A 112,183-nucleotide genomic window follows, 5' to 3' on the forward strand; every position below is an offset into this window, starting at 1 on the left:
GAAGGCGCTGACGTCGCTGGGCACCGGTGAGGCGATCGTGACCGTCTTGTCGGAGAAGGGTGCACCGACGCCCGTGGCGTGGACGATGCTGCGCGCTCCGCGGTCGTTGATGGATACCATCGGCGCCGAGTCGATCACGGCGGCTGCGGCGGCGAGTGCTGTGCAGGCCAAGTACGGCCAGACGATCGATCGGGAATCGGCCTACGAGAAGCTGAATGCGAAAGTGCTTGCGGAGCAACCGGTGCCGCAGGTCCCCATGTCGCCACCGCAGGCGCCCGCAGAGCCGGCACCCGCTTCGAAGCCCACGAAGGACAAGGACGAGCCGGGACTGGTGCAAGAGGTGCTGGGCAACTCTGCGGTCAAGAGCTTCCTTCGCTCGGCCGCGTCGGCAGCGGGCCGGGAGATCACCAGGTCGATCTTCGGAACTGCCCGCCGCAAGCGTTGAGCGCAGCTCACCGTCACGTTCGGTGTCAGTCGCCGAACTTGCGGTAGAACCGGCCGACGATGGGTGCGGTCAGGTTCCTCGGGATGTAACCGCCGGCGACGGACATCGACTTCGACAGCACACCAGGGACGACGCGCATCTTGTTGCGTTCGAGTGCATCAAGGCTCGACTTGGCGACGTACTCGCTCGAGTTCCACAGGAAGTCGGGGACCACCCGATCGACGATGCTGGCCTCCTCGGGGGTGGGCGTCTGCGTCCGGACCGGGCCGGGTGCCAGCAGCGTCACGTGGACACCCGCGGCGGCGACCTCGCCGCGCAGTGACTCCGACAGGGTGTTCACGAAGGCCTTGGACGCCGCATAGGTGGCGTTGTTGGGGATCGGCATGTTCCCTGCCGCCGAACCGACCATGAGAATCCCTCCTGAGCCCCGCTTCACCATCTGGGGGAGCACCGCGAGGGTGAGGTCATGAACCGCAACGGTGTTGAGGCGGACCTGCGCTCGCTCGTATTCCGCATCGAGCTCGGCCAGGGGGCCGAAGGTGGCGATGCCCGCGTTGTTGCACAGGACGGAGATCTCCCGATCGCGCAGCACTGAGCACAAGGCGGACGTTGCGTCCGGGTCCGACAGGTCGGTCGCCATCACCTCGACTTCGACACCGAACCGGGCAGCGAGATCCGTGGCGGTCGCGTGCAGGATCTCTGCTCGACGCGCGACGAGGATCAGTGAATGACCGCGGCGGGCCAATTCAATGGCCAGAGCTTCACCAATTCCCGATGAGGCCCCGGTGACCACGGCCCTGGCCGACGCTGACGGTGCTGGAATACCCATGGCGCAGATCGTAACCGGCTGCGCGCCCACTGAGGAGGCCTCGGGGGCTCAGACGATGCTCGCCGCGACCTCCGTGCCCTGCCGGATGGCGCGCTTCGCGTCTAGCTCCGCGGCGACGTCGGCGCCGCCGATGACGTGGGTGTTGACGCCACTCAGTGTCAACGGATCGACAAGGTCCCGGACGGATTCTTGTCCGGCGCACACCACGACCGTGTCGACGTCGAGCAGCCGATGGATGCGTTCACCGCCCTCTTCTTCGGGAGCAAAGCTCAGGTGCAGGCCGGCGTCGTCGATCTTGTCGTAGCTGGCACCGGATATCTGCTCGACGCCCTTCATCTTCACGGTGGCGCGATGGACCCACCCCGACGTCTTGCCGAGGGTCTTGCCCTGGCGGCCGGGTTTGCGCTGCACCAGGAACACCGTACGAACGGCGGGGGTCGGTCGCGGCCTGCCGACGAAACCGGGGACGGTCAGATCATCGGTGATGCCCCATTCGTGCTCCCACTCTTTGATGTTCATGGTGGGGGAGTCATCGACTGTCAGGAACTCCGTGACGTCGAAGCCGATACCGCCGGCTCCGATGACTGCGACAGTCTTACCGATCTCCTTGTGCCCCAGAACCGCCTCGGCATAGGAGAGGACTTTGGGATGATCGATTCCCGGGATGGCTGGCATGCGCGGCGTCACCCCGGTGGCAACGACGACGTCATCGAACTTCTGCGCGATGAGGTCGTCGGCGCTCACCCACGTGTTGAGGTGAACCTGCACTCCGGTGACCGTCAATGCGGTGGTGAAGTACCGGATGGTCTCGGAGAACTCTTCTTTGCCCGGGATCCGTGCGGCAATCGAGAATTGACCGCCGATGCTCGCACCAGCCTCGTAGAGATGGACTTCGTGCCCCCGTTTGGCGGCGGAGACCGCCGCGGCGAGTCCGGCCGGCCCGGCGCCGACAACCGCGACGCGCTTGGACCGCTTGGTCAGGCCGAGGGTGAGCGTTGTCTCGCGACCCGCGCGCGGGTTGAGCAGGCATGACACCTTCTTGCCGACGAACGCATGGTCGAGGCAGGCCTGATTGCAGGCGATGCAGGTGTTGATCTCGTCGCCGCGTCCTTCCTTGGCCTTGTTCGCGAACTCGGGATCGGCCAGCAGTGGCCGCGCCATCGAGATGGCGTCCACCCGGCCTCCCTCGAGGATCTGCTCACCGAGCTCGGGGGTGTTGATGCGGTTGGAGGCGATCAACGGGATCGACACCTCTTCGCGAAGTCGCTCGGTGTAGCTGACGAAGGCGCCGCGAGGGACAGATGTGACGATGGTCGGAACCTGAGCCTCGTGCCAGCCGATGTCGGTATTGATGGCGTCGACACCGTGTTGTTCGAGTTTGCGTGCCAGCAAGGCGATCTCGTCCCAGGTCTGGCCGTCCTTGACCAGATCGGCGATGGACTGGCGCATGATGACCATGAAGTCGGGGCCGACTCGTTTGCGGATCTCTTTGACGATCTCGACGACGATGCGCTGCCGGTTCTCGGTGCTGCCGCCCCACTTGTCGGTGCGATTGTTGGTGCGGGTGCACAGGAAGGTGTTGAGCAGGTAGCCCTCGCCGCCCATGATCTCGATGCCGTCGTAGCCGGCGTCCTGCGCCAGTTTTGCGCACCGTCCGAATGACCAGATCGCGTGTTTGATGATCGCGTTGGTCATCTTGATCGGCTGGAACGGATGGACCGGTGATTTTTCCCAGCTCACGCCGAACTTGAACGGTGTGTACCCGTAGCGACCGGCGTAGAGGACCTGCATGGCGATCTTGCCGTCCTCTTTGTGCACAGCGCTGGTCAGCCGGCGATGCCGGATCACGTCGATCTTGTTGGTCAGCTTGCCGCCGAATGGCATCAGCAGGCCGGCGCGGGTGGGTGCGATGCCGCCGGTGATGATCAGGCCCGCACCGCCACGGGCACGTTCGGCGTAGTAGGCGGCGAGTTTGTCGACGTCCCAGATCCGGTCCTCGAGGCCGGTGTGCATCGAACCCATGATGACACGGTTCTTCAGCTCGACCTTGTTGATCGTCAACGGTTCGAACAACTTCGGGTATGGACTCGTCATGTGGAACCTTTCTTCGTCCGCGGGGGCTGGCCGCGATGTTCAGACATCAGGTGTTTGGTTGACTACGCCCTCGAGTGCGTTGATCACTTCGTCGCACCACTCGATGAACCCGGCTTCGATGCGCACACCGCCGCGCAGCACGAGGTATTGCTTGAGCTTGCGCAGATTCAGGGCCTCTGGGGCGGGATAGTCGTTTTTCTCGAATTCTTGGTACAGACGCAGGCGCTCTTCGTGGAGCGCTCGGTGCCGTCGTAGTTCGGCGATGAGCTCGGGCAGATCGGCAGCTTCGGCGGCGCGGATCTTCACGCCGAGTTCGTCGCGAAGTTGCCGTGGTTCGGTAGGGGAGCTGACCCATTCCCGAAGCGCTACACGACCTTTCTCGGACAGGGTGTAGACCTTTTTGTCCGGCCTGCCGTCTTGGGCAACCGATTCATAGCTGACCAGTCCATCGGCGTGCAGCTTTTTGAGCGTTCGGTAGATCTGCTGATGGGTGGCAGACCAGAAGTGGCCGATCGACCGGGTGAACTGCTGACCGATTTCGTAACCGGTCCCGGGTCGCTCAGCCAGCGAGGTCATGATCGCGTGTTCGAGGGCCACAGCAGCACCATACCAATGCAACAGGACACTATGCAACAGTGTTCATATGCCCGAGGCGCATAGTCAGAGTGATCGGTTCTACGCGGCGACCAGCTCACGCAGATGGGTCTCGACCTGGCTGGCCGAGGACGTGGTCAGCGTCAGTGATCTGACGCTCATCGGTGGGGCCAGTGACGTATGCCGATGGCCGGTCGGGGTGGTGACGGTCACCGAATGCCGGCTACCCCCTGGCGACGTGCTCTCGGAATGCCAACCCGGCGCCTGTTTGGCGTAATTGCATGGTTCACAGAGGCCCTGGCCGTTCTTGCCAGTGGTCGGACCGCCGCGTGCATGCGGTTCGACATGGTCGATATGCCGGATAGGAGCATCGCAGAATGGTGTTCGGCACGTTCTGTCACGAAGTCGGATCAGTAGTGCGAGGGCTTTGGGGAACGTGCGAGCGGCCGACTCCATTGCGACCAGGGCGCCTGTTGCGGGTCGGGCGTAGAGGCGGCGCAAAGCGAGTTCGGTATCGCGCCGGGCGGCGGTGGCTATGAGTTGGCGCGCGATCTCGGCAGGGATGGGCCCGTAGTCCTGGACATGTGCTGCGCCGTTGGTCTTGCCCATCAGCGCGGAGTCCGACAACACCAGGTTCACCGTGATGGGAGGTCCGTCGACCGCGGAGCATCCGGTGACTCGCTCGAACAGGACGTCGGCCATGATCTGATCTCGCGAGCGTCCATCCCCCTCGGCGGTGTGGAGATCGGCGGCACGGCGCAGCGCGGCGATCACCCCGACTCCTTTGGTGACTGGCAGCAAGGCGGTGACCGAGGCCATGCAATCAGGTGCGGGGCGCGAGGTGACCCTGCGGTCTTTCTCGGCTTTGCCGGACCGAGCAACCACTGCATGTGGATCGCGTTCGTACGCCAGTGCTTTCGCTCGTGCCTCCAGCTTCTTGTCGCCGATCCCGTGCAGGGTGGCGGGATCCCCGCACAGTTCCGCGTCTATGGCTTGCCGGTCGGCGAGATCGAGGTAGGCGGTCTCCTTGACGAGAATGGTGGCACGCCATTCGGAGAGCAGGCCAGAGCGGAGCGCGGCCATGGTGTGGGGCATCTCGTCGACCAGGGCCCGCGCGAACCCCAACATCCGGCCCCCGCGGTTCGGCGAGACCCGGGCTGCCAGCCGGATTTCCGAGGCAACACCCGATCCGACCTTGCTTGCCGGAAGTCCCAGGGCGAAGTGCTCCTCACGGCGTTTGGCATTCAAGTTCATGACTGCGTTGGCCTGCGCAGCCGCGCACGATGCCTTGAGTTCTTCCAAGGCGGTGAGCTGATCGACGGACTCCGTCGGAGTGACGTCGAAGTCCAGCTCGTGCAACTGCATTCGCAGCAGTGACACCGCTTCCGCACCGATCATGAGGCCCCCAGAGTTCGTTATCGAATTTGTGTTCGAAGTGTAGATCGGGGGTCTGACAATCCAACGCACGAAGAGTCTGCGGTCAGGAGGAGGCGTGATGGTGCTCGATGATTCGGACCTCGTCGGTCCGCTCGCACGTCGCATAACCGCGCCGCTTTGCGAACAACTCCCACGAGGGACGGTCCGGGTCGGTGGGGAGGTCGATGGAGCTGCCGTCGCCGAACTCCAGATGTACTGCGCCATGGTCGTCGCACTCGGCGACATCGCAGCGGTGGCCAAGCATCGTGAAAATAGGGCGTTGCTCGGGAATCACCTGTGCGGGATCGATGTCGTCGTGATCGATGCCGCGCCCACCGACCGGTGGTGAGGTGAGAGAGAAAGGCGCCCAGAGCACCAACTCGTGGTGGCCGTTGAAGAACAGGGTCAGATTGTCATCGAAGGTGAGGCGCTCGACGAAGTGGCCTTGTATCCACAGTTGCATGGCAACCTCCATGTGGCGGACATCACTTTCGACCGTATACCCATGGCTCGACAGACGCGACCGCGATCAGCCGACAGTCTCGGTCGACTGGTCCAAGACGTAGAGGGTTGCGCCGCCGGGTTCCTGGTACGCAGCGAGAAAACCTCCCGGTATTTCTGCGGGCTCGTCGACGACGGTGAGTCCGTCCGGTCGTCCGGCGTGAAATGACTCGAGTTCGTCGACCACGAACACGGGTCCGGGGGCGGCGTCGGGATCGGTGGCATCGAGCATGATCTGTGCGTCGCTTCCCGGCAACGTCAACGCGGCTGTGGTGTCGCCCTCGCGCCACAACTCGGTGAAGCCGAGGCCGTCGCGGTAGAGCGTCAGCGACGCGGCAAGGTCGGTGGTCGGGACCAACAGGAACTCGAGTTTCATGGCGTTCTTTCTATTCGTAGGAGTGGCGTAATTGGATTATGTAGAGCATAACGGCATTATGTACGAATGCGTGAGTGGATGCCGATATCGACCTCCCCGAAGGGGCGGCTCGCCGTTGCTGCGGTGCGCGCGTTCGGTCCACGTCCGTTCGATGAGGTCACCCTCGGCGAGTTGGCGGCTGCCGCACACGTCACCACCGGCGCGATCTATCACCACTTCGGCAGCAAGATCGAGCTGTATTCGTTCGCGCGCGAAGACGTGGAGCGGCGATTGCTCGATCGCATGGAAGGCGCTGCAGCAGCTTCCGCGGGTGAGGGGGGCCGCTCCGCGGCGGTGAATGCTGCACTACTGGTTGGCTTCGACTTCGCGGTGCGTGAGAACTTCCTGCATATCCTCGGCGCCCCGCCCGCGGGCTCTGAAGCCGACAGGCTGGCCGACGAGATCAGCGCTATGACAGCTCCGGCGTCGCCCGTACTCGGCCGCATGCTGGCGGGCGCCTGGCGCGCAGCGCTGGCGGCGGTGGCGGAGGGCTTCGACGTCGGTGAGGCTCGGGACGCACTCGGAACACTGGAGTTCAGCATCCCGTCCTGATCGGTTGAGCCACCGGCACCACGCGTGGGTGGCGAGCAGCACAGCGTGAACGTATGAATGCGGCTAGTTCGCCATGTCCGGTCCCGAGCGAGTGACAGTCTGACGAGGTGGCGTCATCCGAAGAGGAGCTCAAGTCCCTGCAGCGTGACATCCGAAAGGCAGGTGTCGATGATCCGGTGGAGAACACCCGCAGGAACAGCGAGCGACTCAATGCACTGGTGACACATGCCCGTACGCATTCGACGTACTTCGCCGAGCTTTATCGAGGCCTGCCCGACGAGGTGCAGTCGGTCGCGGAGCTGCCGGTCACCAACAAAGCGGAGCTGATGGCGTCGTTCGATGATTGGGTCACAGATCCGCGGATCACCCGTGGCACCGTCGAACAGTTCTTGGCGGACTCGGACGCCGCCGGCTCCAAGTTTCTTGGGGAGTACTTGCTCACTGTTTCGTCAGGAACCACCGGCACACCAGGATATTTTGTGACCGACCGATTCGCGATGCAGGTAGCGCGCGCTCTCGGCGTGCGCGAGCGAAGGCCTTCCATGATCGAGATCGCGCGAATCGTGAAACGCGGAAGACGAATCGCCGTGATCTCGACCGACACCGGCCATCGGATGGCGCGGGCATTGCTGCGTTGGCAGCAAGCGGAGGCAGGTGGCGGACAGCAGGCCCGCCTGTTTCCGGTGGATTCGCCGCTCGATGATCTCGTCGATCAGCTGAACGACTACGACCCTGCAGTGCTGACCGGGTACGCGAGCGCCGTCGCGCTGCTGGCAGGGGAGCAGGTGACCGGCAGGCTTCGGATAAGTCCGGTGGTGGTGAGACCGGTCGCAGAGGGTATGAGTGAAGCGATGACACGCTTGGTCAGTCAGGCCTGGCGAGCGCCGGTGATCAACACGTACGGCGCCAACGAGTGCCTGTCGATCGCCCGGGAGTGCGCGGCGGGCCGCATGCACCTCAATTCCGACTGGGTCATCCTCGAACCAGTGGACCGCAACGGGGCGCCCACTCCACCAGGAGAGCCTTCTCATTCGTCAGTGCTCACCACATTGTTCCGCCGTGTACAACCGATCGTGCGCTACGAGCTCGGTGACAGCATCACCATGGACATCGCGCCGTGTAAATGTGGGAACAGACTGCCGGCGTTCACCGTCACCGGGCGGATGGCTGACTTTCTGGAGTTCAGTGGTCCGCAGGGCACCGTACGCATACCGCCTCTGTTGATCACGTCTGCGGTGGACGCGGTGGCACCCAGAGCGCAGTACCAGATCGTCGTCGAGTCGCCGGACCGCGTTGCCCTGCGTCTGCGAGTACCAACCGGGGACGATCGCGATGCGGCGGCCGACGCGGCGGTCGGCAGGTTGCGCGAGTTGCTCACCGACCGCGGCCTGCACTCGGTTGCCGTCGTCGACACCGGCGAGGCCCCTCGGCGCAGTACCGGTGGAAAATTCTTGCGCGTCGTGCGCTGACGCGAGCGGTGCGTGCGTCAGATCCACTAGGTGTGCCCCCGGCAGGACTCGAACCTGCGACCTAGAGATTAGAAGGCTCTTGCTCTATCCACCTGAGCTACGGAGGCGTGCCGGTACACCGGCGCGAGTGAGTATATCGGCCCCGGCTCGAGCGGGCGGACGCAAGTCACACCGGCGCGGTGCCTACCCTGAAAGAGTGAGTACGCCGAGCGCCGATTCGATCGACATCCGCCGTAGTGCCGCGGCGAGCATCGGGTGGGTGCTGGCCTGGGTCGCGGCTGCAGTAGCCATCGCAGTCACCGCCATCTCCGCGAGCAAGGCCCTGGATCTGGCCGGCGTCGGTGATCCCGGTGCGCTGACGCGTTACGGACTGCCCACCGTGCAGACAATCGGTGAGATCGGAGCGGTGGTTGCCGTCGGTGGGGCGCTGTTCGCGGCCTTCTTCGTTCCGCCGCAACAGGACGGGGTTCTGGACGTCGGCGGATATCGCGCAATCAGGTTCGCATCGGTGGGTGCGCTGGTCTGGGCGATCGCGGCACTGCTCATGATCCCGCTGACCATCTCGGACGCCTCCGGCTTCCCCTTGTCGGAGACTCTGACGGTTGATCGCATGACCACAGCCTTCGACCAGGTGGCCGATGCGCGATCCTGGTTGTGGACGGCCATCTTCGCGTTGATCTGCGCGATCGTTGCCCGGATCGCGTTGCGCTGGACGTGGACCCTCATCACGTTGCCGCTGGCGTTGTTGACGCTGATGCCGATAGCCATCGCGGGACATTCGTCGACCGGCGGAAGCCACGATGTCGCCACCAACAGCCTGATTCTGCACATCGTCGGCGCCTGCCTTTGGATGGGTGGCCTGTTCGCGCTGCTGGCCTACGCACGCGGAGGCGGCCAGTTCACGGCCCTGGCGACCCGGCGGTATTCGCGTGTGGCCTTCTGGTGCTTCATCGTCGTGGGAGCCAGTGGAGTCGTCAATGCACTGGTCCGGGTGCACATCGATCAACTCTTCACCGAGACCTACGGGCAGCTCGTGCTCGCAAAACTCGCCGCATTGGTCGTCCTCGGTGGTTTCGGCGCCTGGCATCGGCGTACGACCATCCCGGCTCTGTCCGGTGATGCCGGTAGCAAGCCGTTCGTCAGATTCGCATTCGTCGAGTTGCTCGTGTTCGCGGCGACTTTCGGTATCGCGGTCGGGCTCTCGCGTACCCCGCCGCCGGCCAACGTCGATCCGGCCGACATGCCGGCCGCCGAACTCGTCCTTGGTTACCGCATCGACGAGGCGCCGACCTTCGGTGCCCTGCTGACCGACTGGCGCTTCGACCTGCTGTTCGGCACCCTGGCGATCGTCATGGCCGTGGTGTATCTGCGCGGCGTGATCAGGCTCCGCCGCCGCGGGGACGCGTGGCCGATCGGACGCACGATCACGTGGATGCTGGGGTGCGCGGCGTTGCTGTTCGCAACCTCGTCAGGACTGGGAAAGTACGCGCCCGCGCTGTTCAGCATGCACATGATCGCGCATATGGTCCTGTCGATGCTGGTGCCGGTACTTCTGGTCCTCGGCGGCCCGGTGACCCTGGCGCTGCGGGCGCTGTCGCCTGCCGGACGCGGCGCACCTCCGGGCCCCCGTGAGTGGATCCTGACACTCCTGCACAGTCCGTTCTCGAAGTTCATGACCCACCCACTGGTCGCGTCGGTGCTCTTTGTCGGCAGCTATTACGTGCTGTACCTGGGCGGTGTGTTCGAGCTGCTGGCGGACTATCACGCAGCGCACGTCGCGATGAACCTGCATTTCATGGTCAGCGGCTACCTCTTCTACTGGGTTGTCATCGGTATCGACCCGGCACCTCGCACGCTGTCACCGGTGGCCAAGCTCGCGATGGTGTTCGGCTCCCTGCCATTCCATGCGTTCTTCGGCGTTGCTTTGATGAGCACCGACAACATCATCGCGCGCGATTACTACAACAGCCTGATGCTGCCGTGGAACCCCGACCTGATGAGTGATCAGCGCCTCGGCGGCGGCATCGCCTGGGCAGCAGGTGAGATACCGCTCGTCCTGGTGATGCTCGCGTTGCTGGTGCAATGGAGTCGGCAGGATCAAAGGCAGGCGACCCGCTTCGACCGGCGAGAAGAGCGCGATGACGGTGCGGAGCTGGCGAGCTACAACGCGATGCTCGCCCAGCTCTCCGGCAGGCCGCAGGCATCCGATCCGCCGCCCGCCGCCCCCGTCGGCGAGTCCGCCGAAACGGATGTCGACTCGCCTGGTACCCGCTCCTGACGTCGCGAACTGCCGACTTGTCCACAGTTGTGCCGCGTCTCCACAGATGACCCCGTTCGGCCCGTGTGTCCTCTTCGCGGGCGGTCATGCTGATCAGACGAGCCAATTCGTCGACCGGTCGATGCCGGGAGAATCAGCAGGGGGAGTTCATGTACGAGACCTACACGACCGTGATCGGCACCGTCATCTCGCAACCGCGTCGCCGCCAGACGGCGTCGGGGGAGGATGTCTTCTCGTTCCGCATGGCGTGCAATTCGCGCCGGCTGGACAAGCGCAACGGTGAATGGGTTGACGGCCCCACTCTGTATCTGACCGTCAGTTGCTGGCGAAAGCTCATCGACGGGGTGGTGTCGGTGGTGGCGAAAGGCAGGCCGGTGATCGCCCACGGGCAGATCAAGACGAACGAGTACGTGGCCGACGACGGGGAGCGGCGCGCCGATCTCGAGATGACCGCGACGACCGTGGGGTTGGACCTGAGTCGCTGCGCGGTGACCTACGTCGGGGCCACCACCCGCGGCGGTCCGGGTCAATCTGTGACCGAACCGCCGGAGGCGGTGGCGCAATCCGCTGCCGGGCACACCGACGCGGCAGCCGCCTGATCTCACTCCGCTGTGACCGGTTCTCCCGGCGACAGTCGCCGCAGGCCGAGTGATCCGAACCCGACCACGTAGAGCAGGGTCCACAAGACCAGCCAATCGATGAAGCCCAGGGCGTTTCCGCTGATACCGGGTGCTGCGGCCGGTTCGTGCAAGATGTGCTCGGCGGCAAAGCGGTAGTAGAGAACGAAGGTCGCGACGGCCAGCGCCAACGTGACCACCGTTCTGATCGCGAGATTGGCAGCCGTGCCGAACCCGGTCGGACGGTTACCGAAAGCGTTGGCCCAGAAGATCATCCAGAAAGCCCAGCACACACCCAGTTGGGCGGGATATTGGTGAAGGGTGTCGCCGAGGCCGTCCGCGGTGAGTGAACCGAGCAGTAACCTGATCAGTGGAAGGGCGGTGAAATAGAGGAGCGTGCCCAACGCGACGTTGCCGATGGTCGCGGCCAGCGCGATGCGACCGGGACTGCCCGCGAGTCGCCACGGCCAGTTGTCCAGGGTCTGCCCCGTGAGGATGACCGAGACGATGATCGCGTAGAACCAGCCGAGCACGGTGTCGACCGACATCAGGGGATCGCCGCTGCTCAGGGACACCGACGGTAGACCGATGACGAAGTACAGCACCATGGTCGGTGCGGCGACGGCCGCGATCTCGGCGAGCCCGACCGCGGGTTGTTTCAGGCCGAGCTGTGGCCACGGCCAGTGCTGCCAGTTCAGAACGGCCATCACAAAGGTGCCGAAACCGAACAGCACGAACAGTGCGCCGGTGAAATAACCGAGCCCGCCGTCGCGGCCGACTGCGAAGTCGGGGTCGATGTGTCCGAGACCCTGGGCGAGCAACACAGTCATGCCGACTGAGAACAGCCCCGTAGCAGCGGCGATCGCGAGTCCGCGCCACGGCTGTCGTAGGCGGTCGAAGCCGGCGAACTCTGCGTTGAAGCCGATGAACACCACGAACAGGATCGCCCAGAACAGTGCGGCATTGAACGGGAGGGGATAGAAATTCCATGGACTGAGCTCGGGGTCGGCCAGCAGATACCAGCTCGCCACGGACACCACCACCACAACAACAAGGTTCGCGAGTCCGAACAGGACCCAGCGCGAGGGGGCCTCGGCGTTGTCTGGTGACGCGGGCGGATCGGGTGTCGGGTCCGCAGCGGGCGCGGGTGCTCCCGCAGCCGGTGGTGTTCTTGTCGCCATCTCGATCTCCTTTGTTGGGCGGATCAGCGCAGTAACCATGATCTGGATCACACTCACGCCGGCAGGGTTGCGAGGGGTTGCAGTCGCGACGCCCCGCCGGAGTGGTCGAATGCAACGCCCTGCAACCCTGTCGGGTTGTGCCCTGGCTCACATACCTTCAGCCCATCGGTGGCATCCGCCATCGCCGAGCAAGGAGGCAGTGATGCAAGCAGCCGTCTACTACGGGCCGAACAAGCTCGAGGTCAGCGACGTGCCGGAGCCGCACCCGGGGCCAGGTGAAGTGAAGATCAAGGTCGGATTCAACGGGATCTGCGGAACCGATCTGCACGAGTACTACGCCGGTCCGATCTTCATCCCGACCGAGCCCCATCCGTTGACGGGTCAGCAACTGCCGCTGGTGATGGGTCACGAGTTCTCGGGCACCATCACCGAGGTGGGCGAGGGGGTCATCGGCCATTCGCCGGGTGATCGGGTTGCCGTTGAGCCGCTCTACCGTTGCGACAACTGCCACTCGTGCCGCGCGGGCAACTACAACATCTGCGCTCAGATCGGTTTCCACGGCTTGATGTCCGACGGAGGCATGGCCGAATACACGGTGGTGCCCCAGCGGATGCTCCACAAGCTTCCCGACAACGTCTCGCTCGAACTCGGCGCTCTCGTCGAACCGATGTCGGTGGCTTACCACGCAGCGTCCCTGGGTGATGTGCATCCGGGTGAGACCGCGATGGTCTTCGGGGCCGGACCGATCGGTATCGGTCTGTGGTTTGCGCTGACCGGGATGGGCCTGGAGGACGTCTACGTCGTCGAGCCATCGTCGACCAGGCGTGCGGCGATCGAGGTGCTCGGAGCCCGGACGCTCGACCCCACGGCGGTGGATGTCCCCGGATTCATCGCAGACACCACCGGTGGCCGTGGCGCGGACGCCGCTTACGACGCCGCCGGCGTGGAGCCTGCCGTGCAGACCGCCCTGGCCTGCATCGGCGCTCGGTCCCCGATGGTGAGTGTTGCAATCTACGAAAAGCCTTTGACCACTCCACTTCTCAATCTGGTGATGAACGAGTCCCGGATACAGGGTTCGTTGTGTTACACGTCTGCCGACTATGAGGCCGTGATCGGTCTGATGTCCCAGGGCCGCTACGACACCACCGGATGGGTCAGCACGATCGCTCTGGACGACGTGCTCGACGAGGGCTTCGAAGCTCTCCACGCCGGTACCAAGATGAAGGTTCTGATCGATCCGTCCGCGCAGGTGCTCCGATGAGCCTGGACGGAAAGGTCGCCCTGATCACTGGCGGTGGCCAGGGGATAGGTCGCGGTATCGCCCTTCGCCTCGCCCGCGATGGCGCCGACATCGCCCTCGTGGACGTGAATGTCGAAGGCATCACGTCGGTGGCCGCCGAAATCCGGGAGATCGGTAGGAAAGCAGAGACGATCGAGGCGGATGTGGCGGACCGCGATCAGGTGTTCGCGGCGGTCGATTCCGCTGCCGTCGCGCTCGGCGGTCTCGACATCATGGTGAACAACGCAGGCATTGCGCAGGTCTCACCGCTGGACGATGTGACACCGGCGCAGCTGTCGAAGATCTGGGCGATCAATGTCGACGGTGTCTTGTGGGGTATCCAGGCCGCGGCGGCGAAGTTCCGGCAACTCGGCCATGGCGGCAAGATCATCAATGCGTCGTCGATCGCAGGTCACGATGGGTTCGCGATGCTCGGTGTCTACAGCGCGACGAAGTTCGCCGTTCGCGCGCTGACGCAGGCCGCGGCGAAAGAGTATGCCTCGGAGAAGATCACGGTGAACGCCTATTGCCCGGGCGTGGTGGGCACGGACATGTGGGTGACCATCGATCAGCGATTCGCTGATCTCACCGGTGCACCGGTTGGTGCCACCTACGAGAAGTTCGTCGAGGGTATTGCGCTCGGCCGCGCCGAGACCGCCGAGGACGTCGCGTCTTTCGTGTCGTACCTCGCCGGAGCCGATGCGGATTACATGACGGGACAGTCGGTGATGATCGACGGCGGACTGGTCTACCGCTAGGTGGGTACCGACATCGAACCGGCAGTTCCCGCAGGCGAGGACCCGCGCAGTTACGCGCAGGTCCTCGCCGAGGTCTACGACGCTACGATGGCCGGCGGAAAGTCCCCCGCACGGCCGCGGGATCTGATCAGCGCGTCGTGGCTCCGGCTGCGGCGTGGCGGGGTCGATCCCGACGCGGTGCGGCCGCGACCGATCGTCGCCGATCTCGAGCTGCGACGACGCGAATCGGGTTTGGCGCCGCTGCTGCCTGATCTGATCGGAGGCCTCGCCGCTGCGACTGCGGGCGGTGACAACATCGTGGTGGTCACCGACAGTCACGGAAAGGTGCTGTGGCGCAGTGGTGCCCGGGCAGTCCTGCACCGGGCGGATCGGCTCGGGTTTGTCGAAGGAGCCGATTGGGCCGAGGACTCGGCGGGAACCAACGCGATCGGGACGGCGCTGGTGTCCCGCACAGCCGTCCAGATCTTCTCTGCTGAGCATTTTCTGCGAAGTCATCACGCCTGGACGTGCTCAGGTGCGCCCATCCGGGATCCACGCGACGGCCGGCTGTTGGGTGCGATCGACGTGAGCGGACCGGCGAACACCGTGGCGCCGATCGTGCTGGCCCTGGTGGACGCGGTGGCCCGACTCGCCGAGTCGAGCCTCCGGGAACAGCACCGTCGTCAGCTGGACGGTCTGCGGTCGGTCGCCGCGCCGCTGCTCGCCGCGGCACACCGGCCGGCGCTGGCCGTGGACAACCACGGGTGGGTCGCGGCGGTGGGCAGGACCATCGATCGCAACCGCATCGCGCTGCCGACACGCGTGCAGGCCGGTACGGCGTGGCTGCCGGAACTCGGCGTGTGCGATGTCGAGCCCCTGCCCGGGGGTTGGCTCGTACTGCCGACCGAAGACGATCCGGAGACGATCGGCGCCCGGTCGCGGGTGCGTCTGGATCTGCGCGACCCCCACCACAGCACCATCCACGTCCAGACGGAGCTGGGTTCGTGGTCGCATGAGCTGTCGCCACGGCACGCGGAGATCCTCTTCTTACTCGCGGTGTCGCCGGCCGGGACCTCCGCCGCAGAACTCGCCGCGGACATCTTCGGCGACCGGGGGCGGGCGATCACCGTACGCGCCGAGATGTCGCGGCTACGGAAGTACCTGGTCGGGGTTCTCGCTGCGCAGCCCTACCGGTTCGCAGACGATGTGGCACTGGATCTGGTGTTTCCCGCCGACCGTTCGCGCTTGCTCCCGCACTCCCTGGCAGCGACGATCGGGCGCCACCGATCCGTCGTGGCCGACGGGTAGGCTCGCCCGGGCCGGCGGGGCGGCGATGACCCACTACGCTGGAGGAGTTGCCGATTGCTGCAGGTGCAGTCGATCGGCCCGCCAAACCGCGGTGACACGTGCGATCAGGTAGAGAGGCCATAACGTGGCAGAGTTCATTTACACAATGAAAAAGGTGCGAAAAGCACACGGCGACAAGGTGATTCTCGATGATGTCACCATGTCGTTCTATCCCGGTGCCAAGATCGGGGTGGTGGGCCCCAACGGTGCCGGTAAGTCGTCCATCCTGAAGATCATGGCCGGAATCGACCAGCCGTCCAACGGTGAGGCGTTCCTCGACCCAGGCGCGAGCGTCGGCATCCTCATGCAGGAGCCCAAGCTCAACGAAGAAAAAACAGTTCGGCAGAACGTCGAAGAAGGTATGGGCCTGATCAAGGAGCAGCTCGACCGTTTCAACGAGATCGCCGAACTGATGGCCACCGACTACTCGGACGAGCTCATGGAAGAGATGGGCAAGCTGCAGGAGGCGCTGGACCACGGTGACGCGTGGGACCTCGACTCGCAGCTCGAGCAGGCGATGGATGCCCTGCGTTGCCCGCCCGCCGACGAGCCGGTCACCCACCTCTCCGGTGGTGAGCGTCGTCGCGTCGCATTGTGCAAGTTGCTGCTGCAGAAGCCTGACCTGTTGCTTCTCGATGAGCCCACCAACCACCTCGACGCCGAGAGCGTGCTGTGGCTCGAGCAGTACCTGGCGTCGTACGCCGGTGCAGTGCTCGCGGTCACTCACGACCGTTACTTCCTCGATCACGTCGCGCAGTGGATCTGCGAGGTCGATCGCGGCAAGTTGCATCCGTATGAGGGCAACTACTCCACATACCTGGAGAAGAAGGCCGAGAGGCTCGAGGTCCAGGGCAAGAAGGATCAGAAGCTGCAGCGTCGGTTGAAGGAAGAACTCGCGTGGGTTCGTTCCGGTTCGAAGGCACGCCAGACCAAGAACAAGGCGCGCCTGGGTCGGTACGAGGAGATGGCTGCCGAAGCCGACAAGATGCGCAAGCTCGACTTCGAAGAGATCCAGATCCCGACGCCGCCGCGCCTCGGTGATGTGGTCGTGAACGTCAAGAACCTCGACAAGGGGTTCGACGGCCGAGTGCTGATCAAAGACCTGTCGTTCACCCTGCCGCGCAATGGCATCGTCGGTGTCATCGGACCCAACGGCGTCGGCAAGACCACCCTCTTCAAGACCATCGTGGGGCTCGAAGAGCCGGACTCCGGCGAGGTGAAGGTGGGCGAGACGGTTCGGCTCAGCTACGTCGACCAGAACCGCGCCAACATCGATCCCAAGAAGAACGTCTGGGAGGTCGTCTCCGACGGCCTCGACTTCATCGAGGTCGGCCAGAACGAGATGCCTTCGCGCGCCTACGTCAGTGCGTTCGGATTCAAAGGCCCTGACCAGCAGAAGAAGGCCGAGGTGCTCTCCGGTGGTGAACGGAACCGCCTGAACCTCGCGCTGACCCTCAAAGAGGGCGGAAACCTGATCCTGCTCGACGAGCCCACCAACGACCTCGACGTCGAAACCCTCGGCTCGCTGGAGAACGCGCTCGAACTGTTCCCCGGCTGCGCAGTGGTCATCTCGCACGACCGCTGGTTCCTCGACCGCACCTGCACCCACATCCTGGCGTGGGAAGGCAATGTCGAAGAAGGTAAGTGGTTCTGGTTCGAAGGCAACTTCGAGGCGTATGAGGCGAACAAGATCGACCGTCTCGGTGCGGACGCGGCCCGTCCGCATTCTGTGACACACCGGAAGCTGACGCGGGATTAGCCATCCCCGGCCGGTGGCCGTCACTACCATTTGATGTCAGACCCCACGGAGATTCCGTGGGCAACCGATCAACTGCGGGAGTGACGGCGATGACCGGATCGACACAGTCTGATCTGACGGATTCTTCTCTCGAGAATCTGTCGGCGCCTGTGAAAGACCTTCTGCCACAAGTGGTCAGGGGGTATTTTCACAGTCCCGCAGCGCGCGGCGACATGGGCTGGGATGAGCTGGGTACCGCACAACGGTCCCAGCTCGTCCGCCATGTCGCACTCGCATCCACCAGGACCGACGGCGACGCGGCCACCGATATCGTCGTCGACCGCGGGACCTTGTCGATGGTTCTGGTCGCGGACGACATGCCGCTGCTCGTCGAGTCCGTGGTTGCCGTGATGGAGGCGGCGGGACTGACCGTGGTGCGCATCGATCACCCGATCTTGGACGTTCGGCGTAGTGCCGATGGTGCCCTGCTCGAGGTCGGCGGGCTGCAACAGTCGGGCCCCGGGCAGATCTCCGCCGAGTCGTGGATCTACGTCGAGGCGACACCGACGGTCTCCGCGGTGGATGTCGACGAGATCTCCCGCGAGATCGACATCGTGGTGCGGCGCATCGCGGACGTCCACCGCGACCGTACCGCGATGTTGTCGGTGATCACCGGCCTCGCGAGCCGCTTCGCCGCCTACACCACCACGACGACGCCGCCCGACGGCCTTGACGCCTCGTCGGCAGACGATTTCAGCCGCATGTTGTCGTGGCTCGCCGAGCACCACTTCGCCCCGTACGGCTACGTCCACTGCTCCGGCGCCGCCGATGCCGGCACCCCGGACCCGGATTCCGGTCTGGGGGTCTGGCGCAGCGGCGCCGTCGCACACCGGGCCACCGGTGGGTCGGATGCGGTGTCAGTCCGCGCGCTTTACCTGCCCACCCGCATCCAGCGGTCCAACTTCCCGAGTCTGATCGGCGTCGCCGATTACGACGAGACCGGCAGACGCGTGGGCGAGCACGTGTTCGTCGGTACGTTCACGCCCACTGCGCTCCACGAGAACATCCTCGAAATTCCCGTCCTCGATGCCAAGGTGGCCGCGATTCTCGCTGCCGCCGACGTCCCGGCCGATTCGTACACCGGTATGGCGATGCTCGAGTTGCTGCAGACGTTCCCGCGGTCGGAGCTGTTCTCGGTGGATGCCGACGAGATGGCGCGAACGCTCACCGAGGTTCTCGAGGCAGTCCCCAACCGTCAGCTCCGGGTGTTCCTGCGCCCGGACCCGGCCGGTGAGATCGTATCGGCGCTCGTCTACCTACCACGGGATCGTTACACGACGAGACTTCGTGAGACGTTGCAGGACCTGCTGCTCGACGAACTGGGTGGCGACGCGCTCGAATACACGGCCCGTGTCAGTGAGTCGGCGCTCGCGCTCCTGCACGTGATGATGAGGGTGAAGAGACCGGACTGCGACCGGTTGGGATCCCTGGCGGTCGGGTCGGCCGGGCAGGTCGAGATCCAGAACATTCTCATCGAGGCGGCCCGGGGCTGGGACGAACGGTTGCGGGAGGTGGCGGCGACAGACCCGAGTGCGGACGTCGTCGACGGGATCTCGTTCTTCACGTCCAACCTCCCGGACAGCTACAAGGATGTCCGGGACCCGCAGGAGGCCTTCGAGGACATCCAGATCGTGCAGTCGCTGACCGATGGCGATTTCCACGTCAGGCTGCACCGCGGGCCCGGCGACGACGGCAGACCGTCCGGGCAGGCCGACTGGCGCTTCTCGTTCTATCTCTGTGGCAGGCCTGCGACGCTCACCGAGGTGTTGCCGGTCCTGCACAGTCTGGGAGTGAACGTCCTCGACGAGCGACCGTTCGAGATCCGCAGGCCGGACGGTGAGCAGTGCTATGTGTACGAGTTCGGATTGACACTCGCGGGCGGGATGATCGTCGACCCCGACAGTCTCTCCGATGTCGAGCGTCGTTTCACCGAGGCATTCGCCCAGATGTGGCGGGGCCACGCCGAGGTCGACAATTTCAACGAGCTGATCTTCCGCTGTGGACTCTCCTGGCGCGAGGCCGCGATGCTCAGGGCGTATGCGAGATATCTGCGCCAATGCGGTTCGTCCTACAGCGTGACCCACGTGGCCGCGGTGCTGGGGACCAACGTCTCCGTCACCAAGGCCCTGGTCGAGCTGTTCCGCGCGTCGTTCGATCCGCAGTGCGCGGACGACAAGCGGCGCTCTGAGGTGCTCGACGAGTTGTCGGCGGCGATCGGGGCGATCATCAGCATGGACGTCGACAAAATCGTCAGTGCCTACGTCTCGGCGCTCTCGGCGACGGTGCGCACCAACTACTACGGGACCGACAATCAGGGACTCCCGCACAAGGTGCTGAGTTTCAAGTTCAGGCCACGCGACATCCCGCAGACCCCGCAACCGCGGCCGCTGTTCGAGATCTACGTGTACTCGCCGCGGGTCGAGGGCGTCCATCTGCGCTTCGGGACGGTTGCCCGGGGTGGGCTGCGCTGGTCGGATCGGCAAGAAGACTTCCGGACCGAGATCCTCGGTCTGGTCAAGGCACAGGCCGTCAAGAACGCCGTCATCGTGCCGGTCGGGTCCAAAGGCGGTTTCGTGGTGAGGCGACCTCCGATCCCCACCGGAGACGTCGCCACAGACCGCGACGCGTTCCGCGCGGAAGGCGTCGAGTGCTATCGCCGGTTCATCGCCGGACTGCTGGACCTGACCGACAACATCGATCAGAAATCCGGTGAGACTGTCGGTCCCGCAGAGGTGGTTCGCCGCGACGACGACGACCCGTACCTCGTGGTGGCCGCGGACAAGGGCACCGCCACGTTCTCCGACATTGCCAATGAAGTTGCAGGTCAATACAACTTCTGGCTCGGTGATGCGTTCGCGTCGGGCGGATCGGCGGGCTACGACCACAAAGCCATGGGTATCACTGCGCGAGGCGCGTGGGAGGCGGTCAAACGCCACTTCCGTGAGATGGGCACCGACACGCAGACCGAGGACTTCACCGTCGTAGGCGTCGGGGACATGAGCGGCGATGTCTTCGGCAACGGCATGCTGCTCTCGAAACACATCCGGTTGGTCGCAGCATTCGACCACCGGCACGTCTTCATCGATCCCGATCCTGACGCTGCCACGTCGTTCACCGAACGGCAGCGACTCTACGATCTACCGCGTTCGTCGTGGGCCGACTACAACACCGATCTGATCAGCACCGGTGGCGGAGTATGGCCTCGCGATCAGAAGTCCATCCCGGTGAGCCCTCAGGTGGCCTCCGCGCTGGGCCTGTCCGGCGACACCGGTCACCTGTCACCGCCGGAGCTCATCCGGGCGATCCTGCTGGCGCCGGTCGATCTTCTGTGGAACGGCGGTATCGGCACCTACGTCAAGGCCAGTAGTCAGTCTCACGAGGACGTCGGGGACAAGGCCAACGACGCCATCCGCGTCGACGGAAACGAACTGCGCACCAGGGTGATCGGTGAGGGCGGCAACCTGGGGGTGACCGAGCTCGGACGCATCGAGTTCGATCTCAGCGGTGGTCGCATCAACACCGATGCCATGGACAACTCGGCCGGTGTCGACTGCTCTGACCATGAGGTCAACATCAAGATTCTTCTCGACTCCCAGGTGTCCGCAGGCAATCTCGCACCCGAGCAGCGCAACCCGCTGCTCGAATCGATGACCACCGAGGTGGGGGATCTCGTCCTCGCCGACAACGTCTCGCAGAACGCGGAACTGGGCACCAGCCGGGCGGGCGCAGCGGGAACTGCAGGGGTCTACACGCGGCTGCTCAAGGACCTGGCAGCCCGCGGCGTGGATCTCCGGCTCGAAGCACTGCCCCGGCCTGCTGAACTGGTCAAGCGCGCAAACACCACGGGCCGGCATGGGTTGACATCACCGGAGCTGGCGACGGTGATGGCGCATGTGAAGCTCGGTCTGAAGGCGGACATGCTGACGGGCGATCTGCCCGACAACGACGTCTTCTCACCGCGGCTGATCGATTACTTTCCCGCACCGCTGCAGGAGCGCTTCGCGGACGGGATCGCCGCACATCCACTGCGCCGCGAGATCATAACGACCGCGGTGGTCAACGATCTCGTCGACAACGCAGGCATCACCCACGTGTTCCGGCTGTGCGAAGGCAGCGGATCAGACCCCGTCGACGTCGTGCGGTCCTATCAGGCCGTCACCGACATCTTCGGCTTGCACGGGCTCTGGCGCGACATCGCCGCGGCGCCCTGCGAGATCCCGACGACCAACGCGATGATCGTCTACACCCGCCGGCTGCTCTTCCGGGCCTCGCGCTGGATGATCGCCGGACGGCCCCAGCCGTTGGCCATGGCGGCCGAGGTGACCCGGTACGGGGATCTGGTGGCCGAACTGTCACCGCAACTGCCGAATTGGTTGCGCGGCATCTCCGAAGGTGGGGTCGGCGAGCGTGCGAGCGACCTCATCGATGCCGGGGTGCCGGAGAAGACCGCGCAGGCGGTCGCGGTCAGTCTGCACCGGTTCTGTCTCCTCGACATCATCGATGCGGCCGAGATCGCCGACCGGGACCCGGCCGAGGTGGGCGAGCTCTACTTCGCGCTGTTGGATCACCTCGGGGTCGAACAACTTCTCAACGCGGTCTCCGACCTCGACCGCAAGGACCGGTGGCATTCCCTGGCACGGTTGGCGTTGCGTGATGACCTGCACGGCGCGTTGCGCGCGTTGTGCCTGTTGATCCTCGACTCCGGAGAACCCGAGGAATCGGCGGACGAGAAGATCGCCGACTGGGAACTCGGCAACGCCTCGCGGCTGTCTCGCGTCCGGGGAACCCTGTCGGAGATCGCCGGGTCGGGCGAACTGGACCTGGCCACCTTGTCGGTGGCGGCCCGTCAACTGCGAAGCATCATCCGCTGATGGCGCAGCTCACGCTGGCGGCGCGCGATCGCGTCGACCTCGCCACGTTTGCCGCTCGCGCGTTGCGAGGTGACGACATGGCTGTGCTCCGGATCCGGGCGCGGCCTGACGGACTACTCGGGGTGTGGGTCAACACCGGCTTCGACGTGCTGGCGAGCCGGGTCGTGGCAGGGTCCATCTCCGGTGATGACGTGGTGTGTGGTGCGACCGAACTCCGGTCTGCGCTGCAGGAGGCGGCGTCCGATCCAGGTACGGCCACGGTGGACACCGGGTTCGCCCTCGACAGCGCGTGGCACGGCGCGCTGCCACCGGTCGCCGGCTTCTCGCACCTCGATGACGTTCCCGCCCGCGTCTTGGTCCAGCTCGCGCGCAGTGGTGCCGAGGTCGCCCGAACGCAGGGCAGTGGCCACGGTCCGCCGACCTCATTGCTGGACCAGCGGGTGCTCGATGTTTCCGCCGACTCATCCGACGAGGTTGTCGGGGTATCGATGCGGTCGATCTTCGCCCTGACAGCGATGGGTTTCGTCCGGCAGTCCGACAACCGTGACGTCACCGAGGCGTCGTCGATCGACTTGATCGACTCGGGCGAGATGGTCCGGGTTCGTAACACGGCAGTCTGGATCCGCCTCGACGCCCGGTTCGGGTCTGTCTACCAGCGCCGGACGATGTCGCTGTCGTTGTCGGTCAACTGAGGCGGGGCGCTCAGATCAACCAGGCTGCGGAGTTCGGCGCGAGCTTGCCATCGACGAGCGGCTTGCTGCTCAGCAGCAGATCACCGGGCGGCAGTCCGATGGGAGTCGGACTGGCGTTGAGCGCGCAGACCAGCTTGCCCATCGAGCGCCGAAATGCCAGGCAGCCCTCGGGTGCGCCGTACCACTCGATGCCCTCGCCCGCGAACTCCGGACGGTTCTTCCGCAGCTCGATGGCCTGCCGATACAGCGACAGCGTGGAATCGATGTCCTCGAGTTGGGCTTCGGCGGTGAGCCCGGACCATTCCGACGGAATCGGCAACCAGGTGTCCGGATTGGTCGAGAACGCGAACGGCGGCGAGGCCCCTTCCCAGGGGAGCGGTACACGGCAGCCGTCGCGGCCACGTTCGGTGTGACCGGAGCGCTCCCACACCGGATCCTGGAGCACCTCGTCGGGCAGTTCTGCGTTCGGCAGACCCAGTTCTGCGCCGTTGTAGATGAACGCCGCCCCAGGCAGAGCCAGTTCGACGAGAATCATGGCCCGAGCCCGGTCGGTACCCGCAGTAGGGGAGTCCTGTTCGGCGTAGCGGGTGACCTCACGCTCGACGTCGTGATTGGACAATGTCCAGGTCGGGGTGCCCGACACCGAGGCGACCGCCTCGAGCGAATGCTCGATCGCCCCTCGGATCTCCTCCGAGTCGAACTGCACCTTGGCCAGTCTGAAGTTGAACCCCAGGTGGAGCTCGTCCGGACGTACGTACTCGGCGAAACGGACGTTGTCCTTCACCCAGATCTCGCCGACGGTCATCGCGTCGGGGTAGTCGTCGAGCACCGCGCGGATCCGCCGATGGATGTCGTGGACCCCGTCGTTGTTGAAGCGGGGATCATCGTCATCGTTGCTGAGCAGACCGACCGCTTCGTGGTCCATGTCGGGCAGGCCTTCTGGCTTGGCCATTCCGTGCGCGACGTCGATGCGGAACCCGTCCACACCGCGGTCGAGCCAGAATCGCAACGTCTTCTCGAGGTCGGCGAAGACCTCCGGGTTGTCCCAGTTCAGGTCGGGCTGCTCGGGGGCGAAAATGTGCAGATACCACTGTCCGGGTGTGCCGTCGGGTTCGGTGACGCGCGTCCACGCGGGACCTCCGAACACGCTGGGCCAATTATTCGGTGGCTCATCTCCGACGGGTCCCTTGCCGTCCCGGAAGATGTAGCGTTCGCGGGCCGGGCTCCCAGGTTCTGCTCCGAGTGCCTCGAGAAACCACGCGTGCTGATCGCTCGTATGGTTGGGCACCAGGTCCATGGTGACCTTGATGCCGCGGCTGTGCGCTTCGGCGACGAGGGTGTCGAGCGACTCCAGGCCCCCGAACAGTGGATCGATGTCGCGAGGATCGGCCACGTCGTACCCGTGGTCGGCCATCGGGGACTTCATCACGGGGCTCAACCACAGGGCGTCGATCCCGAGCAGCTCGAGGTAGCCGAGTTTGTCGATCACGCCCGGTATGTCGCCGACGCCGTCACCGTTGTGGTCTGAGAACGACCGTGGGTAGATCTGGTAGAAGATCGCGTTTTGCCACCACAGCGGGTATTCGGCCGTCATTGCAGGCTGAACGTGCTGTGCCGCATCAGTTTCTGACGCGGGGAGATCGTTGTTCTGCGTGTCACTCACACCACTCATCTTGCCTCACGCACCAGCGGCGGTCGCGATCACTGTGCCGCATGCGTCGTGCGTCTCACATAGGTGCGTTCACCATGGATTCGGCAGCCATCTCCATGTAGTCGGTGAGCGCCTGCCGGTGCTCGTCGTCGAGGCGCCGCGAATCGATGGACGCGATGGCGATGTGCATGCAGCGGAGCCACGCCGCCTTTTCGAGCTGCCCGATCCGGAAAGGGTTGTGTCGCATCCGCAGCCGGGGGTGGCCTCGCTCATCGGAGTAGGTGCGAGGCCCACCCCAGTACTGCTCGAGGAACATACGCATCCTGCGTTCGGCAGGGCCGAGATCTTCCTCGGGGTAGAGCGGCCGCAGGATCTCGTCCTGAGCGACCTCCTCATAGAAGCGGGCGGTCAGATCGTGAAAAGTCTGTTCGCCGCCCACTGCGTCGTAGAACGTCTGCGGAGAAGTACTCACCCCTGCATTGTTCCATCACCTCCGATCGGACACATGAGTGCCGGCCCGTCGAGGTCGATCGGGGCTGACACACAGTGTTCACCAAAACGACCTTCGTCGAGGCTCCATATTGCCGTGCATTAATCGCATTTCCGTGTTGAACTGAATCGTTCCCACCGAGGTCGGTTGTTTGGCCGGGAGGTTAGATGTCGCGGACGAAAACGCAGCGCGAGAAGGCACGCGCGGGGCAGGAAGGCGTCGCTGCCCGTGCGGACGCGCGCGTCAGAACACGGGGCGACGCCAGCGTGTCCACCCTCGATCCCCGCGCCGGCGCCGCCGATGCGGTCATGGCCCCGCCCACAGGCGCAGGCTCCAGGTGGGGGAAACATCGGGTTCTGCTCCTGAACGCCACCTATGAGCCGCTCGCAGCCATCTCGATACGTCGCGCGATAGTCCTGGTCCTTCGTGAGCGGGCCGACGTCATCCACGAGGACGGCGCCGGCCCCCTCATTCATTCGGCAGACCTCGCGCTCCCCATACCGTCTGTGATCCGACTACGCAATTACGTCCGCGTCCCGTATCGCGCGGTCATCCCGATGACAAGGGCTGCGTTGATGCAGCGCGACAGGACGAGATGTGGGTACTGCGGCGGCAAGGCCGACACGATCGACCATGTGGTCCCGCGCAGTCGTGGCGGCACCCACACCTGGGACAACTGTGTCGCCTGCTGCGCCTCGTGCAATCACAAGAAGGCCGACAAGCTGCTCGGCGAACTCGGGTGGACGCTGAAGGTGCCGTTGACCGCACCGAAGGGCAGGCACTGGCGGCTGTTGGCGACCGTCAAGGACTTCGATCCGGCGTGGATGCGCTACCTGGACGTCGGAGCAGCGTAGGTCCCGGCGGGACGGGGCCCGACCAGAGACACGGGTGACCTGGCGGAGCTTACGCGAGGGTCGTCGGCTAAGTTTTGAGGCAAGAAGTCGAGCGGAGACGAAGCAAGCGGAGCTCGACCAACTGAGCAGTTTGAAGGGCGGATGCGATGGAAGGCCTGATAGTGGCGATCGGCATGCCGGTCATCATCATCACCATCATCTCGGTGGTCATGGTGATCGGGGCACTGGTCATCACCAGCGGGGTCAAGTACCCCAAGGTGCAGTTCTACAAGATCGACCAGAAGTGGGAGCACGGCCCACTGCTGCTCAGCGCCACAGAGGCGAACCCGGTGGCCCCCGGTTACCACGGGCACGGCCACGACGATCTGATCGGAGGCTCGGCAAGTGGCAAGTGGTGACCTGATCAAGTCCAACGTCGATCCGGATCTACTCCCGATGGGCGCGGTGATCACCCCGAGTGGGCGGGTTTCTGCCGCGCGCTTCCCGGGTGACGTTCCATCCACCCCACCGTTTCACACTGATGAGTTGGTCGCGCTGGATGAGGCACTCGCCGACGCGACCGACGAGACCGGCATCCGGTTCTCGGTCTTCATCGGTGATCTCGGCGCAGACGCCTTCGCCGGAGCCTCGGCGATCCTGCCGAGCGCACCTGAGCCCGAACACGCGGTGCTGATCGCGATCGCACCCAACACGAAAGATGTGGTCGTCGTCTCCGGGAAAGCGGTGGCTGCCCGCCTCAACGATCGGGTGGCGCAGCTCGGCGTCACCGCCGCGATCGCCGGTATCCGGTCCGGCGACCTCGTCGATGGCATCATCTCCGCGATCCGCGTCATGGCCGCGGCGGCGACCATCCGCTGATTCGCCGAACTCGACAAAGAGGCGGGGCGACCAATTCGGTCGCCCCGCCTCTTATTTCGTCCGGTCAGCTCTTGTCGAACTCGCGCGCACGCAGCGACCTGGCCACGGTGTCGCGGCCTTCGGAGATCAGCCGTCGCAGTGCGGAGGGGTGATCGCCCGCGAGGAGTTCGTCTGCGAGCGCCAGTCCCTGTTCGTCTGCTGCCCAATTCGGGTAGAGACCGACCACGACTGTCTGCGCCACCTCGCTGGAACGTCGAGCCCACACCTGAGGCACCGCCTCGAAGTACTTCGCGGTGTACGGCGCGAGGAGTTCGCCCTGCCCGGGACGTGAGAATCCGGCGATGATCGACCGGCCCAGCGTGTTGGACAGGGAGTCATCTTCCACCGCTCGCGACCAGGCATCTGCCTTTGCCTCGGCCAGCGGCCGGGCGGCCCTGGCCTTGGCTGCCTGACGGCTGCCCGCCGAGGTGTTGTCCCGCTCCAACTCGGCGTCGATCACCGGCGTGCCCGTGGGATCGGGATCGATGGCGCCTGCGGTGGCCAGAGCATTGATGATCGACCAGCGCAGGTCTGTATCGACAGTGAGGCCCGGCAGACCCTGGTCGGCGGGGTCACCGTCGAGCAACGCCGCGACCACCTCGGTCTGCTGCGGTCCCAGCACCCCGGACAGCAGCGAATTGACGAAGGCCAGCTGGTGATCGGAGCCGGCCTCGGCGGCTCGCGCCAACTCGAGGAGTCGGGTACTGAACTCAGGCCACCCGGTTGTAGTGGCCCACTGGGGGTCGGCATAGGCGTCGATCGCGGTCTGGGCCTGCAGGAGCACCCGTTGCACCACGCCGATCTCCGATTCCGATCCGATGCCGTGAGCCACCAGGGCCGCGAAATCGCGAGCCCGCATCTCGGCCTGCCGAGTCATCTCCCACGCAGCCGACCACGCCAGGGTCCTCGGCATCGATTCGCTGATGTCGCCGATACGGCTTGTCACCGTGGCCAGCGATTCGGGATCCAAACGCACGGAGCAATAGGTCAGATCATCGTCGTTGAGCAGGATGAGTTGCCCGCGATCGATGCCGATCAATTCGTCGACAGAGGTGCGATCTCCGGCGACGTCGAGTTCGACGCGTTTCGTGCGCACCAGCTTTCCGTCCACGTCGTCGTAGACGCCGACGGCGAGGCGGTGGGTGCGGGTTTCGCCGGCCCCTGGCGCCGCGCCGTCCTGGAGGATGTCGAACCGGGTGATCACACCTGAGTCGTCGAGATCGAAGTCCGGCCGGATGACGTTGATCCCGGTGGTCTTGAGCCACTGTGAGCCCCAGTCCGACAGATCCCGACCCGACGATTTCTCGAGCGCTCCGAGCAGGTCGCTGAAGGTGGCGTTACCGAACTTGTGTGTCTGGAAGTAGTCCCGCAAACCGGCCAGGAAGTGGTCGAGACCCACATAGGCGACGAGCTGCTTGAGCACGGATGCGCCCTTGGCGTAGGTGATCCCGTCGAAGTTCACCTCGACCGCAGCGATATCGGGGATGTCCGCGGCCACCGGATGTGTGGACGGCAGCTGGTCCTGGCGGTAGGCCCAGGACTTCTCGACGTTGGCGAACGTGGTCCAGGCATTCTTGTATTCGGTGGCCTCGGATTGACAGAGCACCGAAGCGAAGGTGGCAAAAGATTCGTTGAGCCACAAGTCGTCCCACCACCGCATCGTCACCAGGTCGCCGAACCACATGTGGGCCATCTCGTGGAGTACGGTCTCGGCGCGCCTCTCGTAGAGGTACTTCGTCACCTTGGACCGGAATACGTAGTCCTCCAGGAAGGTGACCGCACCGGCGTTCTCCATCGCGCCCGCGTTGAACTCTGGGACGAACAACTGGTCGTACTTGCCGAATGCGTACGGGATGCCGAAGTTCTTGTGGTAGAACTCAAAACCCTGTTTGGTCTCGGTGAACAGGCGGTCGGAGTCCATGAACTCGGCCAGAGACGATCGGCAGAAGATGCCGAGGTCGATGGTGCCGTGCTCATCGGTGTAGGCATCGGTCCACTGTGTGTACGGACCGGCGATGAGAGCGATCAGATACGTGCTGAGCAGGGGTGTCGTCGCGAATGTATGTGTGCCGGGGGACGTCTCGGTACCGGCGCCGTTGGAGATCACCTTCCAGTCGGCGGGCGCGGTGACGGTGATGTCGAACGTGGCCTTCATGTCGGGCTGGTCGAAGCACGCGAACATTCGCTTGGCGTCGGCAGTCTCGAATTGTGAATACAGGTAGACCGCATCGTCCGTCGGGTCGACGAAACGGTGCAGCCCCTCGCCGGTATGCGAGTACACACAATCGGCGACGACCTCCAGCGTGTTGTCGGCGGCCAGACCCGACAGGGCCAGCCCGTCCTCCTCGGAGTAGCCGGCGATGTCCAGCGGTGCACCGTTGAGTGTCGCGGTGTGCACCGTTTCGGCGATGAGGTCGACGAACGATGACGATCCCGCGGTGGCGCTGAAGGTGATTGTGACCGCCGACCGAAACGTCTTCTCGCCCGGTCGTCCCTCGCCATCGGTGAGATCCAGATCGATCGCGTAATTCGAGACCGAGATGTTCGCTGAGCGCTGGCCCGCGAGATCACGGGTCAAGTTTGGTGCCGCCACGTGGGTTGCCTCGCCTTCGCAGAGATTTGCATTGGGTGTGGACCACTACCGTATGGCCTTGGCCGTGGGTGGCGCGCGTGCATGGGTCCGGGAATGCTGGAGACCGGCGGTTGTTTGTCTTGGAGGATGGTCACATCGGTCGGCGCTGGCGTCGACCCTGAGCAAGGAGTGTTCTGCGCATGACTGACTCGATCGATCGCGTCGATTTCTGGTTCGATCCGCTCTGCCCGTGGTGCTGGATCACCTCTCGCTGGATTCTCGAGGTGGAGAAGGTCCGAACCATCGAGACGAACTTCCACATCATGAGCCTGGCCGTCCTGAATGAAGGCAAGGACATCCCGGAGGAGTACCGCGAGGGTCTCAAGCACGCGTGGCGTCCGGTTCGGGTGATCGCCAAAGCTCAGGCCGAACGGGGCGACGAGATCCTGTCGCCGCTGTACACGGCCTTTGGCACCCTGATCCACAACAACGGTGTCCAGGACTTCGACGAGGTCATCCCCGCCGCCCTGGCAGAACTCGGACTGCCTGCGGAATGGGCGAAAGCGGCCGACGAGACGACGTTCGATGATGCGATCCGCAAGAGTCACCACGCCGGGATGGACAAGGTCGGTGACGACGTGGGGACCCCGACGATCCACATCAATGACGTGGCCTTCTTCGGCCCTGTGCTCTCTCGGATACCGCGTGGTGAGGACGCGGGCCGCGTCTGGGACGGGTCGGTCGCTTTGGCGAGCTACCCGCACTTCTTCGAACTCAAGCGCAGCCGCAACGAGGGCCCTCAGTTCGACTGACCTCGCTCCGACGGGTCGTCGGTTCCGGCGTCCGTCTGCTTGCGCAGATCGACCGGCGGTGGTGGCTGCTGTTGCGCTGGTGATGGCTGCTGTTGCGCTGGTGATGGATAGCCCGGGGGGTAGCCGGCCATAGGTGTCGTACCCATCCCGATGGGTACGAGCCCCTGTACGTGCCCGCTGCCGATGCCACGCACGATGTGCTTGGGACGGAAGAACATCCGGCCTGCGGCCGATCGGTCACGAAGCGCGGCGGCGCGCCACGTGAGCACAGGGTGGCTCGCCTGCAGGTTGGTCACCCACGTGAAGAAACCCTTCTCGTGGGTGGCGCGATCGGCGAACTCGTCGAAACTGACCGAGGTGAGCATGTACTTGCCTGCGGCGAGGACGCCGATCGCGCCGGGCGATCCCGAGGGCTGGTGGTAGTAGCCGTGGTTGTCTGCCGTGTACTCCATCGAGCGGGACAGGGCTTGGCCGAGAACAGGGATGTTCATGCCGACGAACGAGCCGAGTTGACGCCAGTACGATACGTGGCCTGCCGCGATGTGACCGACCTCGTGCCCGATGATGAACCGCAGGGCCTCGGGACTGCGGGCCTGGCCGCCGATCTCGAACAGGTCCGAATACACCACGACGAATCGGCGGAAGCCGTGACCCGATGCGTAGGCGTTGATGGTGCCGTTTCCCAAGACCACGTAGGCGTCGGGAACGTGTTCGAGACCGAACCGTCTCGCGGCCTCGACCACCATCTGGTGCCCTTCGGGGAACTGCGTGGGGCTCATCCTCACGCCGTTCACCCGCGGCATCGCATAGGTCAGACCGCGGATGAGGTAGATCAGCAACGGAGCGACCAGGAGCAGGATGAACCAGGTGTTGAGATAGCCCAGCGACACCATCACCACGCCCAGGAGATATCCGCCGACGCCCACCACGATCACCAACACCAGCATCGGGATCTCCCACGGATGACGCCGAGGCTGTCCCGCGTATGGCGCGGGTGAGAGCCAGTTGGTGACCGGTTGGCCGAACGCCGGAGGGTGCTGTGGATTCACGTGCATCAATCTAGTGCTGCGGAGCGGTCCCCGGTGATGGGCGGCTTTTCCTGAGCCCGTTGCCTCTGACAGACTGGGCGGCATGCGCGTGTATTTGGGTGGAGACCATGCCGGATTCGAGCTGAAGGGGCAGATCGCCGAACATCTGACCTCCGCGGGACACGAGGTGATCGATTGCGGGGCGCATGAATACGACGCCCTCGACGACTACCCGGCGTTCTGCGTCGAGGCCGCGCGGCGGACCGTCGCGGATGAGGGAAGTCTCGGCATCGTGCTCGGCGGTAGTGGCAACGGTGAGCAGATCGCAGCGAACAAGGTCCCGGGTGCCCGCTGCGCCCTTGCCTGGAGCGTGGAGACCGCGCAACTCGCGCGCCAGCACAACAACGCCCAGCTCATCGGTATCGGCGGACGCATGCACAGCAAGGACGAAGCACTGGCCATCGTCGATGCGTTCGTGTCGACCGCGTGGTCGGAAGAGGCGCGCCACCAACGTCGGATCGACATCTTGTCCGAATTCGAGCGCACCGGGACGCCGCCGGCTCTGCCCGGTAACTGACCTCCCGGCGACCGATCGCTCGGCGACCGACCTCCCGACGACACCGTGCCCGAAGGACATACGCTCCACCGGCTGGCCCGTCTTCACCAGCGTCGCCTCGCCGGCCACGAAGTGTCGGTGTCGAGTCCGCAGGGTCGATTCGCCGCCGCTGCCGACCGTCTCGACGGTCAGCAGTTCGCAGGTGCCGAGGCGTGGGGTAAGCACCTGATCCATCGCTACCGCAGTGGCGACATGGTGCATGTGCACCTCGGTCTGTACGGGTCGTTCTCCGATGGCAAGGCCCCGCTACCCGCGCCGGTGGGCCAGGTGCGGATGCGCATCGAATCCGACGACTACGGCACCGATCTGCGGGGGCCGACGGCCTGTGAGCTCTACACGCCGGAAGACCTGGCTGCACTGACCTCCAGGCTGGGCCCGGACCCGTTGCGCAAAGACGCCGAACCTGATGTCGCCTGGGGGGCGATCAGCAAGTCACGCAAGGCAATCGGCGCGCTGGTGATGGATCAGAAGGTGTTGGCCGGCGTCGGGAATGTCTATCGGGCCGAAGTGTTGTTTCGCGCCAACATCAATCCGTACCGTCCGGGAGCCAGTATCGACCGCGGCGAGTGGGACGGCGTGTGGGCCGATCTGGTGGATCTGATGGCGGTGGGGGTCCGGCGGGGAAAGATCCACGTCATACGCGCCGCGGACGATCACGGCGCTCCTGCCTACGGTCCGGGACGCCCACGAACGTATGTGTATCGGCGCGCCGGCGAGCCGTGCCGCATCTGCGGGACGACTGTGCTCATGGCCGAGATGGTGGCCCGCAAGGTCTATTGGTGCCCGACCTGCCAGCCTGATTGACCGTCGGACCTAAGGATGACCTCAGGCCGACCTCAGGTTGTGCGGCGAGAATGGTGTGATGGCCACGGTGACAGTTCTGACGGTCGGGGGAACAGGCGAGTCGTATCCAGGTGATGCGCGGCCCGAGGTGTCCGGCCTGCTGGCCGACGTCACCGGGCGGCTCGACGATCGATTCCACAGTCGTTGGGTCGGTTATCCGGCCAGCTACGGCCCCGTCCCGGTTGCCGGTGGGATGAGCTACCGCGAGAGTGTGCGGGTGGGGGCTGACGGCCTCGGCACCATGCTCGACCTCACCGAGGGGCCGGTGATGCTCATCGGATACTCCCAGGGTTGCGCGGTCATTCGTGAGTTGCTGGCCGGCGCCGACCCCTACCCGGCGGTGGTGGCAGTCGGCTTGGTCGCGGACCCGCATCAACCTCTGGGTGTCGTCGCCGGCTGCGAGGGGTCGGGCCTGGCAGGGGAGGGCAAGGCGCTTCCGAGCGGTCTGCCGACCATGTGGATCGCCCATCCTGACGACGTGATCTGCAACGCCAGCGACGACTCGTTGCTGCGAGACGTCGCCGACATCACCGCAGCGATGTCGATTCGCAACCTGACGCTCTGGCTACGCAGTGTGTGGCTGGTGTTGATCAGCAACGGCTTTCAGAACGCCGCACGCACCTCTGTCCGGCCCCGGCAGTGGCGTAGGGATCTGCGTCGCCTGCGTGTGGTGGTGTACGAGATCGCGGGTTACCTGCCCACTCGCCTGATGCTCGGAGGCCTGAAGGTGGTGAACCGACGAGGGGGTCGGCACACCGCGTATGCGGCCGAGCCGATGGTCGGCAGTGACCTGACCGGCTGCCAGACGCTGGCCCAGTGGCTGCAGGTGCAGGCGACGTTCATGGCCGGGCAGACCGCGGATCGGGACGCCGCCTGACCGAGCGTCCGGCACGAGGTTCTCATCGGCGCCGGTAACAATTCACCCGTCCGAAATGTGCGGCGGGCCCTGGTGGGCGACACTGATCCGCAGATGGATCAACCCCTGGGAGAAATAATCGTGGATCATTACGATCTTGTTGTCATCGGTTCGGGTCCTGCCGGCCAGAAGGCAGCGATCGCAGCCGCCAAGCTCGGTAAGAAGGCCGCCGTCATCGAGCGACGAGACATGGTCGGTGGCGTGTGCATCAACACCGGTACCATCCCGTCGAAGACCATGCGCGAGGCGGTGCTCTACCTCACGGGTCTCAACCAGCGTGAACTCTATGGCCAGTCGTACCGGCTCAAAACCGACATCACTGTCGGCGATCTCTCGGCACGCACCTCGCACGTCGTGGGCAAAGAGATCGACGTCATCCAAAACCAGCTGTCGCGTAACAGGGTTGCCCTGCTCATCGGCAATGCAAGGTTCATCGGTCCGCACGAGATCGAGGTCGAATCGACGGGAGGCGACCACAAGAACATCACCTTCGACCACGCGGTGATCGCGGTGGGCACCAAGCCCGCCCGCCCGGCGAGTGTCGAGTTCGACGGCGCGACGATCGTCGACTCCGATCAGATCCTCGGGATGAACAGGGTGCCGCAGTCGATGGTGGTGGTGGGCGCGGGGGTCATCGGAATCGAATATGCATCGATGTTCGCCGCGCTGGGGACCAAGGTGACGGTCGTCGAGCGGCGCACCAGCATGCTGGACTTCGTGGACCGCGAGATCGTGGAGGCCTTGCAGTACCAGCTCCGCGATCGCGGAGTGACCTTCCGATTCGGGGAGTCGGTCAAGATGGTCGAGAAACACACCTCTGGAACGGTCACGATCCTCGAATCAGGGAAGAAGATCCCGTCCGACACGGTGCTGTACTCGGCAGGCCGCCAAGGGGTCACCGAGGAACTGGGGGTCGCCGCCGCAGGCCTCGCAGGCGACAATCGCGGACGCCTCGAGGTGGACGACCGTTTCCGCACCGCTGTGCCGCACATCTACGCCGTCGGCGACGTCATCGGATTCCCGGCCCTGGCGTCGACCGCGATGGAGCAAGGACGACGAGCGGCGTACGACGCCTTCGGTGAACCGGTAGGCGAAACAGACTCGTCGAAGCACCCGATCGGTATCTACTCGATCCCGGAGATCAGTTTCGTCGGCAAGACAGAGGATGAGCTGACCGCAGCCAACGTGCCGTTCGAGGTCGGGGTCGCCAGGTATCGAGAGCTGGCCAGGGGCACCATCATGGGCGACGCGTACGGGATGCTCAAGCTGCTGGTCGATGCCCACGACCGCAGCATCCTGGGCGTGCACGTATTCGGTTCGAACGCCGCCGAACTGGTCCACATCGGGCAGACGGTGATGGGATGTGGTGGGACCATCGACTATCTCGTCGACGCGGTGTTCAACTACCCGACGCTGGCCGAGGGATACAAGGTCGCGGCCCTCGATGCTGTCAACAAGATGCGCGCGATCGCGCGGGTCACCGGCGCCGGTAACGGACACGAGCTCGGGGCTGAGTAGGACCCGTCCGACGACAAAAGAACGGCGCCGAGAAAATCCTCGGCGCCGTTCCTTTTGTTGTGCTCGGGTTGAATCTAGCTTCCCGGGACGTACTGTCCACCGATGGTGCCCTGCACCACGATCGGGGTGCCCTCGGGGAAGTTCTCGTACACGAACTGTGCGTTCTCCGGGCTCAGGTTGATGCAGCCGTGGCTCACGTTGGTGTTGCCCTGTTGCTCGACGGACCACGGTGCACCGTGGATGAAGATGCCGTCCCATGACATGCGGATGGCCCACTCGACGTAGGTCCGGTAGCCGTTGGGGGAGTCGACCGGGACGCCGTACGTGGACGAATCCATGTACATGTCGCGGTACTTCTCCTTGGTGTAGTACGTGCCGTTAGGCGTCGGGTTGTCGTTCGAACCCATCGAGATGGGCGCCTTGCGGACGACCTTGCCGTCTTGCCAGATGGTCAGCTCGTGGGTGGCGTCGTCAGCGAGGGCCACCCAGCCGGTCGTGGTTGCGACCGGAGGAGCGGGTTCGACCGGCTTCGGCGGCTCGGGAGCCGGCTGCGGGGTGGTCGGTTCCGCGGGCGGAGCCGGGGTCGGGGTGAACACTCCGGGGATGGTCGGCAGTGGAACGCCGGGCAGTCCGGGAATGGTCGGCACGGGCTGAGCGGACGCGGTGGCCGGGATGGCGAGCGTCACGACGATCACGCCGAGGACGGCGGCCACAAGGCGGGTGACGGTACTCCCGAAGGTGCTACCGCGGACGAGCTTGTTGGTCGACACTATGTTGAACCCTTACGTTGGCGACGTTCTTCCGTACGCTCCCCGAAAGCGCAGATTCAATAGTTGCATGAGCGACCCCTGGCGCCAAACGGAAAAGGCGCATTTGTTACTGGTGTTGCAGTTGTGACTACTGGGTTTTGACAATCGGTCAGATGTGACGAGCGCCTCAGCAAGTCGACGGCGCAGGCACGCCGGCGAAGCGGTCGTTCATCCACGCCAGGGCGCCCGGTAACCCCACCACCGCCGACGACAGATGATCCGGAGAGAACGCCGGGACGGACACGAGTTCGACACCCGCGTCGCAGTAACGCCGGTTGGTGATGTCGATCGAATCGACCGGGATCAGATTGTCGATCGGGCTGTGCCACTCGAAGATCGCCGTGTCCGGAATGCCCGGATAGAACTCGAGGCTGTTCGCCCGGACCACCTTCCGTGCCGCCGGGTCGTCGAAGATCCCGACATCGGGGGTCATCTCGTCCGCGCGGTGCCCGAGACCTGCGAGCAGGATCTCGTTGGTGCAGGCGTTCTGTAGTTCGGTGAACAAACTCTTTCCGGTGGGTGTCAGGTTGTCCCACATAGGTATCTCTGCCGGATACTCGCGGGACAGTCCCATGGCGGCTGCGAAAGCGAGGCCGAACGCCGGATGAGCGCTGTTGATACCGAGACCTTCGCCCATCTTGATGAGGTTCATCGGTGCACCGCCGTACGCGCTACCGGCGATCGACAGCTCAGGCGCGTAGGTCGGCGCCAGCGCGGTGGCCCAGGCGGTGGCCATTCCGCCACCTGAGTACCCGATCAGGCCCACCTTGCTCTTCGCGACCTTTGCCGCGGGGAAGTTCTGCACCGCCTTGATCCCGTCGAGCGAGATCCGTCCGCCGAGGGTCGCGGCACCGTACGAGCTGCGGGGCCCGAGATGGTCGGGGATCGCGAGCACCCAGCCCTGCTGGAGCAGTCCGTTCAGCATCGGACGCTGGCTTGCGGTCAGGCTGCCCGATCGGATGTCGACATTGGTTGTCGAAGCGTAAAGCTGTTGCGATGGCGCGCAATCGAGCCCCATCGCGTTCACGATGTCCTGCACGCTCAGCAACGGGCCGTTGGGACGTCGGTTGTTCGGTAGCAGGACCGTTGTCACCGCGGCGATCGGGCGCTCGTACATGTCGGTGCTACGGAACTGGAGTTGGTAGGTCTGCACATCGAACAGCGACGGCGGCGCAGGCATCGCGCGGACGGCGATGATCTCGCCGTTCTCGAACCCGGTCAGGTCGTCAGGCGTGTCGTAGAACGTGTCCGCCAACGGGGTCGGGAGCGCGACGTCGTTCGCCGATGCGGGAGCGGACACCAGGCCCAGCGCCAGCACCGCGACGGAGGCGGCAAGCATGAACTTCGGCAGCATCGACTTGGCGGGCAGCATGGGTCTCCGGGGGGATCGAACCAACAGATCTCGCCGGCCGCGGGCGTCGACGTGAGGTGAAATGAAACATGTTCCTGCCCGCGGTGTCAACAACTCGAGTTATGTCACTGCCACACCAAGGACCGTGGGCGGGCGCCGAGCGCCTTATGGAAACGACGAAAGCCCCGGCGAGCAAGGCTCTGACCAGGGCTTTCGAAGGTGGAGCGGGTGACGGGAATCGAACCCGCGTAGCTAGTTTGGAAGACTAGGGCTCTACCATTGAGCTACACCCGCATGCATACGGCATCACTGGGATCGCCATTGCTGCCGCTGCGAAAGTGACTGTACCGCCTCGTGCCGGTCGATCAGAAATCGGCTGGAAACACGGCGTTTCGGACCCCTCGACCTCACCGGTTTAGGCGCGGGGCGAGCTGGCACGTAGTATTTGCGTTCGGTTCTGCAGGCGCCGCCAGACGCGGCAGAACGACCTACACGGGATGTGGCGCAGCTTGGTAGCGCATCCGCTTTGGGAGCGGAGGGTCGCAGGTTCGAATCCTGTCATCCCGACTCACGAGAACAGCAATAAAGGGAGTCAAGTGAAGAGCACCGTCGAGCAGATCAGCCCGACGCGGGTCAAACTCAACGTCGAGGTTCCGTTCGAGGAACTGGAGCCGGAATTCGCCCGCACCTACAAGACGCTGGCCCGCGACATCCGGATCCCCGGGTTCCGGCCCGGTAAGGCACCGGCCAAGCTCATCGAGGCCCGTGTCGGCCGCGACGCAGTGCTGGCGCAGGTCGTGAACGAAGCGCTTCCCGCGAAGTACAGCGAAGCCGTCGACGAGACCGACATCAAGGCGATCGGCCAGCCCGAGATCGACCTCGCCGAGCTCGAGTACGGCAAGAGCATCACCTTCACCGCCGAGGTCGACGTCCGTCCCGACATCGAGCTGCCGGATTATTCGACCCTCGAGATCGAGGTCGAGCCGGTGGCTGTCGCCGATGAGGCCGTCGACGAGCAACTGCAGGCGCTGCGCGCACGGTTCGGAACCCTCACCGGTGTCGATCGTCCCGTGGCCGATGGCGACTTCGTCTCCATCGACCTCTCGGCGACCATCGACGGCAAAGAGGTCGAGGAAGCCGCCACCAGCGGGCTGTCCCATGAGGTCGGTTCCGGAGAACTCATCGACGGACTGGACGAGGCCCTGATCGGGCTGAAGTCCGGCGAGGAAAAGACCTTCACCAGCACTCTGGTCGCCGGCGATCACAGCGGTGACCAGGCCGAGGTGACCGTCAAGGTCCTCTCCGTCAAGGAGCGCGAACTGCCCGAGGTCGACGACGAGTTCGCACAGCTGGCCAGCGAGTTCGACACCGTCGACGAGTTGAAGGCCGATCTGAGCGAGCGGGTCGCCCGATCGAAGCGGATGGAGCAGGCCAACGCGATCAGCGAAGGCCTCGTTGCCAAGCTGCTCGAGACGGTTGAGGTGGCGCTGCCCGAGGCGATCGTGACCGCGGAGGTCGACAGCCAGATCCACCAGGTCGTCCACAGCCTCGGCCATGACGATGCTGCGTTCGAGAGCCTGCTGGAGGCTCAGGGCACGACGCGCGAGAAGTTCGAGGCCGATGCCCGCGAGGTCGCCGAGAAGTCCGTGCGGACCCAGCTGCTGCTCGACGCGATCGCGGATCAGCAAGAGACCGAGGTCGGCCAGGATGAGCTCATGCAGCAGATCATGTTCCAGGCCCAGCGGTACGGCATGCAGCCGGCAGAGTTCGCTCAGCAGCTGCAGCAGGCCAACCAAGTCGGCGCCGTGTACGCAGAGGTACGGCGCAGCAAGGCGCTGTCTCAGATCGTCCCCGATGTGACGGTCAAGGACACCGCGGGCGAAACCGTCGACACGACGGAGTTCTACCCCCGCCCGGATGCTGCCGAAGACGCAAGCGATGCCGACGAGTCGGCGGACGACAAGTCCTAACAGCCAAAACGCCAGCACAATTTCTGCTGTCAGCGAATAGGGGCGACGCCGAGCCATCGGCGTCGCCCCTATTCGTTAGTGTCGGAGATAGCAATCAAACTGTGAGTCCGTTGAACGAAAACCCCGGATCGATTTCCGGGACGTCGAAGGTAGGTACCGTGACTGAGCCGAAGATCCACACCCCCGCGCTCTCCGGAGCAACCGCGAGTTCGGGTGTGGCCGGACTGAATCTGACCGACTCGGTCTTCGAGCGTTTGCTCCGTGAGCGAATCATTTTCCTGGGCACCCAGGTGGACGACGAGATCGCCAACCGGCTGTGCGCCCAGATTCTGTTGCTCTCCGCCGAGGATCCGACCAAGGACATCAACCTCTACATCAACTCGCCCGGCGGTTCGGTGACCGCGGGTATGGCGATTTTCGACACGATGCAGCTCGCGCCGTGCGACGTCGCCACGTATGCGATGGGCATGGCGGCCTCGATGGGTCAGTTCCTGCTCGCCGCAGGCACCAAGGGCAAGCGCCACGCGCTCCCGCACGCGCGCATCATGATGCACCAGCCGTCGGCGGGCATCGGTGGCACCGCGGCCGACATCGCCATCCAGGCCGAGCAGTTCGCTCAGACGAAGAAAGAGATGAACAGGCTCAACGCCGAGTTCTCCGGTCAGACCCTCGAGCAGATCGAATTGGACGCCGACCGCGACAAGTGGTTCACCGCCGAGCAGGCCAAGGACTACGGGCTCGTCGACCACGTGATCACGCGCGCCTGACTGCCACTTCGGTCGAGCTCCGCTCCACTTCGTCTCTGGCTACTAGCACCCTCATCGGAAAGTAATGGGAACCATGAACAATCTTTCTCCGCAAGCGCGGTACATCCTGCCGTCGTTCATCGAGCACACACCCAACGGTGCGCGCGAATACAACCCCTACGCAAAGCTCTTCGAAGAGCGAATTGTCTTCCTGGGCACACCGATCGACGAAACCGTCGCGAACGACATCATGGCGCAGCTGTTGGTGCTCGAGTCGCAGGATCCCGACCGCGACATCATCATGTACGTCAACTCGCCCGGCGGCAGTGTGCCGGCGATGCTCGCCATCTACGACACGATGCAGTACGTGCACTGCGACATCGCCACGGTCTGCCTCGGTGAGGCGGCCTCCGCGGCAGCGATCGTGCTGGCCGGTGGAACCCCGGGTAAGCGGGCGGCCCTGCCGAACGCGACCATCCTCATCCATCAGCCGCGCACCGGTGGTGCCTACCAGGGGCAGGTCTCCGACCTCGAGATCCAGGCCGCGGAGATCGAACGCATCCGCCGCAAACTCGACGACATCCTGGCCGGCCACACCGGACAGCCGGCCGACAAGATCCGCAAGGACACCGACCGCGACAACATCTTGACGGCCGAGCAGGCCAAGGAATACGGCATCATCGACGAGGTCTTCGAGTACCGCAAGAAGTCCGGACGCAAGAAGTAGATCGACGGGTTGCCCTTTGCCCGTGTGCGCAAAGGGCGGCCCGCGGGTCGTGGGCTTTCAAAGTGGCCCGCGACATTTGGCTTTATCGGTCGAAGTTCGGGTCACCTACGGGTACGGTCGTGATTACCGAACTCCGGGTGAGCTGGGCGGACCGCGCGAATTCTTGAGTTTTCTGGGCAGCAGGGTAAGGGAAGTAGGTACAGCGACAGATGGCACGTATCGGAGATGGTGGCGATCTGCTGAAGTGTTCTTTCTGCGGAAAGAGTCAGAAGCAGGTGAAGAAGCTGATCGCTGGTCCCGGTGTGTACATCTGCGATGAATGCATCGACCTGTGCAACGAGATCATCGAGGAGGAACTCGCCGAGACCAGCGATGTGAAACTCGATGAGCTCCCCAAGCCCATGGAGATCCGGGATTTCCTCGAGAATTACGTGATCGGGCAGGACACCGCCAAGCGGACGTTGGCCGTCGCGGTCTACAACCACTACAAGCGGATCCAGGCGGGCGATCGCAAGGATTCCCGAGGGGTGGAACCGGTCGAACTGGCGAAGTCGAACATCCTGATGCTCGGCCCGACGGGTTGCGGCAAGACCTACCTCGCGCAGACCCTCGCAAAAATGCTCAACGTTCCGTTCGCCATCGCCGATGCGACGGCGCTGACGGAAGCCGGATATGTCGGTGAGGACGTCGAGAACATCCTGCTGAAGCTCATCCAGGCCGCGGACTACGACGTCAAGCGCGCCGAAACCGGCATCATCTACATCGACGAGGTCGACAAGATCGCCCGCAAGAGCGAGAACCCGTCGATCACGCGCGATGTCTCCGGTGAAGGTGTTCAGCAGGCTCTGCTCAAGATCCTGGAAGGTACGCAGGCGTCTGTGCCGCCGCAGGGTGGACGCAAGCATCCGCACCAGGAGTTCATCCAAATCGACACCACCAACGTGCTGTTCATCGTCGCCGGTGCCTTCGCCGGCCTCGACAAGATCGTGTCTGACCGAATCGGCAAGCGCGGCATCGGCTTCGGGACCGAAGTGGCCAAGAACGATGACGACAGTGCGGATCACTTCGCGGAGGTCATGCCCGAGGATCTGATCAAGTTCGGTCTGATTCCCGAGTTCATCGGCCGCCTGCCTGTCATCGCGTCGGTGACGAACCTCGACAAAGAATCTCTTGTCAACATCCTGTCGCAGCCGAAGAACGCGTTGGTCAAGCAGTACGCGCGGCTTTTCGACATGGACGGTGTGGAGCTCGAGTTCACCGAAGATGCGCTCGAGGCCATCGCCGATCAGGCCATCCATCGGGGTACCGGTGCACGTGGTCTGCGCGCGATCATGGAAGAGGTCCTGCTGCCGGTGATGTACGACATCCCGAGTCGCGACGACGTTGCGAAGGTCGTGGTCACCGGAGAGACGGTGCGCGACAACGTTCTTCCGACCATCGTGCCGCGCAAGCCGCGTCGTGACGAACGGCGCGACAAGAGCGCCTGATCTGATTTTCGAGAACGCCGACGGGATATCTCCCGTCGGCGTTTTCTCATTCCAGCACTCGGTGCCCGCCGGAGTAGACGTTCATGGACTCGCCGCGAAGGAAGCCGATGATCGTCAGGTCGCTCTCGTTTCCGAGGTCGACAGCAAGAGATGACGGGGCCGAGACGGCCGCGAGGATCGGGATACCGGCCATCACCGCCTTCTGTGCCAGTTCGAACGATGCGCGACTCGAGACCATCAGGATGGTCTCGCGCAGGGGCAGCGAACGCTGCTGTACCGCCCAGCCGATGACCTTGTCCACCGCGTTGTGCCGCCCCACATCCTCGCGCGCCACGAGCAGGGTCCCGTCGGTTCGGAACAGGGCCGCGCCGTGGACCCCACCGGTGAGCTCGAAGGTCTTCTGGGCTCTGCGGAGTTGCTCGGGCAGGCCCGTGAGGGTCGCGACGTCCACGGTGCACTGATCGTCGGCAGGCCGGTAGGCGGACTTGAGCCGCACCGCGTCGAGTGAGGCCTTTCCGCAGACCCCGCACGACGAGGTGGCGTAGAAGTTCCGGGTAGCGGTCTCCGGGAGCGAGCCCGGCTCACGCAATGCCACGTCGAGGACGTTGTAGGTGTTGCGTCCCTGGTCGTCGACGCCGTCGCAGTAGCGGATGATGCTGATGTCGTCGGCACCGGAGATGATGCCTTCGGTCAGCAGGAAACCATGAGTGAGATCGATATCGGATCCAGGGGTACGCATCGTCACCGCCAAGGATTGGCCGCCGATCCTGATCTCGAGTGGTTCTTCGACGGCGAGGACGTCGGCCCGGGCGTCGGTGCTGCCCGGACGGATGCGCCGCACTCGCGTTCGGCTGCTGACCCTGCCCATCAGCAGGCCTCGATGCGGACGGTGATCGCCTTGGAGACAGGTGTGTTCGACTTGGCTGCAACATGTTCCAGGGGCACAAGTGGATTGGTTTCCGGATAGTAGGCTGCGGCGTTTCCACGCGGCGTCGGGTACGCGACCACCCGGAACGCGTGGACCCGGCGTTCCTCCAGGCCTGCCGCTCCGTTGAACTCCGAGATCAGGTCGACGTTCTGCCCGTCGGCCAGACCGAGCGCTGTGATGTCCTCGGGGTTGAGCAGCACTATGTTTCGGTCGCCCTTGATTCCGCGATACCTGTCGTCGTGACCGTAGATCGTGGTGTTGTACTGGTCGTGACTGCGCATGGTCTGCAGGATCACCCGGCCATGCGGAACACGTAGCCACTGCAGTGGATTGGTCGCGAGGTTGGCTTTTCCGGTGCTGGTGGGAAAGGTCCGGGTATCTCGTGGGGGGTGCGGCAACACGAAGCCGTCCGGATGGCGCACTTTGGAGTTGAAATCCTCGAACCCCGGGATGACCCGGGAGATGTGGTCACGAATCAGGTCGTAGTCGGCGGGGAAACGTGACCAGGGCACCGGGTGATCTGGTCCGAGGGTGGCCTCGGCGAGCCCGCTGATGATGGCGACCTCGCTGCGTAGTTCGTCACCGGAGGGCGGGAGTGAACCGCGGGACAGGTGCACCACCGACATCGAATCCTCCACGGTGACCTCCTGCTTGCGGCCGCCGCTGATGTCCCGGTCGGTGCGGCCCAGGGTCGGAAGGATCAGCCCGACCGACCCCGAACGCAGGTGTGAGGCATTGAGTTTTGTGCTCACCTGCACAGTGAGACGGCAGGTTCCCATGGCGGCTGCAGTTGCGTGGGTATCGGGCGAAGCGGAGACGAAGTTGCCGCCCATCGCGATGAACACCTTGATGTCGCCGGCAGCCATGGCCCGAATCGTGTCCACGGTGTCGAAGCCGTGGTTGCGCGGCACCTCGATGCCGAACTCGTGGTCGAGGGCGTCGAGGAAGTCGTCGGGCATCTTCTCCCAGACGCCCATCGTCCGGTCACCCTGGACGTTCGAGTGACCGCGGACAGGGCACACACCTGCGCCCGGCTTGCCGATCATCCCGCGCAGCAACAGAACATTGGTGAGCTCTTCGATGGTCGCGACCCCGTGTGCCTGCTGCGTCAAACCCATGGCCCAGCAGATGATGGTTCGGCGGGAGTTGATCAGGCGGTCGGCGGTCTCGCGCAGTTGCGTCTCGGTCAGGCCGGTCGCCTGCACGATCTCAGCGAGGTCGACCGTCTCGACCTCGGCCAGGTAGTCGTCGACCCCGAGGCAGTGCTCGTCGATGAACGCGTGATCGAAAACCGTTCCGGGATTCTGTTTCTCGGCATCCAGGAGGAGTTTGGCAAGGCCTCGGAACAGGGCCATGTCCCCACCGATCCGGATCTGCAGGAACTCGTCGGCCAACGCGGTGCCCTTACCGAAGACCCCGCCCACCTTCTGTGGATCCTTGAACCGCAGGAGCCCCGCCTCCGGGAGGGGGTTGACCGCGATGATGGTCGCGCCCCGTCCCTTCGCCTTCTCGAGCGTCGAGAGCATCCGGGGGTGGTTGGTGCCGGGATTCTGTCCCGCGATGATGATGAGGTCGGCGTTCTCGAGATCGGGTACGGATACCGACCCCTTACCGATCCCGATGGCCTCGATCAGGGCGCTGCCCGACGACTCGTGGCACATGTTCGAGCAGTCGGGGAGGTTGTTGGTGCCGAACGACCGTGCGAACAGCTGGTAGAGGAACGCCGCCTCGTTGCTCGTGCGGCCGGAGGTGTAGAACGCTGCCTGATCAGGGTTGTCCAGGCCGGCCAGTTCGTCGGCGATGAGGGTGAAGGCCTGGTCCCACCGGATCGGCCGGTAGTGGTCGTCTCCGTCGGTGAGCACCATCGGATGGGTGATCCGGCCCTGCTGGGACAGCCAGTACTCCGACTTCTCGCGAAGCGCCGAAACGGTGTGTGCGGCAAAGAAGTCGGGTCCGACAGTGCGCGTGGTCGCCTCTTCGGCGACGGCTTTCGCACCGTTCTCGCAGAACTCCGCATGCTTGCGGTGGCCCGGCGTCTCGGGCCATGCGCAACCGGGACAGTCGAAGCCGTCACGCTGGTTGAGCGCGGTGAGAGTACGCGCCGTCCGGGTCGTGCCCATCTGCTTCACCGAGCGCGCAAGAGCGACCGCCACCGCCGGTACCCCCGCCGCCCAACCCTTGGGCGGATGTTGCTCGACTTCGTGCGACTTCGGTTCGGGTACTGATTCGACGTTCATGGCATCCATCATCACCCTGTGCATCCGTTTTCGCCCACAGCGCTCCCGCGCTCGCGTTAACTGTGTCCATGGATGTTGCACAGATTGGCGCAGTGGTCTTGGCCGGCGGCGCGTCGAAGCGAATGGGTAGTGACAAGGCGGCATTGGAGTGGAACGGGGAATCGATGCTCGGCCGCATCACCCGGATCGTCTCCGAACGTTGCGATCCGGTCCTCGTCGTCGCTCGTGAGGGGTCACCCGCCTATCGGGGGCTCGGCGAAGGACAGTCCGATACCGGACAGATCAACTGGGTCACCGACGAGAAGCCCGGGGCGGGTCCGCTCGGTGGCCTCGTCACCGGTTTGGTCGCTGCGGCGGCGGCCGGACGAGATGTCGTGTTCGTGTGCGCGACGGACATGCCGCTGGTGAGCGCGGAGATGGTGGACGAGTTGCTTCGCGGGCTCTCGGAGTCGGACGACGCCGCGATCGCCGTGGACTCGCAACGAGCGCACCCGCTGGCGGGCGTCTACCGCACCAGGGCGTCGGGGATACTCGCTGACCTCGTCGCTTCCGGTGAACGCCGCATGCTCGCGGCCGTCGATGCGTTGCGGACCAACCGCGTCACGCTGACCGATCCGACCTGGTTGACCAACGTCAACGCGCCCGAAGACCTGCACCGGCTCCGGGTGCCCTGAGCCGCGCACCACCTGCGCTGTTCTCGCTCGCGCGGCGACTGCCTAGAATTGGCCGGTGACCGAATCGTCCCCGCACGCCGAAACCAGTTCCGCCACCCTGCCCAAGACCTGGGACCCAGGGGCGCACGAGGCGGAGTTGTACCGGAACTGGGTAGACGCCGGCTACTTCACCGCAGACGCGGCGAGTGAGAAGCCGCCGTTCTCGATCGTGTTGCCACCCCCCAACGTGACGGGCTCGCTGCACATGGGGCATGCGTTGGACCACGTCCTGATGGACGCCATGTGCAGGCAGCGCCGGATGCGTGGTTATGAGGTCCTGTGGCTGCCGGGTATGGACCACGCGGGAATTGCCACCCAGTCGCTCGTGGAGCGGCAATTGGCCACTGAGGGCATCAACCGCGGCGACATCGGACGCGACGACTTCATCGAGCGGGTCTGGAAGTGGAAGGCAGAATCGGGCGGCACCATCGGCGCGCAGATGCGCAGCCTCGGCGACGGCGTGGATTGGTCCCGTGAACGTTTCACCATGGATGACGGGCTGTCGCGCGCCGTGCAGACAGTGTTCAAGCAGATGTTCGACGAGGGCCTGATCTACCGCGCCGAGCGCCTGGTCAACTGGTCCCCGGTCCTGCAGACCGCGATCAGTGACATCGAGGTGAAGTACTCAGACGTCGAAGGCGAGCTCGTCAGCTTCCGGTACGGCTCGCTCGACGACACACAGCCGCACATCGTGGTCGCCACGACCCGGCTCGAGACGATGCTCGGCGACACCGCGATCGCCGTGCATCCCGACGACGACCGATACCGGCATCTCGTGGGTACCGAGCTCGACCACCCCTTCGTCGATCGCCGGATCCCCGTGGTCGCAGACGATTACGTCGACCCGGAATTCGGTACCGGCGCAGTGAAGATCACGCCGGCACATGATCCCAACGACTTCGCCCTCGGCGCCCGGCACAATCTTCCGATGCCGACGATGATGGACGAGACCGCGCACGTCACCGGTACCGGAACCGAGTTCGACGGACTCGATCGCTACGAGGCCCGCGCGAAGATCCGGGAAGTGCTCGCCGAGCAGGGCCGCATCGTGAAAGAGGTGCGGCCGTACCTGCACAGCGTGGGGCATTCCGAGCGCAGCGGTGAACCGATCGAGCCGCGCCTGTCCATGCAGTGGTGGGTGCGCGTGGAAACGTTGGCCAAAGCGGCGGGAGACGCGGTCCGGTCGGGTGAGACCGTGATCCATCCCGCGTCGCTCGAGCCACGCTGGTTCGGCTGGGTCGACGACATGCACGACTGGTGTATCTCGCGGCAGTTGTGGTGGGGACATCGGATCCCCGTCTGGTACGGGCCGGACGGCGACATGGTGTGTGTGGGACCGGGCGAGGAGGCCCCGGCAGGGTACGTCCAGGACAACGATGTCCTCGACACCTGGTTCTCGTCGGGACTGTGGCCGTTCTCGACCATGGGATGGCCTGAGGTCGGCGACGATCTGAAAAAGTTCTACCCGACATCGGTCCTGGTCACCGGTTACGACATCATCTTCTTCTGGGTCGCCCGCATGATGATGTTCGGCACGTACGTGGCGAAGTCGCTGGGGGAGCAGACCGGTACAGACACACCCGTCCCGTTCCGGAATGTGTTCTTGCACGGGCTCGTGCGCGACGAGCACGGCAGCAAGATGTCGAAGTCCAAGGGCAACGGCATCGACCCTCTGGACTGGGTGAACCAATACGGCGCGGATGCCCTCCGGTTCACGCTGGCGCGGGGCGCGAATCCGGGCGGCGATCTGTCCGTCGGTGAGGGCCATGCACAGTCATCGCGCAACTTCGCGACCAAGTTGTTCAATGCGACCAAGTTCGCTCTGATGAACGGCGCCGCGGTGGGGGATCTGCCTGCGCGTGATCAGCTCACGGACACCGACCGCTGGATACTCGACCGGCTCGAGCAGGTGCGTGCCGACGTCGATGCGGGTTTCGAGGCCTACGAGTTCTCCAAGGCCTGCGAGGCGCTGTTCCACTTCGCATGGGATGAGTTCTGTGACTGGTATCTCGAGCTGGCCAAGGTGCAGTTCGCGCGTGGCGACGACGCCGTCACGGCAGCAACGAAACTCGTACTCGGCAACGTACTCGACGCACTGATGCGGATGCTGCATCCGTTCATGCCCTTCGTGACCGAGGTGCTGTGGAAAACACTCACCGGAGGCGAGTCGGTGGTGATCGCCGACTGGCCTGAGGCATCGGGCCACGCAGTGGACCTGACCGCCCGGCATCGGGTGGAGGACACCCAGCGATTGATCACCGAGATCCGTCGGTTCCGCAGCGATCAGGGTGTCAAGGACTCGCAGCGGGTGGCCGTCGAACTGGAGGGACTCGACGAGGCGGGGTTGTCCCATCAACGTGACTATCTCGATTCGCTGGCGCGGCTCGACCCCGCCGGCGCAGACTTCTCGGCCACTGCGACCATCGAGGTCCGACTGCGCGAGAGGACGGTCATCGTGCGCATCGACACCTCAGGGACCATCGATGTCGAGGCCGAGAAGCGGCGGCTGACCAAAGATCTGGCGACCAACGAGAAGGAACTCGCCGGCACCACGGCCAAGCTCGGAAACGAGCAGTTCCTCTCCAAGGCTCCGGATGCGGTGGTCGACAAGATCCGCGGCCGTCAGCAGGTGGCGCGCGATGAAGTCGCCAGGATCACCGCCGCACTGGCCGCGCTGGGAGGCCAATCGTGACCCAGCCGGAGCCGACCCGGCCGACAGCCGACGACCTGGCCGAGCTGGGTGAGGTCGAGGCCTCACTCGACACGAGGTGGCCCGAGACCAAGATCGATCCGTCCCTGGCGCGGATCTCGGCGTTGATGGACCTGCTGGGATCCCCGCAGCGCGGGTATCCGGCCATCCATGTGGCCGGAACCAACGGTAAGACATCGGTGACCAGGATGATCGACTCCCTGCTCACCGCCTTTCACCGGCGCACGGGGCGGATCACCAGTCCCCATCTCCAACTGGCGACCGAACGCATTTCCATCGACGGGGTGCCCATCACACCCCGCGCCTACGTGGACACCTATCGCGAACTCGAGCCGTACATCGACATGATCGACGATCGATCGTTGGCGGCCGATGGACCCCGGATGAGCAAGTTCGAGGTCCTGACGGCAATGGCGTACACCGCGTTCGCCGAGGCGCCCGTCGAGGTGGCCATCGTCGAGACGGGCATGGGAGGACGCTGGGACGCCACCAACGTCATCGACGCCACGGTCGCCGTCATCACCCCGATCGCGCTCGACCACGCCGATTACCTCGGCGACACGCTCACCGAGATCGCGGGGGAGAAAGCCGGGATCATCAAGAAGGCGCCGGAGTCGCTGGTACCCACAGATCCCGTGACGATCCTCGCGGTGCAGGAAAAAGAAGTCGCCGACGTGCTCCTTCGAGCAGCTGTCGAAGCGGATACGTTCGTCGCGCGAGAGGGTTCGGAGTTCGCGGTGCTCGAGCGCCGGGTGGCCGTCGGGGGACAGCTGTTGACCCTGCAGGGCCTCGGCGGCGAATACCCCGAGATCTTCCTGCCGCTGCACGGTGCCCATCAGGCATCGAACGCTGCCCTCGCGCTCGCCGCCGTCGAGGCTTTTTTCGGCGCCGGGACGGAGCGCCAGCTCGATTCCGAGTTGGTCCGCGCAGGCTTTGCCGCAGCGACCAGTCCGGGTCGACTCGAGCGGGTGCGGTCGGCGCCAACGGTTTTCCTGGACGCCGCCCACAATCCGCATGGGGCGGCGGCGCTGGCGGCGGCGCTCTCGGACGAATTCGATTTTCGTCGACTGATCGGGGTCGTCAGTGTGCTGGCGGACAAGGATGTTGCGGGCTTGCTTGCCGCATTCGAACCGGTCTTCGACGTCATCGTGTTGACGCACAACGGATCCCCGCGCGCGATGGATCCCGAGGGTTTGGCCGAGGTGGCCACCGAGATCTGTGGCGAGGACAGGGTGAAGGTCCACGGATTCCTGCCCGACGCCGTCGAGGCGGCGATCGAGCTCGCCGAGGAGAATCTGGATGATTCCGAAGGGATGTCCGGTACAGGCGTCGTGATCACCGGCTCGGTCGTCACCGCAGGTGCGGCACGCACGTTGTTCGGGAAGGATCCGGCATGAGCAACGAATCCTCCGATGTACCAGCCAGGTTCACGCCACCGACCGTCGACCCGTGGCGGGGTCTGCGTGGGGTGATGGCGGGCACGTTGATCCTCGAGGCGATCGTGGTGCTGCTGGCCTTTCCCATCGTCGTTCGGGTCGGCGGTGGGCTGACCATCGCGTCCGGGATCTACCTCGGGGTGCTCACAGCGGCGATGATCCTGGGTTCGGGACTGCAGGGCAGGTCCTGGGCGCTGCCGTACGACCTTGCGTTGCAGGTGATCACGATCGCCGGATGGATATTCCACTGGTCCATCGGGGCCGTCGGGGTCGTATTCATGATCGTGTGGCTCTACATCGCCTACATCAAACGCGATGTCCGGCTACGCATGGAACGCGGACTGTTGAACGGGCAGGAACGCATCGCCGACTGAACCGGCCCGCAGAGGGCAGTTCGACGGGGCGGGTCGATGTTGCGGGAACGTGACCTGAAAACTCCCGATTCGGGTTTCGCTCGGCGCGGGGTGCTGACAAGATCGCAGGCACAGCACCCCTGAAGCGTTCGAAAGGTACACATATATATGTCACGCTCCACAAAGTTCGTTCCTGCCGCACTCGCCGCCGCGGGAGCCGCCTGCGTCATCGCGGGAACCGTGTCAGGAGCGGGAGCTGCTTTCGCGGAGGCGAGTTCGCCGATGCCCGTGGGGGACAGTCAGTTCGGCTATATCGCGACCCACGCGTTGACCCAGAGCGCAGCGGATATGAACCTTCCGGAGTTCGTCGCCTCGATCCCGGTACCGCCCGAGTACAAGCCGGCCAATCTCGCGCTCGCGGCTCGTTTCGACATCGTGGTCGATGAGGCTCTCGCGTCGCCCGGTGGCTGCATTCAGGTGGTCATCGACCCTGCCCCCACCTCCGGTGGTGTCTTCAGTTACGGATTCTTCGCCGTCGAAGGTGAGTACTGCCAGCCCTAGTCGGCTGGTCCTTTCCGGTCGGTTCGTCGTCTCGATCCGCCGTCGGGTTAGTCTTACCGGGTGACTGAACGGACTCTGGTACTGATCAAGCCCGACGGCGTCGAGCGCGGACTGGTCGGCGACATCATCGAGCGCATCGAGCGCAAGGGCCTGACCCTTGTCGCCCTCGAACTCAAGACCGTCGGCGATGACGTCGCGGCCGGCCATTACGCCGAGCACGAGGGCAAACCCTTCTATCCTTCTCTCCTCGAATTCATCACGTCGGGGCCTCTGGTGGCAGCTGTGCTGGAGGGCCCGCGCGCTGTGGCCGCATTCCGTCAGATCGCCGGCGGCACCGACCCTGTGGAAAAAGCCGTCCCGGGAACCATTCGGGGCGACTATGCACTGAGTACTCAGTTCAATCTCGTGCACGGCTCGGACTCGCCGGATTCGGCTGAGCGGGAAATTGCTTTGTGGTTCCCTGACCTCGGCTGACAGGTCGACGCGACGCTCGATTCCGGGTGATGTCGGTGGACTCGGCAGCGCCGGGTCGGTTGTGTGGGATACTGACAACGGTTGTCGAGCCCACTGCTCTGTTCAATGGACAAGGGGAGCCGACCACCAGATGATCAGTTCGTGTGCTCGGTCCCCACTCAGGTGGTTTTTCACCTGTCGTGGTGTGGACATCGTGGCACTCGGGCAGTAGTCAAGTCATCACGCCAGGCGTCGCCGGTGAATGCGAGAAGTTCTCGCGGAAATCGGGCGAAGCGAGACCTACAATCCCGGCTCCGGCCGGGTAAATAGCACAGCCCTCGCGTGGCCGCGTTTATCCGCGCCCGGGGGCTCGAGGAGAATACGTGGCCGACAACCAGTCGCCGGACGAAGTCAATACGAATTCGGCGCAAGAGTTTCCGCACAAGATGCGTGTGCACGCGCTGGCCAGAATTCTTGGTCTGAGCAGTCGTGAGGTGCTGGTGCACCTCGCGGATCTCGGGATCGTGGCACGCAGCCCACAGTCGAGCATCGTCAGAAGCACCGCTATCGCGGTTCGCGACAAGATCGCCGCTGGTGACGAAGCCGCAGGTGACGGCGTAGCAGACGCCGGTGTTGCCGAGGTTCCAGGCGAAGCCCCTGCAGACACCGGGCAGGATGCCCCGCCGTCGGCAGCACCGGTGGCCGACGAACAAGCACCCGCCCCGGTGGAGCCCGTGGTTCCCCGGGACACCCCGGAGCCGGCACCGCCCGCGCTGGAAGAGCCCGGGTCCGGGCCCGTCGTGACCGACGCGACCGCTGCCGAGGCACCCGACGAGGTCGCCGCATCCGTCGAGGTACTGCCCACCGAGGTGCCCTCCGAAGATCTGCCGTCGGCGACATCGACCCCACACCTTTTCTCGGCGATCGAGGAAGAGCTGCCGCGAACCAGCACGGCTCCGGTGACACCGGCGGCCGGTGGTTCGCCGCTGTTCCTGTCGGCGGAGCAGCCGGTCGACGCCGACGACAACGCTGATCAGGACGATGCCGACGACGACGGCGACGGAGACACTGCGTCCCGCAAGCGTCGACGCGGTCGACGTGGCCGTGGCCGCGGTCGCGGTGACCAGGGCGGAACCGACGATCAGAGCGGTTCCGGAGAAAGCGGTGGGTCGGACGATCACGACATCGTCGCCGATGCATCAACCTCCGGTGGCGAGACCGAAGCTGCGGAGTCATCGGACGAAGCGGTCGTTTCGGATGTCACGTCAGATGAAGCGGAGCAGTCCGACAAGCCCGACGTCAAGAGCAGCAAGCGCAAGCGGAGCCGGCCGAAGAAGCCCAGGACCGAAGGCGAGCAAGGCGGCGACGAGGCGTCGACGTCCGACGCCCCGGCCGCACCGGACACCGACGACCAGTCGAAAGATTCGTCAGAGTCCGATTCGGACACTGATGCGGAATCCGCAGACTCGGATGAGCAGGACGATTCCGGTTCGGCCAATCGGCGTCGCAGGCGGCGCCGCCGGCGCAAGGGCGGCGACGGAGACGACTCCGGACCCTCGGACGATCCGCCGAACACCGTGGTGCACGAGCGCGAACCGCGTAACAAGCCACGCGTACGCGACGAGGTCCAAGGGATCTCAGGGTCCACCCGCCTCGAGGCGAAACGCCAACGACGGCGCGACGGGCGCGATGCGGGCCGCAGGCGGCCACCGATTCTGAGTGAATCGGAGTTCTTGGCACGGCGCGAAGCCGTCGACCGCGTGATGGTCGTCCGTGAGCGCTCCGGTGTCGCGGCGACCGTCACCCACGACGCCCATGGTGACGATGCCGGCGAGAACGAGTCGCAGGCCACCCGCGACTACACCCAGGTCGCCGTCCTCGAGGACGGCGTGCTGGTCGAGCACTTCGTGACCACGTCGAACTCGTCGTCCATGGTCGGCAACATCTATCTCGGCCGGGTGCAGAACGTGCTGCCGGGCATGGAAGCGGCATTCGTCGACATCGGCCGGGGGCGCAACGGCGTGCTCTACGCCGGTGAGGTCAACTGGGATGCCGCCGGCCTCGACGGTGGCTCGCGCAAGATCGAGCAGGCGCTACGCCCTGGCGATCCGGTTCTCGTGCAGGTGAGCAAGGACCCGGTAGGACACAAGGGTGCTCGGCTGACCACGCAGATCTCGCTGGCGGGTCGTTACCTCGTGTACGTGCCCGGTGGAGGATCCACCGGGATCAGCCGCAAGCTGCCCGACACCGAGCGCAAGCGGCTCAAGGGCATCCTCGGCAAGATCGTCCCCGACGATGCCGGCGTGATCATCCGGACCGCGTCCGAGGGGGTGGCCGCCGATGAGCTGACCCGCGACATCGAACGTCTGCAGCAGCAGTGGGAGACCATCAACGCTGCCAACCCCGCCGCGGGCAAATCGAAGGCGGCAGCTCCGCAGACCCTGTACGAAGAGCCGGACCTGCTGGTCAAGGTCGTTCGTGACCTGTTCAACGAGGACTTCAAGAAGCTCGTCGTCGAAGGCAACGGGGCCTGGACACAGGTCGAGAACTACGTCCGCAGTGTCGCCCCTGACCTGCTCGATCGCACGGAGCGATTCGACAAAGCCCACGCCGACGCGCCGGACGTGTTCGACGTGCATCGCATCGACGAACAGCTCGCGAAGGCGCTCGATCGCAAGGTCTGGCTACCTTCCGGCGGAACGCTGATCATCGAGCACACCGAGGCGATGACGGTCGTCGACGTCAACACCGGCAAGTTCACCGGTTCCGGGGGCAACCTCGAAGAGACGGTCACCCGGAACAACCTCGAAGCCGCCGAGGAGATCGTGCGTCAGATGCGCCTTCGGGACATCGGCGGCATGATCGTCGTCGACTTCATCGACATGGTCCTCGAATCGAACCGTGACCTGGTCCTGCGCAGGCTCACCGAGGCCCTCGGCCGCGATCGCACTCGCCATCAGGTGTCCGAGGTGACTTCCCTCGGGCTGGTCCAGATGACTCGTAAACGTCTCGGTACCGGGCTGCTCGAGGCGTTCTCGACCACGTGCACGTGCTGCAACGGCCGGGGGATCGTCATACATGCGAACCCCGTCGAGATCTCCGGAGCCGACGACTCCGGTCGCGGCGGCAACGGTGGTGGCGACAACACCAAGCGAGCCAGGCGCAATCGGCGTGGTGGCAAGCCTGAACAGCCTGCTGCGACCGAGACCAAGCCCGCCGCCCACAGCCCCGCGGAGCACCCGATGTTCCGCGCCATGGCGAGCCACACGACCGACCCCGACGCCGCTGATCCGGAGGCGCCGACCGCTGAGGTCACCGGTGAAGAACTGAAGGACTTCGAGGTCACGGACTCCGCAGCGAATCTGGTGGAGTCCGAATCCACCGACACCGCGGACGACTCGGCTGCGCCGGAGGTCCCGACGCGGGCCAATGGTTCTTCCAGGTCGAGGCGCGCGTCCGGTCGAAATGCGAAGACGGCGGCGGCCGGCAACACCTCGGTTACTGCCGAGACCCCGTACATCGAGACCCAGCGCATTGAAACCCAACGCACTGAGACCCCGCGCACTGAAACCCTGGATTCCTCGCCTGTCGAGGATTCGCTGGCGCCCGTTGTCGCGGACGACTCAGGTGTCACCACCGAGTCCACCCTCGCGCCGGAACCCGACCATGTCGCAGAGGCGGCACCGGCGCCGAAGCGTCGCCGCGCGGTCCGCCGCAAAGCAGCAGCCCCGGCGGCGACCTCTCCGGATGCGGCCGTGATCACCGATGTCATCACGGCGGAAGCGGTCACGACTCCACCATTGACCACCTCGGCCCCCATGACGACCTCGGGGTCGACCACAGCATCCGACGAACCGGCCGTCGCGGTGCGACGCAAACCGCGTCGTCGGGCGGCCGGTCGCCCGGCCGGTCCGCCGGTGGAAGAGTGAGCAGCGCCACGGCGCGGGAGGCTGGTTTGACCCGGTCGGCCATACTCCCGTAACCTGGATCAGTCGCCATTCGGCGGACGGATAGCGCTGTGTGTATTGCGGCGCCCGGCCGGATCGGCAACGGGCAAGAGCCCGAACGAACCACGACAGACAGTAAGAGGTAGCTCTCCGATGGCAACGTACGCAATCGTCAAGACCGGCGGTAAGCAGTACAAGGTCGCTGAAGGCGATCTGGTGAAGGTCGAGAAGATTGACAGCAAGCTGGGCGACACCGTCTCGCTGCCCGTGACGCTTGTCGTCGACGGTGCGGATCTGACGACAGATGTCGACAAGCTGGCGAAGATCTCGGTGACCACCGAGGTCGTCGAGCATGTCAAGGGACCGAAGATCAAGATCCACAAGTTCAAGAACAAGACCGGCTACCACAAGCGCCAGGGGCATCGTCAGAAGCTGACGATCCTCAAGGTCACCGGTATCAAGTAACCAGCCCCCATACACTTTTCAGGAGAACTGTCATGGCACATAAGAAGGGTGCATCCAGCTCGCGTAACGGGCGCGATTCGAATGCCCAGCGACTCGGTGTGAAGCGCTTCGGTGGCCAGCAGGTCAGCGCAGGCGAGATCCTGGTCCGTCAGCGCGGCACGCACTTCCATCCCGGCGTCAACGTCGGGCGTGGCGGCGACGACACTCTGTTTGCCCTCGCTGCAGGTGCTGTCGAGTTCGGTGCGAAGCGCGGCCGCAAGACCGTGAACATCGTGCCGGAACCTGCGCAGGCCTGAACCCGCGTAGCCAGCTTTTCATAGCTCCCAAGGGGCGGGCAGGGTCAATCGATCCGGTCCGCCCCTTAGGAATTCTCCGAACTCTCTCAAGGTGAAAAAATGTCGAGATTTGTTGACCGCGTAACGATCCACGCGACCGCGGGCAACGGGGGACATGGCTGCTCGTCAGTGCACCGCGAGAAGTTCAAACCGCTTGGCGGACCCGATGGCGGCAACGGTGGTAATGGCGGCGACGTCACCCTCGTGGTCGACCCGCAGGTTCACACGCTGCTCGACTTCCACTTCCATCCCCACGCGAAAGCCGGGAACGGTCGTCCGGGTGCAGGTGCCAATCGTGACGGCTCCAACGGGGAACCGTTGATCCTCCCCGTTCCCGACGGCACCATGGTCCTCGATGCCGAGGGTCGGCTGCTCGCTGATCTGGTCGGTGAGGGCACCACTTTCGCGGCCGCGTCAGGAGGTCGCGGTGGCCTGGGCAACGCCTCGCTCGCGTCCAGGGCGCGGAAGGCGCCCGGTTTCGCGCTCAATGGCGAGGAAGGTGAGGTCCGCGAGCTCGTTCTCGAACTCAAGTCCGTCGCAGACGTCGGGTTGGTGGGTTTCCCGTCGGCGGGCAAGTCCTCGCTCGTGTCCGTGCTGTCGGCGGCCAAGCCCAAAATTGCTGATTACCCGTTCACCACCCTTCGACCCAACCTCGGTGTGGTCAACAGTGGTTCGGATGTGTTCACCATCGCCGATGTCCCCGGTCTGATCCCGGGTGCATCCGAGGGTCGCGGTCTCGGCCTCGACTTCCTGCGGCATCTCGAGCGATGTGCGGTCCTGGCACACGTGGTCGACTGCGCCACCCTGGAGCCCGGCCGTGACCCGATCACCGACATCGACGTGCTCGAAGGTGAACTGGCGGCCTATCAGCCTGCACTGCAGTCCGATACCGGGCTGGGCGAGCTGGCGAACCGGCCTCGTGTGGTCATCCTGAACAAGATCGACGTTCCGGACGCCGCAGAACTGGCCGAGATGGTGACCGCGGAACTGTCGGAGCGCGGCTGGCCGGTGTTCTCGATCTCGGCCGTCACCCACAAGGGCCTGAAAGAACTCACCTACGCTCTCGCCGATCTGGTACGGCAGTACCGCATCGATCACCCCAAGCCGATCGCTCGACGCCCGGTGATCCGACCGGTCGCGACCGACGACAACGGCTTCTCGATCATCTCGGATCCGGCCGAGCCGGGCGGGTTCATCGTCCGTGGCGTACGCCCGGAACGTTGGATCAAGCAGACCCAGTTCAGCAACGACGAGGCCGTCGGGTATCTCGCCGACCGGCTCAACCGTCTCGGCGTCGAGGCCGAGCTGATCAAACTGGGCGCCGAAGCGGGCTGTTCGGTGACCATCGGAGAAGTGACCTTCGAATGGGAACCCATGACCCCGGTGGCCGAGGACTTCCCGATGAGCGGGCGTGGATCCGACATCAGGCTCGATCGCCCCGAACGCATCGGCGCCACGGACCGGAAGATCGCCCGGCGTCTGCGTCGCGGCCTGGACCCCGAACTCGAGGAACCCGACGATCGTGGATAGTGTTACTCGGCAACGTATCTCGGGTGCACGCAGTGTTGTCGTCAAAATCGGTTCGTCGGCTCTGACAGAGTTGGCCACCGGCTTGGACACCGGTCGGCTCGACGCCCTCGCCGACGCGATCGAAACTCGGATGCGTGCCGGTTCGGATGTCATCGTGGTCTCGTCCGGCGCCATCGGTGCCGGTATCGCGCCGTTGGGATTGAAGACACGGCCGCAGGATCTGGCGACCAAACAAGCCGCGGCCAGTGTCGGCCAGTTGGCGCTGGCTCACGCCTGGAACACGTCTTTCGCCCGTTACGACCGAACGGTCGGGCAGGTGTTGCTGACGGCCCACGACGTATCGCTGCGCGCTCACCATGCAAACGCCCAGCGGACCCTCGACAGGTTGCGTTCGCTCGGTGCGGTCGCGATCGTGAACGAGAACGACACGGTGGCCACCAACGAGATCCGGTTCGGCGACAACGATCGACTCGCGGCCCTGGTGGCCCACCTGGCGGGAGCCGATGCGCTCGTTCTGCTGTCGGACGTGGACGGTCTGTACGACGGCGATCCTCGCAAGGGCGATGCGACCCTGATCCCGGAGGTCGACGGACCCGAGGATCTCGATGGGGTCATCGCCGGCACCGGTGGTGCGCTGGGCACCGGAGGAATGGCGTCGAAGCTGTCTGCAGCGCGGCTGGCCGCCGACGCCGGTTTGCCTGTGTTGCTGGCTGCAGCTGCCGATGCCGATGCTGCACTGACCGACGCATCGGTCGGCACTGCCTTTGCGCCTCGAGCGCAACGACTTTCGGCACGTAAATTCTGGGTCAGGCACGCCGCGGAGGCCACCGGCCGACTCGTACTCGATGACGGTGCCGTGCATGCCGTGTCCACGGCACGGCGCTCTCTGCTGTCTGCGGGGATCGTCGCCGTCGCCGGACGATTTTTCGGCGGCGATGTCGTCGACCTCGCCGATCAGACCGGCCAGGTCAGGGCACGTGGAGTGGTGGCCTACGACGCCTCGGAGGTCGGTGAGATGCTCGGCAAGTCGAGCAGCGCACTCCCGGCTGATCTGCGCCGCCCCGTCGTCCACGCCGACGACCTGGTGACGCTGTGATTCGGGGTTCGACCAACGACGATCGTCGGTTCAGACCAGCGACGTCAGTACCTGAGAGCACGGACCGTCGATCTTCATCGTAGCCAGCTCGTCTCCGCGGGTGTGGCCGCGATTGACGATGAAGACCGGCTTACCGGTTCGTCTGGCGTGGCGAACGAATCGCAGCCCGCTCATCACCGTCAGCGACGAACCCAGAACCAGTAGGGCGTCTGCATCGTCGACCATCGAAAACCCCTGCGTGACAACAGACTTTGACACGCTTTCACCAAAGTAGACGATGTCGGGTTTGAGGATGCCGCCGCACACCTGACAGTCGATCATGGTGAAGTCGGTGGTGTCGGCAACGACAACATCCGCGTCGGGCGCGACTTCGATGGCGCCGCGGCCTCGGATTCGGCTGACGAAGTCGGCGTTGGCAGGCTCGAGTAGGTCGGCGAGATGATGGCGGGAGATCTGGTGGTCGCAACGCAGGCATCTCACGCGTCCGTAGGAACCGTGGAGTTCGAGAACGGCGCGGTTCCCGGCCTTGAGGTGCAGCATGTCGACATTCTGGGTGATCACTCCGCTGAGCGCGCCACGTCGTTCCAGCGCCGCGAGGGCGCGATGGCCTGCGTTGGGGAGTGCTGAATCCATATGCCGCCAGCCGAGGTGATTGCGGGCCCAGTAATGGCGGCGGAACTCGGCCGTGCTCAAGAACATGTCGATGGTCATGGGGGCCCGGGCAGGGGTGCCCGGGCTCCGATAGTCGGGGATGCCCGAATCCGTCGAGATGCCGGCGCCGGTCAGCGCGAGGGTGCGTCCACCGGACAGCAGTTCGCCGAGCCGGTCGATGCGGTCGGGCAGGTCCGGGTCGGGCGTCGTCGGCTGGGCTGGTGCCCACTGAACGGGGCGAGTACGCACTTCATCCACAGTACCGGCACTCACCAGCTATCCACGCGGGCAAAGGCCCGGCACCCTGATCAGGGGTGCCGAGCCTTTGTGGGTTCGGCCGTCGGAGGTGTGCGCGGCGACGGTTCGGGGGCGGGCGAACCTGGTGTCTTCGTGTAAACGCCAGGCCAGCGCTACCCGGCGAAGGCCCGGCCGCGAACTGCGCGCGCGTGGGGCCGAACCCCGTCAGGTGCCGACGGTCACGAGGGGGTAGACCCCGTTTTCGTCGTGCGTTTCGTTGCCGACGACGGGTGGGTTGAACACGCACAGCATGACCATCTGGGTATCGGCCTTTACGGTGTGCCGCTCATGGCCGTTGAGCAGGTACATGGAGCCGGGCCCCAGTGGGTAGACCTCACCGGTCTCCCTGTCGGTCAACGTGCCCTCACCTTCGACGAGCCACACGGCCTCGACGTGGTTCGCGTAGTGGAACTCGTTGACAGAGCCCGCCTTGATGGTGGTCTCGTGGAACGAGAATCCGACTTTGTCGCCGCCGAGCACGATGCGCTTGGAACGCCAGTTGCCGTTCTCTGCTTCGATGTCTCGCTCTGTGCCGGTTATTTCTTGGGTGGTGCGCACGATCATGTGGTGAAATCCTTTCGATAGCTCAGATTTCGGCGTAATCAGGAGTTGAGGACCTCGGCGGTGGCCTGTCCGAGGATGGCCAAGCCCTGGTCGAGTTCCTCGTTGGTGATGGTCAGTGGAGGCAGCAACTTCACGACCTCATCCGACGGTCCGGACGTCTCCGCCAGCAGCCCACGGTCGTACGCGAGGCCGCAGACCTTGGCGGCTGCGTCGGCATCTTCGAAGACCAGGCCCTGCACCATGCCGCGGCCACGAGTGCTGATGCCCTGGTGTGCACTGCACAGCGAGATGAAGAAGTCGCGGATGCGCTCGCCCTTGGCGATGACCTCTTTTTCGAAGGTGTCGTCCGACCAGTACTCTTCGATCGCCCTCTTTGCAGTGACGAAGGCCGGGTTGTTACCGCGGAAGGTGCCGTTGTGCTCGCCCGGGCCCCAGACGTCCAGTTCGGGTTTGAACAGGGTCAGGGCCATGGGCATCCCGTAGCCGCCGATCGACTTCGACAGTGTCACTATGTCCGGCTGGATTCCCGCAATCTCGAAGGAGAAGAACGGGCCGGTGCGTCCGCAACCCATCTGCACATCGTCGACGATCAGCAGGATCTCCCGACGCTTGCACAGCTCGGCCAGGGCCTGGAGCCATTCGGGCCGTGCGACATTCACGCCGCCCTCGCCTTGGACCGTCTCGACAATCACGGCCGCAGGCCGGTTGAGGCCGCTGCCCGAGTCGTCGAGAACCCGCTCGAACCAGCTGAAATCCTCGACCACTCCGTCGAAGTAGTTGTCGAAGGGCATCGGGGTGGCGTGCACCAGCGGGATCCCTGCGCCTGCACGCTTCATCGAGTTACCGGTGACGGACAGCGAGCCCAGAGTCATTCCGTGGAATGCATTGGTGAAGTTGATGATCGATGTTCGACCGGTCACCTTCCTCGCGAGCTTGAGTGCGCTCTCGACAGCGTTGGTCCCGGTCGGTCCGGGGAACTGGACCTTGTAGTCGAGCCCGCGGGGGGCGAGTATCTTGTCCTGGAACGTCTGCAGGAACTCGCCTTTGGCGACGGTCGACATGTCGAGTCCGTGAGTGATCCCGTCGCTCTCGATGTAGTCGAGCAGCGCAGCCTTCAGGATCGGGTTGTTGTGCCCGTAGTTCAAGGCGCCGGCACCTGCGAAGAAGTCGAGGTATTGCTTGCCGTCGCGGTCGGTCAGCCACGCGCCCTTCGCCGTGGTGAAGATCGCGGGCCAGCCGCGGCTGTAGCTGCGGACCTCGGACTCGCGGGTCTCGAATATGTTGCTGGAAAAGGTTTCTTGAACAGATGCAGTCATTTCGTCCTCCGAGGGTGCGAAAATTCAGTCGTAGATTCGACTGTTGGGCAGCCGTCTTTCGACTGATGAACAAAGTGCAGGCGGGTGGGCGGGTGGCTTCCGGCCCTCCCGGGAACGACCGGTTACAGGTCGTGAAGGGTCGACCCGGTAGGTCGGCCGCTATCGCGAGCAAGAATGGTCAGCGTCGCGGGGCGACGATGTACAGATCTTCTGCTTCGTGGTCATCCGGAAAGTCGTTGGGAGAGAACAAATCTTCCCGACGGAAATCCATTCCGCGACGTTCGGCCAGACCTGCGAACAAGGCCTGCGAGGCGGTGTTGTCCGGGCTGATGGTGGTGTGCAGGGTGGTGATGCCGCGAGGTTCCAGTCGGTCCATCAACTGGCTGAGCATCTTTCCGGCCAGGCCGAGTCCCCGCTGGTCGGCGTCGACAGCTACCTGCCACACCATGACCACGTCGGGAAGTTGAGGGCGCAGGTAGCCGGTCACGAATCCGACCACTTTGCCGTCCACTTCGGCGACCACTGACGTCTGGGCGTAATCCTGACACCACAGGAGGTAGGCGTAACTCGAGTTCAGATCGAGAACTTTCGAGTCACGGGCGATTTCCCAGAGCCGGACTCCGTCGGAAACCTTTGGCTTACGAAATGCCACCGCGTCCGGCGCGGCGGTTAGGGTAGCGCTGATCTGAGTTGGGCTCATATCGATTTTCAAGTTAACAAGGCATCACACCAATGTCACCCACGTGCGGAAATTGGTGCCGAAAGCACCCCCGTAAGCCCTGCTCAACGGTGCTTTGTGAGGTGGGTCACAAATACTTGATCTGTTCAACCATTGCAGACGCGTCCCGGTGTGGATCCGGGGGTGGACACCCCGGACAATGGGCGCATGACCCGCATCATTGCCGGCGTCGCCCGGGGTAGACGATTGTCGGTACCCGAGACGGGTACGCGGCCCACCACCGATCGTGTCCGGGAAGCAGTCTTCAACATCCTTGCGGCCCGCCTCGACTTCGAGGGGGCTGCCGTCCTCGACCTGTTCGCAGGGTCGGGAGCGCTGGGGCTCGAAGCGCTCTCGCGCGGCGCCGCATCCGTGGTCCTGGTCGAGTTCGACGGCAAGGCGGCAAAGGTGATCACCGAGAACATCCGGGCCACCGGCCTCGCCGGAGCCGTCCTCGCGCGTCGGCGGGTGGCGGACCATCTTCGGAAGTCCGGGTCAGTCGCTGACATCGTGTTCGCCGATCCGCCCTACGACCTACCGGACGAGCAACTGTCCGAGCTGTTGCGCATGCTCGGCGGAGGGAGCGTCGCCGAGGGTGGGCTCGTGGTCCTAGAGCGAGCTGCCCGCAGCGCCCCGACTCCGTGGCCCGAGCAGTTCGGCCAGGTCGAGGTGCGTCGGTACGGCGAGACCCGCGTCGAGCTGGCTCAATTCGCGTCCTTGGTCGAAGGTGCGCACACACCGGGCTGATAACTTGGCAGCCATGTCCGGAGCCGTGTGTCCAGGATCTTTCGACCCGGTGACCTCCGGTCACCTCTTCGTGTTCGAGCGTGCCGCTGCCCGTTTCGACGAATTGGTGATCCTTGTGACCGTCAATCCGAAGAAGAGTGGGCTGTTCAGCATCGAGGAAAGACTCGACCTGATCAGAGAGACCACTGCGCACCTGCCGAATGTTCGCGTCGACAGCTGGCAGGGTCTGCTCGTCGACTTCGTGCGTGAGCAGGGCCTCGACACCATCGTCAAGGGGTTGCGAGGGGCCGTCGACTTCGAGTACGAACTGCCGATGGCTCAGATGAACCGGGATCTGACGGGTGCGGAGACGCTCTTCCTGCTCACCGACCCGCGGCTGGCGCATGTCTCCAGTTCGCTGGTGAAAGAGGTCGCGCGACTCGGTGGCGGGGTGGAAGATTTTCTGCCACCGGCGGTGCACCGGCAACTGATGGCGAAACTTCTCTGACGAACGTCGCCGCTGACGTCGATTCTCTCCTTTCACCGGGTATGCGCTGCGCAATCGTCTTACCGTAGAACCGACACACCGGCCCGCTTGCGGCGTCACAGGCGCAACATTGGGCACAATAGTCACAGAATTAACACCAACCACTGATCGCACTGTGACGAGGACGAGTCGACCTGGCTCGTTCGACATGTGCGGCGAGGAGTGAGGTAGCTGTGTACCGGGTTTTCGAAGCACTGGACGAACTGGGCGCCATCGTCGAAGAAGCGCGCAGTGTTCCGATGACAGCGGGTTGCGTCGTGCCTCGTGGCGACGTCCTCGAACTGCTCGACGACGTCAAGGACGCCATACCTGGTGATCTCGACGACGCGCAGGATGTCCTCGACCAGCGAGACAAGCTGATCGGCGATGCGCGGATGCATGCCGACACCATGGTCGGTGAAGCCACCGCGGAGGCCGACTCGACGCTGGCGCACGCCAGGTCCGAGGCCGATCGCGTGCTGTCGGAGGCGAAATCTGCGGCTGACCGGATGGTCGCCGAGGCGCAGTCGCACTCGGGACAATTGCTGTCCGACGCCACCGCCGAGGCGGAACGAATCGGATCGGCGGCGCATCGCGAGTACGAGTCAGTGACCGGACGGGCGCATGCCGAGGCCGAACGCATGATCGAATCTGGAAATGCGAACTACGAGCGTTCGGTGGCCGAGGGGATCGCTGAGCAGCAACGTCTCGTGTCCGAGACCGAGGTCGTGCAAGCTGCGCGGGCGGAATCGGAGCGGGTCATCGACGCTGCGCATGCCGAATCGGACCGCCTCCGGGGCGAGTGCGACGTCTACGTCGACAACAAGCTTGCTGAGTTCGAGGAGTTGCTGACCGGGACGATCCGTTCGGTCAACCGTGGGCGTCAGCAGCTGCGGACCGGGGCAGGCGTGCACGACTACGCCGAGCACGTCCGGCGCGGTGACTTCGGTACCGGAATGGCCGTCTGACCCGCCTTTACGGCCGCTGCCGCCTCGACCGCCGCCCGGCCACGGGTTGACGCGGTCGCAGATTACGGCCTTCGGAGTTCAGGGGCGTATCGTGGTTCCTTGTGTCGCAGCGCGAAAGCAAACAATCACGCCACGATCGCACCATCGATGGCCCCTTCACCCTGGACATACGAAGTCTGGGACGGCGGGCCGGTTCGATGCGAGAGGTGCATCGTGCCATCACCCCTGCCCCCCGGATCGGATTGGACATGATCGCGATCCCGGCAGGCAGCGACGTGGATCTCGATCTGCGTCTGGAGGCCGTCTCGGAGGGCGTCCTCGTCACCGGCTGTGTCAGCGGGGAGACCGAGGGCCAGTGCGTTCGATGCCTGGAGCCCATCGCAGGTACCGCCAGTGTCTACGTCACCGAGCTGTATGCCTACCCGAACAGCGCAACCGAACAGACGACTGATGCCGAGGACGTGCACCGGATCGTCGATGACAAGATCGATCTCGAACAAGCCGTGGTCGATGCCGTCGCACTCGATCTGCCGAACACCCCGCTGTGCCGCCCGGATTGCCCGGGACTGTGCCCGGAGTGCGGGATCCGGCTGGACGTCGCAGAGGCCGGTCATCATCATGACGTCATCGATCCGCGGTGGGCAGAACTGGCGTCGAAGTTTGCCGAAGAACCCGAGTCGAAAAAGTGACAGACAGCGTCCGTGAGGTGGCCGACGCAGACGTCGATCATGCGGATCTGCTTGCGGCGCTGAATATTTCTTTGTCAGACGAGATGCTGACACTGGCCCTGACACACAGGTCCTACGCGTATGAACATGGCAGGCTGCCCACCAATGAGCGCCTGGAGTTCCTGGGCGACTCGGTGCTCGGCGTTGTGATCACCGAGCAGCTCTACCGCACCCATCCCGATCGCCCGGAGGGCGAACTCGCGAAGATCCGAGCCAGCGTCGTGAACATGCACGCGCTCGCCGCGGTGGCCAAGGGGCTGGGACCCGGCGGACTCGGGGCGCATCTGCGACTCGGCCGTGGCGAGGAGATGACCGGCGGCCGGGACAAGGCGAGCATTCTCGCCGACGGCATGGAGGCACTCATCGGAGCCGTCCACCTCGAACACGGTCTCGAGGCGGCACGGACCACCGTGCTCGCGCTGTTCGAATCGGCGCTCAATCGGTCGGCGGCGCTCGGGGCCGGGCTCGACTGGAAGACATCGCTGCAAGAACTGACCGCCGAGAAGGGCCTCGGCGTTCCGGCGTATCAGATCACCTCGACAGGGCCCGACCACTGCAAGGAGTTCACCGCCACGGTCATGGTGGGGGGCGATTCGCTGGGATCGGGCGTCGGGCGGACCAAGAAAGAAGCCGAACAGATCGCTGCGTCCACCGCGTGGAAAGCGATCTCGGGTTCCGGAGACGATGCCTGAACTGCCTGAGGTGGAGGTGGTTCGCCGCGGCCTCCTCGGACATGTAGTGGGCAAACGGATCGTGGCCGTAGAGGTCCTGCACCCGCGTGCGGTGCGGCGTCAGCTCGGCGGGGCAGCAGATCTGATCGGGCTGCTGGCGGGGGCGACGGTGACGGCCGCTCGGCGACGTGGCAAGTATCTCTGGCTCGAGGCGGATCCGGCGGCGGCCACCGACCCGATCGCCATCCTCGTGCACCTCGGTATGAGCGGGCAGATGCTCGTGCAGCCCGCCGGCGCGGCCGACGAAAAGCACCTTCGCATCCGCGCGACCCTCGACGACGGCACCGAGCTGAGATTCGTCGATCAGCGAACGTTTGGTTCATGGATGGTGGACGACATCGTCGGCTTCGTTCCGGCGTCGATCGCGCACATCGCACTCGACCCCTTCGATCCCGGTTACGACCAGTCGGCTGTGGTCGATCTCCTGCGCAGCAAGCACACCGAGATCAAGCGTGCCCTCCTCGATCAGACGGTGGTGTCCGGCGTAGGGAACATCTACGCCGACGAAGCGTTGTGGCGCAGTCGGATCCACGGTCAGCGACTGACAGACAAGCTGCCGGTCAAGGCGTTGCGAGCAGTGCTCGACAACGCTGCCGCCGTCATGTCCGAGGCCCTCGATCAGGGTGGGACGTCGTTCGACGCCCTGTACGTCAACGTCAACGGCCAATCGGGGTACTTCGAGCGTTCACTCAACGCCTACGGTCGTGAGGACAAACCCTGTCGGCGTTGCGGTGCATTGATGCGACGAGAGCAGTTCATGAATCGCAGTTCTTTCAGTTGCCCCAAGTGTCAGATCCGCCCGCGCTGGTAGCCGCGGTCGCCTCGGGCATGATCGACGCATGACCCTGAACCTGACGCCCGATGAGTTGCTGACAACCACCCGAACCGTGCGCAAGCGACTGGACCTGACCAAACCGGTCCCGATCGAGCTGGTCAAGGAGTGCCTCGAGATCGCACTCCAGGCCCCGTCCGGATCCAACCGTCAAGGCTGGCAGTGGATCGTCGTCACCGACCCGCAGGTGCGCGCGGCGATCGGGAAGATCTATGGCGAACTCGTCGACGAGTACCTCGACTCGAACCAATCGGCAGCAAAGTTGTTCGCCGACGACCCGGACCGCGCGCCGGTGCAGCAGCGGGTGGGAGGCAGTGTCGCGTGGCTCGGAGAACACATGGGTGAGGTACCCGTCCTGGTGATCCCCTGTATCAAGGCGGGCAAGACGCTCCCGGTGGGGAATCAGGCAGGGCTCTGGGGATCGTTGTTGCCCGCTGCCTGGAGTTTTGCCCTCGCCGCACGTGCCCGCGGACTCGGAACCGCATGGACCACCCTGCATCTGCAACGTGAGGCCGAGGTAGCGGAACTACTCGGCATTCCCGCCGGCTTCCATCAGGCTGCGTTGATCCCGACGGCGTTCTACACCGGGGAGACTTTCAAGCGGGCACCGCGCGAATCACTCGACAACCTGCTCCACATCGACCGCTGGTGACCCACGTCGTCGCCCCGCTCGCCGTGAGGATGCCGCGGAATTGCGGGGCGGGGCGAAGTGTTCAATGTTGACATGACCGCAACCGAACCAGCGACCACCGAGCAGCACGCGACAACCGAACTCTGGGTTCAACGAACCGGGAGCAGGCGTTACACCGGGCACAGCAGCCGCGGCGCCGAGGTCCTCATCGGTTCGCAAGATGTCGAGGGGGTCTTCACACCCGGTGAGCTGCTGAAGATCGCTCTCGCGGCATGCACCGGTATGAGCTCGGACAAGCCACTCTCGCGCAGGCTGGGCGACGACTACGACGCCACCGTGCGTGTCAGTGGCGACGCGGACCGCGACAAGGAGGTCTATCCGTCGCTGAGCGAGGTGCTCGAGGTCGACTTGTCCGAGCTGGACCCTGAGGCAGCGAAGCGGTTGCTGGTGGTGGTCGAACGCGCCGTCGACGCGGTGTGCACGGTCGGGCGCACGCTCAAGGCGGGAACCGCCGTCGACCTGCGCATCGACCCGGAGTAGGACCATGGCCCAGCATCCCGCACCCGTCCGGCTGACCGCGTGGGTGCACGGACGTGTCCAGGGCGTCGGATTCCGCTGGTGGACCCGGGCTCGGGCTCTCGAACTGGGCCTGGTCGGCTCCGCCACGAATCAGGCCGACGGCAGGGTGCTGATCGTGGCCGAGGGGCTCAGGGCAAACTGCGACAGCTTGCTGGACCTGCTCGAGCAGGGCCGAAGCCCGGGTCATGTGGACACGGTGGTGTCGGATTGGGGGCCCGCGCGCGGCGGTATGGACGGTTTCGTCGAGCGCTGAACACCCGCGCGCGACGCGCCGGTCACACCGCCCGCCCGAGTCGCCGGGGGTACTGGGTACGCTGAAGCGCTGTGCACCTGAAAAGTCTGACCCTCAAGGGCTTCAAGTCCTTTGCGTCAGCAACCACCCTGCGGTTCGAACCGGGGATCACCTGTGTGGTGGGTCCCAACGGTTCGGGCAAATCGAACGTCGTCGACGCTCTGACCTGGGTGATGGGGGAGCAGGGCGCCAAGGCGTTACGCGGCGGGAAGATGGAGGACGTCATCTTCGCGGGGACGTCCGGCAGGGCACCGCTCGGGCGCGCGGAAGTGACGCTGACCATCGACAACTCCGATGGGGCCCTACCCATCGACTACTCCGAGGTGTCGGTGACGAGGCGGATGTTCCGCGACGGCGCGGGCGAGTACGAGATCAACGGCAGCTCGTGCCGGCTGATGGACGTCCAGGAACTGCTCAGTGACTCGGGAATCGGCCGGGAGATGCATGTCATCGTCGGCCAAGGGCGTCTGGCGGCCATCCTCGAGTCGCGGCCCGAAGAACGCCGGGCCTTCATCGAAGAGGCCGCCGGTGTTCTCAAGCATCGCAAACGCAAAGAAAAAGCAGTCCGCAAGCTCGACGCGATGCAGTCGAATCTGGCGCGCCTTGGTGACCTGACTGCCGAACTGCGCCGTCAACTCAAACCGCTCGGCAGGCAGGCAGAGGTCGCCCGGCGGGCCCAGACGGTCCAGGCCGATCTGCGCGACGCCCGTTTGCGTCTGGCCGCAGACGATCTGGTTATCAGACGCAACGAGCTGGCGGAGCAACGCACCACCGAAGCCGAACTTCGCAGACAGCAAGACGAGCTGGCGCACCGCCTCGACGAGCTGGGCGGGCAGGTCGATGAGAACGAGCAGTACCTGGCGCAGATCGTCCCGGCCGCCAACGACGCCGGTCAGGCCTGGTTCGCGTTGTCGGCATTGACCGAACGGGTCGGGGCGACGTGCCGGATCGCCGGCGAGCGCAGCCGGTACCTCGCCGAACCGGTGCGCAACGACTCCGGACGTGACCCCGACGAGCTCGATCGTCAAGCCGAGGTCGCAGCCGAGGAGGAGTTCATTCTCACCGAGACCGTCGAAGCGACCGCTGAGGCTCTCGACGACGCAAAAACCGCATTGAGCGAACGGGAGCAGGCCGCCGCCGCCGCGCAGCAACAGCACCTTGCTGCCGTACGGGCGGTTGCCGATCGTCGGGAAGGCCTCGCGCGACTCGAGGGACAGGTGAACAATCTCCGAACCAAGGTCGAGTCGATCGATGCCGAGGCGACCCGGCTGGGGGCGGCCATCGACAATGCCGTCGCGAGGGCGACCGAGGCAGGCAACGAGTTCGACGCGGTCCAGGCCACGGTGCCCGCCCTCGACGCCTCGGAGCTCGGGTTGGACGAGCACCACGAACGCAGTGTTGCGGCGTTGAACCAGGCGAACGAACGCGTCGCCGAACTGCAGGCCGCCGAGCGTGCCGCCGAGCAGCGGGTCACTTCGTTGGGTGCGCGGATCGATGCTCTCGCAGTCGGTCTCGAGCGCAAGGACGGCGGCGCCTGGCTGCTGGAGAACCGGGCCGGTGAACTACTGGGGCCGATGTCGTCGCTGTTGCAGGTGCGCAGCGGATACGAGGCCGCGATCGCAGCTGCCATGGGTCCGGCGGCCGACGCAGTGGCCACGGCAGACCTGCCTGCCGCCCGCTCCGCATTGTCCTCGCTGCGGGACAACGAAGGCGGGCGGGCTGCCGTGCTCATCGGTGGCGTCAACCCCTCCGGCCGCGGCTCGGCGGACCTGCCGGCGGGTGCGGACTGGGCGCTCGACGTCGTCGAGGGTCCGGAGGCGCTGCGAGGCGCTCTGGAGTTGTTGCTGGGTTATACCGTTGTGGCAGAAGATGTCTCGACCGCTGAGCAGGTGCTGGCCCACGCCGCAGGTGCGGTCCCGTACCTGGGTGCACTGCGGGTGGTCACCATCGACGGCGATCTGATCGGGGCGGGCTGGCGCAGCGGTGGAACCGGCGCGCGGCCATCCACCATCGAGGTGCAGTCGGCGATCGATTCCGCGCGCGCCGAACTCGCGCAGTCCCAGCGCCGCAGTGAAGAGCTGGTCGCGGCGTTGGCCGGTGCGCTCGCGCAGCAGACCGAACGCCGGGAGACCGCCGAACAGGCGCTCGCCGCGCTGCACGAGTCGGACGCCGAGCTGGGTGCGGTGTACGAGCAGCTGGCCCGGCTCGGGCAGACTGCCCGTGCCGCACAAGAGGAATCGACGAGGCTGATCAACCAGCGGGCGAAGGCGGAAGACGGCCGGAACGAGGCCCTGGCAAAGCTCGCCGAGTTCGAAGAACGACTGCGCCTGGCCCGCGATGACAGCGAAGAAGTGCCCGCTGACGGGGACCTGCCCGACAGTGATCGAGATCGCACGGCGGCTGCCGTCACCGAGGCCCGTTCGGTGGAGATGGAAGCACGCCTCGCCCTGCGCAGCGCGGAGGAGCGGCTGGCGTCGGTGCGGGGCAAGTCCGACTCACTGCGGCGCGCGGCTCGAGCCGAGCGAGAGGCGCGCGAGCGGGCCGAACGCCAAAATCGTGCCCGTCGACGCGCGGCGAGTGTGGCCGAGGTCGTGTTCGAGTGCGGCGGAATGATTGCGACGAGGCTTGAAACAGCTGTGGCGCAGGCGCAATCGCATCGCGACGAACTCGAGCGGGAACGGCGGGTCCGCACCGAGCAACTGGATGTGGCGAAGAAGGCTGCCGCAGAGGTCGGTGCGCAGCTGACCGCACTGCGTGACGCGGTACACCGTGATGAGGTGGCCAAGGCGCAGGTGTCGCTCCGCATCGAACAGCTCGAAGAGCAGATCATGGCGGACTTCTCGATCAGCCCCGACGATCTCGTCGCGGAGTACGGTCCCGACGTGACAATGCCGCCATCCGAACTCGAGATGGCGGAATACGAGCAGGCAAAAGAACGCGGTGAGATGGTGGTCGCGCCGACCCCGATCCCGTACGACCGGGCCACCCAGCAGGCTCGGGCGAAGAAGGCGCAGCGAGATCTCAACACGCTGGGCAAGGTCAACCCGCTTGCGCTGGAAGAGTTCGCCGCGCTCGAGGAGAGATACAACTTCTTGTCGACGCAGCTCGAGGACGTCAAGAAGGCGCGGCAGGATCTCCTGGATGTCGTGCAGGATGTCGACAGCCGAATACTGCAGGTGTTCACGGAGGCCTATGCCGATGTCGAACGTGAGTTCGTCGAGGTGTTCAAGACCTTGTTCCCCGGCGGGGACGGCCGACTCATCCTGACCAACCCGTCCGACATGCTGACCACCGGCATCGACGTCGAGGCGCGACCGCCGGGCAAGAAGGTCAAGCGACTCTCACTGCTGTCCGGCGGCGAGAAGTCGCTCACCGCGGTGGCGATGTTGGTGGCGATCTTCCGCGCCCGGCCGTCTCCGTTCTATGTGATGGATGAGGTCGAGGCCGCCCTCGACGACACCAATCTTCGTCGGCTCATCACGCTGTTCGAGCAACTGAGGGAGAAGTCGCAGCTCATCGTGATCACTCACCAGAAGCCCACGATGGAGGTCGCTGACGCGCTCTACGGCGTGAGCATGCAGGGCGACGGGATCACCACCGTCATCTCGCAGCGCATGCGCGGTCAGGATCTTCCGGCGCCCGCGGCGAGCTAGCCACGCGGCGCGGTGGTCAGTCCGGCGGTTGAGCGAGCCCATCGATGTCCTGCTCGGCCGGGAATCGCGCAGCCATGGCGGATCTGATCGAGACGTACCGCTCGAGGAATGCGCGCTCGTCGAGCTTCTTGCGCCGCATCCACGCCGTCACCTCGTCATTGCATTTGCTGGCGTTGCAGGAACCGCAGGCGGGCGCGATGTTGTCGAGTGTGTAGCGGCCGCCTCGTGAGATCGGCAGGACGCAATCACGTTGCAGCGGTCGGTCGTGCGCACCGCAGTACGCACATCCTTCCCAGGCGGCTTTGAGCTGAGTCCACTGTTCATCGCTGAGATCGTGCTCGACACGGGCCATACGCCGACGACGTTTGCGCGCGTATCTCGTCCGATTGGCGACCACGAGAGGTGAGTCTATTGCTCAGGCGACCTGACTGAGCACAACTGCGAAGTCGTCGGCGTGGTCGGTCCAGCTCTCGAGTTGCTGCAGACCGGACGTACCCAATTCTTCGTGCAACTTCTCGAGAGAGAACTTGGTGCTGATCTCGGTGAGAATTTCAGCGCCCTTTGCCAATTCCCACGAACGTTCGATGGCGCCGAACCGGGCGTGTATATCGCGTCGGGCGCGCAGCCACATCTCGATCCGATGCTCGGGCGGGTTCCAGCGGGCTATGTGGTCGAAGTCGTCGGCGTAGAGCCCGGTTGCGTCGAGTCCGGTTCGAAGTACCTCGATCACGTTGCGGTTGAAATCTGCGGTGACCCCAGCGCGGTCGTTGTAGGCCGCGATCAACCTGCCGGTGTCCTTGATCAGATCTGCCCCGAGCAGAAAGTAGTCCCCGGGTCGCAGTGCTCGGGCGATGCGGCGGTAGAAACCGGCTCGCTCGGTGGGGTCGAGATTGCCGATCGTGCCACCGAGGAAGATGGCCATCCGCGGCCCGGGGTGCTCAGCGAGTTCGAGGTCGGGATCGCCGAAGTCGGCGTGGAGGGGTTGTACCGAGATTTCTGGGAACTCGACCGCCACCTGATCGGCCGCCAGCGTGAGCATTTCTACGCTCACGTCGAGCGGCACATAGGTGAACTCGGTCTTGCGCGCTGCAAAAGCAGCCAGGAGCAGCCGGGTCTTCTCAGACGTACCCGAGCCGAGCTCGATCATGGTCCGGGCATTGGTCTGCGCCACGATGTCTTGTGCACTACGCCGCAAGATCTCGGTCTCTCGGCGGGTCGGGTAGTACTCGGGTAACCGGGTGATCTCGTCGAACAGTTCACTGCCACGTTTGTCGTAAAGCCATTTGGCCGGCAGGACGGGCGGGCTCTGCCACAGACCCGCGACCGCATCGGCGACGAGCAACGGGTCGATCGTCGGCTGTGACATCGTCATCGGGCCAACCGGAGTCCGCCGAAGACCCACCGGGATGCGGCAGGGAAGAAGTTGCGATAGGTGGGCCGTTCGTGGCCGGCGGGGGTCAGCGCACTTGCGCCACGCAATACGTGCTGATCACTCATGAACTTACCGTTGTATTCTCCGACGGCGCCGTGCGCGGGCACGAAACCTGGGTACGGCAGATATGCACTCGAGGTCCACTCCCAGACGTCGCCGATCATCGTCTCACCCGCGACACCGGGGTGACATCGCCCGGGGTCGAGGAGCTGGCCGCGGGTGGCCCCCGTGCGAGCCGCGGCGGTCTCCCATTCGAACTCGGTGGGCAGCCGTGCACCCGACCAGCGGGCGTAGGCATCGGCCTCATAGAAGGACACGTGCACAACGGGTTCGCTCAGGACGACCGGGCGCCGGCCAGACAGTGTGAAGGTCGTCCATGTGCCGTCGTCGAGGCTCCAGTAACCGGGGGCATCCCAGCCGGCCTCGCCGACCTTGTTCCAGCCGTCGGACAACCAGAGCTCACTGCGCCGATATCCGTCGTCGGCCATGAACTCGAGCCACTCGCCGTTGGTCACCTGCCGGTTGGTGAGCTGGAAGTTCTGGAGGTAGACCGAGTGTCCGGGCCCCTCGTTGTCGTAGCTGAATCCGTCCCCATCAGCCCCGACCGTCATGAGCCCGCCGTCGAAGGATTGCCAACGCAGGGGTGCGGCCACCGCGGCCGCGTCGTCCGGGCCTCGCTCGAGGTAGACAGGTGCGAACGGGTGGGTCGACAACAGGTGCTTGATGTCCATGAGCAACAGTTCCTGATGCTGCTGCTCGTGATTGCAACCGAGTTCGACGAGGGTGCGCGCGCGTTCGTCGAGCAGGCCCTCTTCGAGGGCCGTGGTCATCGCCTGGTCGACGTACTCCCGGTATCGGGTGATCTCTTCGACGCCGGGCCGGGTGATGAGGCCGCGATGGGGCCGGGGATGCCGTGCGCCCACCGCCTCGTAGTAGCTGTTGAAGAGATATCGGAAGCTGTCGTCGTAGACCGTGTAGTCCGGGAGATTCCGCAGGATGAACTCTTCGAAGAACCAGGTGACGTGCGCTCGATGCCACTTCGTCGGACTGGCGTCGGTCATCGACTGCGGGACCTGGTCTTCGGGGGAGAGTCGCCCGGTGAGCTCATCGGTGAGGGTGCGGACGTCACGAAATCTGGTGGTGAGTGTGGACTGCTCGACTGTGATGCTCATGCTCGTCTCCTGGAAGATGACCGGCGGGACAGCAGTATGGATGAGGCGTCTGACATCAAACGGTACCCGCTGCTGCGACCAACTCGCCTCTGGCACCGGTGGGGGAGTCGCTCTGGCAGACTGAGGCCGTGAACACCGGTGCCGTCGTCGCGATCGTCGTAGTTGTGGTCTTGTTGCTCGTCGCCCTCGTGGCGACGGGCCTGGTCCTGTCCCGCCGTAGGCGAATCTCGCTGAGCGACAGTGCAGATCGAACGCCGTCGGACGGCACCAGGCAGGTCGACAAGTCGGGTGGCTACAAGGCGGGGAGCGGGTTCTCGTTCACCCAGGGTGCCGGCACGGCCACCGCGGAGCCGCCGAGCAGGGATATGCCCACGATCGAGCGGACCGACACCGATGGGCAACCCGGGGTGGGCGACGACGCGGCGATCCCGCGTGACGCCCCGAAACGAGGCCTGCGCAATGTTCCACTGCCAGAGCCGAAGACAGCAGAGCCCGAGTCTCGCCCACACGCACCCGAGGCGGCGACTCCACCGGTAGAGGCCCCGTCGGCCGAGCCGGAGGTCGTCCCCGATACCCGGCCGGAGGTCGTCCCCGAGCCGGAGGTCGTCCCCGAACCTGAGGTCGCGCCGGAGCCCGAGGTCGTGGCGCCGGAACCGGTCACACCCGAGCCGGTCGCGGAGCCGGACCCGGCGCCGGCGGGCCCGGTGCTCGACGACATCGCGCCGACAGCGGGGCGACTGGGATTGCTGCGAGGCCGGCTGTCCCGGTCACAGAATGCCCTCGGCAAGAGCATGCTGGGGTTGCTCGGGGCCGGCGACCTCGATGAGGACGGCTGGGAAGAGATCGAGGGCACCCTGTTGATGGCGGATCTGGGGACCGCGGTGACAACGGCTGTTGTCGACCGTTTGCGCACCGAACTGGCCGCCTCTCCCGTCCGGACCGCGGAAGAGGTACGTGCGCTGTTGCGCAAGGTACTCATCGCCGAGGTCGGGCCCGACCTCGACCGCGCGATCAAGGCCCTGCCCCATGCGGGCAAGCCGTCGGTGCTGTTGGTCGTCGGGGTCAACGGCACAGGCAAGACCACCACCACCGGCAAACTGGCCCGCGTGCTCGTCGCCGACGGACGCAGGGTGTTGCTCGGCGCCGCGGACACGTTCCGCGCCGCTGCAGCCGATCAGCTGCAGACGTGGGCCGAGCGGGTCGGTGCCGAGGTCGTCCGTGGCAAAGAAGGGGCCGACCCGGCAGCGGTCGCCTTCGACGCCGTCGCACGCGGTATCGATGAGGGCGTCGACGTGGTCATGATCGACACCGCGGGGCGTCTGCACACCAAGACCGGTCTGATGGACGAACTCGGCAAGGTCAAGCGGGTGGTGGAGAAGAAGGCGGCGGTCGATGAGGTGCTGCTCGTCCTCGACGCGACCACCGGGCAGAACGGGCTGGCCCAGGCGAAGGTCTTCGCCGACGTCGTCTCCATCACCGGGGTGGTGCTGACAAAGCTCGACGGCACCGCAAAGGGTGGCATCGTCTTCCACGTCCAACGTGAGCTCGGCGTACCGGTCAAACTCGTGGGTCTGGGCGAGGGTGCCGACGACCTCGCACCCTTCGAACCGGAGGCGTTCGTCGACGCGTTGCTCGGCTGATCTCGTTGCGCCATCGATCGCCTGCGAAACAACAAATGGCCGCACTTCGCGTCATCTGATCAACACCGCTCCTGGCGGTATACACAGATGAAACATGAACTGCCCGCTGGTTCACATGCATGAAACACCACAGCACCAAGAACGAAATCCCTGCCCGCCAATCTCTTTGAAGGCGCCGAGCCGTCGGCGCACTCTAGGAGGTTTCTTACAGTGGTTTTGGCACTGCCAGACGATGCGTTCGCGCCCTACGACGTCGGGGCCACCGCCTGGGTCCTGACGAGCGCCGCACTCGTGCTCTTCATGACTCCGGGACTGGCCTTCTTCTACGGCGGCCTGTCGCGACAGAAGTCCGTCCTCAACATGTTGATGATGTCGTTCGGCTCGCTGGGAGTCGTCAGCATCATCTATGTGTTGTGGGGTTACTCGATGTCGTTCTCCTCGGCTCACACCGGAGACAGTGACATCGCGGGCATCTTCGACAACCCGTTCTCCCTGTTCGGGTTGAACCAGCTGATGGAAACGATCCCGGATCCCGAGAACCCCGACGAGGTCCTCAATGTCATCGGCGGCTTCGGTGACGTCCCGGCCATCGTGTGGGCCGGCTTCCAGTTGACGTTCGCGGTGATCACCGTGGCCCTCATCTCGGGTGCCCTCGCCGAGCGTGTCAAGTACTCGACCTGGCTGGTCTTCACCGGCATCTGGGCGACCCTGGTCTACTTCCCCCTCGCTCACATGGTGTGGGGCGGCGGCCTGCTGTCGAACAACGAGACAAGCTTCGCCTCCTGGATCTTCGGCACCGAAGACGTCGACGGCACGATGGTCGCCAAGGTCGCGCCCATCGACTTCGCCGGCGGCACCGTGGTCCACATCAACGCTGGTATGGCCGCGCTCGTCCTCGTGCTCATCATCGGTAAGCGGGTCGGATACGGCAGGACGGCATACCGCCCGCACAACGTGCCGTTCGTCATGCTCGGTGCCGCGATCCTGTGGTTCGGCTGGTTCGGATTCAACGTCGGTTCCGAAGGCACCGCAGATGCACTGGCCGGTCTGGTCTGGATCAACACCACCGCAGCGACAGCCGCAGGTCTGATCGGATGGCTCGTGGTGGAGAAGATCCGCGACAAGTCCGCCACCGGTGTCGGCGCGGCCTCGGGAATCGTGGCCGGTCTCGTCGCCATCACCCCTGCCTGTGGTGCGCTGACCCCGATCGGTTCGCTGATCCTCGGTGCAGTGGCCGGCGTCATCGCCGCCATCGCGGTCGGGTTCAAGTCCAAGTTCGGCTTCGACGATTCGCTCGACGTCGTCGGTGTCCACCTGGTCGCGGGCCTCTGGGGCACCATCGGCATCGGCTTCCTCGCATCGGAGACCGGCCTGTTCTACGGCGGTGGCGGCAAGCAGCTCGTCGTCCAGGTCGTGATCGCTCTCGTCGCAGTCGCGTTCACCGCGGTCATGACCGCCATCATCGCGTTCGCTCTCAAGCCACTCGGCTGGCGGATCACCGCAGAGGATGAGGACACTGGTATTGATGAGACGGATCACCGCGAAAGCGCGTACGACCTCGTTTAAGTCCTGGAAACTCAATACTCGAACTGTGATCCTCATGGAGGGATGCAACAAATGAAGCTCATTACAGCGATCGTGAAGCCATTCACGCTGGAAGATGTGAAGGCGGGACTCGAGCAGGCCGGCGTCGTCGGCATGACCGTCAGTGAAGTTCAGGGCTACGGCCGTCAGAAGGGCCACACCGAGGTCTACCGCGGTGCGGAGTACTCGGTGGACTTCGTCCCCAAGGTCCGCGTCGAGGTCGTCGTCGACGACGCTGCGGTCGACAAGGTCGTCGATGTGATCGTCGAGGCCGCACGCACCGGCAAGATCGGTGACGGCAAGGTGTGGGTCTCGCCAGTGGAAGCGGTCATCCGGGTACGCACCGGAGAGCGCGGCGGCGACGCGCTGTAAAGACAGTGCCATTCGTACGTGGCGGTCGCGGTCCTGTCTCCGAGGAGCCCTCGGGAGCAGGACCGCAGCCGTCTCACCTGACACCGGCTGCCGCGACGGATCTGGTCACAGCACGCAAACAACTACTACGCCGGACCGACGGCAACAAGCGGGTCGATGCGCCCGCTCTGCGCAGGGTGCTCGTCGACCTACACGACTTCTGGCTCACCACCAAGGCCGCCGAGATCGGTATCAAACCCGGTAGCGGCTTCGCCATCGTCGCCGTCGGGGGACTGGGCAGGCAGGAATTGCTGCCCCACTCCGATCTCGACCTGATCCTGCTGCACGACGAGATGGACCCCGCGGTGGTGGCCGAGATCGCAGACCAGATCTGGTACCCGCTGTGGGATGCGCACATCAAACTCGATCACAGTGTGCGAACCGTGTCGCAGGCACTCCAGGTGGCTGCGACCGACATGACCGCGGCGCTCGGACTGCTCGAGGCCCGCCACATCGCCGGCGACGAGGATCTGTCCAAACTGCTGATCGGTGGGATCCGTCAGCAGTGGCGTACCGACATCCGTTCGCGATTCGGTGGACTGGTCGACCAGGCGCGCGACCGGTGGCGGCGCAGTGGCGACATCGCGCACCGCGCCGAACCCGATCTGAAGTACGGGCGCGGTGGACTGCGCGATGTCCACATGCTCGATGCCCTTGCCGTGGCACAGCTGACCGATGGCATGGCCGCGCTCCGTCCCGATTCTCCCGGTGGTGGGCTCCGGCAGGCCTACACCCGCCTGCTCGACGTGCGCACCGAACTGCACCGGATCACGGGTCGACCGCGCGAGCAACTGCGGGCCCAGGATGCCGACGAGATCGGTGCGGCGCTGCGGATCGGCGACCGGTTCGACCTCGCCCGGACCATCAGCGACAGTGCCCGCACGATCAGCTATGCCGTCGACGTCGGACTGCGCACCTCGTCCAATTCGCTTCCGCGCAAGGGACTTTCGAAACTCCGCCGATCGCCGATACGGCGTCCGCTCGATGAAGGGGTCGTGGAGCACTTCGGCGAGGTCGTCCTCGCGCGTAACGCACTGCCCAGCAAGGATCCGGGTCTGATCCTGCGGGTGGCTGCCGCATCGGCGCGGACCGGACTGCCCATGGCGGCTTCCACGCTGGCGAGACTTGCCGATTACGCACCGGAGCTCCGGGAACCGTGGCCGATCGACGCGCTCAGTGACCTGCTGGTGCTGCTCGGCACCGGTGAACACATGATCGCGCCGATCGAAGCCCTCGACCGAACAGGTCTGTGGGGCAGGTTGATTCCCGAATGGGGCGCGATCAGAGACCTACCACCGCGCGATCCGATCCACACGTGGACAGTCGACCGCCATCTCGTCGAGACCGCCGCCAACGCGGGCTCGATGACGACCAGGGTGTCGCGCCCGGACCTGCTGGTCCTCGGCGCGTTGATCCATGACCTCGGCAAGGGCCGCGGTGCGGACCACAGCGTCGTCGGTGCCGAACTCGCCAACCAGGTGGGAAACCGGATCGGGCTGTGGCCCGAAGACGTCCAGATCCTGTCGAAGATGGTGCGCTACCACCTGCTCCTGCCAGACGTCGCGACCAGACGCGACCTCGATGACCCGGCCACGGTGCAGGGCGTCGTCGACACCCTGGGCGGTTCCCGTGTGCTGCTGGAACTGCTCTCCGCGCTGGCCGAGGCCGACTCGAAGGCAACCGGACCCGGCGTCTGGGGCGATTGGAAGTCCTCACTCATCGGCGAACTGGTGCGCCGGTGTCTGCGACTGATGGACGGCGGCCGGCTGGCCGATCCGGGGCCGCTGACGCCCGAACTGATCGCTCTGGCGGAAGCGGGTGGGGTCAGCGTCGACCTCGTGACGACCGACAACCCACACACCTTCGCGGTGACCATGATCGCGCCCGAACAGTCCGGCCTGCTCTCTCAGATGGCGGGTGTGCTCTCGTTGCGGGGCCTGCGACTGCTCAGCGCATCGGTTCAGTCCCACGCGGGGAGTGCGGTCAACACGTTCCTGGTCTCACCGCTGTTCGGCGAACCGTCCGAGTCAGGACTTCTGCGACAGCAATTGATCCAGGCGTTGGAAGGCAACATCGACGTGATCGCCCGCCTCGACGCCCGTGAGCGGGAGTCGCAGCTGCCCCTCGCGACGGGGCCGGGCGGAGAGAACACCCAGGGACCCGCTGTGCCGGCATTGTTCGCCCAGGCCCCGCCGCGGGTCCTGTGGTTCGACGGTTACGACGACGACAGCGTGATCTTGGAACTGCGCGCGGGCGATCGCATCGGTCTGCTCGCCCGGGTCAGCGCGGTACTCGAACAGCATCGTGTCTTCATCACGTGGGCCAAGGTCTCCACACTGGGCGGATCGGTGGTCGACTCCTTCTGCGTCCGGCTGCCGGGGGACGGTCCGCAGACGCGCGACCAGCTCGAAGAGGCGATCCTGGCGGTCGTCCCACCCCCCGCGCCGCCCCGGGAACCAGAGGAGGACACCGGTAAATCCGGCGTCCCGATAGGCTAGGGGAATGTTCGACTCCCTTTCAGGCCGGTTGGCCGGTGTCCTGACCGATCTGCGCGGCAAGGGCAAGCTGTCCGATGCCGACATCGACCGCACCTGCCGCGAGATCCGTCTCGCCCTACTCGAGGCCGACGTCTCCCTGACCGTCGTCCGAGGTTTCATCGCAAGGATCAAGGAACGTGCCAAAGGCGCTGAGGTCTCGGGGGCCCTCAACCCTGCGCAGCAGGTCGTCAAGATCGTCAACGAGGAGCTCGTCGGGATCCTCGGCGGCGAGACGCGGCGTATCCAATTCGCGAAGACGCCGCCGACGGTCATCATGCTCGCCGGCCTTCAAGGTGCCGGTAAGACGACGCTCGCCGGCAAGCTCGCCGCCTGGCTGAAGAAGCAGGGCCACACCCCGATCCTGGTGGCGTGCGACCTGCAGCGACCGGGTGCGGTCAGTCAGCTGCAGATCGTCGGTGAGCGGGCCGGTGTCCCGGTGTTCGCGCCGAACCCGGGAACAAGCATCGGCGGCACCGGTGAGCTCGGCGTCTCGGGTTCCGCGGGCGCGGGCAGTCTCACCGAACCCATCGAGGTCGCGAGATCCGGTGTGGCCGAGGCGAGGTCCAAGCAGCACGACGTCGTCATCGTGGACACCGCTGGTCGCCTCGGTATCGATGAAGAGCTCATGGCGCAGGCGAAGGGCATCCGCGACGCGGTGGAACCCGACGAGGTGCTCTTCGTCCTCGACGCGATGATCGGCCAGGACGCCGTGGCGACGGCGGAGGCTTTCGCGCAGGGTGTCGATTTCACCGGTGTCGTGCTGACCAAGCTCGACGGCGACGCCCGCGGTGGTGCCGCGCTCTCGGTGCGCGAGATCACAGGTCGCCCCATCATGTTCGCGTCCACGGGCGAGAAGCTCGAGGATTTCGACGTCTTCCACCCCGATCGGATGTCGAGTCGCATCCTCGGCATGGGAGACGTGCTGAGCCTGATCGAGCAGGCCGAAACCCACTGGGACGTCCAGCAGGCCGAGGCCGCGGCCAACAAGATCACTCAGGGCGAGCTCACCCTGGAGGATTTTCTCGAGCAGATGCTGATGATCCGTAAAATGGGTCCGATCGGGAACCTGTTGGGTATGTTGCCGGGCGCAGCGGGGATGAAGGACGCCCTGTCGCAGGTCGACGACAAACAGCTCGACAAGGTGCAGGCGATCATCCGTGGCATGACCCCGGCCGAGCGCGAGAACCCGAAGATCATCAACGGGTCGCGCCGTGCCCGCATCGCGAACGGTTCCGGCGTGACCGTCAGCGACGTCAATCAGCTCGTCGACCGTTTCTTCGATGCGCGGAAGATGATGTCTCAGATGGCAGGCCGGATGGGTATGCCGGGTGCCCGCAAGAACAATCGCAAAAAAGGCGGCAAGAAGGGCAAGAAGGGTGGGCGCGGGCCCACGCCTCCGAAGGTGCGGGGCGGTTTCCCCGGAATGCCGGGCGGTATGCCGGCGGGCTTCCCCGACCTGTCGAACATGCCTGCCGGTCTCGATCAGATTCCGCCGGGGCTCGAGGGTATCGACGTCAGCCAGTTCCAGCGCCCCAAGAAGAAGTAGGCAGTGAGCTCGATGAGTCTGTCGCAGCTTCACTTTCGTGGGTTCGCGGTCGGCTCGGGTGACCCCGTCGAGTTCTGGGTGAATGACGGCGTCATCACCTTCGAGCGGATAGCGGGCGCCGAGACCGTCACCGACGGCGGGTGGATCATGCCGGGGTTGGTCGATGCGCACAACCACGTCGGCATCGCTCCCGGGCTCGGGGTCACGATCGAGCAGGCCAGGGCGTTCGCCAGGCAGGATCTGCAGGCCGGTGCGACGTTGATCCGTGAGGTCGGGTCACCGGTCGACACCCATCCGCTCGACGACGATGTGGCAGGGCCGCGGTTCATCCGCGCCGGCAAGCACATCGCCCGTCCGAAGCGGTACATCCGCGACTACGGCGTCGACCTGGACGAGCCGGCCGAGTTGCCCGCCGAGGTGGCGCGGCAGGCCGAGGCCGGTGACGGCTGGGTCAAGTTGGTCGGGGACTGGATCGACAGGGATACCGGTGATCTGGCGCCTCTGTGGCCGGAGAACGTTCTCCGGGAGGCGATCTCGGTCGCCCACAAGCTCGGTGTCAAGGTGACCGCACACGTTTTCGGCACGGAGGCGCTCTACGGCCTGATCAATGCCGGAGTCGACTGCATCGAGCACGGAACCGGTCTGAACGACGAACTCATCGCGACCATGGCCGCGCAGCGAATCGGGTTGGTGCCGACGCTGATCCAGGTCGAGAACTTTCCCTCCATCGCCGATGGCGCCGATCGCTTCCCGGTCTACCAGCAGCACATGCGCAAGCTGTACGCCGACGCCCCGGGCACGTTCGCGGCTGCGAATGAGGCCGGAGTGGACATCTATGCCGGGACGGACGCAGGTGGATTCGTCGAGCACGGCCGCATTGTCGACGAGGTTGTCGCCCTCGCCGGAATCGGGCTGAGTCCGGGACAGGCACTCGATGCGGCCTGTGGCGCAGCCCGGGAGTGGCTGGGGGCCGGTGGGCTCGGCGACGGCGACCGCGCGGACGTGCTGGTGTTGCGCGGCGATCCGGCACAAGACCTGTCTGTACTGCGGTCGCCGGATTCGATCGTGTGCGGTGGCCACCTGGTCTGACGAACCCCTCAGGTGTTGGTCCGGATATGTGCGCGTTCGCCCTGGGTTCCGTACAGGCACAGGACCTCTGCCGATTCGGGGCCGACGGCGGCAATCCAGTGCGGGACATGGGTGTCGAACTCGACGACTTCGCCGGGCAGCAATGTCAGGTCCTGTTCCCCGAGTAGCAGGCGTACCCGACCGGAGAGCACGTACAGCCACTCATAGCCCTCGTGCACCTTCAATTCGGGTTCGACGGGGGTCTGCGGCGGCATGATCTGTTTGAAGGCCTGGATCCCCCCGGGCCGCCGCGTCAACGGGATGAACACGCGGCCGTGGCGGCGGATGGGGCGCATATGGATCCGTGGGTCTCCGGTTGCCGGTGCGCCGACGAGTTCGTCGAGTGGGATCCCGTAGGCCTTTGCAAGCGGCAGCAACAGTTCCAACGTGGGTTTGCGGCCCCCGGATTCGAGTCGTGAGAGCGTGCTCTCGGAGATGCCTGTGCTCTCCGACAGCTCGGCAAGGGTGATGTCTCGCTCGCGGCGCAGGGCGCGCAGTCGTGGCCCGACTGCGCTGAGAGTCTCGTTCAGCTCCTCGTCCATGGGTTCAGTCTGGCCGAAAATTGCTGATTCGGCAAATAAGCTTGCCGATGCCACCAACTGTGCCGCACAGTGAACCCATGACTGAACAGCTGCAGACAAAGTATGACGCGATCGTGATCGGCGGCGGGTCCGCCGGCCTGAGCGGGGCGGTGATGTTGGGCCGCTCGCGGCGCTCGGTGCTGGTGATCGACGGTGGCCAACCGAGGAATGCGCCCGCAGAGGGTGTCCACGGTTTCCTGACCCGCGACGGGTTGCCGCCTGCCGAGCTGGTGGCCATCGGGCGCGACGAGGCGACGCGGTACGGCGCACGCATACTCGACGACGAGGTAATCACCGTCGACGGTGATGTCGACACGGGATTCGTCGTGCACACCGCAGGCGGCGCGCGTGTCGAGGCGAGACGACTGCTGGTGACCACCGGACTGGTCGATGAGTTGCCGGACATCCCGGGGTTGGCCGAACGCTGGGGCAAGGACTTACTGCACTGTCCCTACTGCCACGGGTGGGAAGTTCGCGATCAGGCCATCGGCGTCGTGGGAGTCGGCGCCATGTCAGTGCATCAGGCGATGATGTTCCGCCAGTTGAGTGATGACATCGTCCTGTTCCTCAACGACGCCCTGACGCCGACCGACGACGAGCGAGCGCAGTTGCTGGCCCGCGGCGTCCGAATCGTCGAAGGTGTCATCGCCCAGGTGCAGTCGACCGACGACGTGCTCACCGGGGTTCGCCTCGCCGATGGAACCGTTGTGGAACGAGCGGCGCTCACCGTGATGCCGCGCTTCGTGGCCAGAGCCGGATTCCTCGAGGGCCTCGGTCTCGTCGCGGACCAACACCCGATGGGCGTCGGGGAGTACTTTCCCGCCGACGAGAACGGAAAGACCTCCATACCGGGGGTGTGGGTCGCAGGCAATGTCACCAATCTGATGGCGCAGGTCGTTGCGGCTGCGGCCGCCGGGGGTATGGCCGGTGCGCAGATCAACGCCGACCTGATCGGCGAAGAGGCGCGAACCGCGGTGGCCGAGGTCGCGCCGTCGCGGCCGTGATTTCTGTCGGGAGGGCTCTCTCTGGCACAATGGCTCCCTGGTTCGCCGGACCCGGCCACGTGCCGACCGGCGGTCACACCACCCCAACAGCAAAACCGGGCGTCCCAACTCGTGGAACGTCGCCGAATTGCACTGTGACCATAGAAGGAAGTAACACGTGTCTGTCAAGATCAAGCTCACCCGCCTCGGCAAGATCCGCAATCCCCAGTACCGGATCGTCGTCGCCGACGCCCGCACCCGCCGTAACGGCCGGGCCATCGAGACCATCGGTCGTTACCACCCGAAGGAAGAGCCCAGCCTGATCGAGATCGATTCCGATCGCGCGCAGTACTGGCTAGGTGTCGGCGCGCAGCCGACCGAGCCCGTCGCGGCTCTGCTGAAGATCACCGGTGACTGGCAGAAGCACAAGGGCCTGCCGGGCGCCGAGGGCACCCTGCGGGTTGCCGAGCCGAAGCCGTCGAAGCAGGATCTGTTCAACGCTGCGCTCGCCGCTGCCGACAACGCCCCCGCCGGCGAAGCCGTCACCCCGAAGAAGAAGGCTGCCAAGAAGGCAGACAGTGACGATTCCAAGGCTGACGCCGCACCCAAGGCCGACGAGCCTGCTGCCGAGGCTCCCGCAGCTGAGGCCGCCGGCAAGTGAGCGTCGTCGTCGCTGATGCCGTCGAGCATCTCGTTCGCGGCATCGTCGCCAACCCCGACGACGTTCGAGTCGAACTGGTGACCGGTCGCCGCGGCCGTTTCGTCGAGGTACACGTCAACCCGGAAGACCTCGGTAAGGTCATCGGGCGCAACGGCCGCACGGCCACTGCGCTGCGCACCCTGGTCACCGGTATCGGTGGCCGTGGGGTCCGGGTCGACATCGTCGACACCGACCGCTGATCGCACCGTAGAAACAAGGCGCTCACAGGTGGATCTGGTCATCGGCCGCGTTGCAAAATCGCACGGAGTGCGTGGCGAGGTGATGATCGATGTCCGCACGGACGAGCCCGACGTCCGTTTCGCTGTCGGCACTGTGCTGCGTGGACGGAAGTCGACCGGCAAGAACACCTTCGTCGAGACCGATTACACGGTGACAGCCGCCCGGAATCACTCCGGGCGGCTGTTGCTGTCTCTCGCCGAGATCAACGACCGGGATTCGGCCTCGGCGCTACGCGGGGTGCTCTTTTTGATCGATGCCGACGACGTGACCTCGGGGGACGACCCGGACGAGTTCTACGACCATGAGCTGCAAGGCGTCCCGGTACGCACCGTCGGCGGCGACGACGTCGGGTCGGTCACCGACGTCGTCCATCTACCTGCCGGTGATCTGCTGTCGGTGGCCATGGCCGACGGTCGTGAGGTGCTGATCCCGTTCGTGACCGCGATCGTGCCGACCGTCAGTCGTGAACTGATCGAGATCGACCCGCCCGACGGCCTGCTGGATCCCGAATGAGCCAGGGGAGTGACCCGGTCATCCGGATCGGCGTGGTCTCGATCTTCCCCGAATATCTCGAGCCGATGCGAATGGCCTTGCTGGGCAAAGCCATCGACCGTGGAATCCTCGCGCTCGACACCTATGACCTCCGGGACTGGACGCACGACGTCCACCGCGCGGTGGACGACTCGCCGTACGGCGGTGGCCCGGGAATGGTCATGAAACCGACGGTGTGGGGGCCGTGCCTGGACGAGGTCTGCCCCGATGACGCGCTCCTGGTGGTGCCCACCCCTGCTGGTGTGCCCTTCACGCAGGCGACGGCGCAGCAGTGGAGCCGCGAGAGCCACATCGTGTTCGCCTGTGGACGGTACGAGGGTATCGACCAACGGGTGTTCGACGATGCCGCCAAACGTGTTCGGGTACAAGAAGTCTCGCTCGGTGACTTCGTCCTCATCGGTGGGGAGGTGGCGGTGATGGCCATGGTCGAGGCCACCGTCCGCCTGATCGATGGGGTGCTCGGCAACAAGAACTCACACCAGCAGGACTCCTTCTCGAACGGTCTGCTCGAAGGCCCGAGCTACACACGGCCGCCCACATGGCGCGGCCTCGATGTGCCACCGGTACTCCTGGGCGGCGACCACGCGAAACAAGATCGCTGGCGCACGGAGCAGTCGCTCGCCAGGACCCGGGAGCGACGTCCTGACCTACTGCCTCCCGACCTGCTGCCGCCTCCCGACACTGACGACACCGCTTCGGGCTAAGCTCTCCGCACGCGAGTGGGGGGTCACGATGGTCGCAGAATCGGGCAGATCCGGGGAGATGAACCGCGCATGGGATGCGATGTTGGCGGATGTCGACGCGCAACGGGCCCAGTTGCGGGCAGCCGAGCAGGAACTCCGGGTCGCCACCGTGGCGGCGACGTCCACCGACCGGCTGGTCAGGGTGGTGATCAACGCCAGAGGTTTGCTGACAGACCTTCACATCGATCCGCTCGCGCTGCGGCGCTATCGAGCCGACCAACTCTCGACGCTCATCCGCGACCTGGTCGAGCGGGCCGACGGTGAGCTGACAAACCGCCGGAACCAGGTGGTGGCGGCGATCGTCCAAGACCAGGGTCCGCACCTGCAGGATCTGGACTGAGTCGACGGGACGGAGGGCGGATGCCGGCGGCACATTCAAGCACGGGGCCTCGGATCGATGCACCGTCGGCGCGCGCTGTGGTGAGAGCGCTGGAGCCGGTCGTCGCCGAGCTCGCGGTGATCTCGGCGGATATGGACGAGCTCGCGATACAGGTGGCACGTGCGTGCGGCGCCCACCCGAGCGGGCACAACTTCGCGCTGGCTCACGCCCGGCTCAGCGCCGAGGCCGTCGCCGGACTCGACCGGGCGCACGTCGCCATCGCCGGCTATGCCGACGGCCTGAACCGAGCGGTCGAAACCTTGGAGGATGCGGACTCGGATGCAGCCGCGTCGGTCGCCGCGAGGGTGATCCGGTGATCCCGACCGACCACCGCGAGCCGGTGGCGTCGCTGTTGCACGAGCTGACCCCGGACATCGACGCGGCCGCACTACTACTTCTTGTAGCGCGCTATGAGGCTTTGGCCCAACGCGTTTCAGAGTGTATCGCCACGGTCGACAACGAAGTCCGTGCATTGACCGAGGCCCTCGATGGTCAGACGTCGGTGGCCGCGGAGGCGAAAGGTCGATTACTGGGTCGCGAGTTGCACGCGGCCAGGGACAAGGTCATGGTCACTGCTGACATCGTCCTGGCCTACGCCGACGCGGTCGAGCAGGCGAAACAACGATTGACCGTTGTCGCGGCGATCGCAGATCGCGACGTCCTTGCCGGGGCAGTGCTCGCAGCGGCGACCGGTGAGGTGGCCACTCAGGCGGGTGCCGAGCGCCTCGCGGCCCGCACGATGTCGGCCGCTGCCGCTGAGCTGGACCACCGCACCGCTCTCATCGCGCGCGACGCCGAGCAGAGCGTCCCCGAACAGGGTCAGCACCCGGGTGGAATGCCGATGACACCGGGGGCGATGATGGCGCCGCTGGGTGCCCTTGCGGGTATCGCGGCAGCCCGGACGGCTTCCGGCGGCGAAGGAAGTGCGCATGTGCCGGACGTCGACCTGGGCATGTTGCGCGCCCGGGCCGCCGTGTTGACCGCAACCCAACCTCCCGAGGTAGCGCCTTGGATACGAGTTGCGGTCGGCCTGGGCATCGACCAAGCGGGTCGCCGCACCGTGGTCGTCGGCACCAGTGAGCCGTGCGGCTACCTGAGGCCTGGCGTGGTTCCGGAGCCGCACGAGGTGGTTGTGGGGGACGGCCGGGCACCCGAACTCGCGTTCATCGGATACTGCCACGACAGAGAGCTCACTCCACTGGCCGTCTGCGCTGCGACACCGCCGTCACCAGAGGTCGCCGCGGCGATCGACGAGTCGGGCGCACACGCCATCGATCCCGGCGGCCACGAAGACCCGTCAGGGCCGGGATTGTGAGCCAGCATCGCATCGATGTCCTGGGCGCAGGGGTCGCCGGTCTCGTCGACCGCGTAAACTCGGATCACCTGGACCGGGTCGGTCTGCTGATCGCGGTGGCTGCCCTCGACGCGGCAGCCGTCCCGACAGAGGGGCTGGTCACCGAGGCACTCACGACCTGGCGCTCCGGGCGGCCCGCCACGGCAAGCCACCGCCTGGCGATCGCGGCGTTCCGGGGACGTCTGGACTCCCTTGCCTTTGCCGCCGCCCACGCCGGCCGCGACGCCGAGTATCGAACGGCTTTCGCGCGGGCGCGGGCGGTCGCCGCCCTGGAGTTCGGCGCGAGCGGGGCCGGGCGAGAAGGTCTGCGCGAGGTGGTGTGCGAAGCATGCGCCGCCGTGGGATCGGCGTCTTTGGTCGCAAACCTCCTGCTCGACCACGTCGGCGACTAATCTGACCCCATGGGCCACTGGTTCACCGAGAACATCATCGACAACGGCCGATTACCGCTGTTCATGGCATACATCGGCTTCATCCTGGGATTCCTCGGAATCCGCATCAGCGTGAGGCTGATCCGGGCCGAGGTCAGCTGGTGGTTCAACAACGTCACCCCCGGCGGGCTGCACATCCATCACGTCGTCTTCGGCACGGTGTTGACGATGCTGTCCGGCCTCGGGCTGATCGCTCTGGCCATCAACGGCTCCCAGACGACGCTGTCGATCTTCGCCGCCCTCTTCGGCGTCGGTGCCGCGCTCGTCCTGGACGAATTCGCGCTCATCTTCTATCTCCGCGATGTCTACTGGGCAGAAGAAGGGCGTGCCTCGCTCGACGCAGTGTTCGTCGCGATGGCGGTCATGGGTCTGATCCTGCTCGGCTACCACCCACTCGACTGGTGGGGCGCCGACACCAACGACATGGCCGCGACGATCGCTGCGGTCATCTATTCGGGACTGGTGCTGGCGCTGGCCGGGCTGGTATTGCTCAAAGGCAAGATCTGGACCGGCTTGATCGGTTTGTTCATCTTCCCGCTCCTCGTGGTCGCGGCCATCCGTCTCGCCCGACCGACCTCGCCGTGGGCTCGCTGGCGTTACACCAAGCGTCAAAAGAAGATGAACGCTGCCGTCAAGCGGGAACGCAGGGTTCGCAGGCCGCTCATCCGGGCGAAGATATTCATGCAGGACCTCATGGCGGGCAAACCGGACGTCGCACATGCCAAATCCGGGGCCGAGGAAGAGTTGAACGCCAAGGTCCACCCCGCGCCTGCCAAAGGCGAGTCCGCAGGGCTCGTGTTGACGGAGGCGATTTCGCCTGGCGGGGGTCCCTCTGGCACAATTGACCAGTTGCCGTTTGACGGTCAGCAGCCCGGTACGCCCGTGGCCGCTGAGACGTCGCGGAGACCACACGAATCGGAGCACGAACCAGTCGAGCCGTAACGCATGATCCTGCGGGGTCCTGTCCAAAGCCGCTAGGTTCCTCTACTCACGCCAACTGCAAGATTGGAACCGACAACATGAACACTCTGGATTTCCTGGACAACAAGTCCCTGCGCGACGACATCCCCGATTTCCGTGCGGGCGACACCCTGAACGTCCACGTCAAGGTGATCGAGGGATCGAAAGAACGCGTTCAGGTGTTCAAGGGCGTCGTGATCCGTCGCCAGGGTGGTGGCGTGCGTGAGACGTTCACCGTGCGCAAGGTGTCGTTCGGTGTCGGTGTGGAGCGTACGTTCCCGGTGCACAGCCCCAACCTCGCGAAGATCGAGGTCGTCACCCGCGGTGATGTGCGTCGCGCGAAGCTGTACTACCTCCGCGATCTGCGCGGCAAGGCTGCCAAGATCAAAGAAAAGCGCTGACGCACTAAGCTTGCGGCGTGGTAGACACCCCCCGCGGCCCCGACGGTTCCAGCACTTCCGGCGACGATACCTACGGAGGCCCGGACTCGCAGGGCGCTCGTCCGTGGCGCAGCCTGGACGACCGTGACGAGAGCAAGCCGAAGAAAAAAGGCTCGATCCTGCGCGAGACGGCGATCATCATCGTCTGCGTTCTCCTGCTGACCTGGGTTCTCCAGACGTTCGTCGGCCGGCAATATGTGATTCCGTCCGAGTCGATGGAACCGACGCTGACCGGTTGTGCGGGATGCACAAACGACCGCATCGTCATCGACAAGCTGGTGTACCGGTTCGGCGAGCCCAAGGCCGGTGACGTGGTGGTCTTCAAGGCCCCCACGTCATCTTGGGACCTCGGATGGCGCTCACCCCGCTCGGACAACACAGTTGTCCGAGGTGCCCAGAACGCGATGTCCTGGTTCGGTTTCGCACCGCCCGATGAGAACAATCTCGTCAAACGGGTCATCGCGACCGGTGGTCAGCGCGTGGAATGCCACAACGCCGACCGCACCGGGGTCAAGGTCAACGGCAAACCGCTGGTCGAGCCGTACATAGACATGAAACTGCAAGAACAGAACGCCGCCATGCGTCCAGGGGATCTGCTGGACGCGAATGGCCAGCTCAATTCGTGCCTCGGCGAGGACTTCGGCCCACTGGATGTGCCGGCGGGACAGGTCTGGGTGATGGGCGACAACCGTGGTAATTCTGCGGACTCGCGCTACCACCAAGACGACGAGCTGCACGGTATGGTGCCCGTCGACGACATCCGCGGCAAGGTCCGCTTCGTCATCTACCCGTTCTCCCGCATGGGTTCGGTCGACTCCGTCAATCCGCAGAAGTAGGCACCGTCAGTGGCAACCCGGTGGCCACCGAGGGTGGCGATCAGACGCGCGGCGGGCCTGCGCACCTTCGAGGCCGCCCTGTACCGCAGCGGGCTGGGGCCCGTTGCCGGGGTCGATGAGGCCGGCCGTGGGGCCTGCGCAGGCCCTCTGGTCGTGGCGGCCTGCGTCCTCAAGCCCACGCAACTGGTGTCGCTGGCCGAACTGGACGATTCCAAGAAGCTCACGGCCAACGCCCGGGAGAAGTTGTACAAATCCGTCACCCGGCACGCAGCGGCCTGGAGCGCGGTGATCGTCGACGCCGCCGAGGTGGACCGGATCGGCATCCACGTCGCAAACATCGAGGGGATGCGAAGGGCGGTGGCGGGTCTGGGAATCGCGCCCGGTTACGTCCTGTCCGACGGGTTCCGTGTGCCGGGCCTCACCGCGCCGTCGCTGCCGGTGATCGGTGGCGACGGAGCTGCCGCGTGTATCGCGGCGGCAAGCATCGTCGCCAAGGTCACCCGCGATCGGATCATGGTCGCGATGGACGCCGAGCTGCCCGGATACGGGTTTGCGATCCACAAGGGCTACAGCACGGAGATGCACATGCAATGCCTCGACGAACTCGGTCCTTCGCAGCAGCACCGTATGTCGTACCGCAACGTGCGCATGCGCGTGCGTTAGACAAGGCGGTACGCAAGTTAGGCTTAGAGCATGAGCGCCGAAGATCTCGAGAAGTACGAAACCGAGATGGAATTGTCCCTGTACCGGGAGTACAAGGACGTCGTCGGTCAATTCACCTATGTCGTCGAGACCGAACGCCGGTTCTACCTGGCAAATGCCGTGGAGATGGTGCCCCGCAACGCGGACGGCGAGGTCTACTTCGAGGTGCGCATGAGCGATGCGTGGGTGTGGGACATGTACCGGCCCGCCCGGTTCGTCAAACAGGTTCGGGTCATCACTTTCAAGGACGTCAACATCGAAGAGCTCGAGAAGCAGGACCTGCGGCTTCCCGAAGACGGGGTGTTGGGGGACTAGCGGTCTGCTTCGGCAGCTGCGGTCACCGGCCGCTTGAGCAACAGGGTGATGCAGGCGAGCAGTACCGCGGCCCCGGCGATCGCCCACAACACCATGGTCAGCGCTCCGAGGAAAGATCGGGCCGCGGCCTGACGTGCTGCTTCAGAGAGCTCAGAGGCCGCGGCTGCGGCGACGGTGCTCCTGATATCGCCCGGGGTCGGTGCCGCTGACGAGGCGTCCGCCGCACAGCCCGGTGGGGTCAGTTCCGGATGCGGGGAACTGAGTTGCACGTGCGCGCAGCGAGTGAACTCATCGACCACCACAGGCCGCAGGGCCGCAGCGACGGTGGTGGATTCGAGCGAGCGGGACAGGGTGATCCCCGCATCGCCTACGGCCGATTGCGACTGCGCGGCAACCTGATTGAAGAACGCGATACTGATCAGGGCCAGCCCGACGGAACATCCGATCTGCTGGATGGTCGGGATGGTGCCCGATGCTGAGCCCACGTTCGACGACGTGGTCCCCGACAGGATCGTCGCCTGCAGTGGTGCCACGAACAAACCGGTCCCGACACCGCCGATGAGTAGCGGCAGCAGAACCGTGAGCAGCTCGAGCGACTCGCCTGCCGGATCGATGACCACGGCGAGCCAACCGAGGCACACCGCGAACGCTGACATTCCGACGGTGAGCGTCCGAGACCCTATGCGCGCGACCAACCACGGCGACACCACCGAACCGACCGCAGCCCCGACAGCGAATGGGAACGTCAGGACACCGGTGCGCAGGGGGCTGTACCCGAGCCCGAACTGCGCGGCGATCGAGACCGTGAAGAAGAACGCCGCGAACACGCTGAAGAAGGTCACCGAGAGCACCGCACCGACCGAGAAACTTCGGTGCGAGAACAGGTCGAGCCGTAGCAGGGGACTGCCGCCCCGGGCTTGCAGTCTGCGCTCATAGAACACGAAGATCGCCAGGAGCAGAACTGCAACGGCGAGCATGAGCAGCAACGACGCAGGCCAGTTTTTCTCACGGCCGACGGCGAGGGGATAGATGAGCATGAACAGCCCGGTGCTCGAAAGCACCATGCCGATGACGTCGAACTGCTCATGGGCCACAGACCGCACCGCAGGCAGATGCCGGTAGGCGATCAAGCAGGCTGCAGCACCCAGCGGGAGATTCACCAGGAAAATGGTCCGCCAGCCCCAGCCGAATACGTCGACGGCAATGAGCACACCGCCGAGCATCGGGCCGAGCATCGCGGCGACCCCGGCCGTGGCGCCGTAGATACCGAAGACCGCGCCATGTTTGGCGCGGGGGAACAGCACCGAGATGATGGCGATGGTCTGCGCCGACGCGGCGGCCGCGCAGACACCTTGTACGCCCCGCAGTGCGATCAGCTCGCCGGCACCGGAGGCGGTGCCGCACAGCACCGACGCGACAGTGAATCCGGTGAGTGCACCGAGGAAGACCCGGCGCCTGCCGAACCGCTCTCCGAGTCGTGAACCCGTCATCAGTGTGCACGCGAACGCGAGTGTGTACACCGTCGCGACGAGAAGCTGCGCCGAGTAGGTCGCGTCCAGGTCGGTCGCGAGGCTGGGCAGCGCGATGTTCACGATGGTGGTGTCCACCATCTGCATGAACACTGCGATGAGGCAGGCGGTGAATGCCCACCATGCCCGACGAGATGAGATCGGGTCGGATTGTGGCTGCGCCACAACCGAATCAGGCGAATGCACCGCCTAGGAGGCCAGTGCCGCCACGGACGGGCTGTAATCGCCGGTGCCGGCGATCGTCGTGAAGATCTCGGTCAGCCGATCGACGTAGAGTTTGATCGCGATGTGGGCTTCGTCGGTGTCGGGGAACAACAGACTGATCGACGTCTGGTCGTTGAATCGATTGATCCAGAGGAAGACTTCCTCCGAACTGCCGCGGTTGCCGAAGAGGCCGGCGTTCAACGCGTCGAACACGTCCACCCCGGGCAGCTTGCGTACGTCGATGTACGACACCATCGGCACCGACCAGCCCGGTTGGACGTCGATGCCGCTGTCGGGTTCGACGAGTTGCATCACCCGGTGAAACGAGACATCGGTGAGTTCTTTGCCGGCGTCGTAGGATTGCTGAGCAGCGCCCACGATCGAGGTGAACGTCGATGACTCCTCGACGGTCAGCGGAACCGGGATCAAACTCGTGAACCAGCCGATCGAGCTGAACTCGGCCGGGGTCGAGCGCGTGCTCTTCGGCGTCAGACCGAAATAGCGACTCTTGCCCGTGAACTCATGACTCGCCAGGGCTGCCACTGCGAGGACGCCGGGAGTGAACGCGGCGCCGTTCTCGCGGCACACCGTAGCAAACCGTTCAGCATCGGCCTCGCTGAACAACGTCGCCGACAGATGCGCGGTGCGGGCGTAGCCGGAGCTCGAAACTCCCAGGTCGAGAGGAAAAGTCGGGAGGGTTCCACCGTTGTCGCGGACCAGTTCCACCCAGCGTTCGACGTGAGGTGATTCGAGGGTGAGTTCAGCCGAGCCAGACCGTTCCCGTGCGCAGTAATCGATGTAGCTACCGACCTCGGCCAGTCCGCTGGGTAGCCCTTGGATCTGAGTCGAGTAGATCTGCAGGAGTTCGACCAGCGCGAGCGCCGATGAAATTCCGTCGGTCACAAGGTGATCGAATGCGGCATAGAGGGTGAAGCCGCTGCCGTGTTCGATGGCGCCGAAGGTGAAGCAGTCCCAGCTGAACGGTCCTGGTGTCTCGTCCTGAACGTGGAGCCTGATCGCGTCGGCCGAGTCCTTGACACCGTGGTCGGTGGGTACGAAATCGATGGCGGCCGGGTCCATCACGTGCCGAACGATCGTTCCGTCGGGCTCGGCCGCGAACCAACTGCTGAACGTGTCATGACGGCGCAGAAAGGTGTTCACCGTACGGGTCATGGCATCGACGTCCAGCGGGGTGTGAAAGTCGAACGCCACCAGGCAGAGCCGCGAAAACCGGAATCCCGCGGATTCGTTGCGGCCCGCTGTCCGCAGGTACTCCTCCTGCTGGTGGGAGGGGGGACTCGGATGTTTCGGCGCCCTTCCGGCCTCGGCGACTGACGCCAGGGAGGCGACCCAGCTGGTAAGCCGCCCGGGAGTGGGTTCCCACTCGTTGATGAGACCGAAATTGACCATCCTGCACTCCTGTCGAAGTCACCTGGCAGGCACGCCTGAGCGCACCATGGGTGGCAAGCTGCACATGTCCGATTGCCATGGATTTTTGTCGGCCCGGGGATTCGCCACTGTGAATAATTCGCCCACCGTGAACGTCGAATTCGTCGCTGAATCGAGTATTCGTCGACATACGCGTCCTCACGCCTTTTGACGTTCGGCCCCGACCTTTCTCGCGTTTGTCGTGCACCGAGAAAGATACATCGAACGGTGTCTTGTGACAACAGTGATTGAGAAATAATCTCGGCGACCACTAACTCTGACTACGTGGACACACTTGTCCTGCTGTGGTAAGCGACAGGCCGCTCGTGGTTTGATGTCGCAAAGATATTGTCGCGCTCCATGTTCTACGTGTTCTACTCTGCTCGCGCGCCGGATGTTGCGAGCTCACCGCCCCTGGAAGGATCTGGACATGAAGCTGTGTTTGCGTAGTGGTTGGCCGCGTCGAAGTATGCGAAATGCAGAAACATTTGTAGTCACTTTTGTGGTGATGGCGTTCGCCCTATCGTTTTCCGGGCCAGGGTATGCGGGGGCGGAGCCTGATGGTGGATTGGTGGCAGCATCCGACGGATCCAACATAGTTAGCATGGCAGATCGCCCGCAAGGAATTGTCGATGTGGTGGTGAAGTCTGCTGCGATGGACTCGGAACTGACAGTGAAAGTACTGCCGGCGACCGATCCGTCACGGCCCGCGCCGACGGTGTACCTCCTCAATGGAGCCGCGGGCGGCGAGGGGGGTAGCAGTTGGTTCGATCAAACCGACATCACCAGCTTCTTCGCCGACCAGAACGTCAATGTTGTTGTACCCATGGGCGGTGCGGCCAGCTACTTCACCGACTGGCGCAACGACGACCCCAAACTGGGCAGGCAGAAGTGGGCCACGTTCCTCACCCGAGAACTCCCGCCCTTGATGGACGCTCAGTTCAACGGCAACGGCCGCAACGCTATTGCCGGGATATCGATGGCTGGGACCTCGGTGTTCCAGCTCGCGCTGAAAGAGCCGGCGCTGTATCAGGCGGTCGGGTCGTACAGCGGGTGCGCGATGACAAGCGATCTCGAGGGGCAGGCCTATGTCCGACTCACCGTCGAGATCCGGGGCGGTGGCAACACCGTGAACATGTGGGGTCCGCCGACCGACCCGGAATGGGTCCGCAACGATCCCTATGTCAACGCTGAAAAGCTCAGGGGCAAAGCCATTTACATATCCAATGGTTCGGGCTTGCCGGGTGAATACGACGTGATCGACGGGCCCGGGATCAACGGGAACGGTGCAAAGCTCACCGAACAGATCGCGGTGGGCGCGATCATCGAGACGGCAACCAACAACTGCACCTACAAGATGCGGGATCGATTGCGGGCGCTGAATATTCCGGCGACCGTAGATCTTCGTGACACCGGTACGCACAGCTGGGGATACTGGCAGGACGACCTCCACAAGTCGTGGCCGTTGCTCAGCGCAGCGCTGAATCGCTGACGGCCTCGGCTCGGCATCGGTGCCGGGTCCAGGTCGGACGCGCAGACCTGGCCCGGTGATCCGAACACCGCCGTTGTCCACAGTTGGGTTGTTTGTCCACAGGTGGCCGCCGGGTGGGGTTGTTGTCTGGGGTTTTGTGGGTGTGGGTGGTCATGGTTGGTTCATGGATCAGTCAGGGGTCGGTGGTGCTCGGCGTTCGCGTCGTGAGGTGGGGCAGTTGGGTGAGGATTTGGCTGCTGATTTTCTCGATGGCTTGGGGTGGGTGGTGTTGGTCCGCAACTGGCGGTGTCGGTATGGCGAGTTGGATCTGATTGCCGCCGAGGGCCCGGACCTGGTTGTGGTGGAGGTGAAGACGAGATCTGGGGCGTTGTTCGGCGATGTGGCTGAGCCCCGGTACACCGCAAATTAGACACAGCCTAGGATCAAGCAAGACGTACCTGATAACAAAGTTCAACAAGAACGGCAATGTGCGTACCAAAATTGACATCACTGATCAATGAAGATCCATGATGATGCAGTCATCGCTTGGGCCACCCATGACAAGGCAGAAGAGAGCTGCCATCAATCCAATGTGACTACATAGACCTTGGAAACGGGTACTTCGACGTGCGCCCAAAGTCGACAGCGTTCAGGTTTTCGAGCCCCGAGGCGGCAACACGATTCATGGATAACCTGAAGAACGGGAGCTACTCGGTTCAGGACAAGCAGCCCTAGAACCCTAACTCGTCATCCCGTACCAGCCTCAGATATTGCCGCTTCTGTCCCCGTGTCCGATTATTGAACGGGGAGATGTGCAGATGCCGCACCTTCCGCCTGGCCCACCGGATATCGCTCGACTTATCCACGAACGCCAGACAGCGCCGCGCAGGTGCCAGCCCCAACCGATCCACGTAAAGCTCGTACATGACAGAGCCATCCCGCTGAGTAACGGTGAGCATGACGTAACTAGAGATACTTCACCCACCAATAGCGGGGAGCCCAGGACACCATCTCGAATGTGTCACCCGGCTCGTAGTAGCAATCGTCGAGCATGGTGGGTTCCAGGACGGGTACCGGGAGGATGCTCCGCTGGACCCAGAGTAGGTTGCGAAGCGTGGTGTTTTGTGGGAGACGCATGAGAACGATTGTCCCAGTGTGGGATTACTGTGGCAACGAGAGCGAGTTAGAAGCCCTTAATCAAGGCGTGACGTCCTCGTCGACCTTGGGCGTCAGCTTAGCTTGCTGTTCTTTGACTTGCTCCACGATTTGAGTGAGGTGACACTGTTTATCGCTTTCGCCTGTGAACTCATACTTGATATTCGGATTCTCTTTCTGGTTCTGGACTGCGTCTTTCTGTTGCTGAGCGCAGTTGGTGATCTGGGCAGGAGTCGAATCCTTCTCCATGATCGCAGGGAGTCCGACTGTGATGATTGCCCCGATCACAAGCGCTATTGCGCCGATGAGCGCACCGCCCCCCGTGCTCATCCAGAAGCGGGACCTTTCGTCGCGGTCACGCTGTGCTGCGGCATCGTCGATTCTTTGGACTTCAGGCTGATTGCCGCTCATTGCAAGTGTCAGCCGGACTAGTTCGATAGGAGACTCACTCGGATTGTCCCGATGCACAATTGGGTCGTTCATAGCTCGTGACCGAAAAGCTCGTCGTTAGTCCAGTAGGGGCTCCGCTTCAGTACAAGCTTGGTTAGCTCGTCGTTCTCCGCAATTAGGCGACGATACTCATCAACTTTCATCTCTTGTTCGCGTGATGTTCTAGCTAGGCGAGCCGAGTAGACGACGGAGATAAAGGAGATGGCAATCGGTGCAGACAGGTACAAGGGGGACGTGGTAGTCCCTGGTGATCCACCCTCAATGATCAAATAGAAAACGAAGGTCATGGTGACCGATACACCGAGAACGATCGCACTAGTGGCAATAATGTGTGCTAGCCGAACCAGTCGGAACTCGCGGACTGCTGCTTTCAAATCAGCCCGCAGGTTTACGGCCCGCTGATACCGGTACAGCAGTATTCGGTCTGCGTACTGCGGCATGAAGTCGTCCATGGACGGTGATGCTACATGTTGAGACACCCAACCTGCTGGTCAGTGGGCTTTTTGGTGTTGTTGGCGTCGCCGGGTTTTTGACCTGGCACCATCACCTCATGACCGACTGGCACGCTGACTACCTTGGATCACGCATCTACACAGGTGACGAGATTTGCGCACGGCCTTGCCCAGTGCCGGCCAATCCTGGTGTGTACGGCTGGTGGTTCCGAAAGATCCCCGGAAACATTGCTACGGGAGACTGTAAGACGCGCGAGCATGACGAGTCGACACTGACACTGCTCTACACGGGCATAAGCCCTAGCAAGCCTCCAGGCAACGGCCGGCCACCTAGTAAGCAGAACATTCAGCGCCGTATCAGGGCGAACCACTTCGGCGGCAATGCGGCGGGATCAACGCTGCGCCTCACCCTGGGGTGTCTCCTGGCTGATGAGCTGGGGACCGAGCTGCGCCGAGTGGGATCGGGGAAGCGCATGACCTTCCATACGGGGGAGACCGTGTTGACCGAGTGGATGAAGCAGAACGCTCTGGTGTCGTGGGTGGTGCACCCAGAGCCCTGGGAACTCGAGGACGAGCTGATCGCGAGCTTGGACGTACCGCTCAACCTGCAGGGGAACAGGCACAACACGTTCCACCCAGAGCTGAGTGCGCTGAGGGTGCGAGCGAAGCGAGGGGCGGAGGAATTGCCGGTGTTGCCTAATTTGAGGCCATGTGCGTTATAGGGTGCGGGCTGAATGGTATTGAACAACATGCCATTCGTGCTTAACTAAAAGTAAGCAGCATCTATCATCAAATGGTGTAGGCCTTGCTCCTGAGAGGAACATCGGAGGGTATTGCAATAAATTCACGATTCTCTATAATTGAAAGTGATGATAGATGCAGGGCACTCCGTAAGGGGTGCTCTTCTTGTAGTCTCGGGAGTCCCTGACTGTTGGCTTCTAGGCGGACGTTAAATGACCTGGTAAAACAGCTCAACGTTTTAAGTCTTCGGTAAAGGCCCGCGGTGTACTGATGTATGACGGAATGCCAACTCTAGCTACTTTAACAATTCAGTCTGCGTTATAGATGGAACGGGGCGTGAAGCTCTCCGCAATGTTGCGGATCTGCTATAGCGGGAGAATTAGGTGAGTTCGTGAGGGTTCGCCCTCTTTTCCACCTTACTTGTCTCTCCCGTTCTGTCTATAACAGTTCAAAGCATGTACATGGGCATACAAGGAGTCCGGTTAGAACAGGTGACACCTGTAAGTGAGACGCTATACAACGGTCGTTCGTTGGCTTGTATGCACTTCATGGCTATTATGTCGAGTATTTATCTTTGGACGGATGCTGAGTACTTACAAAGACCAGCTAGTAGTAAGGTGAAGACCCCAGCAGAGGATCTAATCTGTATGGTTGCCACCGCGCCGCAGATCGGAAGTTCGCCGTCTACTACTAGCAGCCATGCTCATGCTTTGAAGATTGAAGGTAACTGTTCGCGGGTTGGTATGTAAAGCATACGAAGCGGTAGAGGCGGAACGCCACCAAGACCAAGTGGGCGCTGTGAAGATCAGCAGCCCGCGAGCACATACCTTCAACCAGACAGCCTTCACCCACCTTGGAACCCTAGGAAAGGGAGTTAATTATCAAGCAGTGCCTGATTACCTACGACCAGTCCCACTCACTCAGGTATCGCTTCAGTATCAATTCCCGCTGCTTACGAGCTAGAAGGCGGGTCTGTTTGCGTTGGTTCAGTCGGTCGGGATGGCCGCGTCACTTCGGCCGACGACGTAGCCTGCATGGAAAAAGTAGCCTGCGACTTGTTCAGCACAAGGTTCTGGTGAACAGTCGACACCAGGGTTCCGTGGATGTTTTGGATTCCTTCGAGTGCCGCCTCCGTCTCAGCGAAGTTGAAGTCGCCTTCTTCAAATATGTCGCCGACGGCTACCCAGAGTTGAGCATCTAGGATTGACCGCAAGCCATTCAAGTAGTTCACGATCTTTCTGGTGTTTGGTTCTTCGACCACCATCAACGCCCTCGTGATAGCCGCGTCCAGTTCGGCAATCTTGTTGCGGTACCGTTCAAGCGCTAGGTCCGTCGGATCACCAGTTTGAAAAGTGTCATAGGCACTTCGACCTTGATCCTTGAAGATAAACATTGCGGAACTGACGTCGTGCACAGCACCTCTAAGCGAACCGACATGAGACCACATATCCGCTACTACGTTGACCTGCTCCGAGCGATGCGTGGCTTTCAACTGTTCCGTGAGTCGACGATCAGCATCTGCTGCCGCTCGTCGAGCCAGACTTGCCTGGTACGCAGCGATCAAAAGTGCACCTGCCGTCAAGATCCCCGCTACCCACGCAGCGACAGGACCCAACTCTGGCTTCCCCCAGTAGTCAGCTCCACCCCAGGCCAGACCGATCACGGTGCCGGCCAGGAGTGCCAGCGTCCAAACGATCGTCCTCACGGTGTGGGCCTTCGTCCACGTGAACGGTTCCTGCTCACTCATCCCGGTATTGAAGCACGTCAGCCTCACCAGACCGCCGCATCCCACCCCACATCTGACCATCCGATTAATTATCCACAACCCACAACTTGGCTATTGCATCTTCTGGACGTTTGGCTCATAGTTAAAACAGATAACTAAATATGGAGAATCAAGTTATGAGTTACTACGAAGAACTAGTGCAGAAAAAAAGAATCAAGCTCGATATCATGGTGCGTCAGCGCCGGGGGCTACCAACGCCGTCGATCTTTGGTAAGAAGAAGACGCAGACCAAGGTGGTCGCGACGGCGGGCAAGTGATGAGGGTCGAGCCGCTTGATCTGATCTTCGGCGTCGCCTTTGTAGGCATCGCGGTCTTGCTGATCTGGGTCGCCGCTTTTTACATAGTTGACGAGCCGCGCCGTGAACAAGTCTGCCGTGACATGTTCGGGACGGACTACGTCCTCCAAGACCCGTACAGGGGGATCACTGTCTGCACAAGCAGCAAAGGTGACATCAAGGCGTACCCACGGGAGCAGCTATGAGTCGACCCACAACTAAATAAAGCGGCCTAGCTGTTCTTCCCGGGGACGTTGTGCACAGTGATGTGGTCGATGGGTGATTTTCCGTCGATGCCTGTGTGGGGTCTGTGGTGATTGTAGTCGTGGACCCAGTCTTGGTGGGTCGCGGCGCGGGCGTCCTCGGAGAGGTAGGTGTGGGCGTAGGCCCATTCCTGGTTCAGGGTGCGGCCCGAATCGTTCGACTTTGCCGTTGGTTTGCGGCCGGTAGGGACGGGTCCGTTTGTGCTTGATGTCGTCGCTGAGTGTTTCGGCGAATAGCTCTGAGCGGTAACATGATCCGTTGTCGGTGAGTACTCGTTTGGCGACGATGTTGTGGAGGTTGAAGTAGGCGTTGGCGCGGATCCAGAACGCTGAGGCGGTCTCTTTGTTCTCGTCGTGGAGGATTTCTGAGTACGCCAGGCGGGAGTGGTCGTCGACGGCGTGGTGGATGAATGCGTAGCCCAGGCCGTGTCGTTTGATGTTGCGCTTGCCTTCTTGGCGTCCGAGTTTGCGGTGGCCGCCGCCGTCGGGGATTCTGCCGAGCTTTTGATGTCGACGTGGATCAGATCGCCCGGCGCCTCGTGTTCGTAGCGGACCGGTTTGGGTCGCCGCACCGGCAGGCCGGTGTTCTGGTCTAGGTACCGCAGCAGGGGCATCTTGAAGCGCCGTAGGACCGCTCCGACGGTGCTGTGGGCGAGGTGCAGGTGGTAGGCGATGCGGTGTGGTCCCCAGCGGCGTGTGAAGCGCAGGTTGATGATTCGCCGTTCAGTCTTGGTCGGAGTGCGCCCGGGGCTGTGGTGCGGGCGGCTGGAACGGTCGACCATCGCCGCTTCGCCGCCGGGCCGGTAGCGGTCAGCCCATTTCTTGGCGGTGGTAGGTGAGCACTGGAACCGCAGACCTGCCTTCATTAAAGTAGCCGGCTAGAGGTCACGATTGACCTGCAGGTTCTCTACCCGTATGAACCGCACCACGAGGGCACGTACCACCCAGACGGCTTGCAGTTCCGCAAGCGTGCCACGGGCGTGCTCAGTGAGTGGGGGTTGTCGGACCAAGGGGAATGGCTCGGCAAGGTGACGTACACGATCCCGGCGAAGGGGCGGGATGAGACGGTGACTCACTGGGTGCCGGGGTGGGCGTTGAAGCGCGTGGAGTAAGGCCAGAAGTTCTACGCAGTGCGAACATTCGTGTCTTCCGCTGCAGATTGGCATACGCTGCCGATGAACGTCAACGGAGCATGGGGGTCGCGTGGAAACAGACGTATGGATTCCGTTCTTTGCTGGAGTGAGCGCCGCGTGCGTTGCGGCAGTGTCGGTGTTGTTCGTGACTTTCCAACTTAGACTCTCCAAGGACGCCGACTGGGCCGGCCCGCGTAAGCGGTCGACGATGATTTCAGGTCTGACGGAGCTTTGGGTGCCGCTCGCCCTGACGCTCATGGCCTGATGCCCTACTGGATTTCTTGGCAAATAGGCTCGATCGTTGCGTCGTCGCTAGGCCTCTTTGTTATCGGATACGTGTGGAGAGTCCACTTTAAACAGAACAGCCTCGGATTCCCGATACCATCAACACCCGCAGGCGATTCGACAAGCACCAGTTGTGGTTCAGTTGGATCTCGGTTGTCGTCTATACCCTCATGATTGCCATGGGGATCGTCGGTATCGCCTCCGGTGCACTGTGGCCGCTCTACGTCGTCGCGGCCCTCTGTATCTGGCTACTCATCTCCGGTGTCTGGGAAGCCTGGCATCACTTCAAGCTCTAGATGCTCTGTACAAAAGCGCTCTGACGTGCGTAAATAGTCGCAACGACTATGAAAGACCAACCCACACAAGACGTAGAAGACAAAAACCCAGTAGGCCGTCCACTTAAGTACAAGACGGTTGAGGAACCGGAACGCGCGATCAACGCCTACTTCGACATGTGCGATCCACACACCCAACGACGTGTTGTCGATTGCGGTATCAACGAGAAGGGCGAGACCATCTGGCGTCACCGTGAGGGTCATGACCGAGCAGCAGCCCTATACCGTCTCAGGCCTTGCGAGAGCCCTTGGTGTTGATCGAGATACGCTTGTCAACTACAAGAAACGCGATGAATTTTTCGGCACGGTGAACGCTGCGTACCACAGGTGCCACGAGTATGCGGAGTCGCAATTTTATGGACGCGCTGTAACCGGAGCCGCGTTCTCACTGAAGAACAACTGGGGTTGGAAGGATCGACAGGAGCTGACTGGCGCTGAGGGTGCACCTCTGATGACTAGACCCGCGAGCAGTACGGCATGGAAGCTCTTCCTGGCGGCCTAGGAGCGCAGATCTACGCGCAGGGGACACTCGCACCACTCGAACGCATCGCGACCGCTCCAGCGCCTGCAGACGCGTCTCAGGACGAAGATGCAGACGAGGATGATCCCGACAATCCAAGCGGCGCGGACGATGAGGGTGAGAAGAGGTTCCCAAAATCGTCACGCGCAGCCTAGAACCTGACGACAAGGTCGATCTCTATCGCCGCCGTGGGGAGCACCACGAGGGTGTCATGCTCGAATCTCTCCGGCGACAGTTTGAGGTCCAGCGCACGATCGTGCTCGGCAAGCTCGACACGACGCCGACCCCGACCAAGGGCTACACCCGCAAGGACTGGCTAAGCGACGTCGTCGACTGGGGAGACCTGGACAAGGAGATGGCGCGGGTACTGGCTCCGCTCCTGCTGGGCATCGTGGCCGAGACAGGTAAGTGCGCATTCGAGCAGGTGAACCTTGACCCTTCACTGTTCAACACCTTCAACCAGGCGATCCAGACCTACTACCAGTTACGCAGCTCCAGAATTGCCAAGGACGTCAACGACGAGACCGAGAAGCAGCTGCGTGCTGAGCTGTCCCAGGGCATCCAGGCTGGAGAGACGAGCTTCGAGTTACGGGCACGGGTTGAGAAGGTGTTCGGTGCGGCGCTGATCTACCGAGCTGATCGCATCGCACGGACCGAAGTCACGCGGGCACAGAGCTTCGCGGACATCGAGGGGTGGACGCAGAGCGGCGTTGTCGAGGGCAAGGAGTGGTTTACTGCGCAGGATGAACGCGTCTGTAAATTCTGCCGGCCACTGAACGGCAAGGTGGTGCCACTGACGAAGAACTTCTTCAGCAATGGCGACGTGTTCGAGGGGGACGGCGGCAAGACGATCAACCTGGACTACGACGATGTGCCAGGCGCACCGCTGCACGGTAACTGTCGATGTGTGCTGTTACCGGTCCTGGTCGAATGAGTCGAACGAGAACTGCCGATTCTCCATCAAATGGCTGACCAGGTCCTTGCCCTTGTCCGTCAATTCAAATCCCCGAGTCATGTAGTGACTCTTGCCGTCTTCGGTCTCGGCCCAGAAGCCCGTAGGAACTTCTTCAGCTTTCAGAATCCCGTCCTTCAATAGATATCTGAATAAGACCTCGGCGTTGGGCAACTCAACCTTTCCTGTTATCCCGTGCTCCGCGAAATGCTCGAGAATGCGCCGTTCAGTATCGTTGTACCGCTGGTTTACGATCCCGAGGTTTGATTTTATTTGTCTTAATGCTTTGCGATCGATGCTTCTTGGGCCCGTTCCTTTAAGGCGGTGACAGTTGGCGCACAGGACGATCATGTTCCCGAACTCATGTTTCAGGACAACGCTGTAATCTTCTATATGCTCGATCTCCAGCGGAAAAACTGTTCTACAGGTCGGTATTGCGCAGCGGAAGCCCGCCTCGATCATTAGTGCTCTCTCAAGCTCTGCAGGGATGGGCGGCCGGTCCGACATCGTATTACCCCTCGATCCACTGTGGTTACGGTTCGATTATAGCCTTTTCGAAACGGTTTTAAATTATAATCCAAAGTAGATATGTCAGCTGGCCAATACAACTTCACGATCGAACAGGGCGCCACACTCAGGAAGAAGTTCCGGTGGACTGACCCTGACGGCACGCCAATCAACCTGACTGGTGCTATCTGCCGTTTGCAGATCCGCAAGACCAAGTCGACCACCTCGCCGCTCATAGCTGACTTGACCCAGCACCTCGCCCTGGATGCTCCAGATGGCAGCGTCACGTTAGAAGTTCCGGGCGAGGTGACCTACGACGTCAAATTCGACACCGGCGATACAGCTTGCGTGTCAACCGCTGGTGATCAGAAGCGATTGGTCGAGGGGGTGGTGACCACCTCGCGGGAGACTAACCGCGAATGCCTGAGACTGTCACCGTCACCGTTGAAGCGGATAAGGTTGTCATCACTGAAGGAGGCGGCATAACGCTCGTCACTGTCGTGGCGGAGGGACCGCACGGTAGGCCAGGCGACACAGATCTGCTTTCCCCGGGGCTTTCTCCGGTGAGTACGAGGATCTAGACGGCAAACCGACGATCCCGGACGTCACCGGGAAGCCGACACGACCTACGTCGACGGACGCAGTGCAGTTTCTCCAGGCAGCTATTGACGGCAAGCCAGATGCCTCTGACCTGTCAACGGTCGCCCTGGCGGGGGGAGTACGCAGACCTGCTGAACAAGCCAGACATCCCAGCCCACCTTGTATATGACGTCCAACGTGGCGTCACTGTCGACGGGGTCGAGTACAAGGCGGTAGGTGACCCCACAACAGATGACGCACCGGCTCTGCGACAGATCATGGACTACATCAAGGACCACGGTGGCGGGGTCTTCTGGATACCACCAGGCACGTATATGTGCCGTTCGCACGTCTACATCCGGAACTGAGTCACTGTTGATGGTGTGCCCAGCGCATCGTTCCCCACCTCTGACGTCGAAGGCGTGCTCGGTATTCTGCGCTCCGACCCGACCCATGAAATTCCTGACGGCTTTGTGTGTCAGAACGTCACCTTCGTCGGCTCGGTGACGACCTTCCCGACAGTTCCAACATCGGATCGCGATCGCACGCCTGGCCCCTTCCATGGGATTAAGATCAACGGCAGCTTCGCTTCTGAAGTGCAAGATGACTTCGGCCAACCAACCTCTGGCCCCTTGATCCGCGACATCTACCTGAACAACATCAAGGTCAAGAACATGGCGAGCCTGCCGACAACGATCTTCGGTGTCAGTGGGCGTCATGTCACCTCGAACTGCGAGTTTGAGTACACGAAGGATGCAGGCTGGGCCTTCAACGAAGAAGTCATCCTCATAGGTAGCCGGTCATACGGATCAAACGACAACGGGTTCTCGCTGAGCCGCGGCAACCGGAAGGTTGTCTGTGTTGGAAACACAGTAGAAAATGCTGCGCTCTATGGCATTTGGCTGTCTGGATACAACTCTAGTATCGGACCAACAAAGTTCACCTGTACTGGGAACACGGTCATCGACACGGGGCGCGCCTGCATCAACCTCGACTTAGGACTTTCTTACGGGATCATCGCCAACAACTACCTCAACCAGGGCTATCACCGTGGACCAGTTGGTCATGTCGGTGACATCGGGACGGATGGCATCTCGATCTCCGGTGCCAGCGGAAACGTCCACGCCACTGGTCTTCTCGTCACCAACAACGTCATCAAGAACGCCGCACGCAACGGCATCGGTATCAAGGAACTCGACAACGCTCTCATCTCCGGCAAGCACATCATCAACCCAGGTATGCAGTACCGAGCGAATGGCACTGAGATTTTGGTGGCCGACACTGACTCGGGCCACGGCATATCGATGAACACTTCTGGGACGTACAGCAACGTCCGCGTGATGGGGAACAACCTGGTCGAGTCTCGCTCCACTCCGCTCTGCAACCTGCCGATCTACCGTCCGAATACCTCTGGCACTCGCATGGCTCGCAACGAAGCGACTGGTGCATGGCGGGCGAAGAACAACACCCTAACGATCAACGATGCCGTTATGCCAGGTAGTCCGGTGGTGCTTCAGATGGCCGGCGACGACACGTCCGTTGAGGTGCAGTGGAATATGCGGGGCAGCGGCAAGCTTGCGCTCCGCAACGCTGACGGCAGTGTCCTAAATCTGCACAGTACGAGCACGTCGAACGCGGCCAAAGCGACCATGCTCATGAGCGCCGGTGCGGATGACACCGACTACATCGGAGCTGTCACTGCGAGTAGGAACGGCGACACCACCAGCTCCACAGTGGCGATCCGACCATTCGGGAACAACTTGCTCGCGTCTGACGGGACAGCTGCCCCGTTCTGGGTGAAGGGGATGCCTTCAAACAGCAGGGGGATCATCGGATTTGGTGGTGGTCAGGTCAACTGGCGCACAGCTGTCGACAACACGGCCTACACAGCGAACGCCAACGACTACTTGATAGCCTGGACCAATCTCACCGCTGGCAGAACGCTTACCCTCAAGGATGCATCGACCCTCGAGGCCGGGCAGACGTACATCGTTGCTGACGAGTCAGGGCTGGCTAGCACGCACAACATCACGATCGCACCGCTTGTCGGGACCATCAATGGTGCAGTGAACGTGAAGGTCGCCTCCAACTATGGACAGCTCCTCGTCTGGTCTGACGGAACCAACTGGCACTCGTCGCCTGACTTGTCGGGCAAGGTCGACGTGGTCGTGGGCAAAGGGTTGTCAAGCAACTACTACACGACAGTTGAGCAGTCAAAGCTGGCGGGCATCGCCGCACTAGCCACTCGGAACGCGACTGACGCCGATCTACGAGACAGAACGACACACATAGGCACCCAGTCAATTACGACGGTCACTGGGCTCCAGGCGGCCCTAGACGGGAAACTCTCGAGGTCTTTAAGCGACGCAATTGCTGACGCTGTCAACTACACGCTGGGCACGACGACCGGGACCAAGTTCGGGACCGCCACTACTCAGAAGATCGGGTTCTTCAAATGCAACGCCAGTAGTGCAGTCGACTGCGACTACTGACTTGGGAACGGCTTTGGCGAACGTCGGGCTTCGTGCCAGCGGTAGTGCCTATCCGATCAGCACATCAGGAACTGCTGCCTTCACCGGCGTCCATTCGCTCACGGGCAACCAACGTGCACTCGGGATCGTTCGAAACGCCACAGTTACCCTGACCACCGTCTCAGCGACGAACAACGAGTGCGACGCTACGACAGCGTCTTTCATCATCACTCTGCCCGCCGCATCTGGCAGTGCGGGCATAATTTTCGAGTTCACCAAGACGGATGCAACAGCGAACACAGTGACGATCGAAGCCAATGGGTCTGAGACCATCAACGGCTCACTCACCTAAGTCCTGTCTGCCCAGTACAAGTACGTGAAGATCCGAATCAACGCGGGTGGCACCGGGTGGCTCGTGACGGGGAACAACTAGCCATGGCGATCACCAAGTACATGCAGGTCATGCTGGTGGATACCCAAGCGTCCTTGCCGGCATCCGCTGACATGGGGCAGGTGGCGTTCTGTCAGGACACCAAGATCAGCCTGATCTTCGACGGGACGATCTGGCAGCCCTCGGACAAGCTGGTGGTCAAGAAGAGCACGGTCGTCGTGAACGGCAAGAACATCGGGGTCACCCCGATCTACACGCTAGAGCCGAGCAGCCTGAACTTCTATCCAACCCAGATCATCATGCGGGCGGTGAACGTCTCCGGCGCGACGTTGAAGCCGACCGTCTCGATCGGCAGCAATGCCAGCTCTTACGACAACATCGCAACCGGGAGTTTGCTCAACAGCCTGCTGACACTCACCGGGGCATCCACATCACCCCAGAACGTGAGCACATCTGCGCCCCTATCCGGTGGAACGGTGATAAATGCAAACGTCTCGCTTGGAGCGCTGGCGGTCAACTACACGTTCACAGTTAATGTGATCGGGTTCTACGCGTAGACTGTAGGGACTGATGTTTCTTTGCGAGTCAGAATAGTTCGATTCCAAGGGAGACCCCCAAGAGGAATATTGCTGCGACCTGAAGAACGAAGCTGCCGATGACATAGCCGGCCTTTTCATCATTTGCACTGCGGATGCTAAGGGTGGTTTCCATGTCGTGCCACGCACATTCGCGTTGAGCTAGATCTGCGGGGTCGTTCCAGTGATTCGTCTCCACCATGCCCCTAAGGGACTGTGCGCTGGTGACTGTGTACTTGATAGCAAACGTCTGGACGTAAATGGCAGCAACAGCTGAGGCCACAAAGACTAAAAGAGCTGCGAGAAGAAACCAAATCGCGACATCATTATTAAATTTGAACGAGGCTTCTTTGCCGGTGATAAACACCGTCAGGGCGAAAATTATCGTGAGGAGTGTGGAGCTGGTAGTGACCAGCGTTGTTCCCCGGCCCTCCAGCGTCTTCTTGCGCTCGACTTCTGCCGCAAGTCGTTCGGTTATATGCTTGGCATAGACCTCACCACCCGATGTTTCACTCACGCGTCCGGCTTCCTGTCATGCCTCTTGTAACGCTTCGTGTCCTGATCACCCCAGGGTTCCCAAGGATCGGGGGTCGCTGGCACGACATTCTCGGTCTCATCGTCGGCCGGTTGAGCCGTAGCCGGTTGCTCCGGTTGTTCTGCCGAGTGGCTTCCACTCATAACTGCTCCCTCACTGGTTTGCGGAGAAGGTATCACTGAGCTGTAGTGAAAACCGAAGTATGAGATTTGCCGATGTGGGGAATATAATTCGTGTGATTTACTAAAAGTAGATGCACTACATCACCACCGCCGGCCAAGCAGAACTGAACGGCGCATGCAACCGCGCGGTCACCGCGATCTGCACGGCCGCGCCTGGGGTGAACGGTTTCTAAGCCCAACGCTGTCGGCGTCGGCCAATACACTCCCTCCATGGCCAAAAGTCGGGCTAAGAAGCCACCTCCTACCAAGCCGCCTACGCCCGCTGTGGCGCGCCAGGTGTTCTCGGAACTGAATGCGACGTTCTACACCGCCGATCCTGGCGAGTTCCTGACGATGCGGGTAGAAGCGCTGTCTCTGATGGCTGCGCCTGATGAGGCGTTGGCTGCGTCTTTCGGGTCAGAGCGCACGATCGGGGCCACGCAGTTTGGATCGATGCCGGTGCCAGACGCGGAGGCCCGCCAGCGTTACATCCAGACTGAAGCCGTCATCATCTTTCACCACGCGGCCGAGCTGGTCCTCCGGCTCTTCTTTGCGCACACAGAACGGGAGACATGCCCGTGGTTCGCGATGGCCGCTTCCACGAGTTTCGCAGACTTCAAAGACAAGGTGGCCAAGTCGCTCGATGCGGGGTTTGACCGGGTCGAGATAGCGATGGTCTTTCTGGGCGGGACAGACCCCAAAGATGCCGCGATTGGAGCGACGGAGGAGGAGTTCAGCGAGACGGTAGAAGCAATCCGACAGCTACTTCACTTCGCCGCGTACAGATTGTTGAAGGAGTCCTTTCTTTACAACGCATCCAAACATGGCCTCACCGCCGTGCAGCTGTGAGGTGGGCCCTTCGTAGTGGTCCAGTTGTTGTGCGACTCTGTTGCCCGAGTGTTTGGGCAGGAAGAATCGACGACGACATGGCAGGTAGCAAG

General features: G+C 63.9%; 109 protein-coding genes, 3 tRNA genes and 1 pseudogene (1 of these 113 running past the window's edge). 78 read left to right on the forward strand and 35 right to left on the reverse strand.

Annotated elements, in window-relative coordinates:
- Positions 1–445, forward strand: the 3' end of a protein-coding gene (locus DFR67_RS21880) for a helicase HerA-like domain-containing protein (protein WP_110471607.1). The gene continues 1,124 nt to the left of window position 1, outside the view; 445 of the gene's 1,569 nt are visible here — the last part of the coding sequence; the start codon falls outside the window, past its left edge; its stop codon occupies positions 443–445.
- Between the two features lie 25 nt (positions 446–470).
- Here DFR67_RS21880 and cmrA read toward each other — a convergent pair whose 3' ends face one another.
- From cmrA to DFR67_RS21910, 6 genes are all read right to left on the reverse strand, one after another.
- Positions 471–1,274, reverse strand: coding sequence for a mycolate reductase (cmrA, locus tag DFR67_RS21885; protein ID WP_110471697.1), 804 nt, complete (start codon positions 1,272–1,274; stop codon positions 471–473).
- Positions 1,275–1,322: 48 nt separating this feature from the next.
- Complete coding sequence (locus DFR67_RS21890; RefSeq protein ID WP_110471608.1) at positions 1,323–3,368, reverse strand: NADPH-dependent 2,4-dienoyl-CoA reductase; 2,046 nt, start codon at positions 3,366–3,368, stop codon at positions 1,323–1,325.
- Between the two features lie 39 nt (positions 3,369–3,407).
- Positions 3,408–3,965, reverse strand: a complete 558-nt coding sequence (locus DFR67_RS21895) for a PadR family transcriptional regulator (RefSeq protein ID WP_110471609.1) — start codon at positions 3,963–3,965, stop codon at positions 3,408–3,410.
- Between the two features lie 78 nt (positions 3,966–4,043).
- The gene (locus tag DFR67_RS21900) at positions 4,044–5,360 is read right to left on the reverse strand and encodes an HNH endonuclease (RefSeq protein ID WP_110471610.1); all 1,317 of its coding nucleotides are present in this window, start codon (positions 5,358–5,360) and stop codon (positions 4,044–4,046) included.
- A gap of 82 nt (positions 5,361–5,442) precedes the next feature.
- The gene (locus DFR67_RS21905; RefSeq protein ID WP_146240499.1) at positions 5,443–5,841 is read right to left on the reverse strand and encodes a DUF6188 family protein; all 399 of its coding nucleotides are present in this window, start codon (positions 5,839–5,841) and stop codon (positions 5,443–5,445) included.
- Positions 5,842–5,907: 66 nt separating this feature from the next.
- Positions 5,908–6,255: a VOC family protein gene (locus DFR67_RS21910; protein ID WP_110471612.1), complete on the reverse strand. Its 348-nt coding sequence runs from the start codon at positions 6,253–6,255 to the stop codon at positions 5,908–5,910.
- A gap of 66 nt (positions 6,256–6,321) precedes the next feature.
- Between DFR67_RS21910 and DFR67_RS21915 the strand changes: the two genes are divergently transcribed.
- The gene (locus DFR67_RS21915; protein WP_110471613.1) at positions 6,322–6,846 is read left to right on the forward strand and encodes a helix-turn-helix domain-containing protein; all 525 of its coding nucleotides are present in this window, start codon (positions 6,322–6,324) and stop codon (positions 6,844–6,846) included.
- Positions 6,847–6,953: 107 nt separating this feature from the next.
- Positions 6,954–8,315 (forward strand): phenylacetate--CoA ligase family protein, encoded by a 1,362-nt coding sequence (locus DFR67_RS21920; RefSeq protein WP_110471614.1) that lies wholly within the window; start codon positions 6,954–6,956, stop codon positions 8,313–8,315.
- 33 nt (positions 8,316–8,348) lie between these two features.
- Here the strand turns inward: DFR67_RS21920 and DFR67_RS21925 are convergent.
- Positions 8,349–8,422, reverse strand: a tRNA-Arg gene (locus DFR67_RS21925).
- Positions 8,423–8,511: 89 nt separating this feature from the next.
- Between DFR67_RS21925 and DFR67_RS21930 the strand changes: the two genes are divergently transcribed.
- Entirely contained in the window at positions 8,512–10,593 is a 2,082-nt protein-coding gene (locus DFR67_RS21930; protein ID WP_170135264.1) for a bifunctional copper resistance protein CopD/cytochrome c oxidase assembly protein, read from the forward strand.
- 149 nt (positions 10,594–10,742) lie between these two features.
- Positions 10,743–11,192: a single-stranded DNA-binding protein gene (locus DFR67_RS21935; RefSeq protein WP_110471699.1), complete on the forward strand. Its 450-nt coding sequence runs from the start codon at positions 10,743–10,745 to the stop codon at positions 11,190–11,192.
- Positions 11,193–11,194: 2 nt separating this feature from the next.
- On the opposite strand, the gene DFR67_RS21940 is transcribed toward DFR67_RS21935, so the two are convergent.
- Entirely contained in the window at positions 11,195–12,391 is a 1,197-nt protein-coding gene (locus DFR67_RS21940; protein ID WP_425451321.1) for a hypothetical protein, read from the reverse strand.
- A gap of 202 nt (positions 12,392–12,593) precedes the next feature.
- On the opposite strand from DFR67_RS21940, the gene DFR67_RS21945 reads away from it, so the two are divergent.
- The 6 genes from DFR67_RS21945 (at position 12,594) to DFR67_RS21970 (ending at position 23,115) form a co-directional block, all read left to right on the forward strand.
- Positions 12,594–13,652 (forward strand): 2,3-butanediol dehydrogenase, encoded by a 1,059-nt coding sequence (locus DFR67_RS21945; protein WP_110471615.1) that lies wholly within the window; start codon positions 12,594–12,596, stop codon positions 13,650–13,652.
- A complete protein-coding gene (locus tag DFR67_RS21950) occupies positions 13,649–14,428 on the forward strand; it encodes an acetoin reductase (protein WP_110471616.1) in 780 nt (259 codons plus the stop codon). Before DFR67_RS21945 ends, DFR67_RS21950 begins: the two co-directional genes overlap by 4 nt.
- Complete coding sequence (locus DFR67_RS21955) at positions 14,429–15,715, forward strand: GAF domain-containing protein (RefSeq protein ID WP_245938086.1); 1,287 nt, start codon at positions 14,429–14,431, stop codon at positions 15,713–15,715.
- A gap of 124 nt (positions 15,716–15,839) precedes the next feature.
- Positions 15,840–17,513, forward strand: a complete 1,674-nt coding sequence (gene ettA, locus DFR67_RS21960) for an energy-dependent translational throttle protein EttA (RefSeq protein WP_110471617.1) — start codon at positions 15,840–15,842, stop codon at positions 17,511–17,513.
- An 89-nt stretch (positions 17,514–17,602) separates the two neighbouring features.
- On the forward strand, positions 17,603–22,423 hold the full coding sequence (locus DFR67_RS21965) for an NAD-glutamate dehydrogenase (RefSeq protein WP_110471618.1): 4,821 nt from the start codon (positions 17,603–17,605) through the stop codon (positions 22,421–22,423).
- Positions 22,423–23,115 carry a DUF8185 domain-containing protein gene (locus DFR67_RS21970; RefSeq protein WP_211325132.1) on the forward strand — a complete coding sequence of 231 codons (693 nt, stop codon included), beginning with the start codon at positions 22,423–22,425 and terminating at the stop codon, positions 23,113–23,115. The genes DFR67_RS21965 and DFR67_RS21970 overlap by 1 nt, the downstream gene beginning before the upstream one ends.
- 10 nt (positions 23,116–23,125) lie before the next feature.
- On the opposite strand, the gene DFR67_RS21975 is transcribed toward DFR67_RS21970, so the two are convergent.
- Positions 23,126–24,709 carry a glycoside hydrolase family 13 protein gene (locus DFR67_RS21975; protein WP_245938097.1) on the reverse strand — a complete coding sequence of 528 codons (1,584 nt, stop codon included), beginning with the start codon at positions 24,707–24,709 and terminating at the stop codon, positions 23,126–23,128.
- 133 nt (positions 24,710–24,842) lie between these two features.
- Positions 24,843–25,238, reverse strand: coding sequence for a globin (locus DFR67_RS21980; RefSeq protein WP_110471619.1), 396 nt, complete (start codon positions 25,236–25,238; stop codon positions 24,843–24,845).
- A gap of 185 nt (positions 25,239–25,423) precedes the next feature.
- On the opposite strand from DFR67_RS21980, the gene DFR67_RS21985 reads away from it, so the two are divergent.
- The 3 genes from DFR67_RS21985 to DFR67_RS21995 all read left to right on the forward strand — a co-directional run bounded on the left by DFR67_RS21985 (position 25,424) and on the right by DFR67_RS21995 (position 26,968).
- On the forward strand, positions 25,424–26,110 hold the full coding sequence (locus tag DFR67_RS21985; protein WP_211325133.1) for an HNH endonuclease: 687 nt from the start codon (positions 25,424–25,426) through the stop codon (positions 26,108–26,110).
- 146 nt (positions 26,111–26,256) lie between these two features.
- A complete protein-coding gene (gene ctaJ / locus DFR67_RS21990) occupies positions 26,257–26,508 on the forward strand; it encodes an aa3-type cytochrome oxidase subunit CtaJ (protein WP_110471620.1) in 252 nt (83 codons plus the stop codon).
- Positions 26,495–26,968: a DUF5130 family protein gene (locus tag DFR67_RS21995; RefSeq protein WP_110471621.1), complete on the forward strand. Its 474-nt coding sequence runs from the start codon at positions 26,495–26,497 to the stop codon at positions 26,966–26,968. Before ctaJ ends, DFR67_RS21995 begins: the two co-directional genes overlap by 14 nt.
- 64 nt (positions 26,969–27,032) lie before the next feature.
- Here the strand turns inward: DFR67_RS21995 and pepN are convergent, their stop codons facing one another.
- Entirely contained in the window at positions 27,033–29,600 is a 2,568-nt protein-coding gene (gene pepN / locus DFR67_RS22000) for an aminopeptidase N (RefSeq protein WP_110471622.1), read from the reverse strand.
- Positions 29,601–29,779: 179 nt separating this feature from the next.
- Between pepN and DFR67_RS22005 the strand changes: the two genes are divergently transcribed.
- Complete coding sequence (locus tag DFR67_RS22005) at positions 29,780–30,391, forward strand: mycothiol-dependent nitroreductase Rv2466c family protein (protein WP_110471623.1); 612 nt, start codon at positions 29,780–29,782, stop codon at positions 30,389–30,391.
- On the opposite strand, the gene DFR67_RS22010 is transcribed toward DFR67_RS22005, so the two are convergent.
- The gene (locus tag DFR67_RS22010; RefSeq protein ID WP_110471624.1) at positions 30,379–31,446 is read right to left on the reverse strand and encodes a M48 family metallopeptidase; all 1,068 of its coding nucleotides are present in this window, start codon (positions 31,444–31,446) and stop codon (positions 30,379–30,381) included. The two genes, DFR67_RS22005 and DFR67_RS22010, sit on opposite strands and share 13 nt — an antisense overlap.
- A gap of 76 nt (positions 31,447–31,522) precedes the next feature.
- Here DFR67_RS22010 and DFR67_RS22015 point away from each other — a divergent pair, with 76 nt between their 5' ends.
- The 4 genes from DFR67_RS22015 to sthA all read left to right on the forward strand — a co-directional run bounded on the left by DFR67_RS22015 (position 31,523) and on the right by sthA (position 35,312).
- On the forward strand, positions 31,523–31,996 hold the full coding sequence (locus tag DFR67_RS22015; RefSeq protein WP_110471625.1) for a ribose-5-phosphate isomerase: 474 nt from the start codon (positions 31,523–31,525) through the stop codon (positions 31,994–31,996).
- 45 nt (positions 31,997–32,041) lie between these two features.
- Positions 32,042–32,839, forward strand: a complete 798-nt coding sequence (locus DFR67_RS22020) for an Fpg/Nei family DNA glycosylase (RefSeq protein ID WP_110471626.1) — start codon at positions 32,042–32,044, stop codon at positions 32,837–32,839.
- A gap of 58 nt (positions 32,840–32,897) precedes the next feature.
- Positions 32,898–33,755, forward strand: coding sequence for an alpha/beta hydrolase family protein (locus DFR67_RS22025; protein ID WP_110471627.1), 858 nt, complete (start codon positions 32,898–32,900; stop codon positions 33,753–33,755).
- A 120-nt stretch (positions 33,756–33,875) separates the two neighbouring features.
- Positions 33,876–35,312: a Si-specific NAD(P)(+) transhydrogenase gene (gene sthA / locus DFR67_RS22030; RefSeq protein ID WP_110471705.1), complete on the forward strand. Its 1,437-nt coding sequence runs from the start codon at positions 33,876–33,878 to the stop codon at positions 35,310–35,312.
- A 74-nt stretch (positions 35,313–35,386) separates the two neighbouring features.
- Here sthA and DFR67_RS22035 read toward each other — a convergent pair whose 3' ends face one another.
- The 3 genes from DFR67_RS22035 to DFR67_RS22045 form a co-directional block, all read right to left on the reverse strand.
- Positions 35,387–36,082, reverse strand: coding sequence for a L,D-transpeptidase (locus DFR67_RS22035; protein WP_110471628.1), 696 nt, complete (start codon positions 36,080–36,082; stop codon positions 35,387–35,389).
- Between the two features lie 166 nt (positions 36,083–36,248).
- A complete protein-coding gene (locus DFR67_RS22040; RefSeq protein WP_110471629.1) occupies positions 36,249–37,493 on the reverse strand; it encodes a lipase family protein in 1,245 nt (414 codons plus the stop codon).
- A gap of 199 nt (positions 37,494–37,692) precedes the next feature.
- Positions 37,693–37,766: transfer RNA gene (locus DFR67_RS22045), tRNA-Gly, on the reverse strand.
- 199 nt (positions 37,767–37,965) lie between these two features.
- Between DFR67_RS22045 and DFR67_RS22050 the strand changes: the two genes are divergently transcribed.
- The 5 genes from DFR67_RS22050 to clpX all read left to right on the forward strand — a co-directional run bounded on the left by DFR67_RS22050 (position 37,966) and on the right by clpX (position 42,402).
- Positions 37,966–38,039 (forward strand) — tRNA-Pro (locus DFR67_RS22050).
- 29 nt (positions 38,040–38,068) lie between these two features.
- Positions 38,069–39,442: a trigger factor gene (gene tig, locus DFR67_RS22055; protein ID WP_158540009.1), complete on the forward strand. Its 1,374-nt coding sequence runs from the start codon at positions 38,069–38,071 to the stop codon at positions 39,440–39,442.
- Between the two features lie 158 nt (positions 39,443–39,600).
- Complete coding sequence (locus DFR67_RS22060) at positions 39,601–40,209, forward strand: ATP-dependent Clp protease proteolytic subunit (RefSeq protein WP_084838726.1); 609 nt, start codon at positions 39,601–39,603, stop codon at positions 40,207–40,209.
- Between the two features lie 73 nt (positions 40,210–40,282).
- On the forward strand, positions 40,283–40,915 hold the full coding sequence (locus DFR67_RS22065) for an ATP-dependent Clp protease proteolytic subunit (RefSeq protein WP_094647676.1): 633 nt from the start codon (positions 40,283–40,285) through the stop codon (positions 40,913–40,915).
- A gap of 209 nt (positions 40,916–41,124) precedes the next feature.
- The gene (gene clpX / locus DFR67_RS22070) at positions 41,125–42,402 is read left to right on the forward strand and encodes an ATP-dependent Clp protease ATP-binding subunit ClpX (RefSeq protein ID WP_084891474.1); all 1,278 of its coding nucleotides are present in this window, start codon (positions 41,125–41,127) and stop codon (positions 42,400–42,402) included.
- A gap of 46 nt (positions 42,403–42,448) precedes the next feature.
- On the opposite strand, the gene fdhD is transcribed toward clpX, so the two are convergent.
- Both fdhD and DFR67_RS22080 read right to left on the reverse strand, forming a co-directional pair.
- Complete coding sequence (gene fdhD, locus DFR67_RS22075) at positions 42,449–43,270, reverse strand: formate dehydrogenase accessory sulfurtransferase FdhD (RefSeq protein ID WP_110471631.1); 822 nt, start codon at positions 43,268–43,270, stop codon at positions 42,449–42,451.
- Positions 43,270–45,567 carry an FdhF/YdeP family oxidoreductase gene (locus tag DFR67_RS22080; protein WP_110471706.1) on the reverse strand — a complete coding sequence of 766 codons (2,298 nt, stop codon included), beginning with the start codon at positions 45,565–45,567 and terminating at the stop codon, positions 43,270–43,272. Before DFR67_RS22080 ends, fdhD begins: the two co-directional genes overlap by 1 nt.
- A 68-nt stretch (positions 45,568–45,635) precedes the next feature.
- On the opposite strand from DFR67_RS22080, the gene DFR67_RS22085 reads away from it, so the two are divergent.
- The 11 genes from DFR67_RS22085 to proB all read left to right on the forward strand — a co-directional run bounded on the left by DFR67_RS22085 (position 45,636) and on the right by proB (position 59,166).
- A complete protein-coding gene (locus tag DFR67_RS22085) occupies positions 45,636–46,241 on the forward strand; it encodes a molybdenum cofactor guanylyltransferase (protein ID WP_110471632.1) in 606 nt (201 codons plus the stop codon).
- 55 nt (positions 46,242–46,296) lie between these two features.
- Positions 46,297–48,972, forward strand: a complete 2,676-nt coding sequence (locus tag DFR67_RS22090; protein ID WP_110471633.1) for a valine--tRNA ligase — start codon at positions 46,297–46,299, stop codon at positions 48,970–48,972.
- Entirely contained in the window at positions 48,969–50,387 is a 1,419-nt protein-coding gene (gene folC, locus DFR67_RS22095) for a bifunctional tetrahydrofolate synthase/dihydrofolate synthase (RefSeq protein WP_110471634.1), read from the forward strand. The genes DFR67_RS22090 and folC overlap by 4 nt, the downstream gene beginning before the upstream one ends.
- The gene (locus DFR67_RS22100; RefSeq protein ID WP_110471635.1) at positions 50,384–50,800 is read left to right on the forward strand and encodes a DUF4233 domain-containing protein; all 417 of its coding nucleotides are present in this window, start codon (positions 50,384–50,386) and stop codon (positions 50,798–50,800) included. The genes folC and DFR67_RS22100 overlap by 4 nt, the downstream gene beginning before the upstream one ends.
- 147 nt (positions 50,801–50,947) lie before the next feature.
- Entirely contained in the window at positions 50,948–51,340 is a 393-nt protein-coding gene (locus DFR67_RS22105; protein WP_110471636.1) for a hypothetical protein, read from the forward strand.
- A 60-nt stretch (positions 51,341–51,400) separates the two neighbouring features.
- Complete coding sequence (ndk, locus tag DFR67_RS22110) at positions 51,401–51,814, forward strand: nucleoside-diphosphate kinase (RefSeq protein WP_110471637.1); 414 nt, start codon at positions 51,401–51,403, stop codon at positions 51,812–51,814.
- Positions 51,815–52,176: 362 nt separating this feature from the next.
- Positions 52,177–55,722, forward strand: coding sequence for an Rne/Rng family ribonuclease (locus DFR67_RS22115; protein ID WP_110471638.1), 3,546 nt, complete (start codon positions 52,177–52,179; stop codon positions 55,720–55,722).
- A 171-nt stretch (positions 55,723–55,893) separates the two neighbouring features.
- On the forward strand, positions 55,894–56,205 hold the full coding sequence (rplU, locus tag DFR67_RS22120) for a 50S ribosomal protein L21 (protein WP_110471639.1): 312 nt from the start codon (positions 55,894–55,896) through the stop codon (positions 56,203–56,205).
- Positions 56,206–56,237: 32 nt separating this feature from the next.
- On the forward strand, positions 56,238–56,501 hold the full coding sequence (gene rpmA / locus DFR67_RS22125; RefSeq protein WP_084838633.1) for a 50S ribosomal protein L27: 264 nt from the start codon (positions 56,238–56,240) through the stop codon (positions 56,499–56,501).
- Between the two features lie 99 nt (positions 56,502–56,600).
- On the forward strand, positions 56,601–58,070 hold the full coding sequence (gene obgE, locus DFR67_RS22130; RefSeq protein WP_110471640.1) for a GTPase ObgE: 1,470 nt from the start codon (positions 56,601–56,603) through the stop codon (positions 58,068–58,070).
- Complete coding sequence (gene proB, locus DFR67_RS22135; RefSeq protein ID WP_110471707.1) at positions 58,060–59,166, forward strand: glutamate 5-kinase; 1,107 nt, start codon at positions 58,060–58,062, stop codon at positions 59,164–59,166. The genes obgE and proB overlap by 11 nt, the downstream gene beginning before the upstream one ends.
- A 30-nt stretch (positions 59,167–59,196) precedes the next feature.
- Here the strand turns inward: proB and DFR67_RS22140 are convergent, their stop codons facing one another.
- The 4 genes from DFR67_RS22140 to ectA form a co-directional block, all read right to left on the reverse strand.
- Positions 59,197–60,066 (reverse strand): Sir2 family NAD-dependent protein deacetylase, encoded by an 870-nt coding sequence (locus tag DFR67_RS22140; protein ID WP_110471708.1) that lies wholly within the window; start codon positions 60,064–60,066, stop codon positions 59,197–59,199.
- Positions 60,067–60,279: 213 nt separating this feature from the next.
- Entirely contained in the window at positions 60,280–60,678 is a 399-nt protein-coding gene (locus DFR67_RS22145) for an ectoine synthase (RefSeq protein WP_110471641.1), read from the reverse strand.
- Between the two features lie 38 nt (positions 60,679–60,716).
- Complete coding sequence (gene ectB / locus DFR67_RS22150) at positions 60,717–61,994, reverse strand: diaminobutyrate--2-oxoglutarate transaminase (RefSeq protein WP_110471642.1); 1,278 nt, start codon at positions 61,992–61,994, stop codon at positions 60,717–60,719.
- A gap of 178 nt (positions 61,995–62,172) precedes the next feature.
- Positions 62,173–62,694 (reverse strand): diaminobutyrate acetyltransferase, encoded by a 522-nt coding sequence (gene ectA / locus DFR67_RS22155; RefSeq protein ID WP_110471643.1) that lies wholly within the window; start codon positions 62,692–62,694, stop codon positions 62,173–62,175.
- Between the two features lie 186 nt (positions 62,695–62,880).
- On the opposite strand from ectA, the gene rsmD reads away from it, so the two are divergent.
- The 10 genes from rsmD to smc all read left to right on the forward strand — a co-directional run bounded on the left by rsmD (position 62,881) and on the right by smc (position 72,378).
- A complete protein-coding gene (gene rsmD / locus DFR67_RS22160) occupies positions 62,881–63,459 on the forward strand; it encodes a 16S rRNA (guanine(966)-N(2))-methyltransferase RsmD (protein ID WP_110471709.1) in 579 nt (192 codons plus the stop codon).
- 13 nt (positions 63,460–63,472) lie between these two features.
- A complete protein-coding gene (coaD, locus tag DFR67_RS22165) occupies positions 63,473–63,946 on the forward strand; it encodes a pantetheine-phosphate adenylyltransferase (protein ID WP_110471644.1) in 474 nt (157 codons plus the stop codon).
- Positions 63,947–64,158: 212 nt separating this feature from the next.
- The gene (locus tag DFR67_RS31195) at positions 64,159–64,932 is read left to right on the forward strand and encodes a DivIVA domain-containing protein (protein ID WP_084891503.1); all 774 of its coding nucleotides are present in this window, start codon (positions 64,159–64,161) and stop codon (positions 64,930–64,932) included.
- Between the two features lie 197 nt (positions 64,933–65,129).
- Entirely contained in the window at positions 65,130–65,621 is a 492-nt protein-coding gene (locus DFR67_RS22175; protein WP_110471710.1) for a YceD family protein, read from the forward strand.
- Positions 65,618–66,352, forward strand: a complete 735-nt coding sequence (rnc, locus tag DFR67_RS22180; RefSeq protein WP_110471645.1) for a ribonuclease III — start codon at positions 65,618–65,620, stop codon at positions 66,350–66,352. Before DFR67_RS22175 ends, rnc begins: the two co-directional genes overlap by 4 nt.
- Complete coding sequence (gene mutM, locus DFR67_RS22185) at positions 66,345–67,202, forward strand: bifunctional DNA-formamidopyrimidine glycosylase/DNA-(apurinic or apyrimidinic site) lyase (protein ID WP_110471646.1); 858 nt, start codon at positions 66,345–66,347, stop codon at positions 67,200–67,202. Before rnc ends, mutM begins: the two co-directional genes overlap by 8 nt.
- A 28-nt stretch (positions 67,203–67,230) precedes the next feature.
- Positions 67,231–67,875, forward strand: a complete 645-nt coding sequence (locus DFR67_RS22190; RefSeq protein ID WP_110471647.1) for a nitroreductase family protein — start codon at positions 67,231–67,233, stop codon at positions 67,873–67,875.
- Between the two features lie 72 nt (positions 67,876–67,947).
- The gene (locus tag DFR67_RS22195) at positions 67,948–68,394 is read left to right on the forward strand and encodes an OsmC family protein (RefSeq protein WP_110471648.1); all 447 of its coding nucleotides are present in this window, start codon (positions 67,948–67,950) and stop codon (positions 68,392–68,394) included.
- A gap of 4 nt (positions 68,395–68,398) precedes the next feature.
- Positions 68,399–68,686 (forward strand): acylphosphatase, encoded by a 288-nt coding sequence (locus tag DFR67_RS22200; protein WP_110471649.1) that lies wholly within the window; start codon positions 68,399–68,401, stop codon positions 68,684–68,686.
- 71 nt (positions 68,687–68,757) lie between these two features.
- On the forward strand, positions 68,758–72,378 hold the full coding sequence (gene smc / locus DFR67_RS22205) for a chromosome segregation protein SMC (RefSeq protein ID WP_110471650.1): 3,621 nt from the start codon (positions 68,758–68,760) through the stop codon (positions 72,376–72,378).
- 16 nt (positions 72,379–72,394) lie between these two features.
- On the opposite strand, the gene DFR67_RS22210 is transcribed toward smc, so the two are convergent.
- The 3 genes from DFR67_RS22210 to egtB form a co-directional block, all read right to left on the reverse strand.
- Positions 72,395–72,730 carry an HNH endonuclease gene (locus tag DFR67_RS22210; protein ID WP_110471651.1) on the reverse strand — a complete coding sequence of 112 codons (336 nt, stop codon included), beginning with the start codon at positions 72,728–72,730 and terminating at the stop codon, positions 72,395–72,397.
- A 63-nt stretch (positions 72,731–72,793) separates the two neighbouring features.
- The gene (gene egtD, locus DFR67_RS22215) at positions 72,794–73,744 is read right to left on the reverse strand and encodes an L-histidine N(alpha)-methyltransferase (RefSeq protein WP_110471652.1); all 951 of its coding nucleotides are present in this window, start codon (positions 73,742–73,744) and stop codon (positions 72,794–72,796) included.
- Positions 73,745–73,746: 2 nt separating this feature from the next.
- Positions 73,747–74,982, reverse strand: coding sequence for an ergothioneine biosynthesis protein EgtB (gene egtB, locus DFR67_RS22220; RefSeq protein WP_110471653.1), 1,236 nt, complete (start codon positions 74,980–74,982; stop codon positions 73,747–73,749).
- 128 nt (positions 74,983–75,110) lie between these two features.
- On the opposite strand from egtB, the gene ftsY reads away from it, so the two are divergent.
- The 6 genes from ftsY (at position 75,111) to DFR67_RS22250 (ending at position 83,789) form a co-directional block, all read left to right on the forward strand.
- The gene (gene ftsY / locus DFR67_RS22225; protein WP_110471711.1) at positions 75,111–76,622 is read left to right on the forward strand and encodes a signal recognition particle-docking protein FtsY; all 1,512 of its coding nucleotides are present in this window, start codon (positions 75,111–75,113) and stop codon (positions 76,620–76,622) included.
- Positions 76,623–76,832: 210 nt separating this feature from the next.
- Positions 76,833–78,188, forward strand: coding sequence for an ammonium transporter (locus DFR67_RS22230; protein ID WP_110471654.1), 1,356 nt, complete (start codon positions 76,833–76,835; stop codon positions 78,186–78,188).
- A gap of 51 nt (positions 78,189–78,239) precedes the next feature.
- Positions 78,240–78,578, forward strand: coding sequence for a P-II family nitrogen regulator (locus tag DFR67_RS22235; RefSeq protein WP_084838616.1), 339 nt, complete (start codon positions 78,240–78,242; stop codon positions 78,576–78,578).
- Between the two features lie 5 nt (positions 78,579–78,583).
- Positions 78,584–81,115 (forward strand): [protein-PII] uridylyltransferase, encoded by a 2,532-nt coding sequence (locus tag DFR67_RS22240; RefSeq protein ID WP_110471655.1) that lies wholly within the window; start codon positions 78,584–78,586, stop codon positions 81,113–81,115.
- 4 nt (positions 81,116–81,119) lie between these two features.
- Entirely contained in the window at positions 81,120–82,700 is a 1,581-nt protein-coding gene (ffh, locus tag DFR67_RS22245) for a signal recognition particle protein (protein ID WP_110471656.1), read from the forward strand.
- A 12-nt stretch (positions 82,701–82,712) separates the two neighbouring features.
- The gene (locus tag DFR67_RS22250; RefSeq protein ID WP_110471712.1) at positions 82,713–83,789 is read left to right on the forward strand and encodes an amidohydrolase family protein; all 1,077 of its coding nucleotides are present in this window, start codon (positions 82,713–82,715) and stop codon (positions 83,787–83,789) included.
- Between the two features lie 8 nt (positions 83,790–83,797).
- Here DFR67_RS22250 and DFR67_RS22255 read toward each other — a convergent pair whose 3' ends face one another.
- On the reverse strand, positions 83,798–84,370 hold the full coding sequence (locus tag DFR67_RS22255) for a helix-turn-helix domain-containing protein (protein ID WP_110471657.1): 573 nt from the start codon (positions 84,368–84,370) through the stop codon (positions 83,798–83,800).
- 77 nt (positions 84,371–84,447) lie between these two features.
- Between DFR67_RS22255 and DFR67_RS22260 the strand changes: the two genes are divergently transcribed.
- The 14 genes from DFR67_RS22260 to DFR67_RS22325 all read left to right on the forward strand — a co-directional run bounded on the left by DFR67_RS22260 (position 84,448) and on the right by DFR67_RS22325 (position 93,044).
- Positions 84,448–85,413 (forward strand): NAD(P)/FAD-dependent oxidoreductase, encoded by a 966-nt coding sequence (locus DFR67_RS22260; RefSeq protein ID WP_110471658.1) that lies wholly within the window; start codon positions 84,448–84,450, stop codon positions 85,411–85,413.
- Between the two features lie 157 nt (positions 85,414–85,570).
- Positions 85,571–86,053: a 30S ribosomal protein S16 gene (rpsP, locus tag DFR67_RS22265; RefSeq protein WP_110471659.1), complete on the forward strand. Its 483-nt coding sequence runs from the start codon at positions 85,571–85,573 to the stop codon at positions 86,051–86,053.
- On the forward strand, positions 86,050–86,292 hold the full coding sequence (locus DFR67_RS22270; RefSeq protein ID WP_020107279.1) for an RNA-binding protein: 243 nt from the start codon (positions 86,050–86,052) through the stop codon (positions 86,290–86,292). Before rpsP ends, DFR67_RS22270 begins: the two co-directional genes overlap by 4 nt.
- A 28-nt stretch (positions 86,293–86,320) precedes the next feature.
- Positions 86,321–86,845, forward strand: coding sequence for a ribosome maturation factor RimM (gene rimM / locus DFR67_RS22275; protein ID WP_110471660.1), 525 nt, complete (start codon positions 86,321–86,323; stop codon positions 86,843–86,845).
- Between the two features lie 20 nt (positions 86,846–86,865).
- Positions 86,866–87,588, forward strand: a complete 723-nt coding sequence (trmD, locus tag DFR67_RS22280) for a tRNA (guanosine(37)-N1)-methyltransferase TrmD (protein ID WP_110471713.1) — start codon at positions 86,866–86,868, stop codon at positions 87,586–87,588.
- A 28-nt stretch (positions 87,589–87,616) separates the two neighbouring features.
- Positions 87,617–87,967, forward strand: coding sequence for a YbaB/EbfC family nucleoid-associated protein (locus DFR67_RS22285; RefSeq protein WP_245938088.1), 351 nt, complete (start codon positions 87,617–87,619; stop codon positions 87,965–87,967).
- A gap of 20 nt (positions 87,968–87,987) precedes the next feature.
- Positions 87,988–88,323, forward strand: coding sequence for a hypothetical protein (locus DFR67_RS22290; protein ID WP_146240500.1), 336 nt, complete (start codon positions 87,988–87,990; stop codon positions 88,321–88,323).
- Positions 88,320–89,321, forward strand: coding sequence for a hypothetical protein (locus tag DFR67_RS22295; protein WP_110471662.1), 1,002 nt, complete (start codon positions 88,320–88,322; stop codon positions 89,319–89,321). The genes DFR67_RS22290 and DFR67_RS22295 overlap by 4 nt, the downstream gene beginning before the upstream one ends.
- Positions 89,318–89,752, forward strand: coding sequence for a hypothetical protein (locus DFR67_RS22300; protein WP_110471663.1), 435 nt, complete (start codon positions 89,318–89,320; stop codon positions 89,750–89,752). The genes DFR67_RS22295 and DFR67_RS22300 overlap by 4 nt, the downstream gene beginning before the upstream one ends.
- Positions 89,753–89,761: 9 nt before the next feature.
- Positions 89,762–90,733: a hypothetical protein gene (locus DFR67_RS22305; RefSeq protein ID WP_110471664.1), complete on the forward strand. Its 972-nt coding sequence runs from the start codon at positions 89,762–89,764 to the stop codon at positions 90,731–90,733.
- A gap of 77 nt (positions 90,734–90,810) precedes the next feature.
- Complete coding sequence (rplS, locus tag DFR67_RS22310; RefSeq protein ID WP_084838604.1) at positions 90,811–91,152, forward strand: 50S ribosomal protein L19; 342 nt, start codon at positions 90,811–90,813, stop codon at positions 91,150–91,152.
- Between the two features lie 17 nt (positions 91,153–91,169).
- Positions 91,170–92,027: a signal peptidase I gene (gene lepB, locus DFR67_RS22315; protein ID WP_110471665.1), complete on the forward strand. Its 858-nt coding sequence runs from the start codon at positions 91,170–91,172 to the stop codon at positions 92,025–92,027.
- A gap of 9 nt (positions 92,028–92,036) precedes the next feature.
- The gene (locus DFR67_RS22320) at positions 92,037–92,690 is read left to right on the forward strand and encodes a ribonuclease HII (RefSeq protein WP_110471666.1); all 654 of its coding nucleotides are present in this window, start codon (positions 92,037–92,039) and stop codon (positions 92,688–92,690) included.
- Positions 92,691–92,720: 30 nt separating this feature from the next.
- The gene (locus DFR67_RS22325; protein ID WP_084838601.1) at positions 92,721–93,044 is read left to right on the forward strand and encodes a DUF2469 domain-containing protein; all 324 of its coding nucleotides are present in this window, start codon (positions 92,721–92,723) and stop codon (positions 93,042–93,044) included.
- On the opposite strand, the gene DFR67_RS22330 is transcribed toward DFR67_RS22325, so the two are convergent.
- Both DFR67_RS22330 and DFR67_RS22335 read right to left on the reverse strand, forming a co-directional pair.
- The gene (locus DFR67_RS22330) at positions 93,041–94,738 is read right to left on the reverse strand and encodes a DHA2 family efflux MFS transporter permease subunit (protein WP_245938089.1); all 1,698 of its coding nucleotides are present in this window, start codon (positions 94,736–94,738) and stop codon (positions 93,041–93,043) included. The two genes, DFR67_RS22325 and DFR67_RS22330, sit on opposite strands and share 4 nt — an antisense overlap.
- Before the next feature lie 24 nt (positions 94,739–94,762).
- On the reverse strand, positions 94,763–96,187 hold the full coding sequence (locus tag DFR67_RS22335; protein WP_110471667.1) for a condensation domain-containing protein: 1,425 nt from the start codon (positions 96,185–96,187) through the stop codon (positions 94,763–94,765).
- Between the two features lie 487 nt (positions 96,188–96,674).
- On the opposite strand from DFR67_RS22335, the gene DFR67_RS22340 reads away from it, so the two are divergent.
- Positions 96,675–97,697, forward strand: coding sequence for an alpha/beta hydrolase (locus DFR67_RS22340; protein WP_211325135.1), 1,023 nt, complete (start codon positions 96,675–96,677; stop codon positions 97,695–97,697).
- Between the two features lie 163 nt (positions 97,698–97,860).
- The gene (locus DFR67_RS22345) at positions 97,861–98,106 is read left to right on the forward strand and encodes a YraN family protein (protein WP_110471669.1); all 246 of its coding nucleotides are present in this window, start codon (positions 97,861–97,863) and stop codon (positions 98,104–98,106) included.
- Between the two features lie 536 nt (positions 98,107–98,642).
- Here the strand turns inward: DFR67_RS22345 and DFR67_RS30595 are convergent.
- From DFR67_RS30595 to DFR67_RS22360, 3 genes are read right to left on the reverse strand one after another with little or no spacing between them, the layout of a single operon-like run.
- Positions 98,643–98,813: a hypothetical protein gene (locus tag DFR67_RS30595; RefSeq protein WP_158540010.1), complete on the reverse strand. Its 171-nt coding sequence runs from the start codon at positions 98,811–98,813 to the stop codon at positions 98,643–98,645.
- Between the two features lie 60 nt (positions 98,814–98,873).
- Positions 98,874–99,314 (reverse strand): hypothetical protein, encoded by a 441-nt coding sequence (locus DFR67_RS22355; RefSeq protein WP_146240501.1) that lies wholly within the window; start codon positions 99,312–99,314, stop codon positions 98,874–98,876.
- Positions 99,311–99,733, reverse strand: coding sequence for a hypothetical protein (locus tag DFR67_RS22360; RefSeq protein ID WP_110471672.1), 423 nt, complete (start codon positions 99,731–99,733; stop codon positions 99,311–99,313). Before DFR67_RS22360 ends, DFR67_RS22355 begins: the two co-directional genes overlap by 4 nt.
- An 8-nt stretch (positions 99,734–99,741) precedes the next feature.
- Here DFR67_RS22360 and DFR67_RS22365 point away from each other — a divergent pair, with 8 nt between their 5' ends.
- A complete protein-coding gene (locus DFR67_RS22365) occupies positions 99,742–100,455 on the forward strand; it encodes a GIY-YIG nuclease family protein (RefSeq protein ID WP_245938091.1) in 714 nt (237 codons plus the stop codon).
- A gap of 971 nt (positions 100,456–101,426) precedes the next feature.
- Here the strand turns inward: DFR67_RS22365 and DFR67_RS22370 are convergent.
- On the reverse strand, positions 101,427–102,221 hold the full coding sequence (locus DFR67_RS22370; protein ID WP_146240502.1) for a hypothetical protein: 795 nt from the start codon (positions 102,219–102,221) through the stop codon (positions 101,427–101,429).
- A 155-nt stretch (positions 102,222–102,376) separates the two neighbouring features.
- Between DFR67_RS22370 and DFR67_RS30600 the strand changes: the two genes are divergently transcribed.
- Together DFR67_RS30600 and DFR67_RS22375 are read left to right on the forward strand one after the other, a co-directional pair.
- Positions 102,377–102,517, forward strand: a complete 141-nt coding sequence (locus DFR67_RS30600) for a hypothetical protein (RefSeq protein WP_158540011.1) — start codon at positions 102,377–102,379, stop codon at positions 102,515–102,517.
- Positions 102,517–102,741 carry a hypothetical protein gene (locus DFR67_RS22375; RefSeq protein WP_110471674.1) on the forward strand — a complete coding sequence of 75 codons (225 nt, stop codon included), beginning with the start codon at positions 102,517–102,519 and terminating at the stop codon, positions 102,739–102,741. Before DFR67_RS30600 ends, DFR67_RS22375 begins: the two co-directional genes overlap by 1 nt.
- 26 nt (positions 102,742–102,767) lie before the next feature.
- On the opposite strand, the pseudogene DFR67_RS22380 reads toward DFR67_RS22375, so the two are convergent.
- Positions 102,768–103,661, reverse strand: a pseudogene (locus DFR67_RS22380) (IS481 family transposase); the annotation flags it as partial.
- Between the two features lie 653 nt (positions 103,662–104,314).
- Here DFR67_RS22380 and DFR67_RS31205 point away from each other — a divergent pair.
- The 3 genes from DFR67_RS31205 (at position 104,315) to DFR67_RS22400 (ending at position 106,005) form a co-directional block, all read left to right on the forward strand.
- Complete coding sequence (locus tag DFR67_RS31205) at positions 104,315–104,512, forward strand: hypothetical protein (RefSeq protein WP_281268364.1); 198 nt, start codon at positions 104,315–104,317, stop codon at positions 104,510–104,512.
- 241 nt (positions 104,513–104,753) lie between these two features.
- Complete coding sequence (locus DFR67_RS22395; RefSeq protein ID WP_146240503.1) at positions 104,754–105,053, forward strand: terminase small subunit; 300 nt, start codon at positions 104,754–104,756, stop codon at positions 105,051–105,053.
- A gap of 229 nt (positions 105,054–105,282) precedes the next feature.
- Positions 105,283–106,005, forward strand: a complete 723-nt coding sequence (locus DFR67_RS22400; RefSeq protein ID WP_110471677.1) for a minor capsid protein — start codon at positions 105,283–105,285, stop codon at positions 106,003–106,005.
- On the opposite strand, the gene DFR67_RS22405 is transcribed toward DFR67_RS22400, so the two are convergent.
- Positions 105,985–106,530 carry an HNH endonuclease signature motif containing protein gene (locus DFR67_RS22405; RefSeq protein WP_110471678.1) on the reverse strand — a complete coding sequence of 182 codons (546 nt, stop codon included), beginning with the start codon at positions 106,528–106,530 and terminating at the stop codon, positions 105,985–105,987. The two genes, DFR67_RS22400 and DFR67_RS22405, sit on opposite strands and share 21 nt — an antisense overlap.
- Before the next feature lie 81 nt (positions 106,531–106,611).
- Here DFR67_RS22405 and DFR67_RS22410 point away from each other — a divergent pair, with 81 nt between their 5' ends.
- The 3 genes from DFR67_RS22410 (at position 106,612) to DFR67_RS22420 (ending at position 109,601) form a co-directional block, all read left to right on the forward strand.
- Positions 106,612–107,016, forward strand: coding sequence for a hypothetical protein (locus DFR67_RS22410; protein ID WP_110471679.1), 405 nt, complete (start codon positions 106,612–106,614; stop codon positions 107,014–107,016).
- A gap of 194 nt (positions 107,017–107,210) precedes the next feature.
- The gene (locus DFR67_RS22415; RefSeq protein WP_110471680.1) at positions 107,211–107,477 is read left to right on the forward strand and encodes a hypothetical protein; all 267 of its coding nucleotides are present in this window, start codon (positions 107,211–107,213) and stop codon (positions 107,475–107,477) included.
- A 15-nt stretch (positions 107,478–107,492) separates the two neighbouring features.
- Positions 107,493–109,601: a hypothetical protein gene (locus DFR67_RS22420; protein ID WP_110471681.1), complete on the forward strand. Its 2,109-nt coding sequence runs from the start codon at positions 107,493–107,495 to the stop codon at positions 109,599–109,601.
- Positions 109,602–109,649: 48 nt separating this feature from the next.
- Here the strand turns inward: DFR67_RS22420 and DFR67_RS30955 are convergent, their stop codons facing one another.
- Positions 109,650–109,928, reverse strand: a complete 279-nt coding sequence (locus tag DFR67_RS30955) for a hypothetical protein (RefSeq protein WP_211325136.1) — start codon at positions 109,926–109,928, stop codon at positions 109,650–109,652.
- An 87-nt stretch (positions 109,929–110,015) separates the two neighbouring features.
- Here DFR67_RS30955 and DFR67_RS22430 point away from each other — a divergent pair, with 87 nt between their 5' ends.
- Entirely contained in the window at positions 110,016–110,528 is a 513-nt protein-coding gene (locus tag DFR67_RS22430; RefSeq protein WP_146240504.1) for a hypothetical protein, read from the forward strand.
- A gap of 28 nt (positions 110,529–110,556) precedes the next feature.
- Here DFR67_RS22430 and DFR67_RS22435 read toward each other — a convergent pair whose 3' ends face one another.
- Positions 110,557–111,063 carry a hypothetical protein gene (locus DFR67_RS22435; RefSeq protein WP_110471684.1) on the reverse strand — a complete coding sequence of 169 codons (507 nt, stop codon included), beginning with the start codon at positions 111,061–111,063 and terminating at the stop codon, positions 110,557–110,559.
- Between the two features lie 410 nt (positions 111,064–111,473).
- On the opposite strand from DFR67_RS22435, the gene DFR67_RS22440 reads away from it, so the two are divergent.
- Positions 111,474–112,091, forward strand: a complete 618-nt coding sequence (locus DFR67_RS22440) for a hypothetical protein (RefSeq protein WP_146240505.1) — start codon at positions 111,474–111,476, stop codon at positions 112,089–112,091.
- Positions 112,092–112,183 lie beyond the last annotated feature (92 nt).

Source organism: Williamsia limnetica (genome assembly GCF_003217475.1).
Lineage (GTDB): Bacteria > Actinomycetota > Actinomycetes > Mycobacteriales > Mycobacteriaceae > Williamsia > Williamsia limnetica.

Bases quoted from the DNA above. Each gene is read 5' to 3' on its own strand.
- cmrA (WP_110471697.1), bottom strand. From the start codon at position 1,274: ATGGGTATTCCAGCACCGTCAGCGTCGGCCAGGGCCGTGGTCACCGGG.
- DFR67_RS21890 (WP_110471608.1), bottom strand. From the start codon at position 3,368: ATGACGAGTCCATACCCGAAGTTGTTCGAACCGTTGACGATCAACAAG.
- DFR67_RS21900 (WP_110471610.1), bottom strand. From the start codon at position 5,360: ATGATCGGTGCGGAAGCGGTGTCACTGCTGCGAATGCAGTTGCACGAG.
- DFR67_RS21905 (WP_146240499.1), bottom strand. From the start codon at position 5,841: ATGCAACTGTGGATACAAGGCCACTTCGTCGAGCGCCTCACCTTCGAT.
- DFR67_RS21910 (WP_110471612.1), bottom strand. From the start codon at position 6,255: ATGAAACTCGAGTTCCTGTTGGTCCCGACCACCGACCTTGCCGCGTCG.
- DFR67_RS21915 (WP_110471613.1), top strand. From the start codon at position 6,322: ATGCGTGAGTGGATGCCGATATCGACCTCCCCGAAGGGGCGGCTCGCC.
- DFR67_RS21935 (WP_110471699.1), top strand. From the start codon at position 10,743: ATGTACGAGACCTACACGACCGTGATCGGCACCGTCATCTCGCAACCG.
- DFR67_RS21940 (WP_425451321.1), bottom strand. From the start codon at position 12,391: ATGGCGACAAGAACACCACCGGCTGCGGGAGCACCCGCGCCCGCTGCG.
- DFR67_RS21945 (WP_110471615.1), top strand. From the start codon at position 12,594: ATGCAAGCAGCCGTCTACTACGGGCCGAACAAGCTCGAGGTCAGCGAC.
- DFR67_RS21950 (WP_110471616.1), top strand. From the start codon at position 13,649: ATGAGCCTGGACGGAAAGGTCGCCCTGATCACTGGCGGTGGCCAGGGG.
- DFR67_RS21965 (WP_110471618.1), top strand. From the start codon at position 17,603: ATGACCGGATCGACACAGTCTGATCTGACGGATTCTTCTCTCGAGAAT.
- DFR67_RS21970 (WP_211325132.1), top strand. From the start codon at position 22,423: ATGGCGCAGCTCACGCTGGCGGCGCGCGATCGCGTCGACCTCGCCACG.
- DFR67_RS21975 (WP_245938097.1), bottom strand. From the start codon at position 24,709: ATGACGGCCGAATACCCGCTGTGGTGGCAAAACGCGATCTTCTACCAG.
- DFR67_RS21985 (WP_211325133.1), top strand. From the start codon at position 25,424: ATGTCGCGGACGAAAACGCAGCGCGAGAAGGCACGCGCGGGGCAGGAA.
- ctaJ (WP_110471620.1), top strand. From the start codon at position 26,257: ATGGAAGGCCTGATAGTGGCGATCGGCATGCCGGTCATCATCATCACC.
- DFR67_RS22005 (WP_110471623.1), top strand. From the start codon at position 29,780: ATGACTGACTCGATCGATCGCGTCGATTTCTGGTTCGATCCGCTCTGC.
- DFR67_RS22010 (WP_110471624.1), bottom strand. From the start codon at position 31,446: ATGCACGTGAATCCACAGCACCCTCCGGCGTTCGGCCAACCGGTCACC.
- DFR67_RS22015 (WP_110471625.1), top strand. From the start codon at position 31,523: ATGCGCGTGTATTTGGGTGGAGACCATGCCGGATTCGAGCTGAAGGGG.
- DFR67_RS22025 (WP_110471627.1), top strand. From the start codon at position 32,898: ATGGCCACGGTGACAGTTCTGACGGTCGGGGGAACAGGCGAGTCGTAT.
- DFR67_RS22040 (WP_110471629.1), bottom strand. From the start codon at position 37,493: ATGCTGCCCGCCAAGTCGATGCTGCCGAAGTTCATGCTTGCCGCCTCC.
- DFR67_RS22065 (WP_094647676.1), top strand. From the start codon at position 40,283: ATGAACAATCTTTCTCCGCAAGCGCGGTACATCCTGCCGTCGTTCATC.
- clpX (WP_084891474.1), top strand. From the start codon at position 41,125: ATGGCACGTATCGGAGATGGTGGCGATCTGCTGAAGTGTTCTTTCTGC.
- fdhD (WP_110471631.1), bottom strand. From the start codon at position 43,270: ATGGGCAGGGTCAGCAGCCGAACGCGAGTGCGGCGCATCCGTCCGGGC.
- DFR67_RS22080 (WP_110471706.1), bottom strand. From the start codon at position 45,567: ATGAACGTCGAATCAGTACCCGAACCGAAGTCGCACGAAGTCGAGCAA.
- DFR67_RS22085 (WP_110471632.1), top strand. From the start codon at position 45,636: ATGGATGTTGCACAGATTGGCGCAGTGGTCTTGGCCGGCGGCGCGTCG.
- DFR67_RS22100 (WP_110471635.1), top strand. From the start codon at position 50,384: ATGAGCAACGAATCCTCCGATGTACCAGCCAGGTTCACGCCACCGACC.
- DFR67_RS22105 (WP_110471636.1), top strand. From the start codon at position 50,948: ATGTCACGCTCCACAAAGTTCGTTCCTGCCGCACTCGCCGCCGCGGGA.
- rplU (WP_110471639.1), top strand. From the start codon at position 55,894: ATGGCAACGTACGCAATCGTCAAGACCGGCGGTAAGCAGTACAAGGTC.
- rpmA (WP_084838633.1), top strand. From the start codon at position 56,238: ATGGCACATAAGAAGGGTGCATCCAGCTCGCGTAACGGGCGCGATTCG.
- obgE (WP_110471640.1), top strand. From the start codon at position 56,601: ATGTCGAGATTTGTTGACCGCGTAACGATCCACGCGACCGCGGGCAAC.
- DFR67_RS22145 (WP_110471641.1), bottom strand. From the start codon at position 60,678: ATGATCGTGCGCACCACCCAAGAAATAACCGGCACAGAGCGAGACATC.
- ectB (WP_110471642.1), bottom strand. From the start codon at position 61,994: ATGACTGCATCTGTTCAAGAAACCTTTTCCAGCAACATATTCGAGACC.
- ectA (WP_110471643.1), bottom strand. From the start codon at position 62,694: ATGAGCCCAACTCAGATCAGCGCTACCCTAACCGCCGCGCCGGACGCG.
- rsmD (WP_110471709.1), top strand. From the start codon at position 62,881: ATGACCCGCATCATTGCCGGCGTCGCCCGGGGTAGACGATTGTCGGTA.
- coaD (WP_110471644.1), top strand. From the start codon at position 63,473: ATGTCCGGAGCCGTGTGTCCAGGATCTTTCGACCCGGTGACCTCCGGT.
- DFR67_RS22175 (WP_110471710.1), top strand. From the start codon at position 65,130: ATGCGAGAGGTGCATCGTGCCATCACCCCTGCCCCCCGGATCGGATTG.
- mutM (WP_110471646.1), top strand. From the start codon at position 66,345: ATGCCTGAACTGCCTGAGGTGGAGGTGGTTCGCCGCGGCCTCCTCGGA.
- DFR67_RS22190 (WP_110471647.1), top strand. From the start codon at position 67,231: ATGACCCTGAACCTGACGCCCGATGAGTTGCTGACAACCACCCGAACC.
- DFR67_RS22195 (WP_110471648.1), top strand. From the start codon at position 67,948: ATGACCGCAACCGAACCAGCGACCACCGAGCAGCACGCGACAACCGAA.
- DFR67_RS22200 (WP_110471649.1), top strand. From the start codon at position 68,399: ATGGCCCAGCATCCCGCACCCGTCCGGCTGACCGCGTGGGTGCACGGA.
- DFR67_RS22210 (WP_110471651.1), bottom strand. From the start codon at position 72,730: ATGGCCCGTGTCGAGCACGATCTCAGCGATGAACAGTGGACTCAGCTC.
- egtD (WP_110471652.1), bottom strand. From the start codon at position 73,744: ATGTCACAGCCGACGATCGACCCGTTGCTCGTCGCCGATGCGGTCGCG.
- egtB (WP_110471653.1), bottom strand. From the start codon at position 74,982: ATGAGCATCACAGTCGAGCAGTCCACACTCACCACCAGATTTCGTGAC.
- DFR67_RS22235 (WP_084838616.1), top strand. From the start codon at position 78,240: ATGAAGCTCATTACAGCGATCGTGAAGCCATTCACGCTGGAAGATGTG.
- ffh (WP_110471656.1), top strand. From the start codon at position 81,120: ATGTTCGACTCCCTTTCAGGCCGGTTGGCCGGTGTCCTGACCGATCTG.
- DFR67_RS22250 (WP_110471712.1), top strand. From the start codon at position 82,713: ATGAGTCTGTCGCAGCTTCACTTTCGTGGGTTCGCGGTCGGCTCGGGT.
- DFR67_RS22255 (WP_110471657.1), bottom strand. From the start codon at position 84,370: ATGGACGAGGAGCTGAACGAGACTCTCAGCGCAGTCGGGCCACGACTG.
- DFR67_RS22260 (WP_110471658.1), top strand. From the start codon at position 84,448: ATGACTGAACAGCTGCAGACAAAGTATGACGCGATCGTGATCGGCGGC.
- DFR67_RS22285 (WP_245938088.1), top strand. From the start codon at position 87,617: ATGGTCGCAGAATCGGGCAGATCCGGGGAGATGAACCGCGCATGGGAT.
- DFR67_RS22290 (WP_146240500.1), top strand. From the start codon at position 87,988: ATGCCGGCGGCACATTCAAGCACGGGGCCTCGGATCGATGCACCGTCG.
- DFR67_RS22305 (WP_110471664.1), top strand. From the start codon at position 89,762: ATGGGCCACTGGTTCACCGAGAACATCATCGACAACGGCCGATTACCG.
- rplS (WP_084838604.1), top strand. From the start codon at position 90,811: ATGAACACTCTGGATTTCCTGGACAACAAGTCCCTGCGCGACGACATC.
- DFR67_RS22325 (WP_084838601.1), top strand. From the start codon at position 92,721: ATGAGCGCCGAAGATCTCGAGAAGTACGAAACCGAGATGGAATTGTCC.
- DFR67_RS22335 (WP_110471667.1), bottom strand. From the start codon at position 96,187: ATGGTCAATTTCGGTCTCATCAACGAGTGGGAACCCACTCCCGGGCGG.
- DFR67_RS22340 (WP_211325135.1), top strand. From the start codon at position 96,675: ATGCGAAATGCAGAAACATTTGTAGTCACTTTTGTGGTGATGGCGTTC.
- DFR67_RS22345 (WP_110471669.1), top strand. From the start codon at position 97,861: ATGGATCAGTCAGGGGTCGGTGGTGCTCGGCGTTCGCGTCGTGAGGTG.
- DFR67_RS30595 (WP_158540010.1), bottom strand. From the start codon at position 98,813: ATGCGTCTCCCACAAAACACCACGCTTCGCAACCTACTCTGGGTCCAG.
- DFR67_RS22355 (WP_146240501.1), bottom strand. From the start codon at position 99,314: ATGAACGACCCAATTGTGCATCGGGACAATCCGAGTGAGTCTCCTATC.
- DFR67_RS22360 (WP_110471672.1), bottom strand. From the start codon at position 99,733: ATGGACGACTTCATGCCGCAGTACGCAGACCGAATACTGCTGTACCGG.
- DFR67_RS22365 (WP_245938091.1), top strand. From the start codon at position 99,742: ATGCTACATGTTGAGACACCCAACCTGCTGGTCAGTGGGCTTTTTGGT.
- DFR67_RS22370 (WP_146240502.1), bottom strand. From the start codon at position 102,221: ATGAGTGAGCAGGAACCGTTCACGTGGACGAAGGCCCACACCGTGAGG.
- DFR67_RS30600 (WP_158540011.1), top strand. From the start codon at position 102,377: ATGAGTTACTACGAAGAACTAGTGCAGAAAAAAAGAATCAAGCTCGAT.
- DFR67_RS22375 (WP_110471674.1), top strand. From the start codon at position 102,517: ATGAGGGTCGAGCCGCTTGATCTGATCTTCGGCGTCGCCTTTGTAGGC.
- DFR67_RS22395 (WP_146240503.1), top strand. From the start codon at position 104,754: ATGACCGAGCAGCAGCCCTATACCGTCTCAGGCCTTGCGAGAGCCCTT.
- DFR67_RS22400 (WP_110471677.1), top strand. From the start codon at position 105,283: ATGCTCGAATCTCTCCGGCGACAGTTTGAGGTCCAGCGCACGATCGTG.
- DFR67_RS22405 (WP_110471678.1), bottom strand. From the start codon at position 106,530: ATGTCGGACCGGCCGCCCATCCCTGCAGAGCTTGAGAGAGCACTAATG.
- DFR67_RS22410 (WP_110471679.1), top strand. From the start codon at position 106,612: ATGTCAGCTGGCCAATACAACTTCACGATCGAACAGGGCGCCACACTC.
- DFR67_RS22415 (WP_110471680.1), top strand. From the start codon at position 107,211: ATGCCTCTGACCTGTCAACGGTCGCCCTGGCGGGGGGAGTACGCAGAC.
- DFR67_RS22430 (WP_146240504.1), top strand. From the start codon at position 110,016: ATGGCGATCACCAAGTACATGCAGGTCATGCTGGTGGATACCCAAGCG.
- DFR67_RS22440 (WP_146240505.1), top strand. From the start codon at position 111,474: ATGGCCAAAAGTCGGGCTAAGAAGCCACCTCCTACCAAGCCGCCTACG.